The organism is Gordonia amicalis NBRC 100051 = JCM 11271 (assembly GCF_000332995.1).
In the GTDB taxonomy this organism is placed as follows: Bacteria; Actinomycetota; Actinomycetes; order Mycobacteriales; family Mycobacteriaceae; genus Gordonia; species Gordonia amicalis.
In genome coordinates this window covers 1-115,343 of the sequence record NZ_BANS01000016.1, presented here as the reverse complement: position 1 = coordinate 115,343, position 115,343 = coordinate 1, and the positions used below count along the sequence as shown (strand labels likewise).

Sequence of the window (115,343 nt, the reverse complement as noted above, 5' to 3'; positions counted from 1 at the left end):
AGGTGCCGCCCGACACGGTGGCGTCATTGGCGACGATCATGCATTCCCGGCCGGCCACCCGGCCGACGCCGGCGATGACACCCGCGGCCGGAGCCTTGTCGTCGTACATCCCGAACGCGGCGAGGGGAGCCACCTCGATGAACGGCGAACCGACGTCGAGCAGCCCGTCGACTCGGTCGCGCGGCAGCAGCTTGCCGCGGGCGACGTGGCGTTCGCGCGCCTTGGCCCCGCCGCCGGCGGACACCGTCGTCAGACGCTGGTTGAGCAGGTCGAGATTCTGCTGGTGCGCGGCCCGGAAGCCGTCGAGCGTGCTGGTCACCATCGACCCTTCAGTTAGTAGGGATTAACTGAACGGAATCGTACGCCATGGAGTGGTCCGTGTCACGCCCGCCTCCCCGTCGGCTGAGCCGGTACCGAGCGAAGCGAGGCACCGCGTCGAAGCCCCCCCAACCGCCACCCCCGCCGGCTGAGCCGGTACCGAGCGAAGCGAGGCACCGCGTCGAAGCCCCCCAACCGCCACCCCCGCCGGCTGAGCCGGTACCGAGCGGAGCGAGGCACCGCGTCGAAGCCCCCCCAACCGCCACCCCCGCCGGCTGAGCCGGTACCGAGCGGAGCGAGGCACCGCGTCGAAGCCCCCGCACCGTGGCCCCATTCAACGTGACGCGCGTCACGTCATCTCGTACTGTGGTGGCAGGCCCACCACCCCCGGGCCGCCACAACCGATGCGTCGATCCCCGGCACGACCGGACCGGCCACCGCACATAGAAGGCCAGGTAACCCCATGACCCTCGCAGACGACCGCGCACGCTTCCAGCACGTGCCGACCCCACAGACCGGCTTGTCGGCAACACGCTCGTCCGAGCCCTTTCCTGACGAGTTCTCGCTCGACGACCGCTATACCCGTGAGTCGGGCACGATCTACCTCTCCGGCATTCAGGCCCTGGTCCGCATGGTCCGCGACCGCGCTCGCGTCGACCGCCGCCAGAACCTGACCACCGCGTCGTTCATCTCCGGCTACGAGGGCTCTCCCCTCGCCGGTTACGACCTCGAACTCGCTCGTCGCCGCGACCTCCTCGCGCCCTACGACATCGTCCACCGCCCCGGCCTGAACGAGGAGATCGCCGCGACCTCGGTGATGGGTTCGCAGGTGGCCGCCCAGGTTGCCGAGCTGAGCGCTGCTCCCGACGGTATGTCCCGCGACGGCGTCGTCGGCTACTGGTACGGGAAGGCCCCCGGCCTCGACCGCGCCACCGACGCGATCCGGCACGCCAATCTGGTCGGCACGCACCCGTCCGGCGGTGCGGTGGCCCTGGTCGGCGACGATCCGGGTGCCAAGTCCTCGACGGTGCCGTGCGCGTCGGAGATGGCCCTGGCCGACCTCTACATCCCGATCCTCTACCCCGCCGACTCGCAGGACATCCTCGACCTCGGAGTGCACGCGGCGATCATGAGTCGCGTCAGCGGACTGTGGACCTCGCTGAAGATCTCGGCCCACGTCGCCGACGGCTCGTCGACCGCCCACGTGGATCCCGATCGGATCATCCCCACCTATGGAGATCTCGGGCGTAGCCCGCATGTCCCGAGCGGCCGGCTTCTCGGTACCAACCTGATGGAACTCGAGCAGAATCAGCTCACCACCCGCATCCCCCGCGCGCAGGAGTACGCGCGGCTCAACGGGATCAACCAGATCGTGGTGTCCACACCCGACGACCGGATCGGCATCGTCGCCGCGGGCAAGACCTACCTCGACCTTCGAGAAGCCCTGCGCCTCATGCACATCAGCGACGACGACCTGCGTCGTCTCGGCATCCGCCTCCTCAAGCTCGGGATGGTCTATCCGATCGAGCGGGACATCTTGAACCGCTTCATGTTCGACACCGCCAGAGGCGATCTCGACGAGGTCATCGTCATCGAGGAGAAGCGCGACTTCATCGAGACGATGATGCGCGACATCCTGTTCCGTCACCCGCGTGCACCCCGCATCGTCGGCAAGGTCCACGAGGACGGTTCGACGCTGTTCTCCCGGTTCGGCGAACTCGACGTCGACGCCGTGACCCGCGGTCTCGCCGACCGTCTCGCACGGCATCACGTCGACGCCGCGCAGGCGTGGATCGAGCAGCGGTCGCGGCGTCGCACAAGGATCGAACTACCCCTTGCGGTCCGCACGCCGTACTTCTGTTCCGGGTGCCCGCACAACAGCTCGACCAAGGTCTCCGAGGACACCCTCGTCGGCGCCGGGATCGGTTGTCACGCCATGGTTCTGCTGATGGACCCGCGCCAGGTCGGCGATGTCGCCGGCATCACGCAGATGGGCGGCGAAGGCGCGCAGTGGATCGGTATGGCGCCGTTCGTGTCGGCCGACCACTTCGTGCAGAACGTCGGTGATGGCACCTTCATGCACTCGGGTTCGCTGGCGCTGCGGGCAGCAGTCGCCTCCGGCGAGAACATCACCTACAAACTGCTCTACAACGGCACGGTCGCGATGACCGGCGGCCAGGACCCGGTCGGGGCGATGGACCTCCCGCGGTTGACGTCCCTCCTGCTCGACGAGGGCGTCCACCGGATCGTCGTGACCTCCGACGACCCGAAACGCACTCGCGCACTGGGCCTTCCGAGAGACGTGGAGGTCCGTCATCGTGACGAGTTGGGCGAGGTGCAGACCGAACTCGCCGGCGTACCCGGTGTGACCGTCCTCGTCCACGACCAGCACTGCGCCGCGGAGAAGCGCCGTAAGCGCAAGCGCGGCACCATGCCCACCCCCACCACGCGCGTGATGATCAACGAGCGGATCTGTGAGGGGTGCGGCGACTGCGGTGAGAAGTCGAACTGCCTGTCCGTGCATCCGGTGCACACCGAGTTCGGACGCAAGACGCAGATCGACCAGAGTTCATGCAACCTCGACTATTCGTGCCTGAAGGGCGACTGCCCCTCCTTCGTCACCGTCACGCCGGGCGCGACGCGGACGCGGGCGCACGCCACCGACATCCCCGACGCGCTGCTGCCGGAACCGTCCCTCCCGGCGGTGCGCGACACCTTCTCCCTGCGGATCACCGGCATCGGCGGCACCGGCGTGGTGACGGTGTCTCAGGTGCTGGCAACGGCTGCGGTGCTCGACGGTCACGCCGCCCGCACCGTCGACATGACGGGCCTGGCGCAGAAGGGCGGCGCCGTCGTCAGCGACATCAAGGTCGCGCCGTACGACGTCGAACAGGCGGCGAAGGTGGCCACCGACGACTGCGACCTCTACCTCGTCTGCGACCCGCTGGTCGGAACCGACCCGGTCAACCTGAAGGTCGCAGCCCCCGAGAAGACCGTCGCCGTGGTGTCCACGACGCAGGTGCCCACCGGGCTCATGGTCATCGACACCTCGGTGGGCTTCCCCGCCGAGACCGCGATCCATTCGGCGATCGACGCTCACGTGACACGCGGCCTCTACCTGGATTCCGGGGCATTGTCGACGGCCCTTTTCGGTGACGAGCAGTTCGCCAACTTGGTCATGGTGGGAGCCGCGTACCAGGCCGGGGCGCTGGCGATCTCGGCCTCGTCGATCGAGCGTGCGATCGAGCTGAACGGGGTCGCGGTCGATGCCAACGTGCAGGCATTCCGACGGGGGCGTCAGGCAGTTGCCGACGCGGACGCGGTGTCGGCGACCATCGCCTCGCTGCATGGTGCCGCGACCGCGGAACCCGAACCGTCCGAGCACGCGATGGGCGTCGTCCGTGCAGGCGGTTTCGGCGACGAGCAGGCACGCACCGTCGCCCTCCGCTACGACGAGCTGACGGCCTACGCCGACGAGCGTTACGCACGTGAGTATCTCGGCGTCGTCGAGCGGGTGCGCCGGGGTGTGGGCAGTGACGAGTTGACCGACACCGTCGCGCGCAACCTGTACAAGCTGATGGCGTACAAGGACGAGTACGAGGTGGCACGGCTGACGCAGGACCCCGCGTTCGCGGCGAAGGTGGCCGAGGAGTTCGGTGACGATGCAGAGGTCGCCGTTCGCCTGCATCCGCCGACACTGCGCCGGATGGGCATGCGCGAGAAGATGGCCCTCGGCGGCTGGGCGAACCGGCCGCTGAAGTCCCTCGCGTCGATGAAGCGACTTCGCGGGACGGCACTCGACCCGTTCGGCCGCAACGAGATCCGCCGCACCGAACGTGCGCTGATCGTCGAGTACCGCGAGATGGTCGACGCACTGCTGGCCGCGATGGCGAGTGGGAAGGTCGGTGAGTCGCAGCTGCCGACCGTCGTCGAACTCGCCGGGTTGCCGGACATGGTGCGCGGCTACGAGAGCGTGAAGATGCGCAACGTCGAGAAGTACCGGGCAGAGGTCAGCCGGCTGCGTCAGGCCCTGGGCGTCTGACAGGCCGCCAGACCCGGCGTCCTGGAAACCGCCCCTGACAACCGCCCCCGAAAACCACCCGCTCCCGAAATGCGCCCCGGAGAACAACCCCTCAGCGGCTACCCGACGACGTATCGTCGTCGGTGGGGCGCTGGAGGGCGGATCACGGGGGCGTATTTCGGGCCGGGGGGATTCCCGGGGCGGATCTCAGGGGCACCGTCGCAGGACGGCGACGACGGTCTGCCCGTCGTCGCCGGGGACGGCGTCGAGTGCGAATGCGCTGGAGTGCCCGTCGCGAACAGCGACGGCGTCGAACTGTGCGACGTTCATCTCGACGAGCAGCACTCCGTCGTCGGACAGCCACGTCTGCGCATCGGCGATCAGCGCCTCGATGTGATCGAGGCCGTCCACCCCTCCGGTGAGGGCACGTCGGGGCTCGTGGTCGCGCGCTTCCGGGGCGAGCAGATCGAAGGCGTGCTCGGGAACGTACGGCGGGACGGCAGCGATCACCTCGACGCGGCCGCGAAGCGACGCGGGTATCGCGTCGAAGCCGATCCCGTGATGGATCTGCGCGCGATCGGGCAGGTTTCGGCGGGCATGGACGAGCGCGTCGGCGGCGATGTCAGCGGCGTGCACCTGCGCGCCGTCGACCGTCGCGGCCACGGCCGAGGCGATCGGTGCCACCCCGCAGAACGCCTCGAGGACAACTGGTTCTCGTCGTTGCGCCGCAGCCGTGACGGCTTCTCGCGCCAACAACAGCGACCGCTGTCGCGGCACGAACACACCCGGTCCGACGCTGAGCCGGAGACCTCCGAACTGCACCCAGCCGAGCAGGTGTTCGAGAGGTTCACCCGCGATCCGGCGTCTGAGCAGATCGTCGAGTTCGGCTGCGAGGGCGTGTCGACGGAGCAACTCGGCCTCGTCCTCGGCGAATACGCAGCCGGCACGACGAAGTGCAATCACCAGCGGGTCGTCGACGAGACCCGCCGGTTGCACATGTCCGTCAGGAAGGTGTGGAGTCATCCTTCTTGAGACCGTACAAGAACGACGCGGTCATCAGGAGCGCCACCTGCAGGAATCCGAAGATCAGACCCGCGATGGCGCCGGCGCCGAGGTCGAGGAACGGCGGCATGATCAGGGCGGACGCGAAGAGTGCCAGCCAACCGGCGAGCGCGATCACGGCGAGGAACGGCAGCGCCTTCCGGTATCTCGGAACCAACACGAGCGTCGTCGCGACCCCGACCACCCCGAGCAGGATGAAGAACTTGCCCGGGTTCAGCACGATCTCGTAGGAGAAGAAGGCCGGGATGCCGCCCCGTCCTTCCTCGAAGTCGCGACCCCACCGGTCGAGTTCCTGCTCGGCTCCCGCCGACACCGAGACCCAGCTGACGAAACCCATGAAGTAGGTGACGACGCCGGCGACCGCCGCCGCCAGCGCGAAGATCACCGACAGATCAGGACGAGGGCCCATCCGCTGAGGACCCATTCCGGGTGCGGGACCCCAGCCGCCGGTCGGGTACTGGTTCTGCGGTCCCGGAGGACCCCACTGCTGTCCGGGAACCCCACCGGTGGGCGGACCGCCCTGAAACTGCGCGGTCTCACCCGGGTTGCCGGGGAAACCGCCGGACGGCGGAGGACCCTGTGGGGCCGGCGACCACTGACCGCCCTGTTGCTGGTTGGGATCGCCTGGATTCACCGCACACTCCTCGTCCTTCATCCCCTGACGGCCGCGCCTCATCATCGTGACCTGCGGCAAGGGTAAGCCGACCCGCATCCCGGTGCACCAGCGCCGACGAGATTCATTTGACCGGTCGCCACGCGGCACCAGCCCGTCGCGCGAGGCCGGCGGTCACCGATCGGGGGGCCGTGTTCACACTGTGGAGTTGTCAAGGAACGGATGCGGTCCCGGCTGATCGCCGGGTGCCTCTGCTGGTTGAGTAGGTGAGGAGCTTGCGACGAGCCGTATCGAAACCCTGCTGCGCGAAAGTCTCTGTGTGTCAGGCGGCGTCGTCGAGTCGCATGGTGCGTCGGTTGTAGGCGGGTAGTGCCTGACGTCGGGGGTCGATGTCAGCCGGTGGGATCAGCCAGGGTGGCGGTCGAAGCCCATCATGATGTCCCAGCCGTTGTGGTGGATCTGGGTGTGGCAGCGTCGGCAGAGCAGGCAGCCGTTGTCGAGGTCGGTATCACCGTCGTCGGACCAGTGTTGGATGTGATGCACCTGGGTGTGTGATGGCGGCGCACCGCATTTGATGCAGTTCTCGTCGCGGACGATGATCGCCTTACGCAGGTGGGCGGGGAACAGTCGTCGTTCGCGGCCCATGGCCAGGGGCACGGTCTCGCCGTCGATGATGATCTCGGTCAGAGTTCCGTCGCACGACAGTCGTTTCGCGGTCGCCTGGGTTGTCGACCCGGTCCAGGGCAGGAACGCGGGATTGCTGCCGTCGGCGGGAATGGTGAGCAGTGTCTGGGTTCTGGGTGATCCAGCAGGGTCTCGAGGGCGTCGGAACGACGCTGGCCTGGCGATCGTCGGTCCTCGCTGCCGTCGGGTTCGGGTCGCGGGGTGGAGCGTTCGTCGATCATGGCGATGAACTTCTCACCCACGGCCTGGGTCACGTTGGCGTGGATCTCGACGCGACTGTCGTCAGTCAGGTGGTGCGACAGGGTGTCCGAGGCTCGGTCGTCGCAGGCGGGGATGCCGCCCTTCTCGTCGGCGATAGTGTTGCCGATCGTTTGCGCGTGTTTTTGGATCTCCGCAGGTGTGGCACCGGACAGGGCTTGGGTGAGGAGTTCGGTTTCGTAGTCGGCACGATCGCCCTCGGAAACCGTTGCGGGTGAGCGCTTCTCGATAGCGATTATTCCACGCACGATGGCGTCGACAGCTTCACCCGACAGGCGGATCTACATCGCCCGTTCCCGCGCGACCGCTTCCCTCCCGCCTGTCAGATCCAATAGGCGGGAAGGAAACAGTCGCTGCGAGAAGGAAACGGCTACGCGGGAACGGTCAGCGTCGCAGTTCCGACTTGGCGATCGTGCGGAGATGCACCTCGTCGGGACCGTCGAAGATGCGCATCGCGCGGTGCCATCCGTACATCGCGGCCAGTGGCACGTCGTCGCTGACACCCGCGCCACCGTGGACCTGGATCGCACGGTCGATGACCTCGAGCGCCACCCGCGGCACCGACACCTTGGCTGCCGAGACATACGGTGCGGCAGCCTTGTTTCCGAGTTCGTCGATCGTCTTGGCGGCCAGCTGGCACAGCAGGCGCGCCTGGTCGATCGCGATGCGCGACTCGGCGATCTGCTGTTGGACGACACCCTGCTCGGCCAACGGCTTACCGAAGGCGACGCGCCCCTTCGACCGCTGGACCAGGTGGTGCAGGGCTCGTTCGGCGGCGCCCAGCGCGCGCATGCAGTGGTGGATGCGACCCGGCCCGAGTCGCGTCTGCGCCATGGCGAATCCGGCGCCTTCCTCACCGAGCAGGTACTCGACGGGGACACGGACGTTCTCGTACACGACCTCGACGTGGCCGTGCTGGTCGTGACGACCGAACACCGGCACGTCGCGCACCACGGTGACTCCCGGGGTGTCGATCGGGACCAGCACCATCGACTGCTGCCGATGGGTTGCGGCCTCGGGATCGGTCTTACCCATCACGATGAGCAGCTTGCAGCGCGGGTCGGCCGCGCCACTCGTCCACCACTTCCGGCCGTTGATGACGTAGGAGTCGCCGTCGCGGTCGATGCTGGTCTCGATGTTCGTCGCGTCGGAACTCGCGACGTCCTTCTCGGTCATCGAGAACGCCGACCGGATCGTGCCGTCGAGGAGCGGCTCGAGCCACGTCTTCTTCTGCTCGTCGGTGCCGAACAGGTGCAGCAACTCCATGTTGCCGGTGTCGGGCGCCTGACCGTTGATCGCCTCGGGAGCCAGATGCAGACTCCAGCCGGTGATCTCCGCCAGACCGGCGTAGTCGAGCTGGCTGATCCCGGATTCCGACGGCAGGAACAGATTCCACAGCCCACGCGCCCGCGCCTTCTGCTTCAGCTCTTCGACGACCGCCGGGACGTCGTGGTCGTCGGGGCCGGCGACACCACGCTCGTGTTCATAGCGCTCCTCCGCCGGGAAGACGTCGGAGTGCATGAACGCGATGAGTTCATCCCGCAGTTCGAGCGCCCTCGCCGACGGCCGGAGGTCGAGGGTCTCGGACGGAGTGCGGACGGTCAGATCCGGACGAATCACTGTGACACCGTCCGGAGTTCGCGACGCAGCAGCTTGCCGGTGGCCGTCTTGGGGATGTCGGCCATCACCACGACCTCACGCGGGTACTTGTACGCCGCCATCCGCGTCTTGCAGTGATCGATCAGCTCCTCCGGCGTGGCGTCGGTGCCGGGTCGCAGACTCACGAACGCCTTCACGGTCTCGCCGCGGTACGAGTCCGGCACACCGATGACGGCCGCCTCCCGAACCGACGGGTGCTCGTACAGAACGTCTTCGACCTCGCGAGGCCACACCTTGAAACCGCTGGTGTTGATCTGGTCCTTCTTGCGGTCGACGATGTAGAACCAGCCCTCGGCGTCCATGTATCCGACGTCGCCGGTGTGCAGTGTGCCGTTCGGGATGCCCTTGGCGGTGGCCTCCGGCTTGTTCCAGTAGCCCGCGACCACCTGCGGTCCGGCCGTGACCAGCTCGCCGACCTCGCCGGCGGGCAGGTCGTTGCCCTGCTCGTCGATGATCCGGACGATCGTGTCGTAGACGGGAACTCCCACCGAGGTGGCGCCGGTCTCCTCGTCGGCCGGGGCCGTGACCCCGAACGGAACCGCATGCGACGGCGAGGTGGTTTCGGTCAGGCCGTACACGTTGTGGATGTAGTGCCCGAACCGCTGCTGGAACTCGGCGATCGTGCTCGGCGGGATCGGCGCCCCGCCGGAGTAGATCTTCGACAGGCTCGCGAGCGACGCCGGGTCGACGTCCGGCACGTTCATCAGCGCGATGAACACCGTGATCGAGCCGACCGTGAAGGTCGCCTTCTCCCGCGCGATCGTCGCGATGGTGTCCGCCGGGTCCATCCGGTACATCAGCACCAGCGGCGCACCGGTCAGCTCGGCGAGTGCGATGTGCGCGATGAGACCGGTGATGTGGAAGAGCGGTGCCACACCGAGGATCACGTCATCGGCATCGACGCCGACCCAGTCGCGGTAGGTCTGCGCGTTGAAGACGACGTTGCGATGAGTGGTCATCGCGCCCTTGGGCGGCCCGGTGGTTCCCGACGTGTAGGTCAGGAACGCAACGCTGTCGCCGGTCAGGTCGGGCTTCGGCGGCCGCTGACCGCGGTACTTCGCCAGCATCGCCGCCAGGTCCACCGTATCGGGGCACTCGATCTTCTCAACCCCGGCCAGGGTTCCGCTGTTCGCGCTCTGGTACTCCAGCTCCGAGGTCGTGATCACGGTCCGCACCGCGGTCTCGTTGTCGCGCAATGCTTCCTGCGCGACGTCGCGGTACAGCTGCTGCATCGCGACCAGCACGGTCGCACCGGAATCGACGAGGATCTCGGCGAGTTCACGACTGCGGTACATCGGGTTGGCCGAAACGGCGATACCGCCGGCCTTCCAGATGCCGAGTTGCGCGATGACGAACTGCGGGATGTTCTGGGCATAGACCACTGCACGGTCGCCCGGAGTGAACCCGAGATCCAGGATGCCGACGGCGAACGCGTCGGTGAGCTCGTCGAGCTCACCGGCCGTGATCGATCCGTCGAAGTAGCGGATCAGGCCGGCTTCCGGGTTGCGCGCGACCGTGGCCGCGAACATGTCCAGCGCGGTGTCGAATTCGATGGTCCGCGGCGCGAGATCCTGCTCGCGGTAGTGGCGCAGCCACACCTTCTCGTCGTAGACACTCATGTCTGACGTTCCTCTTTCAGCGAATGACTCAGGTTGTTGCTCAACGGATGACGACGGGGTTCACCGGCGCACCGGTGCCGCTGACGACCTTGAGCGGAGCCGCGACGTAGAGGAAGCTCCAGCGGTTGTCGGCCGCGCACGCCTCGGCGAGCTCCTCGAGCCAGACGATCTCGGTGAACACGACACCCAGGTTGCGCATGAGGGCGTTGTGAAGAGGAAGTGCCACACCGGATTCCGGATCGGTGGTGACCTCGTTGGCGATGGTGTCGGTGACCAGGTTCGGGATTTCCTTGTCCTGGAACCACTGCACCAGCTCACGGGAGTAGGTCAGGCCGGGCTCGCAGAAGCCGTCGTAGAACTCCTCCGGGTTGTTCAGCTCGTACCAGTAGGTCAGCCATCCGGTGCGGATGATCAGGACGTCGTGCGGCTCGATGGTGACACCCTGTGCGGCAGCGGCGGCTTCGAGGTCGTTGTGGTCGAAGGTCTCACCCTTCTCCAGGTACTTCTTGCCGCGGTAGCGGGCCATGTCGATCAGCACGCCACGGCCGACGACACCCTTCTCGGCGATCGGCAGGACGGACGCCTTGTCCAGCGCGTCGACGGTGCTGCGGGCGTCGTAGCCGTTGTAGAGCTTGCCGTCGTACCAGACGTGACCGAGGGCGTCGTACTGCGTGGAGCCCTGCAGAAAGATGTTCGCGGTGTCGTCGGCGTAGTGCAGACCACCGGGGAACTGCGGCGCGCCTTCACCGTCCCACGACGACTCGTCGAGGATGTTGGTGCGGTTGATGCCCTCGCGGCCCGGCCACAGCGGGTCGCCGGGGCTCTCCTTGCGGCCCATCTCGATCTGCAGGGTGAAGGTCTCACCCGACTTGATGTGCCCGACACCGCGCAGCACCTCGCTCGCATCGAGGTAGTTCAGCGCGCCCACCTCGTCGTCGGGTCCCCACTTGCCCCAGTTCGACGGGGTGTCGGCACCCAGCAGGTCTCCCATGGACGGCGCAGCGATCTCGGTCATCTCATCTCCTTTGATTCGAACCTGAGCGGAACCGGGGGTTCCGGGTCGCGAACTGAAAGTTGCGGACTGAACTTTTCGAGCGATCGCTCGGGAAGTTCATTGTGACGAGCATCGCACCCGATCACACCGCCGTCAAGAGGCGAAACCCGTGATGTCTCAGGGTTTGTCAATGAAGAGAGGGAAAGCCCAGTACAGACGGTGAGTTCAGGAACACTGAACATTCACCCACCGGGGCGTGTCTCCCGGCATGCACGACGACGAGTTGGGGACACCTAGTGGCCGGAGTGGAAGCCCACCATGTCGAGCGCGAGACTCGCGTACTGACGGGCGATACGACGGCCCTGCACCGCGTCGGCGTCGTCGGTCCAGGTCGGAACGGCCATGCACATCGTGACGATGGCCTTGGTCGCCACCGACAGGTCCCCGGACCGGAACGAGCCGAGGTCGGCGGCGCGTCGAGCCGTATCGAGGAGGCGCCCCTCGATCTGCGCCATCGACGCCTGCAGGTGCGTCCGATTGGGTTCCTCGAGGCGGCGCAGCTCGGTCGCCAGGACCAGCGCCAGCGCGCGTCGCTCGACGTGGAACAGGGTCAGCGCCTCCACCATGTTCGCGAAGGCCGTCACCGCGTCGACGCCGTCACCGGCCGCGTCGAGGCGTTGCGCCAGGTCAGCGTGTGCAATGTTGACCAGTGCCACGAGCAGATGCTGTTTGCTCGGGTAGTGGTGGTAGATCCCGGCGACGCTGATGTCGGCTCCGGCGGCGATCAGTCGCATCGTCGCGCCGTGGTAGCCGAGTTCCTCGAAGACGTCGATCGCCGACTCCAGCACCGGGTCGAGCGTCAGCGGTGTGAACACACGCCAGTCCGCCGGGTCTCCCTCGGGGGCGGTGTTCGCCGATCCCGGTGGCTCGAGGAAACGGGCGACGGGCACGTCCAGGCACTGCGCGATCTCGCGCAGGCGGTCGACGGTGAGCCCGACCTTGCCGTTCTCGATGGCACTCATCGTCCCGACGCTCACCCCGATACCGGCCGCCAGTCCGCGCAGCGTCACGCCCGCCTGCTTGCGCAACTCGCGCACGGCGGCGCCGCTGTCGGTCACCGGTTGTTCGACCACGCTGAACAGCTTATGGGGAGCCGCCTGTTTTTCGTAGACTCGTCTCGTGGTCCACAACCTGTCGCTTCCCGCGCGTCACGCCGAACGCACCTACGCATGAACGCCTACGAGAGCCGTCCCTGGCTGGCCCACTACCCGTCCGGACTGTCCGAGCACCTCGATGTCGAATTCGGGTCCCCGCTCGACATGTTCGACGCGGCCCTCGCGGCGGCGCCGGACGGTCCGGCGATCCGCTACTTCGGCGCGACCCTCAGCTGGGCCGACCTCGACGCCGCATCCGACGCCCTCGCGCACGCTCTACAGGCACACGGTTTCGCGACCGGCGACCGGTTGGGCATCGCCGTGCAGAACGGACCGTCGATCGTCCTCGGGCTTCTCGCGGCCTGGAAGACGGGTGGCGTCGCCGCGCTCATCAGTCCGATGTACAAGCGTTCCGAGTTCCGTAGGGCGCTGGACGATTTCACGCCGAGCGCGCTGCTCGTCCTCGACAACCTGCATGCGGAGGTGGCCGATGAGATCGCGGTGACCGGGTCCATCGGACTCGTCATCACCGTCTCCCCGCTCGACTTCGCCGGCAACGACGATATCCGGCGCGTGTTCGAGGTGTCCCGGGTACCGGCCGCCGCCGGGACCGTCGAACTCCTCGACCTGATCGCCACGGGTTCGCGCGAGGTGAGTCGGCACGTGCCCGCACCGGACGACGTCGCCGTACTGGCTCCGACGTCGGGCACCACCGGTCCGCCCAAGGGAGCCAAGCTGATGCACCGCAATCTCGCGTTCAGCGCGCAGGCATATCGCGACTGGACCGGTCTGGAGTCCGGCGAACCGATCCTGTGCATGTCGCCGGTCTTCCACGTCACCGGGCTGGTGGGCTCGGTGATGCTGGCGCTGTCCCTGCGATCGCCAGTCATCCTCACCCACCGTTTCGACGCCGGTCTGGTCCTCGACGCCGTGCGCGTCTGGCGTCCGGCCTTCTCCGTCGCCGCGATCACCGCGTACATCGCGCTCGCCGATCACCCCGACGCGTCGCCCGAGGCGTTCAGCTCACTCCGCCTCCGTTATTCGGGTGGCGCACCGGTACCACCCGAGGTCGCCGATCGGGTCGCCGAACGTCTCGGCGGGATGATCCACAACGTGTACGGCCAGACCGAGTCGACGTCGCCGACACACATGGTCCCGCCCGGTGTCCTCGCGCCGGTCGACCCCGAAACCGGTGCTCTCTCGGTGGGTCTGCCGATCTTCGACACGACGGCCCGGGTCGTCGACGAGAACGGGGACCCGGTGCCACCGGGGACGTTCGGTGAGATCGTCACGGCCGGACCGCAGATCGCCGCCGGCTACTGGGGCCAGGTCGACGATGGCGGCTCGGCACTGATGAACGGCGAGATGCGCACCGGCGACGTGGGATTCATGGACGCCGACGGCTGGTTCTACGTCATCGACCGCAGCAACGACCTGATCAACGCGTCCGGGTACAAGATCTGGCCGTTCGAGATCGAACAGGTGCTGCAATCACACCCGGCGGTACGCGAGACGGCGGTGGTCGGGATCCCCGACGACTACCGTGGCGAGTCGACGCGTGCCTACGTCGCCCTGCAACCGGGCGCGGAGGTCAGCGCGACCGAACTCATCGAGTTCTGCCGCAAACGGATGGCGGCGTACAAGTATCCGCGCGAGATCGAGATCGTCGGCGCCCTCCCGCGCAGCGCGACCGGCAAGGTGTTGCGCCGCGAGCTCCGCTGATCAGACTCGGCAGCCGAGCGCGGCCAAGGCCATCGCCGTGAGCAGACGCTGCAGTTGCGTCTCGTCGTAGTCGGGCAACCGCGGTGAGGAGTTCAGCAGGCCGAACGTCGCGTGCACGCGGACGCGGGCCTCGGCCCGGTCCATGGTGCGGCCCTCCCCCTCGTAGACGGCGATCACGACGTCGACCCAGCGTTCGACATATCGCCGCTGCAGCAGTCGGACCCGGTGATTGGCCTCGGGTGTCGTCGACGACAGGTCCCGGTCCTGGACCACGATCAGATCGGGTTTCGTGACGAGCACGTCGATGTGAAAACCGATGAGCGCCAACAACGTCTGGGACGGCGGTCCACCGCGGTCGACGACCTCGGCGCCGCCGTCGTGCAGCCGTTGACTGATGTCGACGAGCATCTCGTCCAGTAGTTCGGTCTTGGACGAGAAGTGCCGGTACATGGCGGGCCCGCTCACCCCGACCGCGCGCCCGATGTCCTCTAGACGCACCCCGGCGAATCCGCGTTCGGCCATCTGCCGGGCCGCCGCGGTGAGCAGCTCGGCGCGGCGGGCCGCCTTGGCCTGGGTGCGACGCGTCGGCGGGCGGGGGTCGTCCCCCGCCTCGACCGGAGGTGTGTCACTCGTTGCGGACATGGTGATCCGCACTCTACTCACCAGCCGTCGATGTGAAGCACCGAGTCGAGGGGCTTGCGCGGAGCCGGCTTGAAGTCGGTGCCCGTGTAGTAGGCCACCGGCAGCAGGACGCCCTGGTGGATGCCCGCCGGGATGCCGAGCAATTCGGCGATCTCCTTCTCGTGGGCGAGGTGCAGCGTGGTCCACGCCGAGCCCAGGCCGCGGGCGCGCAGGGCGAGCTGCAGGCTCCAGGCGCCGGGCAGCAGCGAGCCCCAGACGCCGGCCTGGTTGCCCTCGGGCAGGTCACCGCCGGTGTAGATGGCACCCATGACCAGCACCGGAACCTGACCCATCGTGTCGGCGAGGTATTGCGCGCTCGACGCGACCCGCTTGCCGGTCTCGTCGCGCGGCTGCTGGGCGGCGTAGTAGTGGGAGAAGGACTGCGCGTAGTAGTCGGCGACCTTCTGCTTGAGCTCAGGGTCGGTCAGCACGATCCAGTGCCAGGTCTGGCTGTTGCTCCCGGTCGGCGCCTGCAATGCGACCTCGAGCGCCTCCTTGACCACGTCGAGGGGGACGGGGCGGTCGTAGTCGAGGCGTTTGCGCACCGAGCGCGTCGTCGTGAGCAGCTGGTCGGGATCCAGGGGCAGGAGTTCGGTCATGTCCCCCATCTTCCACACGATGGGCAACGGGCACCACCGGCCGTGTTCACCCACACCGTCATCCGGTGCGCATCGCTGTTCACGCGATGGCCGATCCCAGCGCAGCCCCGGCCACAAGGGCGGGTATCGAGATGATGGCTCCGGCACCCGCCGCGAGGAGGCCTGTTCCGACGCGTCGGACGGTACGCGTACCTCGAACCGGCGTCGCGCTCAGCGCGACGAGGGCTATACCCGCGAGTGGTGGCGTGACGATCAACCACACCGCTTCCCGCGGGGCCAATCCGGTGTAGGGCAAGGACATCAGGAACAGGCCGATCACCACCGCACCGAATGACTCCGGTCCGAACCAGTCGTCACGGCGATACTTCGACTGCGCGGCCGTCACCCGGCCACCAGCCCCACGTATCCCACGAGAAGTCCTGCGACCGCCACACCGCAAGCGGCTCCAGAACTCCGGGGAGTCCGGCGTAATCCCAGCAGGCAGGCAATCACGATCAGAGCACCGACCGCGATACCGAACATCCAGCCTGAGGACGCATCCGACGACGAGTCAACAAGATCGGCGACGCCTGCGAACGCCACGAAGACGAAGATCGACGCGGCCATCGAGACGGGCGTGGCCAGGGTCGCAGTCTGCCAGAACCGGGGATCTGCCAGGAGTCCGGAGAGTTTCATCGGCCGTGACACTATCGCACCACGACCACTGTGGGCGGATCGTCCGGGTCCCCGAGATCCGTCGGTCTGTTCCGTTCCCAGTCCGGGTCGTCGAAGTCGGCTTTGAAGGGCTCCATCATGGCTTTCCCCCCGCCGACTTCGTGAAATCCCGGCAAGTTGAGCAACGGGCCCGCCGGACCGCCGGAGTCGGCCGCATCGATCAGAACCGGTCGGCACTTTCCGGCCGAATTGTCTTGGTAGATCTCCACTGACGGATAATCGGTGATCTCGCCACCCGCAATGATCCGAGAGGTCCCGGGGTTGCCGCTCGTCGGCTGGAGGACGATGGTGCCGTTGACCGTGTGTCCCGTGATCGAGGAACCTGGCGGCGCGAATGGATTCACAGCATCGTATTGGATCATGACCGAACCGTCGGGGCGCTGCTGCGCGATGACGTCGGGTTCACCGACCCGAACCTCTCCGGTGGTATCCACCGAAGGATTCTGGCGTGTGATGATCAGGCCGTTCTCATAGTCCACGTACGTGACCACCCGTGCGTGTTCCGGATCGAAGTCCGGGTCCTCTGCTCGATTGTCACCGAGGTCGTAGACCGGAACGTTGAACACTTCGGCTGCAGGTATGTAGAAAGCCGCGCGGACGACGCCCTGCCCCGGGACCGGCTCGATGCGCGCCACTTTGATTGCAGGTCCGACACCCTGATACTTGGGATCGAAACTTCGCGGATTCAGTGCTTCTGCGGTCTTCCAGTCGACCGAACTCGAAGGGTCGCGCCCAAATATCCGTTCGAATGCTGCCGCAGACGCGCGTAACCGATCGGGGTCCGCGCGGGAGCTCTGACGCTTCGAATCTTCGATCACCGCAAGAGCAGATGCGAGTGTTTCTTCCGGTGCCATCGTCGAGAGGGTCTGGTTCGCCTCGGCAATTCTGGCCCCCCAGGTCTCGTCGGCATCGCCGAGCGTCGAAACCAAACCCCCCAATCGACTCAGCTGATGTCCTGCTTCGGAGTTCCAGTCATCGACACCGTCCACCACCCACGAATCGGACAGGGCCACCGGGGGAACGACGTAATTCTGAATGATAGATCTGATCTCCGATATCGGATGCGACATCGCCGCGAGCGTGCCTGCGGTCGTGGAGGAAAGAGCGTCGTAAGCAGCCGCCACCTCAGCTATCTGCTCCCGCTCACGTTCGGCCCTGTCTTCGGCCGCTGTCCGCGCATCCCCTCTCCAGGCCAGCTCATAAATGGTGTCTCGCATGGTTTTCGACGTTCCGACCAACGCGTCGGCAATCTCCGCGGCTCGAGTGGACACGTCTCGCAAGCCGTCGATCTTCCAACCCAGCACCTCGCCCGGTGTGACCATAGACAGCTACCGTCTACCGCCGGGGTTGATATCGGGTACGCCCGCGATGCGCACGGCCGCTTCCGCATCAGAGTCGACATACGTCTCCGCCGACAAGGACAGAAGGCCTGCACATTGGTCGTACCTCGCTTTGATGACCCGCTTGGCACGCGTACTCGCCACATTCGACTCACCGAGAGCACCCCCAACGCTGCTCCCAGGCAACTGGGCTGAGACCTCGGCAGCACCGAGGAACGGAGCCGAGTCGATATCCGCAGACAGCTGAGCCAACGTTCCGGATGCCGCCCTCAGGCTGTCCGGATTCACTTCAACAGACAAGTCTCCCCCTCACCACATCCGAGGCCATGAAGATTACCTCCGAGGGAATTGAGGCCGTTGGTTCAGTCCACAGCTGTGCAACGTTCCCTACCCCAGCACCCCGTGCTTGCGGAGGTGTGTGATCAGTCCCCGCGTCACCGGCAACTCGGCCAGCTCGTCGGCGGTGAACCATCCGGCGTCAGCGGCGTCGTCGCCGGCACACAGTGTCCCGGAGACGATCCGCGCGGCGAAGTCATGGACTTCGAACACCACGTCGTCGGGCCCGGGGATGTCGACGGTCCACAGCAGCTCCCCCACTTCGACGCGAAAGCCGGTTTCCTCCACCATCTCCCGGACGACGGCGGCTTCGATCGACTCGCCTGGCTCGACCTTCCCGCCCGGGATCGTCCACTTCCCGGCCTGCGGCGGGTTCCGCCGCTTTATGAGCAGGACCCGACCCTCGTCGTCGGTGAGTACCGCTCCGACTGCGACGATGCGCCTGGTCATCGCGCGTCCGCCGCGGGTACCCGGGTGCGCGCTCGTGGATCCGGCGTCGGCGAACTCGCCAGATACCGGCCGATCGCCTCGCGGATCCCGGCCGCATCGGAGTCGGCGTCGACGATGACGTCGACCATCCCCTGCGCTGCGAGCCGTCCGGCGAGAATGCCCTGGCGCGCGGCCATCTCGTCGGCATGATCGAGGTCGCGATGGACGATCAGGCTGGCTCCTTCCGGTGGTAACGGCGACAGCCACGCGTCGGCACGTGCGACGCGCAAATCCGCCGGAAACAGCGCCAGTGCCGCTCCGCCGGCGCCCTGGCCGAGCATCACCGAGACAGTCGGTACCGGAACCTTGATCAATTCGACTGTGCAGCGCGCGATCTGGGCGGCCAGCCCACCCTCCTCGGCGACCACCGACAGTTCCGCACCTGGCGTGTCGATGATGGTGACGATCGGGATCGAGAGGTCTCCGGCGGCCATGATCGCCCGACGCGCCTCCCGTAGATGTCGGGGACCGGGCAGTTCACCGTTCTCCTGGGACAGCCGGTCGTAGCCGACGACCAGCGCCACGTGGCCACCGAAACTGCTCAGCGCGAAGCGAAGTGGACCCGCATCGGAGAGCGCCGCCGAGTCACCCCGGGCAAGGAACTCGATGAGTCCCGCCCGCCTCGGCTCACGGGTGGCGAGGACACTCGCCCAGGCGTCTTCGGCATCGACGACCTGGCCCGGGGTCGGGCGCGGCGCATCAACCGTGTTCGACTGCTTCGGGCTCTCATGCAGCGCCAGCAGCCGCAGCACCGACGACAGACGTCCGGCCAGGGCCTCCGGCTCCACCACATCGTCGACGACCGTTGTGCGGACGAGGTTCTCGGCCGTCTGCACACCATCGGGGAACGGTTCGCCGTAGAGCCCCTCGTAGACGCGGGGCCCGAGAAACCCGACGAGGGCACCGGGTTGCGCCCAGGTGACGTGGCCGAGGGACCCCCAGGAGGCGAAAACCCCACCGGTCGTGGGATGCCGCAGGTAGACGAGGTAGGGGAGCCCGGCCGCCTTGTGCGCGGTGACGGCCCCGGTGATCGCGACCATCTGGAGGAACGCCGCGGTCCCCTCCTGCATGCGGGTGCCGCCCGATGCGGGCAACGCGATCAGAGGCAGCCCTTCACGGGTGGCCCGGCCGACCGCGTCGACGATGCGTGATCCGGCGTCGCGGCCGATGGACCCACCGAGAAAACCGAACTCGCTGAGGACGATCGCCGCACGACGGCCGCCGATCAGCCCGGTCCCCGTGATCACAGATTCGTCGGAACCGCTGCGCTCGCGGGCCCGCGCGAGGTCGGCGGCATAGGCACGGTCGTCGCCGTCGGAGGTGACCGCCGGACGGACGATCGAGGTGTCCCACGACTCCCACGACCCGTCGTCGACGATCATGTCCCGCAAGTCCACGGCCGACAGCCGTGCCCGTTCACCCATGCCTCACACCGTATCCCGCTCGTGCATCACGCCCCGGGAGAGAAGCGATGAATTCCGCTCACCGCCGGTGTCATACTTCTCGACAGCCCCACCTCGCTCTCAGGAGACACCATGGCCGACACCTTCACCTTCACCCGTTCGATCGTCGTCGACGCCCCGCCCGCCGCGATCCTCCCGTACCTGACCGACTTTCGGCAGTGGGTCCACTGGTCGCCCTGGGAGGGACTCGATCCGGACCTGCATCGGGAGTACTCGGGTGCCGAGTCGGGGGTCGGTGCGAAGTACGCGTGGTCCGGCAACAAGAAGGCCGGGCGCGGCGCCATGGAGATCACCCGCGTCGACGCACCGCGCGAGGTCGAGGTCCGACTCGACTTCGAGAAGCCGATGAAGGCCACCAACACCGTCACCTTCGAACTCGTCCCCCAGGGCGAGGCCACCCGGGTCACCTGGGTGATGGTCGGCAAGCAGACCCTGTTCAGCCGCGTCGGCGGCCTGTTCGGCTTCTTCGACAAGATGCTCGGCAAGGACTTCGAGAAGGGCCTGGCACAGCTGAAAGCGGTCAGCGAGAGTAGATGACCCGGGTGCGGAAGACGATGTCGGCGACCGAGCGACGCCGACGGTCGACGATCACCCACGCCAGACCGATGGCGAAGAACGTGCACAGCAGCGCCCGCAGCACCGCGACCGAGGGCCGGACGCGCACACCCTTGCCGTTGACCACCCGCAAGCCCATCACGACCGAGCCCAGCGTGCGGCCGGACACCTCCCAGCACGTGGCCAGATACAGCACCGAGGTGACCACGAAACCCGTTGTGGTGAAGAACAGATTGACCTCGGGGAAGTCGAACTCGCTGACTGAGATGACGAACTTCATCAGCGCGAGACCCATGTAGCACGCACCCAGGATCGTCCAGACCACGAGCAGGTCGAGGAAGGCCGCGATACCGCGACTCACGATCCCGGCGTTCTTGTCCCGGTCCTGCACGGCGTGCGCACGATGCACCACCGGGTGGTCCGGTGTGGGTTCGGCCGTCATCCGCCCCCACCGTCCCGTCCGTGTTCGTCCACGGTCTCGGCGGCGCGCCGGCGCAGGAATCGGTTGACCGCGTTGGCGACCGCGTCGTCGGCGCGTTCGCTGGTGCTGCGCACGTCTGTCATCACGTCGGCGGTGACCGAGGTGCTGGCCTCGCGGATGATGTCGGGGAGGTCGACGCCGTCGATGATCTCCTCGGCCAGCTCGACGAGGTCGACACGGTCGAGGACCGCATCGATGTCGAGTTTGGCGGCCACCGCGTCGAGGTCGACCTTCCCGATCACCTCGTCGAGGTCGACCAGGCCGATCGCCTTCATCAGATCCACCTGCGCGACAGCACGATCGAGGTCGACGGTCTCGATCACGGCGTCGAGGTCTATGACCGCGAGGACCTCGGCGATGAGCCGCTCGAGATCGACGTGGTTGAGCATGAGATCGGTGAGGTCCACCTCTTCGGTGAGCACCTCGACGACCTCGCGGATGACCGCGCCGAGGATCGACCGCGTCGTCGTGGCGACCCACACGATGGTGTCGCCGACGAACTGCTGCGCCCTGGTGCGTACCGCACCGATGACTCCGCCCGCGACGGGCAGACGCTCGGCGACGTCGACGACGACACCGGCGAAATGCAGCGACTCCCTCATCAATTGGGATGTCGCACCGCCCCGCGGCTCTGGGTTCACCGCCGAATTATCGCACGCGGGGATCGGCGCGGACCGTCGCAATCGTGTCACGTCGCGGGTCGTGTAACGACGCCGCTTCACGATCGATATGGAGCTCGAGGCCCGTCGAGACAAGTGCGCGTCATGATGATGAGTGGTCCTATGAGAGGTTTGTTCGACGATGCCCGAATCCGTCCCACGCTCGACACCGCAAGCTCGATGGCTGATCGCGGCCGGCCCCGTCGCGGCCTTCGCACTCGCCGCCGCCGGCTGCGGGCTCACCGAACCGGTGGCCGCGACACCACCGACGCCCGAGACGACCTCAGCCGTCGCGACCACCGAGGAGCCCCTGCCGACCCCCTCGCCCGTGATCACCGTGGCCTCGGTACCGGCCGCGGACAACGCCCTGAAGACCCTGAGCACCCTGGCCGTCAAGGGACGCGCACCCAAGACCGGGTACGACCGCGACCTGTTCGGGCAGGCCTGGTCCGATGACGTCACCGTCGACGGCGGACACAATGGTTGCGACACCCGCAACGACATCCTGCGCCGCGACCTGACCGACATCACCCTCAAGCCGGGGTCCAACGGATGTGCCGTCCTGTCGGGCACGCTCGATGACCCGTACACCGGCACGACGATCCGGTTCGTCCGCGGCCAGGACACGTCCTCGGCGGTCCAGATCGATCACGTCGTCGCGCTCTCCGACGCGTGGCAGAAAGGTGCGCAGCAACTCTCCCCGCAGCAGCGCGCCGACTTCGCCAACGATCCACGCAACCTACAGGCCGTCGACGGTCCGACGAACCAGAAGAAGGGGGACGGCGACGCCGCCACCTGGCTGCCGCCCGAGAAGGGCTACCGGTGTACCTACGTGGCCCGCCAGGTCGAGGTGAAGGCCGCCTACCGGCTCTGGGTGACCCAGGCCGAGAAGGACGCGATCACCCGCGTGCTGGTCGGTTGCGGGGCAACCGCTCCGGCGCCGGCACCGGCGCCGGCCACCACCGAACGCACCGAGACGCGCACCTCCACCGCGACCCCTCTCCCCGAGGCGACCTACACACCGCCACGGCTTTACGCCCCCGAGGCACCCGCCCCCGACGCGCCCTCGGCCTACTACGCGAACTGCTCGGCGGCACGAGCGGCGGGGGCCGCCCCGCTGTACGCCGGACAGCCCGGCTACCGCGCCAAGCTCGACCGAGACGGCGACGGCGTCGCCTGCGAGTAGTAACCCCGATCCGAGCGCACGAAAAAACCCGAGCGGGATGACTCCCGCTCGGGTTCTTCGTGTCGAGACGACTTACAGGGCCTCGTAGAGCTCCCGTGCCAGCGCGGCGGTCTCGGACGGCGTCTTGCCGACCTTCACGCCCGCGGCCTCGAGGGCCTCCTTCTTCGCCTGTGCGGTGCCGGAGCTACCTGACACGATCGCACCGGCGTGACCCATGGTCTTGCCCTCCGGCGCGGTGAAGCCCGCGACGTAGCCGACGACCGGCTTGGAGACGTTGGCCTTGATGTAGTCGGCGGCGCGCTCCTCGGCGTCGCCACCGATCTCGCCGATCATCACGATCAGCTTGGTCTCGGGATCCTTCTCGAACGCCTCGATGGCGTCGATGTGGGTGGTGCCGATGACCGGGTCGCCGCCGATACCGATGGCGGTCGAGAAGCCGAGGTCGCGCAGCTCGTACATCATCTGGTAGGTCAGGGTGCCCGACTTGGAGACCAGACCGATCGGCCCCTTGCCGGTGATGTTGTTCGGCGTGATGCCGACCAGCGCCTCACCCGGGGTGATGATGCCGGGGCAGTTCGGGCCGATGATGCGGGTCTTGGCGCCCTTCTCCACGTTGTAGGCCCACGCGTAGGCGCTGTCCTGCACCGGGATGCCCTCGGTGATGACGACCAGCAGCGGGATCTCCGCGTCGATCGCCTCGATGATGGCGTCCTTGGAGAACTTCGGCGGCACGAAGGCGATCGAGGTGTCGGCCCCGGTCTCCTTGATGGCCTCTTCGACGGAGGCGAACACCGGCAGTTCGATGTTGTTGCCGTCGGCGTCGACGTGCGACACCGTGGTGCCGGCCTTGCGCGCGTTCACGCCGCCGACGACGTTGGTGCCGGCCTTGAGCATCAGAGCGGTGTGCTTGGTGCCCTCACCGCCGGTGATGCCCTGGACGATGACCTTGTTGTCTTTGTTCAGAAAGATCGACATTTTCCGGGCTCCCTTACTTGCTCGCCAGCTCGGCGGCCTTGTCGGCGCCCGAGTCCATGGTTTCGGCGAGCGTGACCAGCGGGTGGTTCGCATCGGCCAGGATCTTGCGGCCCTCGTCGACCTTGTTGCCGTCGAGGCGGACGACGAGAGGCTTGTTGGCCTCCGAACCCAGCTTCTCGAGAGCTCCGACGATGCCGTTGGCGACCGCGTCGCAGGCGGTGATGCCGCCGAAGACGTTCACGAAGACGCTCTTGACCTGCTCGTCGTTGAGAATGACGTCCAGGCCGGCAGCCATGACCTCCGCGGAGGCACCGCCGCCGATGTCGAGGAAGTTGGCCGGCTTCACACCGTTGTGCTTCTCACCGGCGTAAGCGACGACGTCGAGGGTCGACATGACCAGACCCGCACCGTTGCCGATGATGCCGACCTCGCCGTCGAGCTTGACGTAGTTGAGGTCGTTCTCCTTGGCCTTGAGCTCCAGGGGATCGGTGGCGTCGCGGTCCTCGAACTCCTCGTGGCCGGGCTGACGGAAGTCGGCGTTGGCGTCGAGGGTGACCTTGCCGTCGAGGGCCAGGATCTGATCGTCAGGGGTGCGGACGAGGGGGTTGACCTCGACGAGGAGAGCGTCTTCCTTGACGAAGACCTCCCACAGCTTCGCGATGGTGACCGCGGCTGCGTCGAGGACCTCGGCAGGCAGGTGGCCCTGCTCGGCGATGGAGCGGGCGGTCTCCAGGTCGACACCCTTCACGGCGTCGACGGCGACCTTGGCGAGGCGCTCGGGCTTGGTCGCGGCGACCTCTTCGATCTCCATGCCGCCCTCGACCGAGCACATGGCCAGGTAGGTGCGGTTGGCACGATCGAGGAGGAAAGAGATGTAGTACTCCTCCGCGATGTCACTGGCCTCGGCGACCAGCAACTTCTTGACGATGTGACCCTTGATGTCGAGACCAAGGATGTTGGAGGCGTGGGACTGCGCGTCGTCCGGGGTCGCGGCGTACTTCACGCCGCCGGCCTTGCCACGTCCGCCGGTCTTGACCTGCGCCTTGATCATCACAGGCTTGCCGATTTCCTCGGCGATCGCCCGCGCGTCGGCGGCATCATCGGTCACCCGACCGGGTGTGGTGGGAACCCCGTGCTTGGCGAACAGTTCCTTCGCCTGGTATTCGAAGAGATCCATTCAGCTCACCATCTCGTAGATTTGCCCGCTTAAGGGTGTAACGCGGGCCATATCGGACTCTAAACCCGTACTGGATCGCCCTTTAGCGCGCACCCTGCCCTTGTGCGACAGATCACTCGCTCGGTCCGAACTTACTCCCGGGTACGTCGCGATACGTCTCACCTGGCACATCTGCCGTCCCCCAGACCCGACGGGGCACGCCTTTCGCACACAGTGTTGAATCGATCGCGGCGACGATGCCGGCGAGCCACCTCATGCAGGTCGGCAAACCAGCAATTCGACGATCTGACGAAGTTGGAAAAGTCTTGTGACTCAGCTCACAAATTTCCGGTTAGCGGCTTTCTAGGGTTGGACTTGCCGCAATCATTTCGTTACCGTCGGCTTCAGCGATTGGTCACAAAAGGATTACGGACGATGATTTCGGATCCGCGGCAGCGAAGAGATGAGGTGGACGATTTGGCGGTACCCGGAGTCTCACGCGGATCGAGCCGCGTCCGATCGGGCGGGTTGGTCGAGGACATCAGAGCAAAAGAGATGACCACCATCATCCCCGTCGTCGACGAGGACACGGACTACGACCTCAGCGACTACGACTTCGGTTACGACACCTCCGACTCGTCTTCCTCCGCCACCCGGACACCGTCCGACGAGACCACTTGGACGCCCTCGTCCTGGAAGGGCTACTACCGCCCGACCCACTCGGAGATCACTCAGGACATCCTGATCCCCGAGCACGAGTTCGATCAGTACGAACACGACGAGCCGTTCGACGTCGATGGCGCCGAACTGGACATCCTCATCGATGACGAGTCCGACACGGACTCCGCACTCCGCCCGTTCCGCACGAACCCGGCCGGCCAGCGCGTCCGTCGTGGCGGCAAGCATCGCATCGCGGCACCGCCGAACGCCCTCAAGGGCGGTCGCGCCGCTCTGATCGCCATGGCAGCGGGCGCAGCCGTCGCCGCCGTCTCTCAGGTCGGTGCCACCGAGGACGCGCCCGCGACGGCACCGGTGAACGCAGCAGCGGTCAACGACGCCGCCGCCCCCGTCGACCTCGGTCCGGGAGTGGCCACGGCATCGCCGGTGACCGACCAGATGAACGTCTTCACCGGTCAGCTCGGCGTCGGCGCCAAGATGGCCGCCGACGAGGCGCAGCGCGAGGCCCTGGCTCGTCGCCCGCTCTTCGCCTCGCCGATCCCGCTCGGCAAGTACGACTTCACCTCCGCCTTCGCGATGCGCTGGGGCACCATGCACGGCGGCATCGACATGGCCGCTCCGCTCGGGACGCCCATCCACGCGGCGACCGACGGCGTCGTCATCAAGGCCGAACCGGCCTCCGGATACGGCCACTGGGTCCAGATCCGCGCCGACGACGGCACGGTCACCATGTACGGCCACATGTCCTCGTCGGGCGTCCTCGTCAGCGAAGGCCAGCACGTCACCGCGGGCGATGTCATCGCGCTCGTCGGCAACGAGGGCTTCTCGTTCGGCCCGCACCTCCACTTCGAGGTGTGGAAGAACGGCAACACCAAGATCGACCCGATGCCGTGGCTCGCCGCCAAGGGCGTCAAGCTCTCCGGCTACACCGGCTAGATTTTCTCCGACAGCTGCCCGTCTGAGGCGCACGCCCTCTCGCTGCCTCAGTAGCGATAGCGCACGCCCATTCTCGCCCCCTCAGTAGCGATAGCGCACGCCCATTCTCGCTCCCTGAGGTGCGAGGAGCGTAAGCGACGAGCCTCGAAGGGCCGCCGCACTACTTCCTAGAGCTTCTCCCCCGGGATTCCGCCCGCGGTCAGCAGGGTGACGCGTCCGGCGCTGCCGCCGTAGTCGATGGTGACACGTTCGGTGGCGCCACTCCCCTCCTTGGCCACGACCTTGCCCATGCCGTACTTGGGGTGGTTGTGCCGATCGCCGATGTCGAAGTGCACCTGCTTGTTCCGTCCGCGCGCGGGGTCGGAGGAGTACGACGACCGGCCGCGGCCGAACGACGAACCACCCGAACCCGAGCCCGAGAACGAGCCGTCGCGTCCGAACACCCCGCCCGACGACCCGCCGAAGCCACGCGCCGAACGACGCGGCTCGGTGCGTCGCCAGTCGATCAGATGCTGCGGGATCTCTTGCAGGAAGCGGGATTCCGGATTCGACACCGGCTGCCCCCACGATGCGCGGGTGACCGACCGGGTCAGATACAGACGCTGCTTGGCGCGCGTGATGCCGACGTAGGCGAGACGACGCTCCTCACTCAGTTCGGCCGGATCGCCGAGAGCGCGCATGTGCGGGAAATGCCCGTCCTCCCAACCGGTCACGAACACGACCGGGAACTCGAGACCCTTCGCGGTGTGCAGCGTCATCATGGTGACGACGCCGTCACCCTCGTCGGGCACCTGGTCGGCGTCGGCGACCAGCGAGACACGTTCGAGGAACGCTGCGAGAGAACCGGGTTCCGGCTCGCCCTCGCGATCGCTCTCGATGGACGGATCCTCGTCGGCCTCCAGGTCGATCTGGGCGGCGTCGGCACTGAATTCCCGGGCGACGGCGACGAGTTCGTTGATGTTGTCGAGCCGTGCGCCGTCCTGGGGATCGTTCGACGCCTCCAGCTCGGCACGGTAACCGGTTCGTTCGACGATGGCGTCGACGAGTTCACCGATGTCGGCGGACTCCTCGGTGGCGTCGAGGAAGGCGGTGTCGGCGTCCTCGGTGTCGGAGTCACCGAAATGTGTGAGGAAGTCGGCGCGCAGACCCTCGATGAGTTCGACGAAGCCACCGATCTGCTTGACCGCGCGCGTGTTCAGCAACGCGACCTTGCCCTCGGAGGCGTCGATCAGCGACTCGTAGAAACTCCGTCCGGTGTTCTCCGAATGCACGGCGACACAGGCCTCGGCGCGATCGCCGATGCCGCGACGGGGGGTGTTGAGAATGCGTCGCAGGCTCACCGAGTCATCCGGGTTGGCGATCACCCTCAGGTAGGCGACCACGTCCCGGACTTCCTTGCGCTCATAGAACTTGGTGCCGCCGACCACCTTGTACGGGATGCCGTGGCGGACGAACACCTCCTCGATCGCACGTGAGCCGGTGTTGGTGCGGTAGAAAACCGCGATGTCGGAGTACTTGTGGCTCGAACTGCCGCCGATCGAGTAGTCGGTGATTTCCTCGATCTCCTTGGCGATGAACGTCGACTCCTCGCGATCGGAGTCGGCGACGTAGCCGACGATGAGCTCGCCGTCGCCGGAGTCGGTCCACAGCTTCTTCTCGCGGCGGTTGGTGTTGCGCGCGATGACCGCGTTGGCCGCCGACAGGATGGTCTGCGTCGAGCGGTAGTTCTGTTCGAGCAGAACGGTTTCGGCGTTGGTGAAGTCGCGCTCGAACTCTTCGATGTTGCGGATCGTGGCACCGCGGAAGGCGTAGATCGACTGGTCGGCGTCACCCACGACGCACAGCTCCGACGGTTCGAGTCCGCTCGCCGTGGTCTGCTCGCCCACCAGTTCGCGGATGAGTACGTACTGGGCGTGGTTGGTGTCCTGGTACTCGTCGACGAGGACGTGGCGGAACCGGCGCCGGTAGTATTCGGCCACCTGCGGGTGCCGCTGCAGCAGCGCGACGGTCTCGCCGATGAGATCGTCGAAGTCGAACGCATTCGCCGCCCGCAGCCGGCGCTGGTACTCCGCGAAGATGCGGGCGATCGTCGCCGCGGCGAGGTCGTCCTCGTTGACCGCGGCCGCCGCCCCGTCGGGCGAGATCAGCTCGTTCTTGAAGTTCGAGATGGCCACCGAGACGCCACGCGGACTGAACTTCTTCGGGTCCAGATCGAGGTCGCGGATGATCATGCCCAGCAACCGCTTCGAGTCGTCGGCGTCGTAGATGGAGAAGTTGGAGTTCATCGACTCCAGCAGCCCCGACTGTGCCCGCAGGATGCGAACGCACGTGGAGTGGAAGGTCGACACCCACATGTAGGCCGCCCGCGGGCCGACGAGGTCGATCACCCGCTCGCGCATCTCGGCGGCGGCCTTGTTGGTGAAGGTGATGGCCAGGATCTGCCCGGGCGTGACGTCGCGCGCCGCCAGCAGGTAGGCGATTCGGCGGGTCAGCACCGAGGTCTTGCCCGACCCCGCACCCGCCACGATCAGCAGCGGTGAGCCCGCGTGGAGCACCGCCGCGCGCTGCTGTGGATTGAGGCCCTCGAGCAGGCGCGCGACACGGTCGTCGGCGGCAGCCGTCCCCGAGGAGGAGGAAGACGTACGACCGGCGAGGAGAGGGGCAGAAGAAGAGCTGTTCATCGGTAGTCCAGGCTACCCGCCCGCACCGACACCTCTCCGCAGGCCATGTGCCCGAACGCCCGTCGTCCGATCGCTCGACCGCCCCGTGCGTTGACACCCGAGACGCCTGTTCCCGCGGCTACGATGACCCGGTATCACTGGCTCGGGGCGCCCGTCGATGCGGATCCATGCCTCGTCGACCGAAAGAGGCGACCATGAAGAGACCGTCCATTGTCCCCGCCGCCATCGTGATGGTCGTCGGAGCACTGGCACTCGCCGTGGCCCTGATCCTGTCGTTCGTGCCGTTCAGCAGTGCGGGCACGGTCGAACCCACCGCCGCGTTCCGCGGCCAGAAGAGCCTCGACGAGGTGCTCTTCAAGATGGCGACGAGCCCCGCGGCCAAGTACACCGGCAAGGTCGCCTACAAGTACGAGGACGCCCGCGGCGAGGGCACGGTCGAGTTCAGCGACCTCATCGTGACGACGTCGAACACCGCCGAGGGCACGGTGTCGCTCGGATCCGAGCAGGGTGAGTACCGCCAGATCAGCAACAACCCCTTCATCAGCGCGCCCAACGCCCTGTGGAACGAGCTGCTCGTCGCCGACGAGAAGCTGAACCTCGACATGGCGCCGCTGGACAACAAGTGGGCGTCGACCCGCTTCACCAGCCTCCCGCGCTTCGGCACCATCCTCGGCCCGGACAACCTCGCCGGCGACATCGGCAACGTGGAATCCGATTCCGAACCGCAGCTCGGCGCCGAGCTCCCCACCCCGAACAAGGGCACGCCCGACGCCCGCCGGTGGCCGACGAGCGACCCGCCCATCGAGTTCATCGGCGACAACAAGGTGAAGATCGGCGGCTGGGAGGTCACCTTCGATCCGGAGACCAAGAACGTCACCAACGTCAAGGGTCAGTCCAAGCAGGGCTCGGCGACCTACGACATCGACACCTCGGTGAGCCTGCAGCCCGCCGACCAGGCCCAGAAGGTGTTCGCCAATCAGCGTGCCCTCGTCGGCGATCTGGTGTCGGCGCCGGCGCCGGGCCTGTGGGCCAAGCAACCGGTGGTCACCCCGCGACTGGTCGGCGAGTGCACCACCGTGGCCTGCGCCTACGACTTCTCCGTCTCCGGCATCCCGTGGGCCGACGACGTCACGGGTCACTTCAACTACGGCATGACCCTGAACTTCGCCGTCGGCGGCCGCCCCGCGGGCGCACTGGGCGGCGAGTGCAAGCCGGTCGTGCGCGTCGACTTCGGCCGCACCGCCACGACGCGATGCACCGCGACCAACCTGCCGGCGAACTCGTCGATCGGTCCGCGTTCGGCATACACCTACCTGGCGTTCCTCGACACCACCGAGGCCGACCTCAACAAACTCATCGACGACAACGAGAAGCAGACCAACACCGAGGTCGTCTACGTCCGCACCGGGAACAAGAGCCCCGAGCAGGCGCGCTACGGCGCCGGCATCACCGGTCTGCCCAGCTACTACGCGGTGAAGCGCGGTGAGTATCTCTTCGACGGCATCGGCACCGATGGCAACCTGCACGTCACCTTCGGTCCCGGTTACAAAGAGCACATCAGTGCCGGCAGCTTCGACCCGAGCTGGGAGGGGACCGCGGTCCTCAAGAAGCAGATCGGCGAGCAGGTGAAGGCCGCAGGGGACGTGAAGGTCGTCTACTTCGTCAACGAGCCGGAGACCGCGTCGGCGCTGCGTTCGCTGATCGACTCCGAGGGACAGACCGACAACGTCACCGCGTACTTCTACGAGTAGGTCAGCCGCCGGCGAAGCGCGCCTCGACCGCTTCGCCGACCCGGCCGGCGCCGGTGTGGAGTCGCAGCCCCGCGGTCACCGGACGCACCGAGATCGCGTCGCCGCCGCCGTCGAGGCGGACGTAGATCGAGCCGAGCCCCGACCGGACCGGTACGCGCACCGCCCGGCCGCCGTCGAGCTTCATCTCGATCTCGCCGTCGCGGGTGGCGCAATAACTGAGGGCGACCGTCCACGGCCAGCGGAACAGCGGGCCGTCGAGTTCCAGACGTGACGGTCCGGAGATCTCGGGCCGGGCGCAGCTGCCCTTTCCGGCGGTGACGAGCCGGCGTTGGGTCACCCCGCCGGGCACTGCGTTGCCCGCGGTGTCCAGGACGAGGAGGCGGTCGGTACTCGTGCCGAAGACCGGCCGCGGGTCGACTCGACCGAAGATGCGGCTGATCTGGTTGTCCGGGTAGACGACCGGCTGCAGGATCTCCAGCGGGACGGACTGATCCAGCAGCGTCGCGTCGGCGTTGTCGTGCAGGGTGGCGACCGCCGCGTCGAGGTAGTCGCCGGTCGGGTTGTCACGCCACGACGCCGAGAACGACACGAGCGAGACGAGCGCCGACACCATGGCCAGCGCACCGACAGCGGGCAGGAGGAGCACCGTCGGCGACGTCTCCTCGGCAGCGTGGCGGTCCGGCTGCGCATCGGTCGGCCGGGCATTCGTCGGCCGGACGCCGACCAGCAGCGCGATCGCGATGGCGAACACGAGCGCGGTGTCGGGGAGATACCGCATGTGCTGGGCGAGCTCGAGCGCGGTCTCCGGGCTCGACCGATTCCACATCACCGGAATCTGCGCAGCGACCGCGTACAGCGCCGCGAAGGCCACGATCGGCACCGCCCCGCGCGCCCGGGTCACCGCCCACCCGGCGACCGCGGCCAGGACCACCCAGCCGGCGACGATCATCCACGTCGCGGGGAACCCGGTGGGCGGGCTCGGCGTCCACCGGTCCCACTCCCACGGGCCACCGACCAGCGACGGCACGATGGCGTGGTTCACCGAACGCCACACCAGCCGGGCGGTCTGTTCGACCGAGTGGTTGCCCGCGGTCGGATCGGCGGTGACGAAGTACACGACGGTCCAGATCGCGGTGATCACCGCGAGCGACGCCCACAGCTCGCGGCCGGCGCGCAGGGTCGACGTCAGCGAGCGTCGCCCACTGCCGTTCGCCAGGACCGCGGCCACGAATGCGATCGGGAGGATGAACAGCGACTTCTCGAAGAAGGCCAGTGCGACCACGAAGACCACCGTCGACCGGATCCACACGGCGCGGCGTCGGGCCGGGTCGACGTCACCGCGTGCGAGTCCCACGGCGTCGGCGACGATCCAGGCCAGCGCCGCCTGCATCGGCAGGGTGTTGAGGCCCGCCGCCCACCACGCGAAGGCGGGCACCGTCATCGGACTGAACAGATAGAACGCCAGCGCCACCAGCGCGCCGGCCCGGGCCGCGGGCGCGATGACGCGGATCATCCGCCACACCGCGATCGACGCGATGGCCTGCAGCACGATCAGCGTCAGGGCCGGGGCCACCCAGTTGACCGGCGCCAGCCACGTGGCCACTCCGGACAGCAGGAAGGCCGCCGGCATGAAATGGCCGTCGTGACTGTGCCCGAGGTACTCCCAGGAGAGGATCGGGTTCGACGAGGCCCGGGCGATCAGCACCAGATCGTCCCAGTAGAAGTTCCCGGTCGCGACGAGCCACCCCCGGATGATCAGCTGTCCGGCGATCAGGGCCACCGCGATCATCGACATCATGCGCGCATTGAGCATGCGCTCCAGTCTCCATGTGGCGACCGCGAGCACATCGGGGGGTGCCGGGTCCGCTCGGGTACCTGCAGGTCGGATCGGTGCGACGTGGCAAAATCAGGCCGTGACCGATCGCAGCCCGAGCTCCGGATCCGACGAACCCCAGCAATCGACGGGGACGTCCTTCGAGAACACGATCGATCTCGAGAAGTACCAGCTCACCTCCGACGTCGATGACCTGCCGGACGACATCGACGAACTGCGTCTGGAGATCGACCGGCTCGACGCCGTCATCCTCGGTGCGGTCAAACGACGCTCGGCGGTCTCGAAGAAGATCGGCGCCGCGCGGATGGCGTCGGGCGGTCCGCGACTCGTGCACAGCCGCGAGGTGAAGGTCCTCGATCGTTTCGCCGATCTCGGCAAAGAAGGTCACACCCTCGCGATGCTCCTGCTCCGGCTCGGGCGGGGTCCGCTCGGACGCTGACCGCGATCGTGAAGTTGTGCCGACGGCTGTGACGAGCGTCGCGGTGGGGACGCCGAACACATAGGGTTGGGTGTCATGAGCACGCAGGCAACCGGGAGCGACTTCACCGGCACCGACCACGGCGACATCACCGCAACGCAGTCCTGGCAGGCTCTCGCCGCACACCAACCGCATGTGTACGCACTTCATCTGCGCGAGGTGTTCGCGCTCGATCCTGCGCGCGGCCGCGATCTGACCGTCGACGTCGGCGATCTCCACATCGACTACTCCAAGCATCGGGTGACGCGGGAGACACTCGAACTGCTGATGAGCCTGACCCGCGAGGTCGGACTCGAGGAGAGCCGCGACGACATGTTCGCCGGCGCGCACATCAACACCTCCGAGGACCGGGCCGTCCTGCACACCGCCCTTCGGCTCCCGGCCGACGCCACCCTGACCGTCGACGGGCAGGACGTGGTGGCCGACGTGCACGAGGTCCTCACCCGGATGGGCGAGTTCACCGACCGTCTTCGCAGCGGAGAGTGGAAGGGCCACACCGGAAAACGCATCACCGACGTCGTGAACATCGGCATCGGCGGGTCGGACCTGGGGCCGGTCATGGTGTACCAGGCTCTCCGCCACTACGTCGACGCCGGGATCCGCTGCCACTTCGTCTCCAACGTCGATCCGGCCGACATGGTCGGCACCCTCGACGGGCTCGACCCCGAGACCACGCTGTTCATCATCGCGTCGAAGACCTTCACCACCCTCGAGACGCTGACCAACGCCGCCGCCGCACGGAGCTGGCTGCTCGAGGCCCTCGATGCCGGGTCCGAGGCGGTGGCAAAGCATTTCGTCGCCGTGAGCACCAATGCCGACGAGGTGGCGAGGTTCGGGATCGACACCTCCCACATGTTCGGCTTCTGGGACTGGGTCGGCGGACGCTATTCCGTGGACTCGGCGATCGGACTGTCGGTGATGGCGGCGATCGGCAAGGAGCGTTTCGCCGAGTTCCTCGACGGCTTCCACATCGTCGACGAACACTTCCGCACCCAGCCGCTCGAGCAGAATGCGCCGGTCATCCTGGGCCTGATCGGCCTCTGGTACAACAACTTCTGGGACATCGACACCCGGGCGGTCCTCCCCTACAGCAACGACATGGCACGCTTCGCCGCCTACCTGCAGCAGCTCACCATGGAGTCCAACGGCAAGTCGGTGACCGCGAGCGGACACCACGTCACCACCGACACCGGCGAGATCTTCTGGGGCGAGCCGGGAACCAACGGCCAGCACGCGTTCTATCAGCTGCTGCATCAGGGCACGCGGATCGTGCCGGCCGACTTCATCGGCTTCGCCGAACCCACCGACGACCTGCCCGCCGGTCCCGACGGATCGGGTTCGATGCACGACCTGCTGATGAGCAACTACTTCGCGCAGACCAAGGTGCTCGCGTTCGGCAAGACGGCCGACGAGATCGCCGCGGAGGGCGTACCCGCACATGTGCTGGCGCACAAGGTGATGCCGGGCAACCGCCCCAGCACGTCGATCCTCGCTCCCCGACTGACCCCGTCGGTGATCGGCCAGCTGATCGCGCTGTACGAACACCAGGTGTTCGTCGAAGGTGTCATCTGGGGGATCAACCCCTTCGACCAGTGGGGCGTCGAACTCGGCAAGACCCAGGCGAAGGCACTCCTGGGCACCATCACCCAGGCCGATGCGCCCGCGAGCGACGACGATTCGTCGACGAACGAGCTGGTCGCGTGGTACCGCAGCCATCGGGGTCGAGCGGTCTGAGGTCGGAGCTCCCGCGAGCGCGTTCCCTTCCCGCAGTGCCGGTTCCTTCGCGCTGATCGGATCCGATCAGCGGATGGGAAACGGGATCGCGGGAAGCTAGCGTGGCGGGATGCTGCCACACCGGATTCGACGCCCCGCAGCCGGATTCGCGGTCGTCACACTGGCTCTCGTGGGCGTCACCGGTTGCACCCCCGACGATCCCGTCGATCGCGCGCCGGGCACGTCGATGTCCGCTCCCGCGGCGGTGAAGGTCGTGACGGCCGGTCCCAGCCGGAACATCGAGCCGGTGGCCCGTCGTTTTCCGCTGCTCACCGACGGCATCGTCGACTGCTGGGCAGCGGGAACCCTCGGGTCCGCCCCCGGGTCCTCCGAGCGGGTACCCGGTCCCACCGCCTACTGGTTCGACGCCGTCGTCGACGTCGGGCCCGAGCGCGCAACCGCCTGGGCCGATGAGTATCACGCGGAACCGGTGGCCGCGCCCGACCGGGTGGCCGCCGAACTGCGCGGCTTCGTCCCGGTCGGCGAGTTCGTCGGCGGGCAGCACCTGGACGACGCGTTCTCGTCGGGTGACTGGCGGGCGACGGTGTACCTGTCGCCGTCGACGGGCCGCGTGGTCGTGCTCGGCATCGACGACTGACCTGCGTAAGGTGACGGTCTGTGGCGAACAAGCAGGGACAGAGCGTGGCGTCGGGCGCATTTCAGATGTTGGGGAGCCGTCGTCGTGACCAGGTCAGCGAGTTGCTGGGAGACATCTTCGGCCGGACCGACATCGAGGCGCTGGCCTCGGACTGGCGTGGGGTCGTCTACTTCACGCTCGCCGAGGACGAATCCATCGACGCCGAGACGGTGCTCGGATTCGACGCGTCCAGCGGATCTTCGGGTGAGTTGGCAACCATCGACGACGTGCTCGCAGCCGTCCGCACGGGCGAGGTCGCCGAAGCCGTCGACGTCGCGAGCTTCGATGCCTGGCGGACCGCCACCGGCACACGCTCGCTCGACATGGGCGCCTGCGTACCGCCGGCCCTCTACGAGTTCCTCGGTGGCGATCCCGCCGAAAGATCCGTCGAATCCGAGGATCTCGTGACCTTCGTGGCCACCGCCGCCGCGATCATGGGCCGGCTCGAGAAGCTCGGCGTCGAACCCGGTGACGAGATCCCCGACGAGGTGTTCGACGAGGACTACTGGAAGTAGCCGCTCCGCCTCAGACCATCCGTCGACTGATCGACGCCGGCAGGTACTTGAGCGCCGCGGCGATCGGCGTCCACGGCCACGCGGGTACCGGGCCCAGTTCTTCTCGGCCTCGATCGCCGCGACCATGGCGTCGACGCCCTTGTCGGTGTCGACCATCAGCGAGGTCTTCACGCCACGGTTGATGTCGGTCTCGATGTAGCCGGGCGCCACGACCGACACCCTGATCGGTGAGCCCGCGAACTCGGCCTGCAGTCCCTGCCCCAGCGCGGTCAGACCGGCCTTCGACGCCGAGTACGCCGCCTGCGCCTTGGGCATGCCCCGGACCCCGGAGATCGAGCTGACCAGGACGAGGTGGCCGGCGTTCTGCTCGCGGAAGATCTCCAGCGCGGCCTCGGCCTGCGCGAGCGCGCCGACGAGATTGGTCTGTACGGTCTCGAGGTTGGCCGCCGCCTTACCCGTGCCGATCGGCGCCCCCTTGCCGAGCCCGGCGTTCACGATGACGCGATCGAGGCCGCCGAGTTCGCCGGCCAGCGCGCGGAAGGCGACCGGCACCGCGTCGAGGTCGGTGACGTCGAGTCGGGCGATCGCGACCTGTGCCGCCGAGGGTCGCAGTTCGGCGGCCAGCGCCTCGAGTTTGTCGAGGCGTCGCGCGGCGAGTGCCAGCGAACGCCCCTGGGCGGCGAATCTGCGGGCCATGCCCTCGCCGAGTCCCGAACTCGCACCCGTGATGAGGATCTTCTGCCGTGTCGTCGCGGTCATGGACCCGAACCTACCGGCACCACCGCCGGCTACGCGGACCTGGAGGTGAGTCGCAGGGCGCGGATGACCTGATCGGCTGGAACGGTCGCCCACGGTGATACGGGTTCCCGCCGTGCCGCACGCCTTCACCGCAACCCCGAGCCCGCACAGCATCCGGCCGACCGACACGCCCTCCGCACCGGGGAGGAAGACGAAGTTGGCGTGGCTGGGCAGCACCCGGAAGCCCATGTGCGCGAGCATGTCCACCATCCGGTCCCGCTCCCCCCTCATCGACCGGACTCGTTGCGCCAGCTCGAGTTCCGCGTCGAGCGCGACCGGGACGGCCGCCATCGCGGCCCGGCCGACGGCGAAGGGCACCTCGTGTGCGCGCAGGTCGGTGATCAGTTCGGTGGGGCCGATTCCGTACCCGACGCGGAGTGCGGCCAGACCGTACGCCTTGGAGAAGGTCCGCAGCACCACTACGCGGGGGTTCCGGATCAGCCGATGCAGGTCCGGCGTGGTCTCGCCGAACTCCACATACGCCTCGTCGACGATGGTGATCACGTGCGGCGGCACCGCTCCGAGGAACCGGTTGAGGTCGCCCGCGTCCACCACCGAGCCCGTCGGGTTGTGCGGCGAGCAGATCACGACCACCACCGTCTCCGGGGTGATCGCCGCGAGCAGGCGATCGAGGTCGACTGCGCCGTCGTCGGCGAGGTCGACTGCGTCGAAGCGCATCCCGACCATCCGCGCGAGGATCGGATAGCCGTCGAAGGTGGGCGTCGAGGTGAGCAGCGCCGGCGTGGCGACGCCGGCCTCTGCCGCCTGGCGGGCCGCGCACTGCAAGGCTGCCAGGGCGACTCCGGCCGCCCCCGCGCCCACGGTGACCCGCTCGGGTACGACACCGAGGTGGCAGGCGATCTGTCCGCGCGTGCGATCGGGCAGGAAGTCGGGGTACCGATGGGTGTCGACGATCTCGTTCTGCAGCGCCGCCGCGACCGAGGTCAGCGGCGGGTAGGCCGATTCGTTGAGGTCCAGTCGGATGCGTGGCCAGGACGCGCCGCCGGCGAGCGGCGGACTCATGGCCGTCCTCCCCATCTCAGCGCGGCGGCCGCGGAGAAGTCGCCGGCGTGCGCGAACGCAGCCATCATCACGATGTCGCCCTCGCCGATGCGACCGTCGGAGATGGCGGCGTCAAGCGTGACCGGGATGGCCACGGCGAACAGGTTGCCGCATTCGTCGAACGTGTCCGGGTGATGGCTGTCCGACAGTTCGAGCGCCTCACGCCAATTGCGCAGGATGATTCGGCTGGGTTGATTGGTGACGAACCAGTCGAGATCCGACGGCGAGATGCCGATCTCGTCGGCCACCTCGATGGCGACTTCGGGCACCATCCGGTTGCCCCGGGCGAGCACCTTCGCGATCTTGGAGTCGGTGAACCCGATGTGCACCTGGCCCGGTCCGGCCTCCCAGTACTTGCGGGGCGGGTCGGAGACCCCGGTCATGTCGCCGGAGTACTGCCCGAACGAGTGACAACGCAGGCCGAGGACCGGGCTCGCATCCACGTCGTCGACGGTCAGCACGGCCACCGCCGCACCGTCTCCCGGGATGGCGGCCTGCGCCTTGCCGCGGACCTGTTCCTGGGCGAACACCTGACCTGCACTGTTCTGCGCCAACCCGAGCAACGCCTTGCGGCCTCCGCCGGCCCGCAGCAACGCCGCGGCGACATCGATCATGTGGATGAACGCCGCACAACCGCCGTTGTGTACATCGAGGACAGTCGAAGGTCTCATGCCGAGACGGTGGGCCACCTCCCCTCCGCAACCGCGCACGGGCACCTCGGGCAGCTGACTGTGGGTGAGGACCACGTCGACGTCGTCGAGGAAATCGTCGCCGTGCCGCTCGAACAGCTCACGCGTGGCCGAGATCATCATGTCTGCCGACGTCTCCCCCTCGGCAGCATGATGACGGAATGCCGGTGCGCGGAACATCACGTTGTCCGCCAGGGTGTCGTCCTCGGCGAACTGCGCGTAATACGCTGCGGGAACGACCTTCTCGGGAAGGTAGGTGGCGAGGTCGATGAGGCTGACGGGGTTCGATGTCATGATCGCATCCATTCTGGGGTGAGCGGGAGGCCGTTGCGGTGCCGGTATTCGGCGATGGCGGTGAGGTTGTCGAGTTCGATCTGATGGCCGGGGGCGAAGGTGTCCCAGAAGTCCCCCACCCACACCGGCCGTTCGGGCGGAGCGGTCTCCGGGAAGGGGTTCTCGTCGTAGAACGGGTGATGGCAATTCACCCACAGGACAACGGAACCGGGCTTGTCGAAGACCACCTGGGCGTCGACGACCGCATCAGGTAGATCATCCAGAGGTGACGGCCCTGGTCCCACGCGCAGTGATAGTCGACGGTCATCGACTCGGGCGAGGCGACCGTGCGGACGTAGATTGCGGTGTCGGCTCCCAACCGGTCCTGCGCGACCCACAATCCCGGCTCCTCGGTCTCGGTGAATCCGCGGAGGCTGTAGCTCCATTCTCCAGCGACCGGGTGTGTGCGAGCCAGTCGAACACCTCGCGGGGCGGGGCGTCGACGTAGCCCTGCACCGGGCAGAACTCACCGTAGATCTGGTCGTGGGGATACACCGACCGCAGCTTGTCGAGCACGAGCGGGGTCGCGACCGGCCGCGGATGGGTTTCGATGCGGACGAGACCGGCGAGGGTCGCGGCATCCTCGCCGAGGTCGGAGAGGGCGGGTTGTAGCACTGTCATGACTGTCCTTTCGGGATGAGCGGGGCGAACGGGGGTATCTCGTCGGGATCGACGTCGACGACGAGACAGTTCGGACCGGATTGCGACAGCAGCTCGGTGGCTGCCGCGCGTACAGATGCGGCGTCGGATGCGCGGGCGACGACCAGCCCGTCGAACATGGCGGCCAATCCGCCGGCCAGGTCACTGGGTTGAAACCTGTTGACACTGGGCGTGTTCGGGAAGAAGAGTCATTCCCGGCTGATTCACATCGCGTGTGCGTTGTTGTTGAGCAGGACGAGGGTGACCGGCGCGGAGTGTTCGACGGCGGTGTGGATCTCCATGCCGTGCATGAAGAATGCGCCGTCTCCCGCGATCACCACGGTTCGTTTCGGCTTCTCGCAGGCGGCCGAGTCGATGGCGTTGCCGATCCCGGCCGCGATCGCGTATCCCATGCCGCCCATGCCCAGCGCCACCACGAATCTGCCGTGGCCGCACGGGAGGTGGTGGATCGCGGCGGCGCCGGCATTGCCGGCGTCGGCGAACACGGGGGTGTCCGGCGGCAACGCACGCCCGATCTCCTCGACCGCGGTGCGCATGTCCAGGCCCGCTCGGCCGGGCGGCACGATCAGGTGGGTCACGGAGACCGCTTCGCGCGGGCGATCGTGGCCGAGTCGTCGCCGGACCCCACCGGCCAGTCGCGAGATCGCGGCGGCGAGGTCGGTACACGGCACATGGTCGACGTCGCCGGGCATCCGCGGCGGTTCGGCGCCGAGGTGGATCAACCGGAGTCGTCCGAGTGCCTCGTCGAGTCCGGCGCGATCGGTCATCGTCATGCGACACCCGAGCACGAGGCACGCGTCCGCATCGGCGATGGCCCGATGCGCCGACGGATGTCCCATCACACCGGTGACGCCCGCGAAACCGTCGGCGTCCCTGAGGAGGTCACGGCCGCCGGGAGCCGCGACGACCACCGCACCGAGCGCGTCGGCGAGAGCTTCGACCGGTCGACCGGCCTTCGCGCGGGAGGCCTCGTCACCCACCCAGATGAGCAGCCGGGCATCGGATTCCGCGAGAGCGCACAGTTCGTCGGCGACGGCGAACAGCGTCGGCCCCGGTACGCCGATTCCGTGCTGCACCCACTCCCCGGGATGCAGTTGCCGCAGTTCGGGGCCCGGCGCGGACTGGACGTCCTTGGGCAGCAGGACAGCGGCCGGCAGACCTCGGTGAAGGGTGGCGAAGGCCGTGGCGAGCGCAGCGGGCACCTCGTCGGCGTGCCCGACGACCGAACACGAACCCGTGACGGCCGACAGGACTCCGGCGATGTCGACGGTGTCCGGCGGCGCGAGCATGTCCTGGAAGGCCCGCGGCCGACCAGCGTCGACGGCGCGGTACCGATCAGTGCGAGCACCGGGACCCGGCTGTCGTACGCCTCGGCGAGCGCTGGGACGACGTTCATCGCGCCACCACCCGAGGTGGTCATGACGACGCCGGGCCGGCCGCTCATCCGAGCGGTGCCGTCGGCCATCGCACCGGCGGCGAACTCGTGTTTGGCGACGACCGCCGTCATCCCCGGCGCACGCGTCGCCGCGTCGTAGAGGTCTTCGATGTTGGCTCCGTGCACACCGAACCCGAGGGTCATTGACGCCGAGATCAGTTGTTCCACAATGTATTCGGCAACCGTCTGAGTCGCGACGCGCACGTTGCCGGTGACGGTTGCCCGGTGCCTGAGGTCTGCGGTCAAGGTCATGGGAACAACTCTGCGTCGCCGAACCTGAAGAACCGCTGAAGCAGTACACCGTTCGAACACTGTCGGAGCGGACGCATGACGACCTAGGCTGAGTGATCAGCAGGTGTCGTCTCGGTAGGCACCGGCGAGGAGTCGCGATGTCCGGTTTTCCACGCATGCCTCCGGTCGCCCCGCGCTCCCCCGGCCCCCCGCTCTTCTACGCCGGAGTCAGGGAGTCCGCATCCGGTCCACGATCGTCGGTACCCTCCTCGTCACCATCGCTCTGCTCATCGGCGCCGCGGTGATGCTGTTCATGCTGAATCGCGCGGACAGCCGGACGATGTACGACGAGACGAGCTACCGGGCTTACGAGATCGCCGCAGAGATCCGAGAGGGCGGGATCTCGGCGATCTCCCCCGAGTCGCTCGGGATGGGTTCCGGGGCCGACATCGTGCAGGTGATCGACGGGACCGGCGACGTGGTGGCGTCCTCACCGGGCGCGTCGGCCGACGCGGTGACGACGGAGCGTCCGGCACTGTGGACGTCGTCGCAGGTGAAGGGCCGGCTGATCCCCGGCAGCGACGTGGAGTTCTGCGCGACCGTCACCGCCACCTCGCACGACGGAGCCTCGTACACCGTGATCGTCGCGGTGTCGGCGGACGCGTACCGGCAGAGTCTGATCAACACGGCGCTGGTGCTCGCGGTCGGACTCCCGATCCTGGTTCTCCTGTCCGCGGTCGCCATCTGGTTCTTCGTGGGTCGTGCGCTGCGCCCGGTCGGGCGGATCACCGAGCAGGTCACCGCCATCACCGCGTCGGATCTGTCGCGTCGCGTGCCGGTCCCGTCCACCGACGACGAGGTGACGCGTCTGGCCACGACCATGAACTCGATGCTCGAACGTCTCGAACAAAGCCGTGCGGCGCAGCTGCGATTCGTCGGGGATGCTTCACACGAGATGCGTAGTCCGTTGACCACAGTGGTCGGCCTCCTCGACCTCGCCGACGACACCGACTCCCCGATCGACGTGCAGACACTCCGCACCTTGCTTCTTCCCGAAGCCCGCCGGCTCCAGAACATGGTCGACGATCTGCTGTTGCTCGCACGCTCCGACGAACACGGTGTGCCGCTGCACATCCGGGACGTCGACCTCGACGACATCGTCGCCGCCGAGGCGTGGCGCCTCCGGTCACTGGGGCTCGCCGCAGTCGCGACCACGATCATCCCGATCAGGACGTCGGGCGATCCGGAGAAACTGTCGCGCGCGCTCCGCAACCTCGCCGAGAACGCGGTGCGTTACGCGGCGTCGACGGTCCGGTTCGACATGTACTTCGACCCGGCCGGCGGGATCGCGTCGATCGCGGTGACCGACGACGGCCCGGGCATCCCGCGGGATCGTCGCGACATCATCTTCGACCGCTTCACCCGACTCGATGTCGATCGCCGCAACCGCAGCGGCTCCGGTCTCGGGCTGTCCATCGTCCGCGAGATCGTCCGTGCGCACGGCGGTTCGGTGTACGTGCAGGACCCGCCGGCCGGGTTCGCGCACGGCGTCACCTTCGTCATCTCTCTCCCGACGGCTCGTCGTCTCCCGGAGGGTATGGGCGACGGCGAGGTCAGCACGGCACTCGCGATGCCGCCTCGTCAACCGATGCGGTAACCCACCCCGCGGACGGTCTCGATGCTGTGCACGCCGAACGGCTGATCGATCCTCTTGCGCAGGTACCCGATGTACACCTCGATGATGTTGGGGTCACCCTCGTAGTTCTCGTCCCAGACCGAGTGCAGGATGGCGGTTTTCGAGACGACGGTTCCGGCGTGGCGGATGAGGCATTCGAGCACCGCGTACTCGCGTGGTGTCAGGGTGATCGGGGTGTCGCCGCGACGCACGAGGTGTTCGGCCGGGTCGAGGAAGAGGTCTCCGACGCGCAGGGTCGCGGGACGCTCCGGGGCACCACGACGCAGAAGCGCCCGCAGCCGCGCCTTGAGCACGACGACCGAGAACGGCTTCACCAGATAGTCGTCCGCGCCGCAGTCGAGCGCCTCCGCCTGGTCGTACTCACCGTCCTTCGCGCTCAGCATCAGGACCGGGGTCCAGATCCCGCGCTCACGAAGGCTCTGGAGCACGCGGTACCCGTTCATCCCCGGCATCATGATGTCGAGCATGATCACGTCGTAGCTTCCCTCGGTGGCCCGCCACAGCCCTTCCGGACCGTCGAAGGCCAGGGTGACCGCCCACCCGTCACTGACGAGTATCCGGCGGACGGTCTCGGCTGCTCTGATGTCATCGTCGACGACGAGCGCGTGCACCATCGCTCATTTCAGCAGCCGCGACATCCGGCGGTCGGCGAGCACCTTGCCACCGGTCTGGCAGGTCGGGCAGTACTGGAAGGAGCGGTCGGCGAAGGACACCTCACGGACCGTGTCGCCGCAGACCGGGCACGGCAGTCCGGTGCGCGCGTGGACGCGGAGGCCGGTGCGCTTCTCCGACTTCAGCCGGGCGACGGTCTGCCCCTCGAGGCGAGTCGTGGCGTCGGTCAACACGGCGCGCATCGCGTCGTAGAGTGCGCTCACCTGGTCGGGTTTGAGAGTTTTCGACGACGCGAACGGCGACAGTCGCGCGGTGTGCAGGATCTCGTCGGAGTAGGCGTTCCCGATCCCGGCGATGGTGTGCTGGTCGGTGAGCACGTTCTTGACGCGCCCGGTGGTGCCGGCGAGGATCTCGGCGAACTGCTCCCCGGTCAGTTCCAGTGCGTCGGGGCCGAGTCCGGCGACGCGGTCGATCTCGGTGAGGTCGCGGACGAGCCATACCGCCAGACGCTTCTGGGTTCCGGCCTCGGTGACGTCGAATCCCTCACCGGGGAGACCGCAGTGCACCCGCAGCGCGATCGGCGACTTCCCGCCCGGGCGCAGCGGCTTGGGTGAGAGGTCCTCACTCCATCGCACCCAGCCGGCGCGCGACAGGTGGATGACCAGCGCCAGCGTCGGCTCCTGCGCCGTCGCCTCCGAACCCGGGATGGTCCGGATGACCAGGTACTTGCCCACGCGACCGACCGAATCGACGATCCGGTCGGTGAGCGCGGTGTACGGCGGATCGGCCGTCTTGAGCACGGACAAGGACGCGACATCGACTCGCCGGATCGGGAGTCCGGCTGCACGTCCGTCGACATAGTCGGCGATGGCGGCCACCTCAGGGAGCTCGGGCATGCCACCAGTGTGCTCTAGTAAAGGGATGACTTCCCGACTTTCCGACGCCGAGCTGGCCGCCCGGATCGCCCAGGGAGCCGGGGAGATCCTCCTCGGGATTCGTCATGGCGACCTGTTGGCCGGCAGCATGCTCGGCGATGTCGGCGATGCTCTCGCGCAGGCGTGGATCTCCACCGTCCTGCGCAAACACCGTCCGCGCGACGCTGTTCTGTCCGAGGAGGCCGCCGACGTCGGCGACCGCGCGACGGCCCGGCGCGTGTGGATCATCGACCCGCTCGACGGCACAAGAGAATTCGCCGCGGGCAGCGCGGACTGGGCTGTGCACGTGGCGTTGACGGATAACGGAACCGTCACCGAGGCGGCGGTCTCGCTGCCCGCTACCGGTGAACTGTTCCGCGCCGACACCGTCGAGAAGCCGGGCGCCGAACTGACCCGTCGCATGGTGACCTCGCGGTGGGGCGGCTCGTACGAGACGAGCTACGTGTCCAACCGGCTCGGCCTGCAGATGGTTCCGGTCGGGTCGGCCGGCGCGAAGGCGATGGCCGTCGTCCGCGGTGATGCCGACGCCTACGTCCATGCCGGCGGCCAGTATGAGTGGGACAACGCGGCCCCGGTCGGGGTCGCACTGGCGGCCGGGCTGCACTGCAGTCGCCTGGACGGGTCGGAGATCGTCTACAACAATCGCCACCCCTACATGCCCGACTTCGTGATCTGCCGCCGCGAGATCCGCGAGGACATGCTCGCGGCCCTGCAGCAGATCTGGTGAACTGGCCGGTGTGAACGGAATCGGCGACGCCGTCGTCCGGATCGGACCGGTCCTCGCGATCGCCATCGGTGTGCTCGCTCTCGTCGCGGTGCTGGTGAACCGCCGAAGCGGTTTGGCCACCGACACTTTGGTGGCGACCCTGCGGGCCGTCGTGCAACTGGCCGCGTTGGCGGGCGTACTGGCGGTGGTGATTCCGCATCTGTGGGCGTCCGCGCTGTTCGTCGTGGTCATGGCGGCGGCGGCGGCCTGGACGTCGGCGCGGCGCATTCGTCCGAAACAATCCGACTTCGTCACCGTCGCGCGGTGCCTGGGCCCGGTCGCGGCACCGACGATCGTCATCGTGCTCGTGCTGGTCGTGGTCGGTGTGCTGCCCGCCCGCGGTATCGCGGTCATCCCCACCGCCGGCATCTTGCTCGGCGGCGCGATGGTCACCACCTCCCTCGCCGGTCGGCGCGCACACGACGAGCTGACCACACGTCACGGTGAAGTCGAGGCCGCACTTTCGCTGGGTCTTCTCCCCCGCGACGCTCGGTTCGAGATCTGCGCCCCGGCGTCGGCGACCGCTCTCATACCCGGACTCGATCAGACCCGGGCCGTCGGGCTGGTGACGATCCCGGGCGCCTTCGTCGGCATGGTGCTCGGCGGCGCGTCGGTGTGGGCCGCCGCGGCGATGCAGTTGTTCGTACTCATCGCGCTGCTCGCCGTCAGTTCGATCGCCATGCTCGTCACGGTGGAGCTGGTGGCGCGAGAGGACCTGTGATGTCGGTCAGAAAGGTGGCGGGTCTTTCTGGTCGTTCCTTCACTCCCAGAACTCATTTCGACGTTGCGACCTCGATCGAAGTCGCAACTTCGGAATGAAGTCTGGAAGTGGAAGGTTCCTCAGACTTCAGTTCTGCGATCATGCGGGGCGGGAAGCCTTGCGCAGCAGGTAGATGTCCATGATCCAGCCGATGCGTTCACGCGCCTCGGCACGAGCTTCGACGATCCGGTCGGTCACGTCGCCCACCCGTCCGCTGATGAGGATCTCGTCGGCGGTGCCGACGTAGGCGCCCCACCAGATGTGGTCGTCCGGGTTAGCCGTGTGACGGAAGGCCAGATCGCCGTCGAGCATGACGATCTGGTTGGCATCGGCGCCGGCGGGTGTCTCGGCGAGGCGGCGACCGGTGGTGATGTGGATCGGTTCGCCGACGCGGTTGGCGACGATGCCGTGTGCGGCGGTGAGTGCGCTGGCGCTGGTCACGCCGGGAATCACCTCGATCGAGAGCTCGAGGTCGTCGCGGGCGGCCAGGTCGTCGACGATGCGCAGTGTGCTGTCGTAGAGCGCCGGATCGCCCCACACCAGGAAGGCCGCGACCCCGCCGTCGCCGACCTCGTTCCGCAGTGCGGCGGCGATCAGGTCCGCGCGAGCCGCATGCCAGCGCCGGACCTCGGCGTCGTAGTCGGCCGGGGTGCGATCACGCGGCGGATCGGGGATCTCGACGAGCGTATAGCCCGCGCGCGCATGCGCATCGAGGATCACCCGGCGCGCGTCGAGCAACCCGCTCTTGGCCGTTCCCTTCTCGAGGGCGAGGAAGGCGTCGACGTCGGCCATGGCGTCGATGGCCTGCAGTGTGACCTGGCGTGGACCGCCGGGCCCGATCCCGATGACCCGCAGCGTGATTCGCACGGTCAGATCTTCACCTTGGGGAGGCCGTGCTTCCGGGCGGTCATGTCCAGGATCAGCTGGCGCGGCGCGAGCCGGCGCAGGAAGAACACGATTCCCGCCTGGTTTCCTCTGGCGTAGAACGGCTTCGGGTGTTCGGCGAGCGCCGCGTCGACGATCTGGGTGGCCATGTCCTGTGCGCCGATCCCGGCGTCCTCGTTGCGGCGGGTGGCCGCGGCGAGGGTCTCGTATTCGGCACGGTACGGCGAGTTCTCGCCGACGTGGATGGACCGACGATCACCGATCCCGGTGGCGATGGTGCCCGGCTCCACCGAGATCATGCGAATCCCGTACGGCGCGACCTCACGACGGGTGGCCAGCGCGAACGCCTTCAACGCCGACTTGGTCGCCGCGTAGTTGGAACGGAACGCGACCGGGAAACTCGACAGCATCGAGCCGACCATGACCACCGTGCCCCGACGCCGCTCCCGCATCCCCGGAAGAACCGCCTTCGTGAGCGCGATCGGCCCGAACACGTTGACGCGGAACAGATCCTCGATGGCCTGCATCGAGGTGTCCTCGAGCGCGCCGGCCTGCGATTCGCCGGCGTTGTTGACGAGGATGTCGACCGGACCGACGAGGTCGGCACAGGCGGTGGCGGAGTCATAGTCGGCGTTGTCCAGGCGGACGTAGGTGACACCGGCGATCGGGTGCCGCACGGCGTCGGGGTTACGGGTCGTGCCGTAGACCCGATGCCCGCGGGCGACGAACTGGCGGGCGACTTCGGCGCCGATGCCGCTGGTCGCGCCGGTGACGAGAACGGTCTGAGAGCTCACGCCCGCTACGGTATCGCAGCCCGTTTCAGACGAGACGGTCGTAGCGACGCGTGAGAATGCTCAGTTCGGCCGCGACCCGATCGGTGTCGGGGCCGTAGGGACGCTGCGGATCGCGCGTCCACCAGTCGGCGAAGCGCTGAAGCGGAGTGCGGCGACCGGTCGGCGTGCGGCGGGTGACGTACACCAAGGTCGCCGCGGCGACCACGGCCAGGACGGCGAGAACGATGAGTGCGATGATCATGGCAGTAATTTTCTGCGCACTTGATTTCAGCCAACAGTGGCGCAAATGACAATGTCCACAAATTTTCTGCCATACTGACGTCATGCTGACAACGGTCGGGGTCCTCCTCCACGGCAACGTCGCGCTCTTCGAGTTCGGCGTGATCCACGAGGTGTTCGGCCTCGACCGCACCGACGACGGTGTTCCCGCATTCGACTTCCGGGTCGCTTCCCCCGATCCGTCGGTCCCGCTGCGCGTCGGCAACGGAGTCTCACTCCAGGTCTCGCACACCCTCGACGAGTGCCGCGACGTCGACCTCGTGGCCATCCCGGGCGGAAAGGTCGACGGCGACTATCCCGCGGAGATCCTGGACACCGTGCGCGCGGTCGTCGACAACGGCGGCCGCGTGCTCACCGTGTGCTCGGGCGCCTTCGTCGCCGGCGCGGCCGGCCTGCTCGACGGTCGCCGCTGCACCACGCACTGGCGCTACGGCGACGAATTGTCGCGACAGTTCCCGAAGGCGACGGTCGACACCGACGTCCTCTTCGTCGACGACGGTCCCATCACCACCAGCGCCGGCACCGCGGCCGGGATCGACGCGTCGTTGCATCTCGTACGCGAGGCCTGGGGACCGGGCGTCGCGAACCGGATCGCCCGCCGCATGGTCGTCTCGCCGCACCGTGACGGCGGTCAGCGACAGTTCGTCGACGCCCCGATGCCCTCCTGCTCCGACGAGGGTTTCGGCGCTCTGCTCAGTTGGCTCCTCGAGCACCTCGACAGTGACATCAGCGTCGACGACATGGCGGAACGGATGCACATGTCCGGCCGGACATTCGCGCGCAGATTCGTCGACGAGGTCGGGGTGTCACCGCGGCGATGGCTCACCGAGCATCGCGTCCTCGCCGCGAAGAACCTGCTGGAATCCACCGACGCGCCCGTCGAAGAGGTCGCGCGGTTGGTCGGATTCACCTCGGCGACACTGCTGCGGCACCACTTCGCGGCGTCCGTGGGCGTCTCGCCGCTCGTGTACCGCCGTCGCTTCGCGAAGTCCGCCGCCGTGTCATAGCTCGGACCCGCGGTCAGGGGCTGTTTCGAAATGCCAGCGGGATTTCTCGCTGGCTTTTTCGGCTTGTCGGGGCTGTTGGGCGGTGCTTGGTGGTCGATGATGTGTTGGTGGCCAAGGGGTATCGTCCGGTGCAGCGAGATCAACAGTTTCTGATGCCGCCGAGTATGCGTGAGTGGTTAGCAGCTGATGATCCGGTGTGGTTGGTGATCGAAACAGTCGCGGCGTTGGATACCTCGGGGTTGCACGCGAAACGAAAGACCGGTGGCGTCGGTCGGGCCGGTTATGACCCGGACATGTTGCTGACCCTGCTGATCTGGGGGTGGGCACACGGGCAACGCTCCTCACGGCAGTTGGAACGACTGTGCCAGCGTGATGTCGCCTACCGAATCATCTGCGCCGGCGACGCACCCGATCATGTGACGATCTCTCGTTTCCGCGCCGACTGCACCGACGTCGTCGAGGACCTGTTCACCCAGGTCCTGGCATTGTGCGCCCGGGTAGGGATGGGTCAGCTAGGGGTGGTTGCCCTCGATGGGGTCAAGATCGCCTCCAACGCCTCCACCAGTGCGAATCGCACTGCAGACGGTTTGTGGAAGGCGTTGGCAGCTGAAGCGGCACGTGCCAGCGCCGAACATGCCGCTATCGATGCCGCCGAGGACGACCAGCACGGCCCAGGCCGGGGTGATCAGCTGCCACCGGAGTTGGCCGACCACTCCTCGCGGCGTGCGCGTATCGCCCAAGCATTGGCCCAGTTACCCGCGGCCACCGATGCCGCCGAGGTCGAAGCACACACCCGGCGAGTCGCCGGGGGCGAGGGTGGGCGCTATCCGATCGCGACCCGGGTCGAGGCGTTGACCGCGAGTTGGCACCGCGCCCGCGCGGTGCAGCAAGCCAAGATCGATCGCTACCGCCCTGGTCAACGAGGACCCAGGCCGGTGGCCGTGGACGATCATCTGTTCGTGCGACGTGCCCGGGCTCGGTTGGACCACGCGATCGCTGACCGCGACCGCCGCGAAAAGCAGGCTGCACGCTCAGCCGACGCGAGGGTGGCTGGTCCCCGACGCAACATCACCGACCCGCAGTCGCGGTTGATGCCGCTACGCGGCGGTGGCTGGGTGCAGGGATACAACTGCCAGGCCGTGACCAGCGAAGATGGGCTGATCATCGCCACCGGTGTGAACAACAACAACGCCGACGTCGTCGCCTTCGCCGACATGTTCAGCAAAGCTATCGACGCCGCCGAGCTCATTGACGCTCACCATCACCGCGCTGATGGGATCGGGGTGCTACTTGCTGATGCCGGCTACCTCAGCGACGCCAACCTCACGATGCCAGGACCCGATCGGTTGATCGCTATCGGCAAAAGCCGAGAGATCCACAAGACCGCCCGCACCAGTCCTACCCACGGCCAACCCCCACCTGACGCCACACCAGTAGAGGCGATGGCCCACCGGTTGGCCACCGAGGAAGGACATCGGCTCTACAGCAAACGCAGCCATATCGCCGAGACCCCGTTCGGGCACGCGAAACACAACCTAGGGTTCAAACGATTCACCGGTCGCGGAATCGACCGAGCAACAGCGGAATTCAGCTTCCACGGACTCGTCCACAACCTGATGAAAGCCATCGGAACCGGCTACCTCAACCCCGCAACCACCTGAAGCGGGACGGTGGCCGAAGCCACCGCCCCAACTCCCACACGCACTGGGGCCGGCCACTCACATTTCGAAACAGCCTGGTCAGCGCGGTTTCGAGCTATGAAACGGCAGGTGGTGCCCTCGGTAGGATTCGAACCTACGACCTACCCTTTAGGAGAGGGTTGCTCTATCCCCTGAGCTACGAAGGCGCAGCGACCCGCCGACGGGCGAGACCCGCGCGAGCGCCACACGGCAGTGTACGTCAGCACTCGACGCCTACCGCACCATCTCCACACGGCACCCGATTCCGATCGCCGCTATAGTCGACAGGAAGCGCGAACCGGGCAATTCGGGCTGTGATTGTCGCCACTTCATGCACCCCGACGTTGAGGTTCCTGCCAGATTCGGCCCGTACACTTCGTTCGGGTAACAGTTTGGTCAACGGGGAGGTCTTTGCTTTGGTGCACGCAGCGGGCTCGGCGCGCACCGCCGACAGCGAGACCGGCACGGCTGCCCACTCGGGACCGACCACTCCGGCGACACCGTCGACGACGGCCCCGGTCAGGGGCTCCCGCTCGCGCGCACACACCGCCGACTTCGTCCGCGTGGTCCTGTTCACCTTCGTGGTCGTCGCACACAGCGTCAACGCGATCAACGGCGGACCCGACGAGATCCGCGGCGCCAACCTGGTCGGCACCCTCTGTCACCTCACCCGCTACGGCTTCGTCGCGGTGACGCTCTACGTCCTCGTCCTGAGCATGCAGGGACGCGAGATGTCGCCGGTGCAGTTCTGGCGGCGTCGCTTCGGCCTGGTGATCGGGCCCTACCTCGCGTGGACGGTCATCTACGCGATCACCGACCACGTGATCATCCGGGACAACCCCTTCCCACCGGCCGGCGAGTGGGTCTCCGGACTCGCGCACGATCTGCTCGTCGGCGAGGGGAAGTACCAGCTGTACTTCCTGCTGATCTCGATGCAGATCTATCTGTTCTTCCCGCTCATCACGTGGATCTTCGAACGCGGCCGGAACCGTCCGTGGCTTCTGCTGTCCGGTGGCGCGGTCATCCAGATCATGATGTTCGTCGTCTACCAGTACCTGCCGCGTCCGTCCGGGGCGGCCTGGGACCTCGCCTACCAGCACCTGTGGAAGACGCTGCCGATGTACGCACTGTTCGTCGCCATGGGTGTACTCGCGGCGCAGCATCAGCAGGCGGTGGACAAGTGGTTGCGTGAGCACATGGCCACCGTGGTGCTCGTCGCCGCGGGCTGCGCGGCGTTCACCGTCGCCGGCTACCTCCTGGCGACCTCGCCCGGCAACGTCCCGTGGAAGGCGAACACCGCCTGGAATCCGGTGTCGCTGCCGTGGCTCGTGGGCGGGTTCGCGCTGCTGTGGCTGATCGGTCTCGTCTGGGACGACCGCCGCGCGGCCGGCCGGCCGGCCGCCGCGAAGTTCGTTTCGCAAGCGACCCTGCGCGCGTTCGGCGTGTTCGCCGTTCACCCACTCATCCTCGACATCCTCGGACGCGTCGGCTTCCTCGGCGGGCTCTTCGAATGGTTCCCGCACAGCGCGATCATGCGTTCGCTGATCCTCATCGCGGTCGTTCTCGTCAGCTCGCTGTTGCTCGTCGACATCCTGCTGCGTCTTCCGTTCAGCAAATGGCTGACCGCCCGGCCCCGCCTCCCCCTGCTGCCGAAGCGGCGAGAGAAGAAGCAGGACCGGGCGGCAGTGGCCGAAACCCCGACGGTCGAGGCCTCGACGGCGGATGAGAGGGGATGACCGCCGCGTGGTCGAGGTCGGCCAGTCTGGGTGACCGGACTACTTGTACTTCGGGTTGTTGAACACCGGGATCTCGATGTTGATCGGCATCCGCAGTTCCGACATGTAGAAGAGTACGAACTGCCGGAGGAATTCGTCGATCATCCAATAGGCCTCGCGTGGCATGCCGACGTTCAGCAGGCCTTCACGGACCAGTACATACGGGGTCCACGCCGTCTCCAGCAGCGGAGTCCACACGGGTTCACGCGGGATGTGCAGCCCGTCGGCGGCCTTGTCGCCGAGCATGAACCGGGTCAGCGCCCCCAGAACTCCTCGCGAGAGCAGGGTCAGGTCCAGGTTCATCCCGAGGTCGAGCAGCATGTCGGCGAGCTTGCGACCCTCCGGTGTCGGCTCGATGATCGGGTCGAGCACCTGCTTCGCCTGTGATTCGGCGGCGTTCCACGACGCCGGGATGTACTCGTCCTTGACCCCCAGCACGTGGGCGGTGATCTGCCACGAATGCAGGAAGCCCGCCGATTCGTCGGCAGCGATCGGCACCTGCCACTTGCGGAAGTTGCGCATGACCGTCGTCGGCAGGCTGTGCCACGTCACCATGATGTCGGCCTGACTGATCGGCACGTTCTCCGACGCGGAGTGCACCCAGTGCGGTGACTGGGGCAGCAGGTGCCGGACACCGGCATGTGCCATGCGGGTCTTGAGACAGGTCACGATCATCTCGCCGCCGGGCTGATAGGCGTTGAGCGAGCCGATGTCGTAGCCGAGTTTGGCTGTCTTGGAGATGCGGTCCTTGAGGTCCCAACCACCCTTGGAGTAGTAGACCGCCCGCGCCTCCCGCGGGATCAGGGTGCTCATCATCCCGCTGGCGAAGCCGTAGATGATCCCGAGGTACGTAACGCGCTTCTGGTTGAACTTCACCGCCGTGGCCAGTTTGGACTGATCGGTCCAGGACGGCAGCTGTCGCGCGTGCTCCATGACGTCGCGCAGTTCCGACGGCAGCCCGGCGGGCAGCGGTTGCGAGTTCTTGTGCCAGGTACGCAACAGCTTGTTGACCTTCGGCGCCTGACCGCTGTCGATGACCTTCGCTATCACCGGGTCGGCCTCGTCGTCCCACAGCTGCCGCGGGTCGGTGCCCGCACCGCGGCCCGGTACAGAGTTCGCGGGTGACCACGTCCAGGGCGTCGCCGGGGCCACCGCGGCCACCGCACCCGCGGCGCCGACCACTCCTCCGGCCTTGAGCAGCTTCCGCCTGTTCAGATCTTCCATGACCCCGTCCCATCCGTTCCGATGTATCAATGTGACAAACTTCGTATCCTTGTATCCTCTGTACCAACGGGTGATCCAAGACACACCGAAATCCCCGGATTTGGGATCGTTGATCCGGGCGGATCGATCGCCACAGAAAGGGGAATCACCGATGCCGTCGTCCGCCGCAGACATCCCGGAACCGGGCATGATGCCGGTCGGCTCGTCGTCGAGTTCGGTGATCCACCGCGCTTTCCTCGGGTCGGTGAACCCGACGGACACCGAGTCCGATCCGACCGCCGAACGTCTCCTCGACGCCGCCTTCGACCTCTTCTGTCGCCTCGGCATCCAGCGGACCCCGATGGAGAAGGTCGCCAAGAACGCGGGCGTCACGCGAGTGACCCTCTACCGCAAGTTCGCCACCAAAGACGCCTTGGTCGACGAGGTGGTGCTGCGCGAGTTCCGGCGCTACTTCGAACAGTTCCGCGCCGACATCCCGGCCGCACAGACGGCCGCCGAGCGGGTGGTCGTCGGATTTGTCGGATCTCTGCGCGCGGTCGCCGGCAATCCCCTGATCAGCGGCATGGCCGACTCCGAGTCGAGCATGCTCATCGAATCGATGATCGGCGACGACGGCCTCCTACTGTCCGTCGTGCAGAAGTTCGTGGCCGCACAGCTACGACGAGAACAGTTGTCGGGCACCATCTCCGACGATCTCGACATCGAACTCGTGGCTGAGATGATGGTGCGCATCTCGGCGTCGTTCCTCACCGTGCCGAGTCGTGTCGTCGACATCACCGACGACGCGCAACTGGCCGACATCGCGAGACGATTCCTCGTCCCGATGCTCGATCACCCACGCTGACGGCGTCCGGCTGGGACAATCGGCGGAGATCACTTCCAGCCGAGGGGAGTTCCGCGATGCGTTCGTGGTCGGTCATCATCATCCTGGCGGTGTCGCAGTTCGTGATGGTGCTCGACAGCACCGTCATGAACGTGTCGATCTCGGTCGTGGCCGCGGATCTCGGCACGTCGATCACCGGCATGCAGGCCGCGATCACCTTCTACGCCTTGACGATGGCGGCGTTCATGTTGACCGGCGGCAAACTCGGCGACCTCATGGGCCGGGTGCGGGCCTTCAAGATCGGCGCCGTCATCTACGGGATCGGTTCGCTCACCACCGCATTGAGTCCCAACCTGGCCGTCCTGATGGTGGGCTGGTCACTGGTCGAGGGACTCGGGGCCGTGCTCGTCATCCCCGCGATCGCCTCTCTGGCCGCGATCAACTACACCGGCAAGGCCCGCGTCGCCGCCTTCTCGATCCTCGGTGCCGTGACCGGACTCGCCGCCGCCGTCGGCCCGTTGCTCGGCGGCCTGATGACCACCTACGCCTCATGGCGTTATGTCTTCGTCGCCGAAACCGTCGTCATGGTGATCGTCCTGTTCGCGGCGGGACTGATCCACGACGTCGAACGCGATCGCGACGTGCGGATCGATCCGGTGAGCGTCCTCGCGTCCGCCGGCGGCCTGTCGCTCATCGTCTACGGTGTGCTGCAGTCGAAGACGTGGGGGTGGCTGAAACCGCAGCATCCGCCGGAGATCAACGGCTCGGAGATCGCCCCGTTGGGCGTGTCCCCGGTCGCCTACCTGTTGCTGCTCGGCGTCGTCGTCCTCTGGTTGTTCGTCGATCGACAACGCGCACTTGCCAGTTCCGGCCGGCAACCACTTCTCCGCGTCGAACTGTTGCGGATACCCGCGTTGCGCAGCGGACTGGGCGGGTTCCTCGCGCAGTACTTCGCGATCGCCGCCCTCTTCTTCGTGGTGCCGGTCTATCTGCAGACGATGCTGGGTCGCGACGCCCTGCAGACCGGTGTGAAGATCCTGCCGCTGTCGGTGGGTCTCGCGCTGTTCTCGGTCCTCGGTTCGTGGCTCACCGCACGACGTTCGGCCCGGTTCATCGCCCGCGGCGGGCAGCTCACCATGGCGGTCGGCGTCCTCTTCGTGATCGCCGGGGTGGGGGTCGACCTGCGCAGCATGACCTTCGCCATCGGGATGTTCGTTGTCGGAGCGGGTTTCGGCCTCCTGGCCTCCCAACTCGGAAACGTCAACATGTCCGCGGTCGGGGAGAAGGACACCTCCGAGGTCGGCGGCCTGCAGGGCACGTTCCAGAATCTCGGCTCGTCATTCGGGACCGCGGTCGCTGGTTCGGTGTTCCTCCTCCTGTTGTCGTCGGGTTTCGTCTCCGCGGTCGACGACACCGATTCGCTCCCCGCCAGCGAGCAACAGCAGATCGTCTCGACGGTCGACGACAGCGGAGTGCCCATAATCTCGGCGGATCAGGCACGCACCACGGTGCTCGACACCGGCGGCTCGGAAGCCTCGGCGCAGGCGGTGTCCGACGCCTACGCCGACGCGCAGATCGCCGCGATCCAGCAGGCCCTGTTCATCGTGTTCGTCCTGCTCGTGCTGGCGTTGCTCTTCTCACGGCACCTGCCGAACCGAATCGTCGCGCACACCGACACCGACACCGACACCGAGGAGAAAACCTGAAAAGGGTCAGCCCCGCGCGACCACCTTCTTCGCGATCGTGGCCTCGATGTGTCTGACCGCTTGCGCCGCGAACGGGCCGATGATGCCTCCCAGCACACGGCCGGCGATCCCGCCGGGCAGCGTGTAGTTGATCTCGAGCTGGAGATCGGTGCCGTTCCCGTCGTCGGCGAAGCGCCACGTGGTGTCGGCCTCGAAACCGTCGATCGCCCGGAGCTCGATCAACTCGTTCTCGACGTACCGGGTGCACTCCACGACCGCCTTGATCTTCTTCGGCCCGAGGTCGACCCTCACGTCGAAGACCGACCCGAGTCCGCGGGTCTGATCTGTTGTCGGATCGAAGTGCGTGACACCGATCAGATACTCGGGAACGTTCTGATATCCGTCGACATAGTCGAAGACCCGCTCGCGAGGTGCATCGACGACGACCTGATGACGTACCACTCCCACGCTCTACCCCGTTCTCGCGTGTCCGGCCCGGTGTCTCCGGCGCCGCTTCCGACCGACACTATGCGGTCGCAACCACTTCCAGGTGCGGGACACGGATAACCGACTTGACCTTCCGCCGCGGGGTCGGCTATTCCTGCAGCACGATGTCGACGTCACCGGGCGGATGGTCCGAACTCCTCGCCCGTGAACACCGCGCGGCGGTGTCGGTGTTCGCCGGCGGCATCCTCGTCTTCGCGATCAACACCTTCCTGACCGCGGCGTCACTGCCCAGCACCATCGCCGACATCGGCGGCGACGAGTTCTACGCCTGGGTCGTCACGATCTTCCTGATCGCGTCCGTGGTGGCGTCGATGCTGGTGACACGCGCGCTGGCACAGTTCGGCGCGCGCGGCGCCTACCTGATCGGGTTCTCCGCCTTCGCCGCGGGTTCACTGATCTGCGCCCTCACCCCGACCATGCCGATCCTGTTGGCCGGCAGGCTGATCCAGGGGCTCGGTGGCGGCCTGCTCACCGGGTTGGCGCTGGCGGTCGTACAGATCGCGCTGCCACAGCGGATCTGGGGGCGCGCGGTGGCGCTCATCTCGGCCATGTGGGGAGTCGGGAACCTCCTCGGCCCGGCGCTCGGCGGCCTGTTCGCCGAGGTAGGGTTGTGGCGCGGCTCCTTCTGGTTCCTGACGGTGTTCACCCTGGTCATCGCTGCCATCGCCGCGCGGGTGTTGCCACGCGGTCGCGGCTCGGGCGAACGGCACCCGTTGCCGTGGGCATCGCTGGCCGCGGTGACCGCCGCCGCCGGGGCGGTCTCGGTCGCCGGCGTCGCCGGTTCGACGTCGGTGATCGTGGTACTCGGCGGAGTCGCCCTCCTCGCCCTGGTCGGGTTCGTGGTCGTGGATCGACGCGGGACCACCGGCCTGCTCCCCCGTCTCACCTATTCGGTGGGCAATCCCCTCAAGTGGATCTATCTGTCGATAGCGGTGCTGGCGATCGGGTCGACCGCCGAGGCATTCCTCCCGCTGTTCGGTCAGCAGGTCGGCGGCCTGACACCGTTGGCCGCCGGGCTCATGCCCGCGGCGCTGTCGTCGGGGTGGACCGTCGCGCAGATCGCCAGCAGCACGTGGGCGCACGGCCGGTCCGCGGCGGCCGCCCGCATCGCCGGTCCGGCCTTCCTCGCCGCAGGTATGGCCGGATACGGCCTGCTGCAGTCGTCGAGCGCGCCGATCGCGGTGGCCGGGTGGTACGCATCTCTGGTCGTCGCCGGCATGGGTATCGGCATGGCCTTCCCTCACATCGCGACCGCCGCGATGGGCATCACCACCGATCAGGCGGAGGCCGCCCGCGCCTCGGCAGGGGTCAACTCCGTGCAGATGGTCGCCAACACCATCGGCTCGGCGGCCGCGGGTCTGCTCGTCAGCATCGGGTCCGACGCGGTCGGTTCGGCACGTCTGCTCTCGTTCGGTTTCGCCTGCCTCGCCGTCATCGGTGTGGGCATCGCCGTTCGTTCCGTCCGTCCTGCGCGATGACCGTACGCTGAGTCCATGAGACGCCGTCGGGGAAGTCCTCATTCCGGGCGTCGGGTCGTCCGCTTCGCGGTGTTCGGGGTCTCCTGCATGCTGGTCCTCGCGTCGTGCGGAAACGGCTCCGACGGTCCGGCCGCCGCGCCGGTCACCTGCACGGAGATCCCGAACGGCGATCTGATCGGCGCCGAGAGTGTCTCGGCCGCCCCCACCGACATCGCGACGAAACCCGAGATCGCCTCGGGTTACCGGAGCGGGATGAAACCGGTCGTCACCGCAACGTACGCCGCGGCCACCGCCAATCCGCTCGCCACCCGCGCGGCGTGCGACGTCCTGCACGACGGCGGTACCGCAGCCGACGCGCTGGTCGCCGCACAGATGGTGCTCGGTCTCGTCGAACCCCAGTCCTCGGGGATCGGCGGCGGCGCCTTCGCCCTCTACTACGACGCCGCGTCGAAGACGTTGCGCGCCTTCGACGGTCGCGAGACGGCTCCCGCAGCCGCCACCGAGACCTACCTGATCCGGATCTCCCCCACCGACCCGGCACCACCGGTGCCCAGCGCACGGGCATCGGGCCGGTCGATCGGCATTCCCGGCGTGATGCGGATGCTCGGCATGGTCCACGGCGAGTACGGCAAACATGCCTGGCGTGATCTGTTCACCCCCGCGATCTCCTTGGCGGACAGTGGTTTCGAGATCAGCCAGCGTCTGTCCGGGGCGATCGCGGCCGCGGCGGCGGACCTCGAGGCCGACGTCGACGCCCGCGACCACTTCCTGACCGGTGAGGGCGCAGCGAAACCGGCGGGCACCAACCTGGCCAACCCCGCCTACGCGAAAACCCTTGGGGTGCTGGCCACCGACGGCGCCGACGCGATGTACGACGGACCGCTCGCGCAGGCGATCGTCGCCGAGGCGGGCACCACCGCCGGCGGCATGACGCCCAGCCTGATGACCGTCGACGACCTGCGCAACTACCGGGCCATCGCGCGGGACCCCGTCGTGACGGAATACCGGGGCCGCCAGATCGTGGCGATGCCGGGACCGTCGTCGGGCGGGATCGCCGTCGCCTCCGCGCTGGGCATCCTGGAGAACTTCGACCTGCCGTCGATGCCGCCCACCGAACTCGACGGTTCCACACCATCGGCCGCGGACGGCGGTCGGCCGAATCCCACTGCGGTACACCTGATCACCGAGGCCGAACGTCTCGCCTACGCCGACCGCGACAAATACGTCGCCGACCCGGATTTCGTCCCGCTGCCGGGACGCGGCGTCGACACCATCCTCGACCCGGGGTATCTGAAGACCCGGGCCGGACTGATCCGCCCCGACGCCTCGCTCGGCGAAGCCCCGGCCGGCGATCTCGGGCCGGTCCCGCTGGGTTCGCATCCCGGTACCGAGTGCGGCACCAGCCACATCACCGTCGCCGACCGATACGGCAACGTCGCGTCGATGACGACGACCATCGAATCGGCCTTCGGCAGTTTCCACATGGTCGACGGCTTCCTGCTGAACAACCAGCTCACCGACTTCTCGGCCGAACCGCGCGACGACGACGGGGCCCTGCTCGCCAATCGGGTGTCGCCGGGGAAGCGTCCACGGTCGTCGATGGCCCCGACCCTGGTGATGCAACCGGGTACCGGGGGCGCACCCGCACAGGTGATCGCCGCGTTGGGTTCCCCGGGCGGATCGGTCATCATCCAGTTCGTCGTCAAGACCCTTGTCGGGATGCTGGACTGGGGACTCAACCCGCAGCAGGCGGTGTCGATGATCGACTTCGGCTCGGCCAACACCCCGACGTCGAACGTCGGTGGCGAACATCCACTGGTCGACACCACCGACGACGGCGCGCACGATCCGTTGGTGCGGGGCCTCCGCGAACGCGGAGAAGAGGTGTCCGTCGACGAACAGTCCAGCGGTCTCAGCGCGATCATGCGCCACGAGGCCGGATGGATCGGCGGCGCCGACCCGCGGCGTGAGGGTGCCGTGATGGGTGACGACGCCGCACTGCGGTGATCCGGGTGGTCCGAACGGACGAATCCCGGCTGTGCCATCAGTTTTCCTCAGCGTCACACGGGGGCAACGGAGCGCATACACCCAGCTCATAGCGTCAAGTCGCTCGCAAACGCGGCAACACCAGCGACGTCGTCGTGCCGACATTCGCCGAGGTCGACGAGAAACTCCAGGAGTAACCATGAGTGGCAGCATGTCCCGCCGTCAGGCCATCAAGGCCGTGACGACCTACGAGGTGTCGGCACCCGGATTCACCGAACCGTTGGCAGATACTTTCGGACGCAACGTGTTCGGCTTGTCGGTCATGAAGAAGCGCCTGCCGAAGCATGTCTTCAAGGCGGTCGCGGCGACCATCGACACCGGCTGCGCGCTCGATCCGACGCTCGCCGACTACGTCGCGGTGGCGATGAAGGACTGGGCCATCGAGAAGGGCGCCACCCACTACGCCCACGTCTTCTACCCGCTGACGGGTTTCACCGCGGAGAAGCACGACTCGTTCCTCGAACCGGATTCGAGCGGCGCGTCGCTCGCCGAGTTCGCCGGAAAGACCCTGCTGCAGGGTGAACCCGACGCGTCGAGCTTCCCCAACGGCGGCCTGCGGGGCACCTTCGAGGCCCGCGGTTACACCGGCTGGGACGTGACGAGCCCCGCGTACATCCTGGAGAACCCGAACGGCAACACGCTGTGCATCCCCACGATCTTCATCTCGTGGACCGGTGAGGCACTGGACAAGAAGACCCCGCTACTCCGCAGCCAGCAGGCGATGAGCAAGCAGGCGATGCGCCTGCTGAGGCTCTTCGGCCACGAGAACGTCGACACCGTCGTCTCCTACGCCGGCGCCGAGCAGGAGTACTTCCTGATCGACGAGCACTTCTTCTACGCCCGGCCCGACCTGATGACCTCCAACCGCACGCTGTTCGGCGCCCCACCGTCGAAGGGTCAGGAGTTCGACGACCACTACTTCGGCGCCATCCCCGAGCGGGTGCTGTCGTTCATGATCGAACTCGACCGCGAGCTGTTCAAGCAGGGCATCCCGGCCAAGACCCGCCACAACGAGGTCGCCCCCGGACAGTTCGAGATCGCGCCGGTCTTCGAACGATCCGTGCTCGCCCACGATCACCAACAGCTCATGATGACCACGATGAAGGCCGTCGCCGAGAAGTACGGGATGAAGTGCCTCCTGCACGAGAAGCCCTTCTCCGGGGTCAACGGCTCCGGCAAACACGTCAACTTCTCACTCGGCAACTCCAACCAGGGCAACCTGCTCAACCCCGGAGACACCCCGCACGAGAACATGCAGTTCCTCACCTTCTGCGGTGCCATCATCCGCGCCGTCCACACCTACGGCGGCCTGCTGCGAGCCGCGGTCGCATCGGCGTCGAACGATCACCGCCTGGGCGCGAACGAGGCTCCGCCGGCGATCATCTCGATCTTCCTCGGCGAGCAGTTGATGGACGTCTTCGAGCAGATCGCCAAGGGCGGCGCCACCGGCTCCAAGGCGGCCGGCGTCCTCGAGCTCGGCGTCGACACCCTGCCCCCGCTGAAGGCCGACCCGGGCGACCGCAACCGCACCAGCCCGTTCGCCTTCACCGGCAACCGATTCGAGTACCGCGCACCGGGTTCCAACCAGTCGATCTCCGATCCGATGGTCGCGATCAACACCATCCTGGCCGATTCCATCGACTTCATCTCCACCGAACTGGAGAAGCTGCTCGCCGACGGCGCCGAACTCAACGACGCCGTGCAGAAGGTGTTGCAGGAGATCATCAACAGCCACGGCGCGGTCATCTTCAACGGCAACGGATACTCCGACGAATGGCAGGAGGAGGCCGCCGCCCGCGGCCTGAAGAACCTCCGAACCACGGTCGACGCCGTCACCGAGTACACCGCGCCCGAGGTCGTCGAGATCTTCGAGAAGTACGGCGTCCTGTCGGCCCGCGAACTCCACGCCCGCGAGGACGTCATCTTCGAGTACTACGGGCTCACCATCCTCGTCGAGGCAAAGGAGACCGCGGAGATCGCCAAGACGATGATCATGCCCGCCGCGATCCGCTACCAGGGCGAACTGGCCGGGACCGCGGCGTCGTTGAAGATGGCCGGGATCGAAGCTCCCACACCACTTCTCGTGGAGATCACCGAACTGATCGGCAAACTGCAGGCCGCGGTGGTCACCCTCGACGAGGGCATCGCCGGCATGCACGGCGAGAGCACCTACGAGGAGTCGAAGTACGCACTCGAGACGCTGATCCCGGCGATGGCCGCGGTGCGCGAGGTCGCCGACACGCTCGAGAGCATCGTCGCCGACGATCTGTGGCCGCTGCCCACGTACAACGAGATGCTCACCATCCTCTGAGATCTCGCGAACGCACCACCGGAAAGCGCCCCCGAAGTACGCCCTCCACAGCGGATCCGACGACACCATGTCGCCGGTCCCGCTCCACGGGGTGGATTTCGGGGGCGTTCTTCAGGGGCGGTTTTCAGGCCGGTTTTCTGGGGTGACCACTACCGCACCCGCAAGGACAACGCCACGACGAGCCGCGTGGCGGGATCCTCGAGGTCCATCCCGGTCAGGGCCTCGATCCGGCGGATGCGGTAGCGCAGCGTGTTCGGGTGGACGTGGAGATCCCCGGCGGCGGAACGGACGTCGCCGAAGCGGTCGAGGTAGGCGCGCAGGGACACGGTGAACTCGCTGCCGGTGCGGTCGTCGAGGTCGGCGAGTTCGGAGACCCGCGGGTCCACCAGGTCGGGGTTCTCGGCGAGGAGCGCCACGATCTCGCCGAGCAGGACACCGGTGCGCGAACCGCCGACGGTCGTGACATCGTCGATCAGTTCACCTTCGAGGGAGGCCGCGTCGAGCACGCGATCGATCTGGATGCGCAGTTCCGGTACCGCGGCGAGGTTGTCCGGTCCCGCGACCACCGCCCGGATGTGGACGCCGAACTGCCGGTCCGTCGCATCGACGGACACCCGCGCCCACTCGACCGCGGCGTCACCGGTCACGCCGGGCAGCACCACATAGGCGCGGTCGCCGATGGTCGCGGTCACCGACAACGGACTGAACGCGCTGGCGTGCAGGGTGAGCGCGGAGATGCGAGTGCCGTTCTCTGCCAATGGGACCGGAGCGTCTACGGCCGACCCGGTCGTCGCGAACCCGACGAGCACCACCGCGACGGAGGATTCGATGCCCAGTTGGGCGGCCAGGGCATCGACGTCGATGATGTCGCCCCGCGCGCCGAGGAGGCGGCGAACCGATTCGTCGTGTTCGGTCCCGGCGGTTCGACGACGCGCGATCACCCGGGCGGCCACCGCGGCCGCTCCGGTGAGCACCTCGTCGGTGTCGTCGGCGAGGGCCCCGGCACCACACTGCAGCCAGACGACCCCCAGGAACTCAGCCGTCCCGGGGGCCCGGATCGCGACCGCCCGGCGTTCTCGCAGCCCGAGGTCGGTGCGTGCGTCGACCGCCACCACCCGCGACGACCGGCGCAGCGCGTCCATCACCCCCCACTGCCGGAGCCAGGCGAGCATCTCCGGCGGACCCTCGCGTCCGAGGATCGACAACCGCCGGAGCTCATCGGCCTCGTCGCCTGCCGAGCTGTAGGCCAGCACGTGCGAGCGCTCGTCCTCGATGCTGACCAGACCACCGGTGCGCCGGGCGACCTCGGCCGCGATTTCGAAGAGGTCGCCGGTGGTACCCGACTCCATCGACTCGCCGTCGTTCGGTGGACGCCGCGCGGTGTCGAGTACGCGCGCCACGAGGTTGTAGATGCGCTCCCACCGAGCGTGTGGGTCGATGGCCACGACCGCGATTCCGAGCCGATCGGCGAGATCGGTGAGTGTCGCCGACGACGTCTTGCTCATGACGGCCACCGGACGGTGCATCCCGAGACCGCCCAGCAGTTCGGTGCTCACCTCGTCGGACAGGCCGACCAGCAGGAACACGTCAGCCGACCGCGCGGCCTGGCCGAGGCCGAAGTGGACGTCGTCGATGTCGATCATCGCCAGGCTTCGCACCGGCACGTCGAGTCCTTGCGGCGCGGTGATCAGCGTCGCCACCGTCCGATCGAGGGCCAGGATCAGACGCCCCAGCGCCACACCCGCCGATTTGTCCACAAGAACAAGGCTACGACCGATCAGTTTGCCGATCGGCCATATCGCGGGAACCTTCTCCCCAGGTGAACTGACGTCATGGACGCCATCACCACTCCCCCTCGACCGGCCAACGAGCCGGTCCACACCTACGCACCCGGATCGCCCGAACGCACCCGCATCATCAATGAACTCACCAGCCAGTCCATGGCGGGCCGCCGCGAGCTGCCGCACATCATCGGCGGGCACCTGCACCTCGGACACGGCGAACCGATCGACGTCGTGCAGCCGCACGCCCACCGAGAGGTGCTCGGCTTCCTCACCAACGCCACGCACGACGACGCCCGCGCCGCCGCCGACGCCGCGATGGCCGCGAAGGACGAGTGGGCCCACACCAGCTTCGACGACCGCGCCGCGGTGATCCTGCGCGCGGCCGAACTGCTGTCGGGTCCGTGGCGCGAACGGGTCGCCGCCGCGACGATGCTCGGCCAGTCGAAGTCGGTGCAGCAGGCCGAGATCGACGCTCCCTGCGAGCTCGTCGACTTCTGGCGGTTCAACGTCGCCTTCGCCCGGGAGATCCTCGCCGAGCAGCCGGTGTCGTCGCCGGGTGTCTGGAACCGGCTCGACCACCGTCCGCTCGACGGATTCGTCTACGCGGTCACCCCGTTCAACTTCACCGCCATCGCCGCGAACCTGCCGACCGCACCTATGCTGATGGGCAACACCGTGGTGTGGAAGCCCTCTCCCACACAGGCGTATTCGGCCCAGTACACGATGGCACTCCTCGAGGCCGCGGGACTGCCACCCGGAGTGATCAACCTCGTCCACGGCGACGGCCGGGCCGTGTCGGATGTGGTTCTCGCGGACGAGAACCTGGCCGGCATCCACTTCACCGGCTCGACCACGACCTTCCAGCACCTGTGGCGGGAGGTCGGCGGCAACATCGGCAAGTACCGGAACTACCCGCGGCTCGTCGGCGAGACCGGCGGTAAGGACTTCGTCGTCGCGCATTCCTCCGCCGAACCGCGGGCGCTCCGGACGGCATTGATCCGCGGCGCCTTCGAGTATCAGGGCCAGAAGTGCTCGGCCGCCTCGCGTGCCTACATCGCCCGGTCGGTGTGGGACAAGATGGGCGACGACTTCCTCAGCGAGGCCGCCGAACTCGGTTTCGGCGACGTGCGCGACCTGTCGAACTTCGGTGGTGCGCTCATCGACCGTCGTGCCTTCGACAAGCAGGTCACCGCGCTGCGACGCGCCAAGTCCACACCGTCGCTCACCGTCGCGGTCGGTGGCGCCTGCGATGACACGGTCGGATACTTCGTGCGCCCGACCGTGCTGCTGTCCGACGACCCGCGGGACGAGGCGTTCTCCACCGAGTACTTCGGACCGATCCTGTCGGTGTACGTCTACGACGACGCCGACTACGAGACGATTCTCGATCTGGTCGACACGACGGCGCGGTATGCGCTCACCGGTGCGGTCATGGCGACCGACGTCTCGGCGGTCGCCCTCGCCTCGGATCGGCTCCGTAACGCCGCCGGCAACTTCTACATCAACGACAAGCCGACCGGCGCCGTCGTCGGCCAGCAGCCGTTCGGCGGCGGGCGCGCCTCGGGCACCAACGACAAGGCGGGGTCGAAGGAGAACCTGCTGCGCTGGACGTCGACCCGCACGATCAAGGAGACCTTCACACCACCGACGACTTACCGATACCCGCACATGAGCACCGACTTCACGGGGGTCTGAGGTGAGCACGCTCTTCGACAGCGTCTTGCGGCCGACGATCATCGCCGCGGCGCGCAGCGAACGGATCAAACAGGCCTCACAGCGATGGTCGACGACCGAGAAGGTCGTGCGGCGGTTCGTACCCGGCGAATCACTCGACGACGTGCTCACCGCGATCAGACGTGAACTCGACGACGGACTCGCCGTGACCATCGACTTCCTCGGCGAGGACACCGTCGACGAGTCGCATGCCGACGCCACCGTCGCCGCTTATGTGGCTCTGCTGCAGGCGATGCCGCGCCTGGCTCCGGTGCCACCCGGTTCGCTGGAGGTGTCACTGAAACTGACCGCACTCGGCCAGAGACTGCCCGAGCACGGCGCCAAGATCGCCGAAGAGAACGCACGGACGATCGCGGAGGCGGCGCGGTCCGCGGGTGCGTCGGTCACCGTCGACGCCGAGGACCACTCGACCGTCGACGAGCGATTGGCCGTGGTGCGCTCGCTGCGGCGCGACTTCCCCGACGTCGGGACCGTCCTGCAGGCATATCTCCGGCGCACCGAGGACGACTGCGCCGAGTTCGCGGAGTCGGGTGCGCGAATCCGGTTGTGCAAGGGCGCCTATGCCGAACCACCGTCGGTCGCCTACCCCGACCGTGGTCAGGTCGACGAGGCGTACCTCCGCTGCCTTCGAATCCTGATGAAGGGCAACGGCTATCCGATGGTCGCCAGCCACGATCCGACGATGATCGAGGCCGCGTCGATTCTGGCGAAGGAGTTCGATCGGGCTCCCGACACCTGGGAGCACCAGATGCTCTACGGCATCCGCAGCGACGAGCAACGTCGGCTCGCCGCCGCGGGAGCTCGAGTGCGCGTGTACATCCCGTACGGCACCGAGTGGTACGGATACTTCGTCCGTCGCCTCGCCGAGAAGCCGGCGAACCTCGGGTTCTTCCTGCGCGCGCTGGCGGGGTGAGGCGCTCCCGCTCAGGGGATTCCCTCCCGCCGGCGTGTCTCCCTCCCGCGGTTCAGATCCACCGAGCGGGAGGGAGTTGGTCTCGCGGAAAGGAAACGTGCACGCGGGAACCGCGCCTTACAGCGGTTGCGCCCGCTTCACCTGATCTGCGGCGCGGGCGGCGTCGAGTTCGACATCGGTGACGATCACAGCGGGACCGATGTGCAGGGTCCCCGACGTCAACGGCTGCGCCCGGAGTCCGCCACGCCCGATGAGCGCCTTGCGCACGCCCTCCCCGGCGACGGTGTCCATCCACGAACACGGATGTGCGGGACGCCCGCCGCGGAATCGGATCGGGCCGGGACCGGTGTCGAGCTCGAACTCCCTCCCGCGCAACGGGTCCAGTTCGACACCGCGGACCACCACGTTCCGTCGGGCCGATACGGGGTCCACGTCACCGGCCGCCGCGGTCCACGCCTCGAGGGCAAGGAACGTCACCGCGGCTTCGGTGTGGGCCTTCACGCCGAAGAAGCGATCGCCTCGAATGCCCTTGTCCGCGACGATCTCCACCGTGTCGGGTGTGTGGGTCTCGACCTCATCGGCGGGACCGTCCTTGGGCCGTCCGAAGTACGCATGCTTCGGGGACACCACGAAGGTGACGATCTCGCAGGGGTATTCGTACCGCATCAGGTGGACCCTTCGAGGCTCGTCGCCGCCGCGAGCTCCTTGCTGCCGGCTGAGCCGGTACCGAGCGCAGCGAGCTCCTTACCGCCGGCTGAGCCGGTACCGAGCGCAGCGAGCTCCTTACCGCCGGCTGAGCCGGTACCGAGCGCAGCGAGCTCCTTACCGCCGGCTGAGCCGGTACCGAGCGCAGCGAGGCACCGCGTCGAAGCCACCCGCCTCATCAGTAACCGGTGAACGAGTCGGTGTGGATGCGCCACGGACGCAACCTGGTTGCCGGGTCGAGGTGCCGGATCGTCGAAGAAGTGCGTTCGACGAATCCCGGTGTGCCGGACACGTAGTAATGTGCACCTGCGCTGTCCGGACCGACCAGCTCGGCCAGCCGATCGGCATCGTCGACGCCATCGGCGAGTTCCGGGGCGATGATCGTGACCACACGTGCCGAGGACTCGCGGGCAGCGTCCAGCTCGTCGTCGTAGACGGTCCGCTCCGACGAGCGCAACACGTGGACCATGGTCAGCCCCGACAGGTCTCCACCGTCGAGCGAGCGCACCATCGACACGAACGGTGTGATCCCGATCCCCGAAGCGAGGAGAACCACCCTGCCCTTGCCAGGGAAACCGCGCGGCAGGACGAAATCCCCACCGATCTCGTCGACGTATGCACGTGTCGCCCGCCCGTCGATGAGCGCCGCCTTGAACGGCGACGGCTCCCCCGTCACCGTGAATCCGAACTCGACCGGCGATTCCTTCGGCGCGGACACGAACGAGAACACGCGTCGCGACCCGACCCACACCGGCGCGGACCACCGCGGCACACTCACGCTCGACCACTGCCCCGCCCGGAACGACGGTGCGCCACCGGCAGGTACACCACGCAACGCGTAGGTGCGGTCGGCGAGCGACGCCGTCTCGACGTCGAGCCGTATCCGGCGCGCGGTGCGTGTCGCGAGGCGCACGACGAACGCGTAGAGGCTGCCGGCGAGCAGCGCGACCTCCGGCACGAAGGCGAGGGTGTACGAGTCGGTCACGGCGACCGTGTACTGGCAGTGCATCAGCACCCCTACCAGGACCGCGTAGATCAGTCGATGCGGCTGTCGCGCCGGAGATGTCAGCGGCTCGGGAAGCATGATGGCCGCGACGAAGAGCATCGGGGACGAGACGAGCCACGTCGAGAGGTCCTGGCCGCCGCGAACCAGTTCGACCACACCGATGGTGACCAGCGACGCGACGATGAACACGGTCACCAGAAGCCATTCGCGGATGAGCGTGACCACGGCCGCGCCGATGACGATCATCGGGATCAGGAGGGGCTCGGCCGCCACCCACCAGAAGGGGAAGCTCAGCCAGTCGACTCCGGCGTAGGCCAACGCGTAGACACCCACTGCCCCCGCGACGGCCGGATTGACGATCAGCCGACGACGCCATGCCAGAACATATTTCGACACCGCGGCGATCCCCGCGCCGACCGCGAGCGTGGCCACCGGGTGCTCACCACCGGGCACCACGAAGAAGAGAATGAGTCCGGTGATGAGCCACGAGTCGGAGTTCGGCGGCACCCGGAACACCGCCGCGAACAGGTAGGTGGCCGCGCCGCTGACCCCGACCGCGACGAGCAGCCACACCGCGAGTTCGTCTGGGCCGTAACCGAAGTCGGCGTCGACCACCGAAACCACGAAGGCCGCGACCGCGAGCAGCAGCAGCCCGCAACCCACCGCCCGGTACGGCGTCAGTTGCCGCCGCGCCGCGTCGAACGGGGCGAGGAGTCGCGGCAGGACCGAGACGGATCTCGTCGAAACGGCCGTCGTCACAGGAACAACTCCAATCCGGGGATGGCGGTGTGCTCGACGCTCCCGTTGCGTCGGATGGTCACGTGATGGAAGCCCTCGGCGTGATGATCGAAGTCGCCGCGCAGGAATGCGGCCGGGGTGAAGAACAGCGCGGTCGCCAGTCCGTCGGCCTCCATCGCCGACGGCGCGATCACCCAGGTGGCCAGCACTTCCCACGCGGGCGAGGCGCTGCGGGGGTCGACGATGTGGTGCCAGTCCGCCCACACCCGGCGGTTGGCGGCCGACGCGCAGATGGCCCCGCCGTCGAGCGTGACCACACCGATCGCCTTGGCCGGGTCCATCGGATGTTCCAGCGCCACCCGGAGCGGGCGGGCGCGGGGCGAAACGACCATGTCACCGCCGGCGTCGACGACGAAGTCGCCGGTGGCCCGTGTGACGATCTCCGCGACCCGGTCGGCCGCGAAACCCTTTCCCGCCGCGCCGACATCGAGCAGAACGGGTTCGCGCAACTCCAGCGCGCCCTCGTGCCCGGCGATCACCTCATCCCAGGCGGGGGCGGCGGACACCTGCGCCGCAGGCCGTAACGAATAGTCCGCGTCGTAGCCGGCGTCGGCGAGAGTCTGTCCGACCAGTGGCGAGACCGCGCCGCGGGTCAGCCGATACAGCCTGCGGTACCAGTCGACGAGCGGCTGATCCGACTGCTCGATCGGGTAGCGTCCGGCCGCGCGCGACATGTCGGCGACCGCCGAGTCGTCGCGGAACCTCGACCAGGCCCGATCGATCCGGTCGATCTCGGCGCGCACCTCGTCGACGACCGGGGAGGGTAGCGGCGACGGCGTCGTGACCGTCCACCGGGTGCCGATCGCGTCGAACACCCAATCATGAACGGCCCCGGAAGGAGTCACGCGAGTCGCGGTCAGCTGAGGGCTTCCTGCTTGATCTTCTCGATCGCCTCGTTGAATCCACCCGAGGTCAGCGACGATCCGGAGACCTTGTCGACGTCGATGTCGTCGATGTTCTTGCCGACCACGACATCGGAGATCCCGCCGGCGAACTTGCCCTGGTACTCCACCGACGGACCCTTGGTCTGGCTCGTGTCGACCGACACCGCGGTGATGACATCGTTCGACAGCGTGACGGTGACGCCGACCTTCTGCGGCCCGCCGGGCGAGATGTAACCGCCTTCCGCGGTGTACTCGCCGTTCTTGTACTGGTCCCCCGTTGCGTCGCCGGCGACGGCCGCCGTCGAGGTCTCGGGAGCGGTCGTGCTGCCGGACTCGGAGTCGTCGGACGAACACGCACCGGCGACGAGGCCGACGGCGGCCACGGCCGCGACGACACCCACGGTGCGCACGAGCACCGACGGGCGTGACGACTGCGCGGGCGTCGCACCGGAAGGAGTCGAGCCGGACAGGTCAGAGCCGGACGGGGCAGAGCTCGAAGTGGAGTTCACCGGCCCATTGTTCCTGATCGCCCGATGTACTGTCCCCCTGGACCGCGGATTTCCGGATGATCAGCGACCGGCCGCGGCGACGCGCGCCTGGATGGCGTCGACGAAGACGGTCCGGATGTCGGCGGCGTTCTCGGCGATGTAGGTGGTGCCGCCGGTGGCCTCGGCGATCTGCTTGAGCGCGTTGGAGTCCGCGTCGTCGGAGATGCCGATGGTCAGGACCAGCACGGGTCGCGCCGGATCTTCGAGTCGCTTCAGCTCGGCCAGCAGTTCGTCGAGGCCGATGCTGTTCGGATCCTCGTTCTGGCCGTCGGTCATGATGATGACGCTGTTGGAGTAGTTCGGGTCATAGGTGTCCTGCACCTTCTTGAACGCGGCGAGCGTGGTGTCGTAGAGGCCGGTGCCGCCACCCAGATCCGACAGTCCCTCCTCGACCGCCCTGCCGAGCGCATCACGGTGCGTCCCACTGCCCGACCGCGCGTCGAGTCGCCGGATGGGTGCCATCTCCACCCAGTCCTGACCTTCACCGCCCTTGTCGACACTGAACGCCCAGCCACCGATCATCGTGTTGTTGGGGAACAGCTTCAGGCCCGTCTTCGACGCATCGATCAGCAGTCCCGCGCGGGTGGTGCCGCCGGCGGGCGTCTCCATCGAACCCGAGGTGTCCTGGACGACGAGGCTGCGGATCGGTACACCGAGCACCTGCCACTGGCGCAGTGCCTTGTCGACCGCCGACGGATCGCGCAGCTGCAGTTTCTTGACCGGCTCGCCGACCCCGTTGCCGTCGGCGTCGCGGTAGCCCGCCTCGGTCAGCGCCTTGCGGCCCGCATCCGTGTTCAGTGCCGCGACGAGTGCGGTACCGGCGTCGTCGGCCACCTGCTGGCGAGCCGCGGACGCGGTGTTCACCAGGGGGTAGTCGAGCATGACGGTGCCCGAGGCGGGAATGGTGGACTTCAGCTTCGACCCCTGATGGGTGCGCATGAAGAGCTCGTACTGCTGCTCGGTCGTCACCACCGGCACACCGGAGGTGTTGGCCAGGTTGAGTCGGGTGCCCTCGTTGTCGTTGGCGAGGCGTGCGTTGTTCTGCTGGATGGCCAGGATCGTCATGGCCTCGGTGAACTTCTCCTCCGGGAGTTCGCCGGCGTCGACGGCCCCGAGCGCGCCGATGATCGGGGCGTCGCCGGTGCTGGTGTCGACCGGGCTGCCGGTCCTCAGGTCGGGCAGCTTCATGACGTCGACCCACGTCTGCAGTTCGGGGACGTTCTCACCGGCGACGACGGCCGGGGTGGAGGCGGTCGACGGCGACACCAGGTCGAGGTCGCGGCGGACCTGCGTCGTGACACGACGTGCCTGCACCTGCGAGTCGGCGACCCAGAGGTCGGGGGCGGCGGCGCCCTGTGTCAGCAGACCGGGCACGTCGGCACCGGCCGCGGTCTGGACGTCGTAGTCGTAGCAGGAATCCGCGGACGCCTGACGTGCCACCTCGCGGAGGGGTCCGGTCATCGCGGCGTCGGAGGCGACCGCCACCCGGGTCCGGTCGCCGCACCCGCCGGAGCCGGCCTGCCAGATGATCACGCCGGTGACCAGCACGACGACCGCGACGAGGGCGACGATCGCCCAGAGCCAGCCACCGCGCCGGCCGCTGCCGGCCTCCCGGTGCTCGAAGCCGAAATCGTCGTCGGACCGGCTGTTGCCGCCCGCGGCTCCCCCGCTGCTCGCAGCAGCCCTGGACCAGTCGTTTCCGCCGCGGTCGGCATCTGAGCTGTGACGCCCCATAGTTACTCTCGTTCCCCTCGTACGGCGGTGTTCTCCACCGTCTGACGCATCGCTGTCACCCGTCACCGCGTCGGCGCGGTGCCCGATGAGGCCCGCGCGACGTCACGCGCGGATCAGCCGAACACCTCTCGGAATTGCTGCAGCGACTTTCGCAGATCCCCCGATACCGCCAGGACCGCGGTCTTCCCCACGGGCCCGATGAGCGGCAACCCACCCAGATCAACAGTGAAGGTTACTTCCGATCCGCGCGAAGTGGGAATGATGCCGAGATCGAGCTTCGCCTTCACCCCGCCTTTCCCGCTTCCCTTGAGGCGTACGTGCGACACCGGGTCGAACTTCTCGATGACCCAGTCGAAGCGCACCCGCGTGCCCTTGACCCTGACGATCGAGGCGATCTCGATGCCCGTGCGCAGCTCTCCGGCGGCGGGGATCGGGCTGCGCCAGGTCTCGTGGATCAGCAGCCACTCCGAGTACCGCTCCAGGTCCGACGCGGCGGCCCAGGTATCTTCCGGAGACAGTTCAACCTCGATGGAGTCACTCGTCTTCGCCATGGTCTCAGAGCCTAGTGTCCGCGCGTCCGATCCTCCCGCACCGGTGGCCGAACAGGCCCGCGGGCTACTCGGCGTTCATCTGACCGGCCACGGCGTGACGATCCAGCTCACCGAGGTGGAGGCGTATGCGGGCCCGGACGATCCCGCATCGCATGCCTACACGCGGACCGCCCGTTCGGAGATCATGTACGGCCCGCCGGGACGGCTGTACGTCTACCGCATCCACGGCCATCACTGCGCCAACGTCGTGGTGCGCGGATCGGGCCCGGCGGCGGCGGTCCTGCTGCGGGCAGGCGAGGTGGTCGACGGGGTCGAACTGGCACGTGCCCGACGCGGCGCCGCGCGCTCGACGCCGGTACCCGACGATCGGCTCGCGAGCGGGCCGGGAAACCTCTGCCGCGCGCTCGGGATCACGATGGCCGACCTCGGCACCGATCTCACCGATCCGGCCACGCCTGTGACTCTCGACACATGTCGCCGCGGACCGCTCCCGGAGCTGCCGGTGACCGCCGGCCCGCGCGTCGGCGTACGACGCGCGGCCGACCTGTCGTGGCGGTTCTTCTTCGACGGTCACCCGACCGTGTCGGGGTATCGGCGCCACCCGCGCGCCGGCGGGTGACCTGCTACCTACTGCGGGTTCTGCGGGTTCCGGGGCTGCGGGCTCTGCTGGCCCGGCAACGGCTCCCCTGGGTTGGACGGCGGGGTCTGACGCGGGATGCCCTGCTCCGGCGCGCCGACGGCCTTGCGGACGGCGTCCTGGGCCTTGTCGACCTGGCCGGCGTACTTGTTCTTGGTGGCCTTGTCGATGGCGTCGCCGCCCTTCTCGATCAGGTTCGGGTTCTTGCGCAGCGTGTCGCGTGCCTTGTTGACGAGTCCCTTGAGATCCATGACGTCTCCTGTGTGTCGACGAGCCGAATGTCTTCCGGCCATACGCCGCAGAGTTTAGCCGCCTGCACGGCGTGTTCACGCGGCCGCCGCGTCGACCTCCACGGAGTGTTCCGCGGGCGAACGGTGGGTCGCGATCCACCGCGGCACCACCCGCGAAACGGCCTCCACGCACACGATCCCGATCGCCGCCGAGACGAGCGCAACCGAGTTCATCGTCGCGTTGGACGAGTCGAGACGGAAGAGGTCCTGGGTGAACGGCCACGCGAAGATCAGCACGTAGGCTCCGGCCGAGACGCCGAGCAGGACGACCTTCCACCAGGTGTAGGGCCGGGCCACCACCGCGAGAACGTAGACCGCGATCGCGATGAGCGTCATGAGCGACGCGGTCGCGGCCTGCGTCTGCGCCGGCGACAGGTCGACGGCGTCACCGCCGACCTCCACCCCCGGACCGCCGGGGTTGACGATCAGATAGGTGACGAAGGTGCACAGGCCGACGATGACGCCGTTCGGGACCGCCTGCAGCAGCACACGGCGGACGAAGCCGCGTCGGGCGCGTTCGTTGTTCGGGGCCAGCGACAGCACGAACGCGGGAATGCCGATCGTGAACCACGCCGAGATCGTCACGTGGATCGGCTGGAACGGGTAGCTCAGCGGATCGGAGTCGAACAGCTTGCCCAGCACACCGCCGACGCCCACGAACAGCGCCAGGAGCACCGCGTACACCGTCTTGGTGAGGAACAGGTTGGACACGCGTTCGATGTTGCCGATGACGCGGCGGCCCTCGCCAACCACATACGGCAGGGTGGCGAACTTGTTGTCCAGCAACACGATCTGGGCCACCGATCGGGCGGCCGAGCTGCCCGACCCCATCGCGACACCGATGTCGGCGTCTTTGAGTGCGAGCACGTCGTTGACACCGTCGCCGGTCATCGCGACGGTGTTGTCCCGCGCCTGCAGCGCCTTGACCATCGCACGCTTCTGATCGGGGCGGACCCGGCCGAACGTGACGCCGTGCTCGACGACATCGGCCAGTTCGTCGGTGTCGTCCGGCAGCCGGCGCGCGTCCACCGAGGTGTCGGCGGTCCCGAGCCCCAGTGATTCGGCGACCGCACCGACCGAGCGGGCGTTGTCGCCGGAGATCACCTTGACCGCGACGTGCTGCTGTTCGAAGTACTCGATGGTGCCGCGCGCGTCGGGCCGGACCCGCTGTTCGAGCACGACGAGCGCGACCGGGGTCACGGTGCCGGGGGCGACCGCGCCGCCGGCGGGTTCGGTGTCGACGGGGACGTCGGTGCGCGCGAGCAGCAGGACACGCAGCCCGGTGGCACCGATGTCGGAGGCGAGCTGTGCGGTCTGCCCGCTGGGATCGAGCAGCACGTCGGGTGCGCCGATCAGCCAGTTGCCCGCGTCGTCGCCGGCCGGGCCGTCGAACGACATGCCGCTCCACTTGGTGGCCGAGGTGAACGGTTTGATGGCCGACACGGTCCACGCGGGTGGCGTCGGGTATGCCTCGGCGACCGCGATCATGCTGGCGTTGGGCCGCGGGTCGTGGGCCGCCAGCGCGGCCAGCACCTCCCCGGCCCGGTTCTCCGGCACGTCACCCACGAGCCTCAGTTCGGACAACCGCATGCCGTTCTCGGTGAGGGTGCCGGTCTTGTCGGCGCACACCACGTTGACCCGGGCAAGCCCTTCGATCGCCGGGAGTTCGTTGACCAGGCACTGCCGCTGACCGAGCCGCACGACGCCCACCGCGAAGGCGATCGAGGTCATCAGCACCAGACCTTCGGGGACCATCGGCACCAGGGCGGCGACCATTCCCAGCAGCGCGTGCTTGAGACCGTTGTCGCTGATGAACAGCTGATTGACGATGGTGAGGAGGCCGGCGGGAATCAGCAGCCAGGTGATCACCCGCAGGATCTGGTCGATCCCCGACCGCAGTTCGGAGGAGACGAGGGTGAACTTCGACGCCTCGGCGGCGAGTTGCGCGGCGTAGGCGTCCGCCCCGACCTTGGTCGCGCGGTAGGCACCGCCGCCGGCGACCACGAAACTGCCGGAGAGGACCCGCGCACCCGGGTCCTTGTCGATGGGATCGGCCTCACCGGTGAGCAGCGACTCGTCGACGTCGAGTGCAATCGCCTCGATCACCTCCCCGTCGACGACGATCTGATCGCCGGCGCCGATCTCGATGATGTCGTCGAGGACGACCTCGTCGGGCGACACCTCGGCGACCTCACCGTCGCGCCGCACCCGGGGCCGGGTCTGGCCCACGATGGCCAGCTTGTCGAGGGTGCGTTTGGCCCGCACCTCCTGGACGATGCCGATCGTCGAGTTCGCGATGATCAGCAGGCCGAACAGTCCGTTGATGAGTGATCCGGTGAACGCGACGATGGCGAAGAGGACGCCGAGTATGGCGTTGATGCGGGTGAACACGTTGGCGCGCACGATGTCCGCGACGCTGCGACCCGAACGGTCGGGCATGGAGTTGACCTTGCCGTCGGCGACCCGCTGCGCCACCTCGGCCGCGGTCAGGCCGGGCTCGATCGTCTCCGCCGTGGTGCTCACGCCGAAACCTCCCACCAACTCGAGTGCGCCACACCCGTTCCGGTGCGGTGTTCGATGTCGATCGAACCACCGGGTTGCGGTACGAGCACAGTCGGGTCGCCGTGGTGTGAGGCCGCCTGCAACCGCGCGATCGGCTCGCCCCACGGATGGCGTGCGAGATTGAAGGTCCCCCAGTGGATCGGGATCATCACCGAATCGGCTCCCGCGCCGGGCGACACCATCCGGTGCACCGACAGCGCATCCTCCGGGTCGACGTGGACGTCGGGCCACAGCACGTCGTAGGCGCCGACGGCGATCAGCGTGAGGTCGAAGGGACCGAGTCGCGCACCGACGTCCTCGAAGCGTTCGGTGTGCCCGGTGTCGCCCGAGAAGAACACCCGGTGGGTGTGCCCGGCGATCGCCCAGCTCCCCCACTGCGTCAGATTGCGGACCAGCCGCCGACCCGAGAAGTGGCGCGCCGGACCGCAGGTGAACCGCAGCTCACCGCCGCGCGTCGCGACGACCACCTCGTCCCACCAATCAGCCTGCCGGATCCGGCCCTCGGCGATACCCCAGGACATCAGGTGTGCGGCGACGCCGATGGTCGTGACGAAGACCGCGTCCGGCTGGGTGGCGGCGATGGTGGTGACGGTGTCCATGTCGAGGTGGTCGTAGTGGTCGTGGCTGATGACCACCACGTCGATCGGCGGCAACTCTCGCGCCGGAAGCGGCGCCGCGTGCATGCGCGCCGGACCGACGAGCTGACTCGGGGAACACCGGCGGCTGAGCACGGGGTCGGTGATGATGCGCGCTCCGTCGATGTCGACGATCGCCGTCGCATGTCCGAGCCAGGTGGCCGAGAGGTGCGCGGGAGCGTCGAAGGTCGGGACGGTGAGCATCACCGGCCGTCGGGGCCGTCCCGGGCGGCGTGCCATGTCGGCGAGCACCTGGAGGTCCGCGGCGACGGACGCCTCGGGCGGTTCGGGGTTGTCGAAGACCCCGTCGCGCAGGTTCGGTGACGTGCGGACATGCGGCATGATCTCCTCGCGGGTGGCGCCGAGCGCGCGTGCCGGGCCGAGACCGCCGGCGGCGAGCCGTCCGGCCACCGCGTCGGCCATCATCGCCCCCGCCGATGTCACCCGCCCGAGGACCCGCGAGGTCGCGTCGGAGCCGGTTCTTCCGGGGTTCGAGGTCACGTCCACACAGTAATCCGATCGGCGGGGGTACGACGTGAAGCGCGACGACGCCGGAACCGAACCTCACACGGCCGGATGCGGATTGTGAGCCGGGGCCGGGATCGGCACATCTTCGGCGGTGAACCGCGCAAACGCGATCAGCGGCACTGATAGGCTGCGGCGAACATTGTCCATCGCACATGCGCAGGCGCATGTGGGCCAAGGGGTTGACCGTCGTGCCACGGATGTCCGTCGAACAGCGTCGAAGCGCGCTCATCGAGTCGGCCTACCGGGCGATCGCCGATCACGGTGTCGAGGGTGCCACCACCCGCCGGATCTGCGCTCACGCCGGAATGCCTCTCGCGAGTTTCCACTACGCGTTCGAGAGCCGCACGGCGCTACTGTGCGCGGTGATGGAGCAGGCCGTCCCCGTCGACATCGAGCGGATGCTGCATTCGGTCATGCCCGCCGCCGACTTCGGACCGAACCCCGACGTCGACGCACTCAAAGCGAACATCGTTCGCCAGTTCCATGCCTTCGTCGACCTCCTCAAAGCCGATCCCGGCCGCATGCAGGCGACGATCGCGCTCGGTATCTACGCGCACAACCATCCGGAACTGCAGCAGGTCGGCAAGGTCATGTACGAGCAGCTCTACCGGGTTGCGTCGTTCGGTCTGCAGGAGACGGCCGAACTCGCCGGTCTGACGTGGACCCGGCCGACGGAGGAAATCGGCCCGTTCATCATCGCCGCGACCAACTCGATCACGCTGATCTACCTGAGCACCGGCGACGACAAGGTGGTCGACTCGATCATCACCGCCGTCGCCGACCAGCTCGTCAACTATGTCACCTTCGACTGACGGTTCGGCCGACAGATCCTCGGCGGTCGGGGTCGGCGATCTGTGGGCGCGAGATCCCGAGCAGTACTGGGCGGCAATCGATCAGGCGGTCTCCGTGGCCGGGCTCGACGCCCCGGTCCTCGCCCTCGACCGGGCAGCTCTCGAGCACAATGCCGCCGACCTGCTGCGACGCTCGGCCGGTGTCCCCATCCGGATCGCCAGCAAGTCCCTCCGCGTGCGTTCGGTGATCTCCGACCTCGCCACCCGCACCGGTTTCCACGGTGTGCTCGCCTACGACCTCGCCGAGGCGCACTGGCTGGCGACGTCGACGGCGATCGAGGACATCCTGCTCGGTTATCCGAGCGTCCGCCGGGAAGCGTTGGCCGCCTTCGTGACCGACGAGGTGGCGACGAGCCGGGTGAGTCTGCTCGTCGACTCGGTCGATCAGCTGGACATCATCGATGCGGTCGCGCCACCCGCATCGCGCCGGCCGATCCGGGTGGCCATCGACCTCGACGCGTCGTACCGGCTCCTCGGTGGTCGCGTGCACATCGGGGTTCGGCGTTCACCGGTGCATACCCGTCGCGATGCCGTCGAGCTCGCCCGGATCATCGAGTCGCGGAACGGTTTCCACCTGGTCGGCGTGATGTCGTACGAGGCGCAGGTGGCCGGGGTCGCCGATGCGGTTCCGGGGAAGGCCGTCGTCAACCGGGTGGTCGGCGCGATGCAGCGCCGGTCGATGGCCGAACTGCGCCGCCGGCGCGGGAAGATCATCGGCGAGCTGCGGCAGATCGCCGAACTGGAATTCGTCAACGGCGGCGGCACCGGATCCCTGGAGGCGACCGCCGGCGATCGATCGGTCACCGACATCGCGGCGGGCAGTGGCCTTTTCGGTGGCCATCTCTTCGACGGTTACGCCCGGTTCCGACCCGCACCCGCACTGTCCTTCGGACTCGACGTCGTCCGACGCCCCGCCCGCGACATCGTCACCTGCGCCGGTGGCGGCTGGATCGCCTCGGGACCGCCCGCACCCGATCGTCTCCCGAAACCGGTGTGGCCCAGTGGACTCGAGTTCGTCAGCACCGAGGCTGCCGGCGAGGTGCAGACCCCGCTCCGCGGTGAGGCCGCCGCCACGATGGCGATCGGCGACCGGGTATGGTTCCGGCACACCAAGTCCGGCGAGGTCTGCGAGCGTGCCCGGCACGTCGCGATCATCGATCGGGACGACGCGGGTCATGCGGTGGTGGGTGAGGTCGTGCCGACCTACCGAGGCGAAGGGAAATGCTTTCTGTGAGCGGGACACCGACTGCCACCGGACACAACTGGCAGAACTGGGGTGGCACCGCGTCGTGCTCACCGAGCCGGGTGGTGCGTCCGACGAGCGTGGCCGCGATCGCCGACATCGTCCGGGAGACCGCCGGGCGGGGCGGCACGGTCAAGACCGTCGGCGCCGGACACAGCTTCTCCACCATCGCCGTGGCCGACGACGTCCAACTCGAGCTCTCCGGTCTGCGGGGCCTGGCCGGCGCCGACGGGCGCCGGGTGACGCTACATGCGGGCACACACCTGCACGAGATCCCCGCATTGCTGGCGCCTCGGGGCCTGGCGATGGCCAACCTCGGCGACGTCGACCGGCAGACCATCGCGGGCGCGATCTCCACCGGCACACACGGCACCGGGCTGGGGTTCGGCGGCATCAGCACACAGATCGCCGGCGTCAAACTCGTGAACGGCAGAGGCGAGATCGTCACCGTCGGCCCCGATGACCCGGAATTACCCGCCGTCGCACTGGGTCTCGGCGCACTCGGGGTACTCGTCGAGATCACGCTCGACTGCGTCGACAACTTCCGGCTGCACGCCGTCGAGGGACCTGCTTCCACCGACGATGCGATCGCCGGCTTCCTCGACCGCGTCGCCGAGTCCGACCACCACGAGTTCTACATGTTCCCGCACACCAATTGTGCGCTCATGAAGACGAATACGCGACTGGGCACCGATGCACCGATCACCGGGCCGCCGCGGTTCCGCCGCTATGTCGACGACGAGTTGTTGAGCAACAAGGTCTTCCGGCTGCTGTGCGAGGTCGGCGTCCGCGCACCCCGTCTGGTCCCCGCCATCAACGCGGTGGCCGGCCGCAGTCTGTCGTCGCGCGAGCTCACCGACACGTCGACCAGGATCTTCGTCTCCGACCGGGATGTGCGCTTCCGCGAGATGGAGTACGCCATCCCGCTCGAGAACGTCCCCGAGGCACTACGGGAGATCCGGGCGCTGCTCGACCGCCGCGAGTACCGCGTGAGCTTCCCCATCGAGGTCCGTGCCGCGGCGGCCGACGACCTGATGCTCTCCACCGCCACCGGACGCCGCAGCGGGTACATCGCCGTGCACCGCTACCACCGCGACGACCCGGCCGACGCCGCCGCCTACTTCGCCGACGTCGAGTCGATCCTCACCGGCTTCGACGGACGACCCCACTGGGGCAAGATGCACACTCGCGACGCCGAGTACCTGCGCTCCGTCTACCCGCGGTTCGACGAATTCCGTGCGGTGCGCGACAAATTCGATCCGTCACGTGTGCTCGCCAACGACTACCTGCGACGGGTGCTGGGCGACTAGCAGTCGGCCTCTACGTCGATGTCGCGGATCGTGTCGACCACCGCCACGATCCGCGACATCTGTTCCGTCGTCATCAGGCACCGGTGGCCCGGGCGACGGTGATCTGGTCAACTGGAACACATGCGCGACATCCTGCCCGACCTGCTCGGCGTCCTCGGCGGCGCAGACGCACGTCCGGTGGCGCTGTGCCGAGTGGTCGCGACCGCCGGTTCCGCTCCGCGTGAGGTCGGTGCGGCGATGGTCGTGACAGCCGAGAGCGAAGTCTTCGGCTCGGTGTCCGGCGGCTGCGTCGAAGGCGCCCTGGTCCACACCGCGCAGCAGGTCCTGTCCGACGGGATCGCGGTCGTCGAACAGTTCGGCATCGAGGACCCGCGCGATCCAGCACCCGGCCTGACCTGTGGCGGTCAGATCGACGTCGTCGTCGAACGGATCGAGCCGACGCCGAAACGGCTCGGTCAGCTCCGACGCCTCGCCGACGCGCTGGCCGCCGATGAACCGATCGCCGTCGCCACCACCCTCACCGCCGACCCGGAGTGGTACCTCGCGACCGAGACCTCCCAACCGCCGTGGCGACGCCTCGACCGCGACGTCGCCGACATGCTCGCCACCGGACGCTCCGGCGTGATCGGCGTCGACGACTGCGAGGTCACCGATCCGGCCGCCCCGACCGACCGGCCGCGCACCTTCGTCCAGACCTTCGCCCCGGCGGCGCGTCTCATCGTCGTGGGCGCCAACGACTTCGTGCGCGCGCTGAGCGCACTGGGCTCGACGCTCGGGATGCGGGTCACCGTCGTCGACGCCCGTCCGGTGTTCGCCACCCCGGAGCGGTTTCCCGACGCCGACGAGGTGATCGTCGGCTGGCCCGATCGCTATCTCGCCGAACAGATCCGGGATCGGCAGATCGGCTCGACCACCGCACTGTGCGTGATGACCCACGACACCAAGTTCGACGTGGCGACGCTCCGCACCGCACTCCGCTCACCGACCTTCGGCTTCATCGGTGCGCTCGGCTCCCGCCGCACAGCCGCCGACCGCAACCGCCGCCTTCGCGAAGAGGGTGTCGAAGAGGAACAACTCGCGCGACTGCGGTCGCCGCTCGGATTGGACCTCGGCGGGCACACTCCCGCCGAGGTCGCGGTCGCCGTGGCCGCCCAACTCATCGCCGAACGGCATGGCGCGCCGGCCGCACCCCTCTTCGAGGGCGCCGGGCCCATTCACCGGAACTGAGAGACGGACCGGGGCGGATCGCGAGCCGCTCCCGAAAACCGCCCCCGAAAAGCACCCCGTGGGGTGTCACCGAAGACGATATGTCGTCCGTGGGCTCAGGCGGGGTCGATTTCGGGGGCGCTTTTCGACCGCCTGAACCCGACGACCCTCAGTGCCCGACGAACCGCGGAGGGCGCTTCTCGGTTCGCGCGGCGCGACCCTCGGCCATGTCGTCGCTCTGCCAGGCGCGCATCATCGCGGCAACCCGATCCTCGGGTGCGGTGTCGCGGGCGCCGTCACCGTTGAGGACCAGCTTGTAGTGCTGCAGGGTGAGCGGCGCGAGGTCGGCGATGGTGGCCGCCCAGTGTTGCGCATCGGCGAGATCGCCGATGCGATTGGCGAATCCGAGGGTGTGCGCTCGGTCGGCGTTGAGCGGGTCGCAGCCGATGAGCATTCCTCGCGCCTGCCCGGCACCGACCAGCGACACCAGTCGGCGGATGGTCCACTCGTCCACGGCGACACCGAGTTTGGCCGCCGGAATGGCAGCAATCGCGTCCGGAGCCATCACCCGGAGATCAGCGGCCATCGCCAGCTGGAGTCCACCACCGATCGCAGAACCGTTGAGCGCGGCGATGACCGGTACCGGCGTCTGCTCGATCTTGTGCAGCGTCGACACCAGCTTGTCGAGGAAACCGGAGTCGTAGACCGGCCCGGACAGGTCGGCTCCCGCGCTGAACACCGAGCCGCGTCCGGTCACCACGATGGCCCGCGCACCGGCGTCGACCGCGGCGCCGAAGGCGTCGGCGAGCCCGCTGAGCATCTTCTCGTTCAGCGCATTGCGCTTGTCGACACGGTCCAGCTCGATGGTGACAACGGCGCCCTCGGTGGTGGAGTGAATCATGGGCGCCAAGCCTACCGATCGCACCGTCGAGCCGAGCCGTGACAGGGTGGTCAGGTGCAGAACACCACGCCGAGCAGCACGACGCAGAGCAGCACATCTCAGATGGACACGTCCGTCTCGGACCCCGTCGACGTCGAGGAGCACTCGGATGTCGTGGTCATCGGGCGGCGGCCAGGCGGCGCTGTCGGCGGCCTACTTCCTGCACCGCTTCGGCCTCGGCGATCGGTACCAGGTGCTCGACCACGCGCCGGGACCCGGCGGGGCCTGGCAGTTCCGGTGGCCGACGCTGACCCTGGCCACCGCCAACCGGGTCCACGACCTGCCCGGCTGGGGCATCGTCGAGGCGCTCGGCCTCGATTGCGATCAGCTGCCCGCAGCCACCGCGGTCCCCGACTACTTCGGCCGCTACGAGGAGAAGTTCGGCCTCCACGTCCGTCGGCCGGTGCATGTGCGTTCGGTTCGACGCGGTGACACGAATCTTCGGGGCGAGGGCTTCCACGTCGAGCTGGCCGACGGACGCACCGTGACCGCGAATGTCATCATCAACGCCACCGGGACGTGGGACCGCCCGTTCATCCCGCACATCCCCGGCGCGCCTGATTTCCGGGGCCGCCAGCTCCACACCCACGACTACCGGTCGCCGCAGGAATTCGCCGGCCAACGGGTCCTCGTCGTGGGTGCGGGGATCTCGGCGATCCAGCTGTTGATCGAGATCGCTCGGCAGGCACCGGACGTCGAGACGTTCTGGTGCTCGCGGCGCGAACCCGTCTTCAACTCCCAACCGTTCACTCCCGAGCAGGGCCGCGAGGCCGTGGCCCGCGTCGAGCGTCGTGTCCGCGCCGGACTCCCCCCGACGTCGGTTGTCTCAGTGACCGGACTGGCACGCACCCCGGCGATCGCCGCCGCACAGCGCGACGGAATCCTGAAGTGGCGCCCCATGTTCACGCACATCACCGAGACCGGCGTCTGCTGGGACTGCGGTCCGCAGGGCGGCGAACACCTCGATCTCGACGTGATCTTCTGGAACACCGGGTTCCGCAGTTCGCTGGATCATCTCGCGCCGTTGAGGCTGCGCGCGCCGGGTGGCGGGATCACGATGACCGGCCGTCTCGCGACGGTCGTCGAGGCGGACCCGCGGATTCAGCTGATCGGTTACGGGCCGTCGGCGTCGACGATCGGCGCCAACCGGGCCGGCCGGGAAGCCGCGCGCGTGGCCGCTGACCTGCTCGGAGTCGTCTCCCGCTGACCTCACCACCATCCGGCGACAAACCCGTCGTCGTCCGAAGACGTTGACAAATTGTTGCGTTTTCCCAACACTTGGTGAGGTGAGCCCAATACGCCGTGGGGAAAAGCTCCCCATCTACAACCGCATCGGCGTCTTGCGTGCGGAACGACAGATGTCGCGAGCCGAGCTGGCGAACCTCGTCGGCATCAACGTGCAATCGGTCGGCGCGCTCGAGCGGGGCGACAACTACCCGAGCCTCGACCTCGCGTTCCGCATCTGCGATGTCTTCGACCTGCCCGTCGAAGCCGTGTTCAGCCGTACGCCGTTCGGCGCCATGTCAGCCGAGCTCTACCGGCGCGATACGCGACCGGCATCGAACGGCTCGCCCACCAACGACACCGGAGGTGAATGATGAACGACCCGAACTCGGCGTTCCCAGAGGAGGTCAAACCCGAGCTCTGGCGCCGTTATGAGGACTGGCGGGGACGCCGTCACGAGGAGTTCAATGCCAAGCACGCACATCGCCTGCCGTCGTGGCGCAATCAGCGCGCGTACCGACGACTGGTTGTCGCACTGATCGTCGCGCTCGTTGTCATCATCGGCAGTTCGTCTCTCGCGTTCCTGTCCTCGGGTTGGTTCCTACTCCCGTTCGGCATCGGACTCGTCTCGGTCATCTCGATCCTGACGGCACTGCGCATCGTGACCGGGTCCGTCGCCGACGCGCCCGTCTCCACGCTCGACGAAATACAGCTCGCACAACGCAACTCAGCACGTTCGTTCGGATTCTTCGTGCTCTATGCGGTGATGTTCATCCCCTACTTCGTCCTCATCGCGATCAGCATGCGCGACGAGGTCCCGGGCCAGTGGGTCTACGGCAGCGCCATCCTGCTCATCTCGCTCGTCCTCTCCTCGATCTGCGTGCCCACCATGCTCATCGCCTGGTGGATGGGCGACCCCGACCCGGAAGATCTCATCGACGGACCGCGGATACCCACAGACAAGACCACCACCGGCAGGAAGGAACGCGAAGCATGAACGCACCTCTCATCGTCGACGGTCTCCACAAGCGCTACGGGGACCTGGTCGCCCTGCGCGACATGACTTTCCACGTCGAACCCGGCGAGATCTTCGGTTTCGTCGGCAGCAACGGCGCGGGCAAGTCGACCACGATGCGCATCATTCTCGGGGTGTTGTCCGCCGACGCCGGCGAGGTCCGGCTCGGCGATCGCCCCATCGATCTCGATCTGCGCCGGCGGATCGGCTACATGCCCGAAGAACGCGGCCTGTACCCGAAGATGAAGGTCGGCGAACAACTCACCTTCCTCGCGAGGCTCCACGGCATGAACACCGCGGACGCCGAGGAATCGGTGCGGCGCTGGACCGATCGGCTCGGCGTCGGCGCCCGGTACGACGACAACGTCGCCGACCTCAGCCTCGGCAACCAGCAGCGCGTCCAACTCGCCGCCGCGTTGGTCCACGATCCCGAGGTGCTGGTGCTCGACGAGCCGTTCTCCGGGCTCGACCCGGTTGCCGTCGACGTCATGAGTGATGTGCTCAAAGAGAAGGCGGCCGAGGGCATCCCGGTGATTTTCTCCTCCCACCAGCTCGATCTCGTCCAGCGCCTCTGCGATCGCGTCGGCATCGTCGCGCGCGGCGAGATGCGGGCGCTGGGCACCGTCGACGCGCTGCGTTCCCGCGACGGCATCACCCTCGAGGTCACCGGCCCCCGATCCGATGTCGCGTGGGCCGACGCGCTCCCCGGCGTCCGCGGTGTCGACTACGGCGAGACGACCCGCCTCCTCGTCGACCCGGACGTCGCCGACGACCAGCAGATCCTGTCCGCCGCACTCGACCACGGCCCGGTTCACCGCTTCACGACGTCCACCCCCTCCCTCACCGACTTGTTCCGAGAGGTGGTTTCGACATGACCGCACTGCACCACGCCCCCGACACGACAACCCGCCCCTCCCCCAAGGCATCGGCCGCCCAGGCGATTCGACTCGTCGCCGAGCGTGAGATCACCACTCGCGCCAAGACCAGGTCCTTCGTCGTCAGCACGGTGCTGCTGATGGTCGTCATCATCGCCGGCGCCATCGTCATCAACCTGCTCGCCGGCGGGGAGGACGTCGAGAAGGTCGCCGTCGTCGGGCAACCGGCGGCGGTCACCGAATCGATTGTCGCGATCGGCGATTCGGCCGGTACGACCATCGCCACCGAGCCGGTGGACACCGTCGAACAGGCGCGGTCCCGGGTCGCCGACGGTGACGTGGCGGCGGCACTGGTACCGGGAGAAACCCCGGGCTCCTACGTGATCCTGAGCAAGGACGACGCCGACCCGGCGGTCGAAGGCCCCATCCGGACAGCGGTGTCGCAGGCAGGTCTCGCCGACGCACTGGCGGCCCGCGGCGTCGACGCGGCCTCGCTTCCCGCCGTAGACATCTCGGTGACACAACTCGAGCCGGCCAACCCGGACGAGGGCGAGCGCCTCGTCATCGCCCTCGTGGGTGTGGTGCTGCTGATCACCGCGATCATGATGGGCGGCACGATGGTCGCAGTCGGCGTCGTGGAGGAGAAGACGTCTCGTGTCGTCGAACTGCTCCTGGCGACGATCAAGCCACTGCATCTGTTGTGGGGCAAGATCATCGGCATCGGAACGGTCGCTCTGGCACAGGTCGTGCTGCTCGGTGCGACGGCGCTGATCGCCGGGACCGCCACCGGCATTCTGACGCTTCCCGGCGCGGCGGTCGGGATGTTCGCGGCCGTCATCGCCTGGTTCGTGCTCGGCTTCCTGTTCTTCGCGTCCCTCTACGCCGCGACCGGCGCCATCGTGTCACGCCAGGAAGAGCTCAGCTCGGCGTCTTTTCCCCTGACGGTTCTCGCCATGGCGGTGATGTACGCCGGGATCTTCGGTGTGCAGGCGCTGGATTCGACCCTGATCAAGGTGCTCAGCTGGATTCCGCCGTTCAGCGCGGCGCTCATGCCGATGCGGATCGCGAGCGGCGACACCGACACCCTGCAGATCGTGCTCACGTTACTGATCATGGCCGTCGTCTGCGCGCTCGCCACCTGGGTCGCGGCACGGATCTACCAGCGGTCGATCCTGCGCACGGGGTCGCGCCTCGGATGGGGCGAGGTGCTGAAGCTGGCGCGGTAGGGGTTTCGACACGCTCAACCGGCAGACCCCCCGCCGGTTGAGCCGGTCCCGAGCGAAGCGAGGCACCGCGTCGAAATCCCCGCCGGTTGAGCCGGCCCCGAGCGAAGCGAGGCACCGCGTCGAAACCACAGGCTCCGTTCAGATCTGGCCGAACCTGCGCAGGGCTTCTTCCCGCTCGGCCTTGTGGTCGACGATCGGGTCGGGATAGTCGTCGGCGTCGGTGTCCCCGACCCAGCGCCGGATGTACTCACCCTCAGGGTCGAACTTCTTGGCCTGCGCCTCGGGATTGAACACCCGAAAGTACGGGGCCGCATCGGTTCCTGTACCCGCAGCCCATTGCCAGCCGTGATTGTTCGACGCCATGTCGCCGTCGACGAGCTGCTCGAGGAACCACTTCGCACCCCACCACCACGGCAGGTGGAGATCCTTCACGAGGAACGACGCGGTGACCATCCGGACCCGGTTGTGCATCCAGCCGATCTCGGCCAACTGTCGCATCCCGGCGTCTACGAGCGGGAAACCGGTGCGTCCGGCCTTCCACGCCTCGAAGCGCTCGTAAGCCTTCTCGTCGGTGTCCAGAGCGATGCCGTCGAACTGGCGATTCCAGTTGTGCCACAAGCTGTGTGGCCAGTGATAGAGGACGTCGGCGTAGAAGTCGCGGAAGGCGAGCTCGCGGAGGTAGGCCTGCGCGCCCCTCGAGGCTCCGTCGCTACGCTCCTTCGCACCTCGGGGAGCAGAACCGGCGTCGTCGCTGCGCTCCTTCGCACCTCGGGGAGCAGGACGCGTCAGATCGGCAGCCAGAGTGCGCGGGTGGATGTTGCCGTACTTCAGGTACGCCGACATCCGGCTGGTCACGTCGGCGGCGGGGTCGTTGCGTCCGGTGTCGTAGTCGGCGAGATCGTCGTCGACGAACTCGGCCCACCGGGCGAGCGCGGCATCCTCTCCGGCCGGGAACGACAGCGTCGTCGGCGCCTTCGGGATTCTGATCCGGCCCGACTTCGTCACGTCCGACGGGTCGAGAACCGCTGAATCCGGGACCGACGAATCGGCCGGCTTTCGCCAGCCGTGATCGCGCCACCGGCGAAAGTACGGGGTGAAGACCTTGTACGGCTCGCCGTCGTCCTTGGTGACCCGGCCGGGCGAGACGAGGTACGGCGAACCCGTGGCCTCGAGCGGGGTGTCGCCCAGCGCCTCGTCGACCGCCTCGTCACGGCGTCGACCGAACGGCGAGAAGTCCCCGGAGATGTGTACGGACCCGGCGCCGACGGCCCGGGCCAGCCGCGGGATCTCCTCCTCCGGCCGACCGCGGACGACGAGGAGTCTGCCGTCGAGCTTGGCGTCGACCTCGCGGAGCGAATCGAAGAGGAACGCGAGGCGTCGCTCCCCCGACGACTTCTCCAGCCGGGGATCCACCACAAAGCACAGAAGGACCGACGAATCGGTCCCTCTGGCTGCAGCTAGCGCTGGTAGGTCACTCAGGCGCAGATCGCGCCTGAGCCACACCAGGTTGGTGGACGTCAGCCCACTCCGAGCAGGTCGATGACGAACACGAGGGTCCGTCCCGAGAGGCGGTGCCCCGCCCCGGCCGGTCCGTAGGCCAGCTCGGGCGGAACCGTCAGCTGACGGCGGCCGCCGACCTTCATGCCGGGGATGCCTTCCTGCCAGCCCGGGATCAGCCGGTCCAGCGGGAAGTTGGCCGACTGGCCGCGATCCCACGAGGAGTCGAACTCTTCGCCGGTCTCGTAGTCGACACCCACGTAGTGGACGTCGACGACACCCCCGCGGACGGCCTCGGCACCGTCACCGACGATGAGGTCGGCGATGGAGAGGTCGGCCGGCGGAGGACCCGCCTGGAACTCGACTTCGGGCTTCTCAGTGCTGGTCACAGGACTCTCCTTTGAGTCGGGCGGTCAGTCGTTGTTCCGGGTGGTCGGCGCCGAAGCGTCGCTCAGCGATCGCCCATCTGCACGTAGTCGCGCTCGGTGTAGCCGGTGTAGAGCTGACGCGGACGGCCGATCTTGGTGGTCGGGTCCTCGTGCATCTCACGCCAGTGCGCGATCCAGCCCGGCAGGCGGCCCAACGCGAACAGCACGGTGAACATCCGCGTCGGGAAGCCCATCGCACGGTAGATGACGCCGGTGTAGAAATCCACGTTCGGGTACAGCTTGCGCTCGATGAAGTAGTCGTCGGACAGAGCGACCTCTTCGAGACCCTTCGCGATGTCGAGCAGGTCGTCCTGCACGCCGAGGGTTTCCAGGATCGAGTCGGCGGTCTTCTTCACGATCGCGGCGCGCGGATCGTAGTTCTTGTAGACGCGGTGACCGAAGCCCATCAGCTTGACGCCGGCTTCCTTGTTCTTCACCCGCTTCATGAAGTCCTTGGTGTCGCCACCCTCGGCGCGGATGGCGTCGAGCATCTCGAGCACCGCCTGATTGGCGCCACCGTGCAGCGGACCCCAGAGGGCGTTGATGCCGCCGGAGATCGAGGTGAAGAGGTTGGCCTGAGACGAGCCGACGAGGCGCACCGTCGAGGTCGAGCAGTTCTGCTCGTGATCGGCATGCAGGATGAACAGCATGTCGAGTGCCTTGGCGACGTCCGGGTTGACCTCGTAGGGCTCGGCCGGGAAGCCGAAGGTCATGCGCAGGAAGTTCTCGACGAGGCTCAGCGAGTTGTCCGGGTACAGGAACGGCTGGCCGGCCGACTTCTTGTAGGCGTAGGCGGCGATGGTCGGCAGCTTCGCCAGGAGGCGGATCGTCGACAGCTCGACCTGCTCGTCGTCCTTGGGATCGAGAGAGTCCTGGTAGTACGCCGACAGCGCGTTGACCGCACTCGACAGCACCGGCATCGGATGCGCGTTGCGGGGGAAGCCGTCGAAGAAGCGCTTGAGATCCTCGTGCAGCAGGGTGTGCCGCTGGATCTTGGTGGTGAAGTCCTCGAGCTGCGACGGGGTCGGGAGCTCTCCGTAGATGAGGAGGTAGCTCACCTCGATGAAGGTCGACTTCTCCGCGAGCTGCTCGATCGGGATGCCGCGGTACCGCAGGATGCCGGCGTCGCCGTCGATGTAGGTGATCGCCGACTTGGTCGACGCCGTGTTCACGAAACCACCGTCGAAAGTGGTCAGGTTTGTCTCGGCAAGGAACTTGCCGAGCGCAACCGAGTCAGTGCCCTCGGTGGCCTTCAGGATCGGGAGCTCCAGCTGTCCACCGGGGTAGGTGAAGGTCGCTGAGGCCGTGTCGGACGCCTGGTCGGCTGGGACTGTTTCAGCAGACACACGAACCCCTTATTCAGATCAGAGTTTTGACAGTGTCCGGGTAGGACACACAGGTACAAACTAGTCGCTTCTCAGCTCGCCTGCCCACGGAGGGTCGGCGCCACGCCTCGAGACGGTGACGGCAGCCACGTGAGCTGCGAATTCGGCGACCTCACGCCACTGATTGGCGGTCAGTGAGCGAACCGAATCCGGCGACAGCGCACCCAGTCGGTCGAGCTGGTGGACGAGGCCTCCCAGGACGCTGTCGCCGGCGCCGATCGTGTCGACGACGTCGACGTTCCGGGCGGGCACGGTGACCTCGTCTTCGGTCGTGGTCACGGTGATTCCGGACGCGCCCGCGGTGGTGATCACCGCTGCGACACCGTCGGCGAGCCAGTCCTTCACAGCGCTCCCGGCCGCCCCTTCACCGAGCCATGCCGCATCCTCGTCGGACAGTTTCACCACGTCGACGGACGGCATCCAACTGCGGAAACGCCGCCGGTAGGCGTCTGCGTCGGGGATGAGGACCGAGCGAATGTTCGGGTCCAGCACGACGAGTCGGCGTTCGGCGTGGCAGCGCCGCATCAGGTTCTCGTAGACCGTGGCGCCGGGTTCGAGCACCAGCGAGAGCGTCCCGAAGGTCGCCGCGGCGACGGTCGGTGCGAGTGAACCCGGGTCGGCGACAGTGCGATCCGCGGTGCCTTCCACATAGAACGAGTACTGCGCGGAACCGTTGTCCGCGATGGTGGCCAGCGCGAGCGACGTCGGTTCCCGTCGGCGCTGCAGCATCGCGGTGCCGACCCCGGCGCCCTGCAGCGAGCCGACGATGGCCTCGCCGTAGTTGTCGGTGGACACCGCCGACAGCAATGAGACGGCACTCCCCAAGCGTCCCAATGTGATCGCGACATTGAACGGTCCCCCGCCGAGCGCCGGCTGCAGTGGCGCCAGCGTCGCGCCGGGTGCCTGTTCCTGCTGCACCACGTCGACGAGCGCTTCCCCGCAGACAACGATCTCTCTCATGGGTCCCTTTCGTCTGTGTGGCCCAGTCTGCCACCCTCTCGGCGGTAGATTCGGTGCATGCACGAGTTGCCGGCGGGTCCCGATGCGGTGGTGCTCGACTTCTCGGCCTACGAGTCCCCGTCGGCCGCAGTGCTCGACGCAACGATCGCCCTGCGTGATGCCGTGGACCGCGGAGAGCTGCCCGGGGTCATCGATCTGGTACCGAGCGCCCACACGCTGCTGGTGCAGGCCCGACCGGGCCGCGGCGTCGACGAACTGGGTGTGCGGCGCGCGTTGCGTCGTCGACGTGCCGGTGTCCACCAGGGCGTCGGACGGGCTGACGAGATCCTCGTCCCGGTGCACTACGACGGCGACGATCTCGCGGATGTTGCTGACGCCCTGGGCATCTCGGCCGACGAGGTGATCAGCCTGCACTGCAGTACCCGCTGGCGTGTGCAGTTCATGGGGTTCGCACCCGGGTTCGGCTACCTGGTCGCCGACGAGCCGACACCGCATCCGTTCGACGCCGTGGGCCGGCGCGCCGAGGCGCGCACCCGTGTCCCCGAAGGTGCCGTCGCGATCGCCGCCGGGTACAGCGCCGTCTACCCGAAGGAGAGTCCGGGCGGCTGGCAGCTGTTGGGCCGCACCGATGTTCGACTGTGGGACGAGAAGGCCGACCCGCCCGCACTGTTCGCGACCGGACACCTGGTGCGGTTCGTCGACGTCAGGACAAGCGGGGGGGAATGGGCAGGGACGACATGAGCACAACCGGATGACCGCCGTCACCGTGCTCGCGACCGGCCCGCTCGCGACCTTTCAGGACCTCGGCCGCCACGGATACGCGCATCTCGGCGTACCCGCTTCCGGTGGTGCGGATCGCGGCTCGCTGACCTTGGCCAATCGCCTTGTCGGCAACGACGAATCGGCCGCCACGATCGAGACGACCCTGGGCGGCTTGCGTATCCGTGTCGAAGGCGACGTACTGGCGGTGGTGACGGGTGCCGACACCTCGGTGCGCCACAACGGGGTTCCGGTCGGTCTCGCCGCGACCGTCGTCCTGCGCGAGGGTGACGAACTGGCCGTCGACCCACCGGTGTGGGGTCTGCGCAACTACCTGGCGGTGCGCGGTGGGTTCGACGTCGAGCCGGTCCTGGGGTCGCGGTCGACCGACACGTTGTCGGGGTTGGGGCCGCCGGTTCTCACCGCGAATGTGCGGGTGCGGGTGGGCCGGGCCGCCGGCGAGTGGCCGTCCGTCCAGTCGGCGCCGGCGAACACCGAGCATCCGCGCGTCGTGGTTCTCGAGGTGGACGAAGGTCCGCGTGCCGATCTGCTGCACGCGGCTGCCGACCTGAGATCGGGGACCTGGGTGGTCGGCGCCGACAGCAATCGCGTCGGTGTCCGCATCGACCGCGCCGCGGGTTCGTCGTATCCGCTGCTGACGCATCGGGAGAACGCGGGCGAGTTGCGTTCGGAGGGGGTCGCTCACGGATCGGTACAGGTGCCACCGAGCGGTCGCCCGGTGCTGTTCCTCCCCGACCATCCGGTCACCGGCGGTTATCCCGTGGTGGCCGTGCTGACCGACACGTCGGCCGATCTCGCCGCACAGCTCGTGCCCGGATCGGAGATCCGTTTCAGACGGCGCTGATCGGAGATCCGATTCAGACGGCGCCGACGTTTGGGACCGGTGCCGGTCGGGAACGCGTAGGACGTCCCCGATGTGGAGGTACCACCGTGAGCGATCCGTCTGTGAACGATCTGTCGACCGTGCAGCTTGTCGAACGGCTCCAGAGTCAGGCGACGACCCTGGTCAAGACCGAGCTGCAGAATGCAGTGGCCGAGATGAAGGGGAAGGGGACCCGGATCGGTGTCGGCGCGGGGATTTCCGGCGCGGGCACCCTGCTGGTGCTGTTCGGCCTCGGAACGCTGGTCGCCGCTGCGGTCCTGGGACTGGCGAATGTCGTGCCGGCGTGGCTGGCCGCGGTGATCGTCGGAGTCGTGCTCCTGGCGATCGGCGGCGCAGCGGCGGCGTTCGGTGCGCAGCGTGCGAAGTCGGCCGTCCCGCCCGCCCCCGAGCACACCGTCGAGAGCGTCCAGCGCGACGTCGCAACCGTGAAGGAGCACCTGTAGATGAGTGACACGCAGCCCGATCGGAACCCGACCGACCCGCCGCCGGTGGAGCAGCAGCGCGAGGAACTCGCCGAGACCGTCGATGCGCTGGCGGCGAAGCTCGATGTCCCGGCACGAATGAACGCCGCCGCGGCGGAAACGGCGTACACCGCGAAGGTGAAGGCCGAGGAGAACCGCACCGCATTGATCGGTGTCGCGGTGGCCGTGCTGGTCGCCATCGGGACCGTCGTCGTCATCAAGCGTCGCCGCTGAACACCCGACCCAGGAGGAATTCGACATGACTGCCGTGTCCAAGGCGTTCTACAAACCACTGTCACTGGCGACGAGCGTGCTCGGCGGCATCGCCGCGGGAGCCGTGTTCGGCCAGATCTGGAAACGGATCTCCGACGACGCCGAAGCGCCCGATCCGAAGGATCTGGAGCGCAGCAATGTCGAGGTGCTCACTGCCGCGGCGCTTCAGGGACTGGTCTTCGGACTGGTCCGTGCGGCCGTCGACCGTGCCGGTGCACGCGGCTACCAGGCGGTGACTCACGAGAACCCCGACTAAGACGTGACGGTTGACACACCACTGAGACGAACCTAGGGTTCTGTCTCATGACTGAGGTACTGAACGACGAACAGACCACCTGTCCCGTTCACGCCACCGACGACGCGTCGGCCGAGCAGAGCTGCCCGGCCGACGCCGGGCGTTCTCCCGGCAGCCAGTTCTCCGAGGACGGCTACGAGACCGATGCCGAGGGAGTCAAACCCGCCCACGAGTACGAGCCCCTCGGTCCGGACTCGCTGACCTGGCAGATCTGGGGTACCTGGACCGGCATGTTCCAGGGCCTGTGGGCCGGTTCGATCCAGAACATGCACCCCAAGCTCGGCGCCGCCGTCTGGGACCACTCCGACTCTTCGGAGAACGCTGGCAGCGCCTGATGCGGTCGCTCTACCCGATCAGTGGCGTCGTCTTCGACTCCGTGATCCCCGGCACGAAGACCGGCCTCGAGGTCCGGGACTATCACCGCACCGTCAAGGGGACGATGGAGGACGGGTCGCGCTATCACGCGCTCGACCCCGACGTCTTCTACTGGGCGCACGCGACGTTCTGGTACGGCAACGTCCGCCTGTGCGAGCGGTTCGGCCCGTTCCTCACCGAGGACCAGAAGCGCCAGCTGTTCGAGGAGTCCAAGGCCTGGTACGCCCAGTACGGCGTCTCGATGCGCCCCGTCCCGGAGACCTACGAGGACTTTCTCGAGTACTGGGACTACATGTGCCGCAATGTCCTACGCGACCACGTGTCGGTACGCACGGTCCTCGACATCACCCAGCTGCCGCCGCCCCCGTTCCTGAGCTTCATCCCCAAGTCGGTCTGGGACCGCTACCTCGTCCCGCAGAACCAGAAGATGTTCATGTGGCTGACGACCGGCTTCTACGACGAGCCGATCCGCGAGATCCTCGGCCTCGAGTGGACCGACGCCGACGAGCGCCGCTTCCGTCTGTTGGGCAAGGGGATCAACCTCGTCATGCACAGGCTGCTGCCGAAACGCTTTCTGCGCCACCCGCGTCCGCGCGACGCGTGGGACCGCGTGAACGGCAGGGTCGCGAAGGACGCGCCGATCGTGCACACACCCAGGCGCAACCTGCCGCCGCTGGACCAGCGCGACAACCCGATGCACTACTGCCCCGTCACCGCCGCTCGGCGCGCGACGTATCCGACAGTGCTGACCTCGGACTGAGACTTCACGACGACGTCGGGGGCGGTTCCCGCTCACCTGTCCGGGTGAGCGGGAACCGTCGTCTGGTCTCTGCCCGGCCCGACTACTGCCGTCCCTGTCCCCGTCGCATCGCATGACGCACCCGCTCCGCCTCCCGCTGGGCATACGGGTTCGGCCGGCCGGCGCGTGATCCGGCGAGTTTGGCGCCGATGTGCTCCCCGACGGTGATCGGCGAGTATCGGCTTCCCGCACCGACGCACGACGGCAGGGTCGCGATCATCGCGTCGATGTTGCCGTCGTGGAAGTACGCGGCGGAGCGTCGACGCTCGATCGCGCCGTCCACGATCGGCGCCTTGACCCGGTGCAGCGTCGACATCCAGCGTTCGTTGGTCCAGCGGGCCATGAGGTCGCCGATGTTGACCAGCAGTGCACCGTCGACGGGACTCACGTCGTGCCATCGGCCGTGGTGGTCGAGGACCTGCAGGCCCTTCACCTGGTCCGCCCACAGGACGGTGACGATGCCGTAGTCGGTGTGCTCCCCCATCCCGGTCAGTTCTCCCTCGAGTTCGATCTCTCCGGGCGGGAGCGCGTAGTTGTTCATCCGCAGGACGTCGAGCGAGTGATCGGTGAATCCTTCGAAGAAGTCGGCGGGAAGGTCGAGGGCATCGGCGAAGATGCGGGTCAGGGTGTGTGCGACCCGTCGTGCCTCGACGAAATAGGTCGAGACGGCCGCCTCGAAGTGGTCGACGGCCGGCCACGTGTTGTCGGCGTAGTGGTTGTCGGGAAGAGCGAGTTCGGGGTACTCGCGTGCTTCGACCCCGACGTTGAACGCCTCGAAGAAGTCGTTCATGCGGTCCGCGGACTCGACGCCCAGCGACAGGGACAACGACTCCGACTTCGGTGGCGCGTATCCGCGATTGATCTCCGGCGGCGTTCGGTACGCCTTCTTCTCCTCGAGCGGGAGGGCGAAGAAATCGTCCATGACCGCGGTGAATTCCTCGATGACCGCCGGCGGGATCCCATGCCCGACGATCTGCATGAACCCGACCGAACCGGCGGCGTCGTCGACCTTCGCCGCGACCACGGCCCGATCGGCGGCATCACCGTTGCGGATGTAGGGCGAGATGTCGATGATCGGCACCTGGAAGCCGGTGGAGGCGGCGGTCATGGCGTCCATGGTGACACCGAATCACCGTAACCGCTGGCCAGGCGTCGAACGGCTCAGGTCCGCTGACCGGCGCGGTACTGGACAAAAGCCGGGATCAACAGGGCCGCAATGATTGTCGCGATCACCACGGCGACACCGCCGAAGGCCGTGGCGGCCGCGACCCCGATCGATGCGGCCGCGGTGCCGTGCGCCACGTCGCCGATCCGGGGGCCACCCGCGACCACCACGATGAACACGCCCTGCAGGCGCCCGCGGACCTCGTCGTTGGCCGCCGCCAGCAGGATCGTCTGACGGAAGGCGGCCGACGCCATGTCGGCGGCACCGCCGATCATCAGCAGCACCACCGCGACGACGAGCATCGGCATCGCCGTGCCGTCGGCGAAGGACACCGCGATGCCGGTTCCGGTGATCGCCAGACCCCAGATGATGATGCAGACGATCACGGCCAGGCCCTGCCGTTCGACGCGCGCGACCCAGCCCGAGAAGATGCCGCCGACCACTGCCCCCGCGGAGATCGCCGTGAACAACAGGGCGAACGCCATGCCGCCGCCCTCCGGTCCGCCGAAGTTCTCGTGTGCCATCTGCGGGAACAGCGCCCTGGGCATGCCGAAGATCATGGCGATGAGGTCGACGAGGAACGACGCCATCAGGATCTTGTGGCCGGTCAGGTACCGGAGCCCTTCGATCACCGAGCGCAGCCCGGCGACCTTGGGCGCCGCGTCGCTCTCCGGACGCAGCGACGGCAACATGACGACCGCGATCAGCGTCGGCAACAGGAACAGGGTGTCGGCGAAGTAGAGCCACGAGTAGCCCAGGATCGGGATCAGCGCTCCGCCGACGAGCGGGCCGGCGATGGCACCCGCCTGCATGACCGTCATGTTCAGCGACAACGCCGCCGGGAGATCCTTGGCGTCGAGCAGTCGTGGCAGCACCGCCGTCCGCGTCGGCTGGTTGACCGCGAAGAACGCCTGTTGAACGGCGAACAGCACCAACAGGATCCACACGTTGCCGCCGCCGGCTGCAGCCTGCACCCAGAACAGCGCACTGCACACGATGAGACCGACGGTGGTGGTGATCAGCAGTGTTCGACGGTCGACGACGTCGGCGAGTGCACCGCCCCACAGCCCGAACACCACCAGCGGGACCAATCCGAACACGCCGGTCAGGCCGACGTAGGCGGAGCTGCCGGTGACCTCGTAGATCTGTGCGGGCACCGCGACGATCGTGAGCTGGGCTCCGACGACGGTGACGATGTTCGCGAGCCACAGGCGCCGGAAAGCGAGAGTGCGCAGCGGCGTCGTATCGGCGAGGTGGCGGCGCATTCTCGCCATCCTAGGACCGCCCGCACACGAGTAGACCGACGCCGGCCCGGACGCCCATTACTGTCGAGGTGTCAGCACCTGTCCATGACCGCGCCCCCGCTCACGGGGCCGAGTGACCCGGGAAAGTCCGCATGACGACGACCACCGAACACCCCCACACGTGGACGGCGGAGGCTCTCGCCGACGGATTGGCAACCGACATCACGGTCGGGCTCACCGACGCCGAGGTCGCCGAACGTCGCTCCGAATACGGCGAGAACCGCTTGCGCAAGGAAGCCCGCGAACCGGCCTGGCGCAAGGTGCTGCGTCTGCTCGCGGACAAGATGACGTTGGTGCTCGTGGCGGCGGCAGCCGTCAGCGCCGGGGTGTCGCGCGAGTGGGAGACGCCGGTGGTGATCCTCGCGGTGATCACGTTCAACACCGTGATCAATTACGTTCAGGAGTCGCGAGCCGAAGAGAGTCTGCGCGCGCTGCGGAGCATGTCGGTGGACTCGTCACGGGTTCGACGAGACGGTCAGGAGCGGTACGTCGAACGCACCGAGCTCGTGCCCGGCGACATCGTCCTGCTCGAGGCCGGCGACGCCGTCCCGGCCGATGGCCGGATCGTGCAGGCGGCCCGGCTGCAGATCGCGGAGTCGGCTCTGACCGGGGAATCGCAGCCGGTCACCAAGACCGCCGATCCCCTCGCCGATCCGAACCTTCCGATCGGCGACCGAACCAACATGGCATTCATGAACACCGAGGTCACCCGCGGCCGGGCGACGATGGTGGTGACCGGAACCGGCATGTCGACCGAGATCGGCACCATTGCTTCGCTTCTGGGCACGGCCGGCGTCGACAAGACTCCCTTGCAGCGACGAATCGACCAGCTTGCGACGCTGCTGACCGTCATCGCGATCGTCGTGGTGAGCATTGTCTTCCTCCTCGGTCTGCTTCGCGGGGAGTCGTGGTCGGACCTGCTGTTGACCGCCGTATCGCTGGCGGTGGCGACCATCCCGGAGGGATTGACCGCAGTCGTCGCATTCACGCTCGCCCTCGGCGCGTCGCGGCTGGCCAAGCGCGGAGCGATCATCAAACAACTGGCGGCCGTCGAGACCCTGGGCAGTACAACCCATATCGCAACCGACAAGACAGGAACGCTGACCCTCAACGAGATGACCGTCCGAAAGCTGGTCGTGGCCGGTCACATCTGCCGGGTGACCGGCGGCGGCTACTCGCCCGACGGCAAGATCCTCTCCGACAGCGAGGATGCACTTCCCGATTTCCGCCGGGCCCTCCTGGCGATGTCGCTGTGCAACGATGCGTCGGTCGACGACGGTGTGCTGGTGGGTGACCCGACCGAGGGTGCGCTGGTCGTGCTCGCCGAGAAGGGCGGCATAGATGTGGTCGGCGCCCGGGCGAATCATCCGCGTCTCGCCGAGGTGCCTTTCGACTCCGACTACAAGTTCATGGCGACCTACCACGAGAGCAGCCTGCCGGGCACCGGCCCGTACCGGTGCTATGCCAAGGGCGCCCCGGGTGTGTTGATGAGTCGGGCGACGATGGTGCGTACCTCCGAGGGCGACCGCGCGATCACCGACGAAGATCGCGACCTGATCGCGGCGGCTGTCGACGAGCTCGGCCACGAAGGGCTGCGCACCCTCATGATCGCCGGGACGACGTTGGCCGAACTACCCGACGAGTCCTCGCTTTTCGACGCCGTCGACAACCTCGCGATATACGCGGTGGTCGGCATCCTCGACCCTCCTCGACCGGAAGCACGCGAAGCCATCGCGACCGCCCACGAGGCCGGGATCGGCGTCCACATGATCACCGGTGATCACCTCACCACCGCGTCGGCGATCGCCACCGACCTCGGCATCGAGGGCGAACCGCTCTCCGGCGGCGCCCTCGACGAGATCAGCGACGACGAGTTGCGAGCACGCGCAGCCCATTTCGGGGTTCTCGCCCGGGTGGCACCGGAACACAAGATCCGTTATGTCGAGGCGCTGCAGGCCAATGGCGAGGTGGTCGCGATGACCGGCGACGGCGTCAACGACGCACCTGCCCTCAAGCAGGCCGACATCGGCATCGCCATGGGTATCACCGGCACCGACGTCTCCAAGGGTGCAGCGAAGATGATCCTCACCGACGACAACTTCGCGACCATCGTCTCCGCGGTGCGCGACGGTCGCGGAATCTACGCCAACATCGTCAAGTTCGTGAAGTTCCAGCTCACCACGGCGTGGGGCTTCGTCCTCATCTTCCTCACCGCGGGTATCACGGGAATCGCCGGGGGCGCACCGTTCACCGCGCTGCAGATCCTGTGGGTCAACATCATCATGGACGGCCCTCCGGCGCTCGCACTCGGTGTCGACGCCACCGAGCCCGGCACGATGAAGCAGAAGCCGAGATCGCCCGGCGAACGACTGCTCAGCCGTAATCGCGTGCTCCGCATCCTCACACTCGCCATCGTGATGACCGTCGGCACCATCCTGACCCTGGTGTTCGCCGACGACATCTTCCCCGACAGCGCCCGCGACCCGCTCTTCGCGGGCACGCTGGGTTTCACGACCTTCGTCTTCTACCAGGTGTTCAACCTGCTCAACGTGCGTTCGGATCGTGGGTCGGTGTTCTCCTTGCAGACCCTGACCAATCAAGCGATCTGGATCTCCCTGGTGGCGGTGATCGTGCTGCACGTGGCGGTCGTCAACGTGGGCTTCCTTCAGGACCTGTTCGACACCACTTCCCTCACCGCCACCGAGTGGCTCTACGCCGTTGTCGTCGCGTCGTCGGTTCTGGTGGTCGAGGAGATCCGCAAGGCAGTGGTCCGCGCAGTATGGCGCTTCTGATACGGACCGCCGAGACACCGGACGCCCTGCGGTGGACGCACGATCGGCAGGTCGCGCCGGTGTCGGACCCGGCGGATCCGCCGGGTCGCAGGTTCAGGGCTGCAGCCGCTCGATGCGCCATTCGTGGTCGACGTGGGTGAGGCGCACCCGGTTGTGCAGGCGGTTCGCCCGCCCCTGCCAGAACTCGACCTCCACCGGAACGATGCGGTAGCCGCCCCAGTTCGACGGGACGGGGATCTCGTCGCCGGCGTCGAACCCGCCGTACTGCTCGGCCAGCTCGGCGGCCTTCTGCTCGAGTTCGAGTCGGCTGCCGATCGGCCGGGACTGTTCCGACGCGGCGGCCGACAACTGTGATCCCCGCGGTCGGATCTCCCAATAGGCCTGCGTCTCTTCGGCACTGAGGTGTTCGACCGGCCCGCGGAAATGGACCTGGCGCTCCAGGGCGATCCACGGGAAGGTCACCGATGCATGGGGATTCGCGGCCATGTGCTGGCCCTTGTCCGACTCGTAGCCGGAGAAGAACACCACGCCGTTGGCGTCGACGCCCTTGCACAGCACGGTCCGGGTCGACGGCCGGCCGTCGGCGTCGACGGTGCCGAGGACCATCGCATTCGGTTCCGCGATCCGGGCGTCGAGCGCTTCTTTCAGCCAGACACTGAACAGGTCGAGCCACGGCGGGTCGCCGCGGAGCCAGCTCGGGTCGAGGTTCTCACGGATGCCGTCGGCGCCGGCCGCACGATCGCCCTCGCCGATGTTGGGCGGAATACCCCCGCCGTAGCCGACGCGCATGTTCGGCAGATCGATCGATTCGAGCGGTTTCTCCAACACTCGGCTGAATTTACTCCGACAACTCAGTTACTCCCTGGTACACGCGGAGGGTGGTGCTGATCTACAGTTCGATCTGATCGACGCATGCGATTTCAGGACACAGTTGTCTCAGTGAGGTGGTTGTCATGGCCAACGCGGTTCCCGACGATTTCGTTCCAGGTCTCGAAGGCGTGGTGGCGTTCACCACCGATATCGCGGAGCCCGACAAGAACGGCGGCAACCTGCGCTATCGCGGCGTCGACATCGAGGATCTCGTCGAGAACAAGGTGACCTTCGCCGACGTCTGGGCCCTTCTCGTCGACGGAAAGTTCGGCGACGGACTGCCGCCGGCCGAGCCGTTTCCGCTACCCATCCACACCGGCGACGTGCGCGTCGACGTCCAGGCGGCGCTCGCCATGCTGGCCCCGATCTGGGGTTACGAACCGCTCCTCGACATCGACGACGCCACCGCGCGGGAAAATCTCGCACGCGCCTCGGTGATGGCGTTGTCGTATGTCGCGCAGTCGGCCCGCGGCATCCATCAGCCCGCCGTCCCGCAGCACGTCATCGACGAATGCTCGACCGTGACCGAACGGTTCATGACCCGTTGGAAGGGCGATCCCGACCCCAAGCACGTGGCCGCCATCGACGCCTACTGGGTGAGCGCGGCCGAGCACGGCATGAATGCGTCGACGTTCACCGCACGCGTGATCGCCTCCACCGGCGCCGACGTCGCGGCGTCGCTGTCGGGTGCCATCGGTGCCATGTCCGGACCCCTGCACGGCGGCGCGCCGGCCCGCGTGCTGCCGATGATCGAAGAGGTCGAGAAGACCGGTGACGCACGAGGATTGGTGAAGGGCATCCTCGACCGCAAGGAGAAGCTGATGGGCTTCGGGCACCGCGTGTACCGCGCCGAGGATCCGCGCGCCCGCGTGCTCCGACGCACCGCCCAAGAACTCGGGGTCCCGCGTTTCGAGGTCGCCGCCGCGCTCGAGCAGGCTGCTCTCACCGAGCTTCGCGAACGACGCCCCGACCGGGCGATCGAGACGAATGTCGAGTTCTGGGCCGCGGTCATCCTCGACTTCGCCGAGGTTCCGACGCACATGATGCCCGCGATGTTCACCTGCGGCCGCACCGCCGGCTGGTGCGCCCACATCCTGGAGCAGAAGCGTCTGGGCAAGCTGGTCCGTCCCGCCGCCATCTACACCGGTCCCGCCCCGCGACGCCCCGAAGACGTCGAGGGCTGGGGCGACGTGGTCAAGCCCGGGCTGTAGACCACACCACCGCGAGATCTTCACCTGGCCGCAGAATCGCCGGCCACAGAGAGTTCAGTTTCACTGCAACGCTGCCCGACGGGTCAATCGGATCGCAACCCTGACACCGAAGCTGTTCGGCGAGCAGGGATTTCCAAGCCTTCCTCAGACCCCGGCATGGCCGGTGCCTTAGTCTCCGCACAATCGAGAGGTCAACCCAGATCGCGCGCTGCGCCGATCACTTGAACGTGACCGGCAGCCCGAGCTGGTCGACGGTCGACCCGAGCGTATGCATAGCGCTTCTGCCCGAAAATGGCGATTCTGCGCGCGGTCGGAACGGAAAAAGCCGAGGCGCCAAGAAGGTGGTGTCCGCCACAACCCTAGAATCGAGCCCATGAGCGATACCGCAACCGCACCCATCACCCTGCCCGCCGACCTGCTGCCGTCGGACGGCCGCTTCGGTTGCGGACCGTCGAAGGTACGCCCCGAGCAGTTGCAGTCCCTCGTCGACACCGGCGCTTCGGTGTTCGGCACCAGTCACCGCCAGGCACCGGTCAAGAACGTGGTCGGCTCGATCCGTGAGGGTCTGGCCGATCTGTTCTCGCTGCCGGAGGGCTACGAGGTCGTCATCTCCAACGGTGGCACCACCGCCTTCTGGGACGCCGCCGCCTTCGGTCTGATCAAGCAGCGCTCGCTGCATCTCACCTACGGCGAATTCTCGTCGAAGTTCGCGACCGTCGCCAAGAAGGCGCCGTTCCTGGACTCGCCCGCGGTCATCTCCACCGACCCCGGCACCGCCCCCGACCCGGCCGCACTGACCGCCGACGACTTCGGCGGCGTCGACCTCATCGGCTGGGCCCACAACGAGACCTCGACCGGTGTCGCCGTGCCGGTCCTGCGACCTGCAGAGTCCGACGACGCGCTCATCGCCATCGACGCCACCTCCGGCGCCGGCGGTCTCCCCGTGAACATCGCCGACGCGGACGTCTACTACTTCGCACCGCAGAAGTGCTTCGCCTCCGACGGCGGCCTGTGGGTGGCACTGATGAGCCCGCGTGCACTCGCCCGCATCGCGAAGATCGCCGAGACCGATCGCTGGTGCCCGGAGTTCCTGTCGCTGCCGACCGCCGTCGACAACAGCAGCAAGAATCAGACCTACAACACCCCGGCCGTCGGCTCGCTGCTCCTGTTCGCCAACCAGATCGAGTGGATGAACAACAACGGCGGCCTCGACTGGTGTGTCTCGCGCACCGCCGACTCCAGCTCGCGTCTCTACCAGTGGGCCGAGGCCAGTGAGTTCGCGACGCCGTTCGTCGCCGAGCCCGCCAACCGCAGCCAGGTCGTCGGCACCATCGACTTCAACGATGACGTCGACGCCGCCGCGATCGCCAAGACCCTGCGCGCCAACGGTGTCGTCGACACCGAGCCCTACCGCAAGCTGGGACGCAACCAGCTGCGTATCGGTATGTTCCCGGCCATCGAGCCCGAGGACGTCACCAAGCTCACCAAGTGCATCGATTACATCGTCGAGCGTCTCTGAGCACGGCGAAGACCTACACCGTCACCGGCGCGTCCGTACCTTCGGGTCGACGCGCCGGTGGCGTTCAGGCCAGCGGGTAGCCTGGACAACACAGACCACATACGACGCACCCATCGCTGGTGTCGCACGGACCCCACGCGTTCTGAACTGCGGTTTTACCGCGTGTCCCACAGTGAATCGGCAGATCGGTGAGTTAATGTGGCCCCAATGCGTGCACCCACCGGAGGAGGAGCAGATGCGTGAGCTCCGCGTCGTCGGAGTGGAAACCGACGGTTCCCACGTCATCTGCCAAGACCCTCAATCGGGTGAGAAATTCCGGATCGCCTCCGATGAACGCCTTCGCGCCGCGGCCCGCGGCGACATCACCAGGCTGGGACAGATCGAGATCGAGATGGAAAGTGCATTGAGGCCACGAGAGATCCAGGCACGAATCCGCGCGGGTGCGTCCGTCGCCGAGGTCGCCGCCGCGGCGGGGGTGGGTGTCGACAAGATCGAACGTTTCGCCCACCCGGTATTGCTCGAACGCTCCCGCGCCACCGAGCTGGCCGGAGCAGCTCACCCGATCCGGCACGACGGGCCGGCGGTTGCGACCCTTGCCGAATCCGTGGCGGAGGGGCTCGTCGCATACGGCCACAACCCGGCCGACGCCGACTGGGACGCCTGGAAGGACGACAGCGGCTACTGGGTCGTGCAGGTCGCGTGGAGCGTCGGACGCACCGACAACCTCGCGCACTGGCGTTATCAGCCCGGCACGCACGGCGGCACCGTCGATCCGCTCGACGATCTCGCCGACGAGCTGACACACCCCGAGACCATCGCACCGCGGCGTCGACTCATGCCGGTCGCCACTCCGGAGATCGCCGTCGAGACCACATCGGACGGGCGTGAAGAAGTCACGCTCGACGCCAACTCGCTGATCGGTGCCCAGCGCGCGCGCCAGGAACGTCGTGCGGTGCGGGAGGACAACGGCACCGTTCCTCTCGATTTCGGGTTCGACGAGGAGACCACCGCCCACGCGCCCCCGGCACCGGTCACCCCGATCGCCGCCCCCGTTGCGCAGGCGCCTGTCCAGACCACAACCATGGAACCGGACGCCGCTTCGGCGTCATCCCCGGCGGACACACCCGGGCGCGACAGCACCGATGCCGAAGCGGACACCGCGTCGGCGACCGACCACGACACCGACTCGCCGGAGGGCCCTGCGACACGCGAGCCCGGACCCGCTCACGCCGAACGTCCGCGCAAGAAGAAGCCACGCAAGCCCGCCGTGCCCGCGTGGGAGGACGTCCTGCTCGGCGTACGCAGCAACGGGAACAGCTGACATATGTCGGCACGCGCGGCCACCGTCTGGTTCATCGACTCTTCCGACCCGGCCGACGACCTACGCAGCGTCGTGCGCGCACCGCGGCACGATCATCAGCACGCCCAGCAACTCGCGTCGAAGATCTACGGCGACAGCGTTCTCGTCCCGCTCGTCGACACCGACCTGGCGACCGCAGCCGCCGCGAAGGATCACCACGTCTACGCGGGGTTCTACGGTTCGCTCGCGGTCATCTCATGCTCGCTGTTCGAGACGGCCGTCCCCTCGACGCTGACCCGGACGCTGGCCGCGATCCGCCCGAGCGCGGTGACGACGCTGCTCTACACCGAACCCGACACGTCGTTCGGGGCGTTCGCGCGCTGGGAATCGGGGTCACTCCGACGCTCGTTCTCCGCCGACCCGGTGACCATCCATGAGGACCACGGGCTCCCGTTCACCTTCGAGAAACCGTTCTGGGGTGGCGAGTACCCGCTCACCTACGCCGAAGGTGTCCCCAACCAGGGGATGGCGCTGCCTTTCCATCCGGCCCAGCTTGCCGAGGAGGCCAACCGGTCCTGGCTCGGGTTCCGCTACACCCATCCGCTCGCCCCGACCGACCTCGACCCGGCCGACATCACCGTCACCGGCTTCGCGCTCCACCCGGCGGAGTACGAGCCGACCGCCGCCGATTTCGAGAACTATCGCCGAGCCACCGCCGCCCACGCCGGGGAACGCGCCGCACCGCCAGAGGGCCGTCCGCGCAAGCGCGGACGCATCCGGGAGTATTTCGGCTTCTGACCGCTCCTCGTGCCCGAGCCCGTGGATGACTTCGAGTGTCTCGACTTCGGGGATCTGGGCTCAGGTCAGAGGCGGCTGAGTAGTTCGGCGAGGTGTGTTTCGATGAGCGACCGGGGATCCGCGCGCAGTTCGCGGCTCGGCGGGACGACCCGTGGCCGGTGGTCGATGACTCTGCGCACCACAAGGCGTGCTTCATCGCCGGACGCCGTTGCGGGTCCGTGGATCTCGTTACGTACCTGTTGGAGGTGTTCGATGAACCGGCGGGGTATGTCGGGTCGCCGGTTGATGCGTTCGGGGTTGGGTGGTGCCCCGGGCTCGGCGTTGAGCCGCCAGACGCAGCGGCCTTCATCGGATCCTTCACGGACCATCCGGGTGGTGTACTGGCCGGGTTGCTCTCCGACCATGCGGTTGTGTTTCGGACATGCGGGTGCGAGGTCGGTGATGTCGGTGAGTCCGCCGAGGCCCCAATCGAGTTGGGCGTGATGCATTTCCACGTGTGCGGCGGAGAGGTCGCAGTCGGGTGTGGAGCAGTTTTCGCCGTCGGGGCGGGCGAAGGACACCAGGCGCTGTTCGCGGGTGGCCAGGCGCTTGCCGCGTCCGAAGTAGAGCGGGACGGCGGTGGCGTCCTTGAACACCGCCAGCCATGGTTGGGCGTCGGCGGCCAGGTTGACGAGATCTTTGATCGGGATCAGGGTGCCGGTCGCGGTGGTGGCGAAGCCGGCTTCACGGATCAGATCGTTCAGATCGGCCTTGAAGATCATCTGCACGGGTAGTCCGCGGTGGCTCTTACCCAGTAGACCGTCCTCGAACACAGCTTTCAGCAGTGCGTTGAAGGCGTCGTGGTTGAGCTGGGCCGGGGTGCGGTCATCCCGCTCGGCGGCTGCGGCGACCACGTCGGGGTCGGCGTCGTCGATCGAGCCATGGGGTGATTCAGGGTCGTCGGGGTTGTTCATGCCGGGTTTGGCCCAGACGGCGAGCAGCATGGTGACCCGGGCAAGCAGTTCGGGTGTCAGGGTGCCGGTGAGTTTGGCCGTGCCGTCGGCACGCTGCCGGTCGACCCACAGATTCCGGCGGCGCTGGCGATCCGAATCGTCGGTGAGGGTGCCGTCGGGGTCGAGGTGGGCCAGCAGTCGGGATCCCAGGGCGGTGATGTCGGCCGGCGTGTGGTCGACGGCGATCTCGGTCATCTGAACTTCGGCGGCGATCTTCACGTCGTGGTCGACGGCGTGCGGAATCTGGTCGAGGACATCGATGACCGCACGAACATGGGCGGGGCCGACATGCCCGTCGGCAAAGGCCTCGGCCAGGGTGGGGTGCTGGGGTGGGAGCGGTTCACCGGTCGGGCTGGAAAAGGTTGCGGTGGCCGACATCTGGTCGCGGCGACGCATGGGTTCGGCGATCCGGAGGCGATGGGTCATGAACTGGATGACACTGCGATGACCGGTCTTACGCGGTAGGTCACGTTCGGTGGCTTCGACGACCTGACGGTCCCCGGCAAAACTCAGTCGCGCCATGGCCCTTTCGGTCTCGGCGGCGAGATCGACGAGTTCGGCATCCGAACACTGCGTCAGGTTCACCGTCTGCAACTGGTCGATGAGCGAATGGATTTGATCGACGAGCGCGGCAGCTCCGGAAGGCGGGACCGCGGCGGCGGGCCGTGCGCTGTCTGCCAAGACGGTCACCCCCGGAGAACACTGATCGAATACATGTTCGACTGTACACGGGAATGCGCTGGTCCGCACCGAATCTTGACGTCCACTCATCGGCTCGGCCCTGTCGGTGGTGTCTGGTAGGTGAGGCTTGGGCCAGGTGTTGTCCGCGCGGTGGCAGAGCTAACGACCCATGATCAGCAACGCGATCGACGACGTCACCCCGGCCAGGAAGCCGATGAGCAGGCCCCAGACGATCCAGCGCCATACGAGGCGGTAGCGGAACTCCCAGAGGGTCCAGCCGAGGCCACCGGCGACGACGAGCACCGCGGCGATGCCGAGGAACTTCAGGATGCCGCCGATCAGTTCGTAGATCCCGACGAGCACGAACGCCCCGAAGAGTGCGCAGACGGCGGATACGCCGATGCCGAGCGCCCAGGGCGTGGGCTCGGTGTGCCCCACCCACGGAGTGGGCTCGCCATTCCGATCGAACGGTTCGGGAGTGTTCACTCCCCCATCGTGCCCGACCGGACACGCTCGTAGAACGCGACGGCCGCGGCTGTCGCAACGTTGAGCGAGTCGGTTCCGCGACTCATCGGGATGCGGGCCTTCACATCCGTCGACGCCATCGCCGACGCGGTGAGGCCGGGCCCTTCGGCGCCCACCAGGAATCCGATCTTCTCGGCGTCGACCGCCTCGGCGAGCGTCACCGCGTCGGGGTCCGGGGTCATCGAGACGAGACGGAAGTCGCGGGAACGCAGTTCGTCGAGACCACGGGGCCACTCGTCGAACTTGGCGAACGGCACCAGCAGGGCATGACCCATCGAGACGCGAACGCAACGCCGGTACAACGGGTCGGCGCAGCCCTGACCGAACAGGACGGCGTCGACGCCGAGGCCGGCGGCGTTGCGGAAGATCGAGCCGATGTTCTCGTGATCGTTGACGCCTTCGAGGATCGCCACGGTGCGCGCGGTCTCGACGATGTCCGGCACCGAGAGCACCTCGGGGCGTCGCGAGACGGCGAGGACGCCGCGGTTGAGGTGGAAGCCGACGATCTCCGCCATCACCTCGGCCGAGGCCCGGAAGAACGGGACACCCGACAGCGACGGGTCGCGCAGATCGTCGTCGAGTTCCTTCATACGCTTGTCGACGCCGAGAAAGGCGTGGGCGGAGAACCTCGAGGCGATCATGCGCTGCGCGACGAGCACGCCTTCGGCGATGACCAGACCGCGTCCGGGGCGTCCGCCGGGCAGAACCGGGAGGTCGGGTCGGCGGTCCACCGAGTTGAGGTCACGGAAGTCCTCGACCCGGGGATCCTGCGGGTCGTCGATGTCGATCACTTCCACTGCGAGCCCGGGCACCGGAACAGTGTGCCACCCGGGCCGTACGTGACCTGCGACACCCGTTCGAACACCCGATGAGTACCCCGGCCTCGCCGATGTGGAAATGTTGAGCCCGTGACCAACAGCGTCTCGACCCCGACGTCACGTCTGTCCCTCCAGCGCGCCACCGACGCCGACTGGGACGACATCATCACCACCGATGCCCGTGCGTTCGCCATGCGCAATCCACTGCCCGACGACGAGCGCGCCGACCTTCGCGGCAAGGTCGCCGACGACGACATCGTCCTGGTGCGCGACACCGGCCTCCCGTCGAAGCCGCTCGTCGGGGTGTCGATGTTCTACCGGATGTCGATGTCGTTACCCGGCGCCGGTGTGGCCGACGCCGCCGGACTGTCGTGGGTGTCCGTGGCGTCGACGCATCGTCGTCGTGGAATCCTGCGCACGATGCTGACCGAGATGTTCGGGCAGTGGGAGGCCGAGAACTACACGTTCGCGATCCTGACCGCGAGTGAGGGCACCATCTACGAACGCTTCGGGTTCGGTCCGGCGTGCTTCTCCAACACCGTGTCCATCACGCCCGGGCATGCACCGATGCGCGGCGATCAGCCGAAGGACGCGACCGTGCGCTTCGCCGACGTCGACGAGATCGCCGCTGCCGTACCCGATCTCCATGCACGCTGGACGCTCACCACCCCCGGCGCGCTCACCCGGACCCCCGCCTGGTGGGCACCGATCCTCGCCGACCGGCCGTCGGAGCGTCCGCTGCCCGCGAGCGGACTGCATTACCTGCTGCACGACGACGGCTACGCCAGTTACCGCATCTACAAGAACGAGAACGGTGGCGTGCGGGGCGAGGTGAACGAGGTCTTCGCGGTCACCGACGACGCCCACTCCGACCTGTGGCGGGTACTGACCAACCTCGACCTGATCCCGTCACTGACCGCCACCATCCCGGTCGACGACCCGTTGCGGCACAAGCTGATCAACGCGCGAGATGTGTCGATCACCGGCCTGCGCGACGAGATGTGGCTACGCATCCTCGACATCCCGGCCGCGTTGGGATCGCGGAAGTACGCCGCCGACCTCGATGCCGTCATCGAGGTCACCGACGAGTTCCGTGGTCACGGAGGGGTTTTCACGGTGTCCGCGCGCGGCGGCGACGCGATCGTCGCACCGGCGGCCGAAACCGCAACGCCCACAGTGAAAATGGACACCTCGGTGCTGTCGAGCATCTACCTCGGCGGCATACGACCGTCGGCCTTCGCGGCGGCCGGCCGGCTCAGCGTCGACTCCCCGACAACGCTTCGAGCTCTGGACCAGGCCTTCACCACCGATCAGGCACCGTTCTCCGGCACGTTCTTCTGACCCCGCAAGCTCCGGGACTCATTCTGGAGCGGGCAATGACCGCGTCAGACCGCCCGGGTGTGCGGCACGTCGGTGTTCGGCTTACCGAGGATCTTGTTGAAGATGATCACACCCTCGCGCAGGGCGTCCCGTTCGTCCGGCGACAGTTCGCGCAGCCGGTCGCTCAGCCAGGCCTCGCGGGCCGCCAGCTCTTCCTTGATGACCTCCACCCCGTCCTGCGAGAGCGTCACGATGGCCTGACGCCCGTCAGTCGGATGAGGTTCGCGCTTGATCATGCCCAGATCCGACAGCGACGCGATCACCCTCGTCATCGACGGCGGGCGCACCCGCTCAGCCGCGGCGAGGGCACCAGGGGTCATCGGACCTTCGTGATGGAGCGTGTAGAGGGCGGAGAGCTGCGTCAGCGAGACCAGCTTGTTCTCGCGCCGCCCCCTCAGGCGTCGCGCGAGACGTACGACGGCGAGGGACAGGTCGCCGGATAGACTTCCGTAACCATACGGTGAATGCATTACCCCAGAGTAGGACAGCTAACGACCTCCAGATCTCTAAGCAAAGCAAATTGACCCGGGTGGATGACAAACCGGTCGCAAAATTTGACTACAGGCGTTAGCTGATGAGGTCGGAGATCGGTCCACGCGCGAAGTAGGCGACGAAGACCGCGGCCACCAGCCACAGCAGCGGATGAACCGTGCGGGCCTTGCCGGCCGCGGTGGCCATGACCACCCAGCTGATGAAGCCGATCCCGATGCCGTTGGCGATCGAGTACGTGAACGGCATCGACACGACGGTCAGGAAGGCCGGCAACGCGAAGTCGAAGCGACGGAAGTCGACGGCCGTCAGCTGGCCGATCATCATCGCACCGACCACCACGAGGGCCGGCGCCACCGACTCGAGCGGGATCACCTCGTAGATCGGCGTCAGGAACATCGCGACCAGGAACAGCACGCCGGTGACCACATTGGCCAGGCCGGTGCGGGCACCTTCGGCGATGCCCGACGCCGATTCGACGAAGACCGTATTCGACGATGCCGAGCCGACGCCGCCGGCGATGGCGCCCGTCCCCTCGGCCACCAGCGCGCGGCCGATACCGGGCAGGTTGCCCTTCTCGTCGGCCAGGCCGGCCTCCTTGCCGAGGCCGGTCATCGTTCCCATGGCGTCGAAGAAGTTGGAGAGCACGAGCGCGAACACCAGCACCGACGCCGCCAGCACACCGATCCGGGTGAACGCGCCGAACAGGTCGACATCTCCGACGAGGCTCAGGTCGGGCAACCCGCCCAGCGCGGTAGGGATGTCGGGCACGGTGAGGCCCCAGCCCGACGGGTTGTCCATGCTGGAGCCGTAGTCGAAGATGCGCTCGAGCACGACCGACAGGACAGTGGTGATCGCGATGCCGATCAGCAGACCGCCCGGGACCTTCCGTACCACCAGGACACCCATGATCAGGACACCGAGGGCGAAGATCAGCGTCGGGATGGTGGCGATCGAGTTGTCGCTGCCCAGCTGGACCGGAACGGTGGTTCCGGCGGCGTCCGGGATGCGTTTGACGAAGCCGGCGTCGACGAAGCCGATGAACGCGATGAACGCGCCGATGCCGGCGGCGATGGCCGCCTTGAGTTCGGCCGGCACCGCGTTGAACACCGCCGTGCGGAATCCCGTCACCGCCAGCAGCACGATGATGATGCCGTCGACCACGACGAGACCCATCGCCTCCGGCCAGGTCACCTCGGGCGCGATCGAGACCGCGAGAAGACTGTTGATCCCGAGACCGGCGGCGATCGCGAACGGATAGTTGGCGACGAGACCGAAGAGGATCGACATCACGCCCGCTACCAGTGCGGTGACCGCGGCGACCTGCGCCAGCGGCAGCACGTTGCCGAGCACGTCGGCGTTCTTGTCGCCGCCGGGGATGCCGCCGATGATGATCGGGTTGAGCACCACGATGTAGGCCATCGTGAAGAACGTGACCAGGCCGCCGCGGAACTCGCGGTTGATCGTCGATCCGCGCTCGGAGATCTTGAAGAAGCGGTCGAGTCGACCGTTGGGCGTCGTCGACGCAGGGCCTGCGGTGGTCGCGGGGCCGGTGTCGACCGTTGCCGGGTCGGCAACACCTGCGTCGGCCGCTTCGGTCGCCTCCGCGGTCGAGGTGTCGGCGGGTGTCAGGTCGCGGGCCTCACTCGGGACATCTTTGGGCACCTGTGGAAAGCTACCCTTTGTCTCATGGCCGATACAGTCGACGTCCCCGAAATACCGCGCGTGCTGCGTGCTCCCGAGCCGGTGATCGTGGTCGGGATGGTGGCCTGGCTGGTGGCTACGGTGGTCGTCGCGGTCAACGATGTGGGCGGCGGCAACGCACTCCGGATCTGTCTGGTCGGGCTCGGCGTCGGCCTTCTCGGCACCACGATCGTGCTGGTCCAGCGGGCCGGCGTCCGCCGAGGCGCCCGCGGTGCGCAGGAGGGTCTGGACTAGATCGGGTCCGCGATTCCCGACGCGCCGCTGCGGTTCTTCCCTGCGCTCGGACGCCGGAACGGCTTGAGCCGGAGGACGTGACGCAGGACAAATCCGAGCACCGGCCGGATGAACGGCACACCCCATCGCCAGGGCAGCCAACCGACCCACCGCGGCGATCCGGCGATCTCCCACGTCACCGTGACGGTGTCGAGCCGAGCGCCGTCGGTGATGGTGAATCGCTCGGCGAAGTTCTTGATGGCGAACGGCAGCGAGATGCCGGTGCCGACCAGGACGAGTTGCTCGCGCTCGGTGACCGCGGCGACCCGCTGCTCGACCGACAGGATGGTGCCCGACATCGTCCGCCGCGATCCGACGCCGACGACACCGGACCCGCGCGTCGTCCACTGCGGCCCGGTGAGGAACGGCAAGCTCGAGAGGTACTCGGCCTCGGTGAGCCGCTCCCACACCTCACGGCGTGACAGCGGCGTCGTCTCCTGCAGGGTGATCGCGAACGACGCCCGACGGTCGATGTAGTCATCGACCTCGTCGAGCGACATGTCCCGCACCGCGAATCGGCTGGGGTTGCCCGCGAGCCCGTGGAGCACGAACAGCGCGATGATCCCGAGCACGCCGAGCACCACCAACACCCCGAGAACGATCAGCAGGATCGTCGTTGCACTCACCCAGGCCCCCAATCAGGTTTCATATATGAGTATCAGAGCGCACGGTGTCGCCACGAGCGAATCCGGGGACGAGTGAAACCTACGTGGCCTCGCCGACCGGGCGCAGGGCTTGTCGCCCGGTCGCCCCGACGCCGAGGGCCACCACCGCGAGGGCGAGCAGCGCGATGGGCAGGGTCGCGAAGGTGGCGATGGCCCCGACCATCAGCGGCCCGCCCGCGTCACCCACCTCGCGTCCGAGTTCGGCGTTGCCCATCGTGCGACCCATCCGTTCGTCGGGCGTCGAGTCGGCCAGATGGGCGAAGGCCAACGGCGTGACGCCCCCGACCATCACCCCGATCGCCGCGGACGCGATCAGCAGCGTCACGGCGTGCGGCACGAACGCAACGAGTATCAGTGCGGCCGCGCCGACGGTCATCCCCGCCAGGGCTCCGGTTCGGATGGTCAACCGACCTTCGTCCCGGTACCGGCCGACCAACGGCTGGACGACGGCGGACACCAGGGCGAGAACCGCTACCGACGCCGCGCCGACGAACGACGGCAGACCCTCGCGCGAGGCCAGTAGCGGCAGGAAGCCCACGGCGACACCGAGAATCGCGGTCGTGGTCGCGAGCAGCATCGTGGGGACGAGGAAGCCGCGCTCGGTCGTCTGACGGGCCAGGTCGGCGAGGGTGTATCGCTGCCGGGGCAGCACAGGCGGCGCGGGTAGTGCGACGGCCACCCAGACCGCGGCGGCAAGGCCGAGGACCGCGAGTGCCGCGTACAGCGACCGAATCCCGCCCAGATACACGAGTCCGACGCCGAGCAAGGGTCCGAACACATAACCCAGGCTCTTCCATGCGCCGTAATGACCGAAGTAGTGCCCCAACCGTTCTCGCCCCGCCAGGCGGGCCACCGCCGCCGACGAAGCGGGCGAGAACGCGGACGCTGCGGCGCCCTGACCGAGCCGGGCGAGCGCGAGAGCCAGCGGCGTCGCGGTCGCCACACCGATCAACGACGCCACCGCGAAGGCGACCAGCCCGCCGAGGATCACCGGTTTGGCCCCGATGCGATCACTCAGAGCCCCGAACAGC

At 67.6% G+C, this 115,343-nt stretch carries 98 protein-coding genes, 1 tRNA gene and 7 pseudogenes (1 of these 106 running past the window's edge); 46 read left to right on the top strand and 60 right to left on the bottom strand.

Features of this window, described 5'->3' with window-relative positions; genetic code table 11:
• Nucleotides 1-322 carry the 5' portion of a carboxyl transferase domain-containing protein gene (locus GOAMI_RS08955; RefSeq protein WP_006436155.1) on the bottom strand. The gene continues 1,259 nt to the left of window position 1, outside the view, so 322 of the gene's 1,581 nt are visible here — the first part of the coding sequence; the start codon lies at nucleotides 320-322; the stop codon falls past the left edge of the window.
• A gap of 459 nt (nucleotides 323-781) precedes the next feature.
• Between GOAMI_RS08955 and GOAMI_RS08950 the strand changes: the two genes are divergently transcribed.
• Nucleotides 782-4,360, top strand: a complete 3,579-nt coding sequence (locus GOAMI_RS08950; protein WP_006436154.1) for an indolepyruvate ferredoxin oxidoreductase family protein — start codon at nucleotides 782-784, stop codon at nucleotides 4,358-4,360.
• A 186-nt stretch (nucleotides 4,361-4,546) separates the two neighbouring features.
• Here GOAMI_RS08950 and GOAMI_RS08945 read toward each other — a convergent pair whose 3' ends face one another.
• The 7 genes and pseudogenes from GOAMI_RS08945 to GOAMI_RS08915 form a co-directional block, all read right to left on the bottom strand.
• Complete coding sequence (locus GOAMI_RS08945) at nucleotides 4,547-5,362, bottom strand: N5-glutamine methyltransferase family protein (protein ID WP_051349674.1); 816 nt, start codon at nucleotides 5,360-5,362, stop codon at nucleotides 4,547-4,549.
• Nucleotides 5,343-6,035 carry a DUF5336 domain-containing protein gene (locus GOAMI_RS08940; RefSeq protein WP_006436152.1) on the bottom strand — a complete coding sequence of 231 codons (693 nt, stop codon included), beginning with the start codon at nucleotides 6,033-6,035 and terminating at the stop codon, nucleotides 5,343-5,345. The genes GOAMI_RS08945 and GOAMI_RS08940 overlap by 20 nt, the downstream gene beginning before the upstream one ends.
• 301 nt (nucleotides 6,036-6,336) lie before the next feature.
• Nucleotides 6,337-7,234, bottom strand: a pseudogene (locus tag GOAMI_RS23435) (HNH endonuclease); the annotation flags it as partial.
• 106 nt (nucleotides 7,235-7,340) lie between these two features.
• A complete protein-coding gene (locus GOAMI_RS08930) occupies nucleotides 7,341-8,576 on the bottom strand; it encodes an acyl-CoA dehydrogenase family protein (protein WP_006436149.1) in 1,236 nt (411 codons plus the stop codon).
• Nucleotides 8,573-10,234, bottom strand: coding sequence for a class I adenylate-forming enzyme family protein (locus GOAMI_RS08925; protein ID WP_006436148.1), 1,662 nt, complete (start codon nucleotides 10,232-10,234; stop codon nucleotides 8,573-8,575). Before GOAMI_RS08925 ends, GOAMI_RS08930 begins: the two co-directional genes overlap by 4 nt.
• Nucleotides 10,235-10,274: 40 nt before the next feature.
• Entirely contained in the window at nucleotides 10,275-11,249 is a 975-nt protein-coding gene (locus GOAMI_RS08920) for a cyclase family protein (RefSeq protein WP_006436147.1), read from the bottom strand.
• A 272-nt stretch (nucleotides 11,250-11,521) separates the two neighbouring features.
• Entirely contained in the window at nucleotides 11,522-12,361 is an 840-nt protein-coding gene (locus tag GOAMI_RS08915; RefSeq protein ID WP_024499986.1) for a TetR-type transcription factor C-terminal domain-containing protein, read from the bottom strand.
• 96 nt (nucleotides 12,362-12,457) lie between these two features.
• On the opposite strand from GOAMI_RS08915, the gene GOAMI_RS08910 reads away from it, so the two are divergent.
• Nucleotides 12,458-14,104 (top strand): class I adenylate-forming enzyme family protein, encoded by a 1,647-nt coding sequence (locus tag GOAMI_RS08910; RefSeq protein ID WP_006436145.1) that lies wholly within the window; start codon nucleotides 12,458-12,460, stop codon nucleotides 14,102-14,104.
• Here the strand turns inward: GOAMI_RS08910 and GOAMI_RS08905 are convergent, their stop codons facing one another.
• From GOAMI_RS08905 to GOAMI_RS08875, 7 genes are all read right to left on the bottom strand, one after another.
• Nucleotides 14,105-14,746 (bottom strand): TetR/AcrR family transcriptional regulator, encoded by a 642-nt coding sequence (locus tag GOAMI_RS08905; RefSeq protein WP_006436144.1) that lies wholly within the window; start codon nucleotides 14,744-14,746, stop codon nucleotides 14,105-14,107. It lies immediately after the preceding gene.
• 17 nt (nucleotides 14,747-14,763) lie between these two features.
• A complete protein-coding gene (locus GOAMI_RS08900) occupies nucleotides 14,764-15,384 on the bottom strand; it encodes a nitroreductase family protein (protein ID WP_024499985.1) in 621 nt (206 codons plus the stop codon).
• Between the two features lie 79 nt (nucleotides 15,385-15,463).
• Nucleotides 15,464-15,769, bottom strand: coding sequence for a hypothetical protein (locus tag GOAMI_RS08895; protein ID WP_006436142.1), 306 nt, complete (start codon nucleotides 15,767-15,769; stop codon nucleotides 15,464-15,466).
• Nucleotides 15,766-16,059, bottom strand: a complete 294-nt coding sequence (locus tag GOAMI_RS08890) for a hypothetical protein (RefSeq protein WP_006436141.1) — start codon at nucleotides 16,057-16,059, stop codon at nucleotides 15,766-15,768. The genes GOAMI_RS08895 and GOAMI_RS08890 overlap by 4 nt, the downstream gene beginning before the upstream one ends.
• 11 nt (nucleotides 16,060-16,070) lie before the next feature.
• On the bottom strand, nucleotides 16,071-17,420 hold the full coding sequence (locus GOAMI_RS08885; protein ID WP_006436140.1) for a WXG100 family type VII secretion target: 1,350 nt from the start codon (nucleotides 17,418-17,420) through the stop codon (nucleotides 16,071-16,073).
• 405 nt (nucleotides 17,421-17,825) lie between these two features.
• A complete protein-coding gene (locus tag GOAMI_RS08880) occupies nucleotides 17,826-18,224 on the bottom strand; it encodes an NUDIX hydrolase (RefSeq protein ID WP_006436138.1) in 399 nt (132 codons plus the stop codon).
• Nucleotides 18,221-19,687: a carboxyl transferase domain-containing protein gene (locus GOAMI_RS08875; RefSeq protein WP_006436137.1), complete on the bottom strand. Its 1,467-nt coding sequence runs from the start codon at nucleotides 19,685-19,687 to the stop codon at nucleotides 18,221-18,223. The genes GOAMI_RS08880 and GOAMI_RS08875 overlap by 4 nt, the downstream gene beginning before the upstream one ends.
• A 111-nt stretch (nucleotides 19,688-19,798) precedes the next feature.
• Here GOAMI_RS08875 and GOAMI_RS08870 point away from each other — a divergent pair, with 111 nt between their 5' ends.
• Nucleotides 19,799-20,263 carry an SRPBCC family protein gene (locus tag GOAMI_RS08870; RefSeq protein ID WP_006436136.1) on the top strand — a complete coding sequence of 155 codons (465 nt, stop codon included), beginning with the start codon at nucleotides 19,799-19,801 and terminating at the stop codon, nucleotides 20,261-20,263.
• Here the strand turns inward: GOAMI_RS08870 and GOAMI_RS08865 are convergent.
• Nucleotides 20,247-20,723 carry an RDD family protein gene (locus GOAMI_RS08865; protein ID WP_006436135.1) on the bottom strand — a complete coding sequence of 159 codons (477 nt, stop codon included), beginning with the start codon at nucleotides 20,721-20,723 and terminating at the stop codon, nucleotides 20,247-20,249. The genes GOAMI_RS08870 and GOAMI_RS08865 overlap by 17 nt on opposite strands.
• Nucleotides 20,720-21,364, bottom strand: a complete 645-nt coding sequence (locus tag GOAMI_RS08860) for a hypothetical protein (RefSeq protein WP_006436134.1) — start codon at nucleotides 21,362-21,364, stop codon at nucleotides 20,720-20,722. The genes GOAMI_RS08865 and GOAMI_RS08860 overlap by 4 nt, the downstream gene beginning before the upstream one ends.
• Nucleotides 21,365-21,563: 199 nt before the next feature.
• On the opposite strand from GOAMI_RS08860, the gene GOAMI_RS08855 reads away from it, so the two are divergent.
• On the top strand, nucleotides 21,564-22,607 hold the full coding sequence (locus tag GOAMI_RS08855; protein WP_006436133.1) for a GmrSD restriction endonuclease domain-containing protein: 1,044 nt from the start codon (nucleotides 21,564-21,566) through the stop codon (nucleotides 22,605-22,607).
• Between the two features lie 72 nt (nucleotides 22,608-22,679).
• Here GOAMI_RS08855 and sucD read toward each other — a convergent pair whose 3' ends face one another.
• Nucleotides 22,680-23,582 carry a succinate--CoA ligase subunit alpha gene (gene sucD / locus GOAMI_RS08850; RefSeq protein ID WP_006436132.1) on the bottom strand — a complete coding sequence of 301 codons (903 nt, stop codon included), beginning with the start codon at nucleotides 23,580-23,582 and terminating at the stop codon, nucleotides 22,680-22,682.
• Nucleotides 23,583-23,595: 13 nt separating this feature from the next.
• The gene (gene sucC, locus GOAMI_RS08845; RefSeq protein ID WP_006436131.1) at nucleotides 23,596-24,759 is read right to left on the bottom strand and encodes an ADP-forming succinate--CoA ligase subunit beta; all 1,164 of its coding nucleotides are present in this window, start codon (nucleotides 24,757-24,759) and stop codon (nucleotides 23,596-23,598) included.
• Between the two features lie 447 nt (nucleotides 24,760-25,206).
• Between sucC and GOAMI_RS08840 the strand changes: the two genes are divergently transcribed.
• A complete protein-coding gene (locus GOAMI_RS08840; protein ID WP_040004702.1) occupies nucleotides 25,207-26,352 on the top strand; it encodes a M23 family metallopeptidase in 1,146 nt (381 codons plus the stop codon).
• A gap of 167 nt (nucleotides 26,353-26,519) precedes the next feature.
• On the opposite strand, the gene GOAMI_RS08835 is transcribed toward GOAMI_RS08840, so the two are convergent.
• Nucleotides 26,520-29,033 carry a UvrD-helicase domain-containing protein gene (locus GOAMI_RS08835; RefSeq protein WP_006436129.1) on the bottom strand — a complete coding sequence of 838 codons (2,514 nt, stop codon included), beginning with the start codon at nucleotides 29,031-29,033 and terminating at the stop codon, nucleotides 26,520-26,522.
• Between the two features lie 194 nt (nucleotides 29,034-29,227).
• On the opposite strand from GOAMI_RS08835, the gene GOAMI_RS08830 reads away from it, so the two are divergent.
• The gene (locus GOAMI_RS08830; RefSeq protein WP_006436128.1) at nucleotides 29,228-30,784 is read left to right on the top strand and encodes a hypothetical protein; all 1,557 of its coding nucleotides are present in this window, start codon (nucleotides 29,228-29,230) and stop codon (nucleotides 30,782-30,784) included.
• Between the two features lies 1 nt (nucleotide 30,785).
• Here the strand turns inward: GOAMI_RS08830 and GOAMI_RS08825 are convergent, their stop codons facing one another.
• The gene (locus GOAMI_RS08825; RefSeq protein ID WP_040004701.1) at nucleotides 30,786-32,597 is read right to left on the bottom strand and encodes a hypothetical protein; all 1,812 of its coding nucleotides are present in this window, start codon (nucleotides 32,595-32,597) and stop codon (nucleotides 30,786-30,788) included.
• Nucleotides 32,598-32,697: 100 nt separating this feature from the next.
• On the opposite strand from GOAMI_RS08825, the gene GOAMI_RS08820 reads away from it, so the two are divergent.
• The 4 genes from GOAMI_RS08820 to GOAMI_RS08805 all read left to right on the top strand — a co-directional run bounded on the left by GOAMI_RS08820 (nucleotide 32,698) and on the right by GOAMI_RS08805 (nucleotide 36,021).
• Nucleotides 32,698-33,057, top strand: a complete 360-nt coding sequence (locus tag GOAMI_RS08820) for a chorismate mutase (protein ID WP_006436126.1) — start codon at nucleotides 32,698-32,700, stop codon at nucleotides 33,055-33,057.
• A gap of 75 nt (nucleotides 33,058-33,132) precedes the next feature.
• The gene (gene pgi, locus GOAMI_RS08815) at nucleotides 33,133-34,830 is read left to right on the top strand and encodes a glucose-6-phosphate isomerase (RefSeq protein WP_006436125.1); all 1,698 of its coding nucleotides are present in this window, start codon (nucleotides 33,133-33,135) and stop codon (nucleotides 34,828-34,830) included.
• Between the two features lie 109 nt (nucleotides 34,831-34,939).
• Nucleotides 34,940-35,467, top strand: a complete 528-nt coding sequence (locus GOAMI_RS08810; RefSeq protein ID WP_040004700.1) for a hypothetical protein — start codon at nucleotides 34,940-34,942, stop codon at nucleotides 35,465-35,467.
• Between the two features lie 20 nt (nucleotides 35,468-35,487).
• Nucleotides 35,488-36,021, top strand: a complete 534-nt coding sequence (locus GOAMI_RS08805; protein WP_040004699.1) for a hypothetical protein — start codon at nucleotides 35,488-35,490, stop codon at nucleotides 36,019-36,021.
• 10 nt (nucleotides 36,022-36,031) lie between these two features.
• Here GOAMI_RS08805 and GOAMI_RS08800 read toward each other — a convergent pair.
• From GOAMI_RS08800 to GOAMI_RS23880, 5 genes and pseudogenes are all read right to left on the bottom strand, one after another.
• Nucleotides 36,032-36,780, bottom strand: a pseudogene (locus GOAMI_RS08800) (SDR family oxidoreductase).
• Nucleotides 36,781-36,809: 29 nt separating this feature from the next.
• A pseudogene (locus GOAMI_RS08795) lies at nucleotides 36,810-37,842 on the bottom strand (pyridoxal phosphate-dependent aminotransferase).
• A complete protein-coding gene (locus tag GOAMI_RS08790; protein ID WP_006436123.1) occupies nucleotides 37,839-38,864 on the bottom strand; it encodes a 3-oxoacyl-ACP synthase III family protein in 1,026 nt (341 codons plus the stop codon). The pseudogene GOAMI_RS08795 and the gene GOAMI_RS08790 overlap by 4 nt, the downstream one beginning before the upstream one ends.
• Nucleotides 38,861-39,524 (bottom strand): annotated as a pseudogene (locus GOAMI_RS08785) (SRPBCC family protein). The gene GOAMI_RS08790 and the pseudogene GOAMI_RS08785 overlap by 4 nt, the downstream one beginning before the upstream one ends.
• A pseudogene (locus GOAMI_RS23880) lies at nucleotides 39,521-41,250 on the bottom strand (thiamine pyrophosphate-binding protein). The pseudogenes GOAMI_RS08785 and GOAMI_RS23880 overlap by 4 nt, the downstream one beginning before the upstream one ends.
• Nucleotides 41,251-41,542: 292 nt before the next feature.
• Between GOAMI_RS23880 and GOAMI_RS08775 the strand changes: the two are divergent.
• Nucleotides 41,543-42,886: a sensor histidine kinase gene (locus tag GOAMI_RS08775; RefSeq protein WP_236577714.1), complete on the top strand. Its 1,344-nt coding sequence runs from the start codon at nucleotides 41,543-41,545 to the stop codon at nucleotides 42,884-42,886.
• On the opposite strand, the gene GOAMI_RS08770 is transcribed toward GOAMI_RS08775, so the two are convergent.
• On the bottom strand, nucleotides 42,871-43,539 hold the full coding sequence (locus GOAMI_RS08770; RefSeq protein WP_006436117.1) for a response regulator transcription factor: 669 nt from the start codon (nucleotides 43,537-43,539) through the stop codon (nucleotides 42,871-42,873). The two genes, GOAMI_RS08775 and GOAMI_RS08770, sit on opposite strands and share 16 nt — an antisense overlap.
• Nucleotides 43,540-43,542: 3 nt before the next feature.
• Nucleotides 43,543-44,433, bottom strand: a complete 891-nt coding sequence (locus GOAMI_RS08765; RefSeq protein ID WP_006436116.1) for a DNA-formamidopyrimidine glycosylase family protein — start codon at nucleotides 44,431-44,433, stop codon at nucleotides 43,543-43,545.
• A gap of 25 nt (nucleotides 44,434-44,458) precedes the next feature.
• Between GOAMI_RS08765 and GOAMI_RS08760 the strand changes: the two genes are divergently transcribed.
• Together GOAMI_RS08760 and GOAMI_RS08755 are read left to right on the top strand one after the other, a co-directional pair.
• On the top strand, nucleotides 44,459-45,199 hold the full coding sequence (locus GOAMI_RS08760) for a 3'(2'),5'-bisphosphate nucleotidase CysQ (RefSeq protein ID WP_040004697.1): 741 nt from the start codon (nucleotides 44,459-44,461) through the stop codon (nucleotides 45,197-45,199).
• 10 nt (nucleotides 45,200-45,209) lie between these two features.
• Entirely contained in the window at nucleotides 45,210-45,959 is a 750-nt protein-coding gene (locus GOAMI_RS08755) for an ABC transporter permease (RefSeq protein WP_006436114.1), read from the top strand.
• Between the two features lie 138 nt (nucleotides 45,960-46,097).
• Here the strand turns inward: GOAMI_RS08755 and cobF are convergent, their stop codons facing one another.
• From cobF to GOAMI_RS08740, 3 genes are read right to left on the bottom strand one after another with little or no spacing between them, the layout of a single operon-like run.
• Nucleotides 46,098-46,865 (bottom strand): precorrin-6A synthase (deacetylating), encoded by a 768-nt coding sequence (gene cobF, locus GOAMI_RS08750; RefSeq protein WP_006436113.1) that lies wholly within the window; start codon nucleotides 46,863-46,865, stop codon nucleotides 46,098-46,100.
• Between the two features lie 2 nt (nucleotides 46,866-46,867).
• Nucleotides 46,868-47,677: an SDR family oxidoreductase gene (locus GOAMI_RS08745; RefSeq protein ID WP_006436112.1), complete on the bottom strand. Its 810-nt coding sequence runs from the start codon at nucleotides 47,675-47,677 to the stop codon at nucleotides 46,868-46,870.
• Nucleotides 47,678-47,702: 25 nt separating this feature from the next.
• On the bottom strand, nucleotides 47,703-47,918 hold the full coding sequence (locus tag GOAMI_RS08740) for a hypothetical protein (RefSeq protein ID WP_006436111.1): 216 nt from the start codon (nucleotides 47,916-47,918) through the stop codon (nucleotides 47,703-47,705).
• 82 nt (nucleotides 47,919-48,000) lie between these two features.
• On the opposite strand from GOAMI_RS08740, the gene GOAMI_RS08735 reads away from it, so the two are divergent.
• Entirely contained in the window at nucleotides 48,001-48,963 is a 963-nt protein-coding gene (locus GOAMI_RS08735; protein WP_006436110.1) for a GlxA family transcriptional regulator, read from the top strand.
• 101 nt (nucleotides 48,964-49,064) lie between these two features.
• Nucleotides 49,065-50,624, top strand: coding sequence for a transposase (locus tag GOAMI_RS08730; protein WP_006436109.1), 1,560 nt, complete (start codon nucleotides 49,065-49,067; stop codon nucleotides 50,622-50,624).
• Nucleotides 50,625-50,733: 109 nt separating this feature from the next.
• Here GOAMI_RS08730 and GOAMI_RS08725 read toward each other — a convergent pair.
• Nucleotides 50,734-50,809, bottom strand: a tRNA-Arg gene (locus GOAMI_RS08725).
• Between the two features lie 252 nt (nucleotides 50,810-51,061).
• Here GOAMI_RS08725 and GOAMI_RS08720 point away from each other — a divergent pair.
• A complete protein-coding gene (locus tag GOAMI_RS08720) occupies nucleotides 51,062-52,378 on the top strand; it encodes an acyltransferase (RefSeq protein ID WP_006436108.1) in 1,317 nt (438 codons plus the stop codon).
• A gap of 39 nt (nucleotides 52,379-52,417) precedes the next feature.
• On the opposite strand, the gene GOAMI_RS08715 is transcribed toward GOAMI_RS08720, so the two are convergent.
• The gene (locus tag GOAMI_RS08715; protein ID WP_006436107.1) at nucleotides 52,418-53,641 is read right to left on the bottom strand and encodes an oxygenase MpaB family protein; all 1,224 of its coding nucleotides are present in this window, start codon (nucleotides 53,639-53,641) and stop codon (nucleotides 52,418-52,420) included.
• Between the two features lie 151 nt (nucleotides 53,642-53,792).
• On the opposite strand from GOAMI_RS08715, the gene GOAMI_RS08710 reads away from it, so the two are divergent.
• On the top strand, nucleotides 53,793-54,485 hold the full coding sequence (locus GOAMI_RS08710) for a TetR/AcrR family transcriptional regulator (RefSeq protein WP_006436106.1): 693 nt from the start codon (nucleotides 53,793-53,795) through the stop codon (nucleotides 54,483-54,485).
• 56 nt (nucleotides 54,486-54,541) lie between these two features.
• Nucleotides 54,542-56,170, top strand: a complete 1,629-nt coding sequence (locus GOAMI_RS08705) for an MFS transporter (protein WP_006436105.1) — start codon at nucleotides 54,542-54,544, stop codon at nucleotides 56,168-56,170.
• Between the two features lie 6 nt (nucleotides 56,171-56,176).
• Here the strand turns inward: GOAMI_RS08705 and GOAMI_RS08700 are convergent, their stop codons facing one another.
• Entirely contained in the window at nucleotides 56,177-56,617 is a 441-nt protein-coding gene (locus GOAMI_RS08700; RefSeq protein WP_006436104.1) for an SRPBCC family protein, read from the bottom strand.
• A gap of 143 nt (nucleotides 56,618-56,760) precedes the next feature.
• Between GOAMI_RS08700 and GOAMI_RS08695 the strand changes: the two genes are divergently transcribed.
• From GOAMI_RS08695 to GOAMI_RS08685, 3 genes are all read left to right on the top strand, one after another.
• Nucleotides 56,761-58,134 (top strand): MFS transporter, encoded by a 1,374-nt coding sequence (locus GOAMI_RS08695; protein ID WP_006436103.1) that lies wholly within the window; start codon nucleotides 56,761-56,763, stop codon nucleotides 58,132-58,134.
• A 15-nt stretch (nucleotides 58,135-58,149) separates the two neighbouring features.
• Complete coding sequence (locus tag GOAMI_RS08690) at nucleotides 58,150-60,141, top strand: gamma-glutamyltransferase family protein (protein WP_040004695.1); 1,992 nt, start codon at nucleotides 58,150-58,152, stop codon at nucleotides 60,139-60,141.
• A 178-nt stretch (nucleotides 60,142-60,319) separates the two neighbouring features.
• Complete coding sequence (locus GOAMI_RS08685; protein ID WP_006436101.1) at nucleotides 60,320-62,491, top strand: glutamine synthetase III family protein; 2,172 nt, start codon at nucleotides 60,320-60,322, stop codon at nucleotides 62,489-62,491.
• A gap of 149 nt (nucleotides 62,492-62,640) precedes the next feature.
• Here GOAMI_RS08685 and GOAMI_RS08680 read toward each other — a convergent pair whose 3' ends face one another.
• Nucleotides 62,641-64,248 carry a PucR family transcriptional regulator gene (locus tag GOAMI_RS08680; RefSeq protein WP_040004694.1) on the bottom strand — a complete coding sequence of 536 codons (1,608 nt, stop codon included), beginning with the start codon at nucleotides 64,246-64,248 and terminating at the stop codon, nucleotides 62,641-62,643.
• 75 nt (nucleotides 64,249-64,323) lie between these two features.
• On the opposite strand from GOAMI_RS08680, the gene pruA reads away from it, so the two are divergent.
• Both pruA and GOAMI_RS08670 read left to right on the top strand, forming a co-directional pair.
• Nucleotides 64,324-65,970 carry an L-glutamate gamma-semialdehyde dehydrogenase gene (gene pruA / locus GOAMI_RS08675; protein WP_006436099.1) on the top strand — a complete coding sequence of 549 codons (1,647 nt, stop codon included), beginning with the start codon at nucleotides 64,324-64,326 and terminating at the stop codon, nucleotides 65,968-65,970.
• A 1-nt stretch (nucleotide 65,971) separates the two neighbouring features.
• Complete coding sequence (locus GOAMI_RS08670) at nucleotides 65,972-66,922, top strand: proline dehydrogenase family protein (RefSeq protein WP_006436098.1); 951 nt, start codon at nucleotides 65,972-65,974, stop codon at nucleotides 66,920-66,922.
• Nucleotides 66,923-67,039: 117 nt separating this feature from the next.
• Here GOAMI_RS08670 and GOAMI_RS08665 read toward each other — a convergent pair whose 3' ends face one another.
• The 7 genes from GOAMI_RS08665 to GOAMI_RS08635 form a co-directional block, all read right to left on the bottom strand.
• Entirely contained in the window at nucleotides 67,040-67,588 is a 549-nt protein-coding gene (locus GOAMI_RS08665) for a hypothetical protein (protein ID WP_006436097.1), read from the bottom strand.
• A complete protein-coding gene (locus GOAMI_RS08660) occupies nucleotides 67,588-67,797 on the bottom strand; it encodes a hypothetical protein (RefSeq protein WP_006436096.1) in 210 nt (69 codons plus the stop codon). The genes GOAMI_RS08665 and GOAMI_RS08660 overlap by 1 nt, the downstream gene beginning before the upstream one ends.
• A gap of 8 nt (nucleotides 67,798-67,805) precedes the next feature.
• Nucleotides 67,806-69,392 carry an oxidoreductase gene (locus GOAMI_RS08655; RefSeq protein ID WP_006436095.1) on the bottom strand — a complete coding sequence of 529 codons (1,587 nt, stop codon included), beginning with the start codon at nucleotides 69,390-69,392 and terminating at the stop codon, nucleotides 67,806-67,808.
• Complete coding sequence (locus tag GOAMI_RS08650; protein ID WP_167325097.1) at nucleotides 69,389-70,276, bottom strand: FAD:protein FMN transferase; 888 nt, start codon at nucleotides 70,274-70,276, stop codon at nucleotides 69,389-69,391. The genes GOAMI_RS08655 and GOAMI_RS08650 overlap by 4 nt, the downstream gene beginning before the upstream one ends.
• An 11-nt stretch (nucleotides 70,277-70,287) precedes the next feature.
• Nucleotides 70,288-70,824, bottom strand: coding sequence for an FMN-binding protein (locus GOAMI_RS08645; RefSeq protein ID WP_006436093.1), 537 nt, complete (start codon nucleotides 70,822-70,824; stop codon nucleotides 70,288-70,290).
• A 60-nt stretch (nucleotides 70,825-70,884) separates the two neighbouring features.
• Nucleotides 70,885-72,597 carry a substrate-binding domain-containing protein gene (locus GOAMI_RS08640; protein WP_006436092.1) on the bottom strand — a complete coding sequence of 571 codons (1,713 nt, stop codon included), beginning with the start codon at nucleotides 72,595-72,597 and terminating at the stop codon, nucleotides 70,885-70,887.
• A 113-nt stretch (nucleotides 72,598-72,710) separates the two neighbouring features.
• Nucleotides 72,711-73,148, bottom strand: a complete 438-nt coding sequence (locus GOAMI_RS08635) for a type II toxin-antitoxin system Rv0910 family toxin (protein WP_006436091.1) — start codon at nucleotides 73,146-73,148, stop codon at nucleotides 72,711-72,713.
• Here GOAMI_RS08635 and GOAMI_RS08630 point away from each other — a divergent pair.
• The gene (locus tag GOAMI_RS08630) at nucleotides 73,126-73,767 is read left to right on the top strand and encodes a DNA-3-methyladenine glycosylase (RefSeq protein ID WP_006436090.1); all 642 of its coding nucleotides are present in this window, start codon (nucleotides 73,126-73,128) and stop codon (nucleotides 73,765-73,767) included. The two genes, GOAMI_RS08635 and GOAMI_RS08630, sit on opposite strands and share 23 nt — an antisense overlap.
• 8 nt (nucleotides 73,768-73,775) lie before the next feature.
• On the opposite strand, the gene GOAMI_RS08625 is transcribed toward GOAMI_RS08630, so the two are convergent.
• From GOAMI_RS08625 to GOAMI_RS08615, 3 genes are all read right to left on the bottom strand, one after another.
• A complete protein-coding gene (locus GOAMI_RS08625; protein ID WP_006436089.1) occupies nucleotides 73,776-74,036 on the bottom strand; it encodes an antitoxin in 261 nt (86 codons plus the stop codon).
• 75 nt (nucleotides 74,037-74,111) lie between these two features.
• Nucleotides 74,112-76,598 carry an HAD-IC family P-type ATPase gene (locus GOAMI_RS08620; RefSeq protein WP_006436088.1) on the bottom strand — a complete coding sequence of 829 codons (2,487 nt, stop codon included), beginning with the start codon at nucleotides 76,596-76,598 and terminating at the stop codon, nucleotides 74,112-74,114.
• Complete coding sequence (locus tag GOAMI_RS08615) at nucleotides 76,595-77,779, bottom strand: MBL fold metallo-hydrolase (RefSeq protein ID WP_006436087.1); 1,185 nt, start codon at nucleotides 77,777-77,779, stop codon at nucleotides 76,595-76,597. The genes GOAMI_RS08620 and GOAMI_RS08615 overlap by 4 nt, the downstream gene beginning before the upstream one ends.
• A 173-nt stretch (nucleotides 77,780-77,952) precedes the next feature.
• Between GOAMI_RS08615 and GOAMI_RS08610 the strand changes: the two genes are divergently transcribed.
• From GOAMI_RS08610 to GOAMI_RS08595, 4 genes are all read left to right on the top strand, one after another.
• Nucleotides 77,953-78,612, top strand: a complete 660-nt coding sequence (locus GOAMI_RS08610) for a TetR/AcrR family transcriptional regulator (RefSeq protein ID WP_243828715.1) — start codon at nucleotides 77,953-77,955, stop codon at nucleotides 78,610-78,612.
• Entirely contained in the window at nucleotides 78,596-79,885 is a 1,290-nt protein-coding gene (locus GOAMI_RS08605; protein WP_040004692.1) for an alanine racemase, read from the top strand. The genes GOAMI_RS08610 and GOAMI_RS08605 overlap by 17 nt, the downstream gene beginning before the upstream one ends.
• Nucleotides 79,873-81,204: a D-arabinono-1,4-lactone oxidase gene (locus GOAMI_RS08600; RefSeq protein ID WP_040004691.1), complete on the top strand. Its 1,332-nt coding sequence runs from the start codon at nucleotides 79,873-79,875 to the stop codon at nucleotides 81,202-81,204. Before GOAMI_RS08605 ends, GOAMI_RS08600 begins: the two co-directional genes overlap by 13 nt.
• 120 nt (nucleotides 81,205-81,324) lie before the next feature.
• Nucleotides 81,325-82,431 carry an XdhC family protein gene (locus tag GOAMI_RS08595; RefSeq protein ID WP_006436083.1) on the top strand — a complete coding sequence of 369 codons (1,107 nt, stop codon included), beginning with the start codon at nucleotides 81,325-81,327 and terminating at the stop codon, nucleotides 82,429-82,431.
• Between the two features lie 148 nt (nucleotides 82,432-82,579).
• Here the strand turns inward: GOAMI_RS08595 and GOAMI_RS08590 are convergent, their stop codons facing one another.
• Nucleotides 82,580-83,311, bottom strand: coding sequence for an enoyl-CoA hydratase (locus GOAMI_RS08590; protein WP_006436082.1), 732 nt, complete (start codon nucleotides 83,309-83,311; stop codon nucleotides 82,580-82,582).
• Between the two features lie 102 nt (nucleotides 83,312-83,413).
• On the opposite strand from GOAMI_RS08590, the pseudogene GOAMI_RS08585 reads away from it, so the two are divergent.
• From GOAMI_RS08585 to GOAMI_RS08565, 5 genes and pseudogenes are all read left to right on the top strand, one after another.
• Nucleotides 83,414-84,557 (top strand): annotated as a pseudogene (locus GOAMI_RS08585) (NAD(P)-binding domain-containing protein).
• Nucleotides 84,558-84,636: 79 nt separating this feature from the next.
• Entirely contained in the window at nucleotides 84,637-84,948 is a 312-nt protein-coding gene (locus tag GOAMI_RS08580; protein ID WP_006436080.1) for a helix-turn-helix transcriptional regulator, read from the top strand.
• Nucleotides 84,948-85,571 carry a hypothetical protein gene (locus tag GOAMI_RS08575; protein ID WP_006436079.1) on the top strand — a complete coding sequence of 208 codons (624 nt, stop codon included), beginning with the start codon at nucleotides 84,948-84,950 and terminating at the stop codon, nucleotides 85,569-85,571. Before GOAMI_RS08580 ends, GOAMI_RS08575 begins: the two co-directional genes overlap by 1 nt.
• Complete coding sequence (locus GOAMI_RS08570) at nucleotides 85,568-86,464, top strand: ABC transporter ATP-binding protein (RefSeq protein WP_006436078.1); 897 nt, start codon at nucleotides 85,568-85,570, stop codon at nucleotides 86,462-86,464. Before GOAMI_RS08575 ends, GOAMI_RS08570 begins: the two co-directional genes overlap by 4 nt.
• Nucleotides 86,461-87,690: an ABC transporter permease gene (locus tag GOAMI_RS08565; RefSeq protein WP_006436077.1), complete on the top strand. Its 1,230-nt coding sequence runs from the start codon at nucleotides 86,461-86,463 to the stop codon at nucleotides 87,688-87,690. Before GOAMI_RS08570 ends, GOAMI_RS08565 begins: the two co-directional genes overlap by 4 nt.
• A gap of 138 nt (nucleotides 87,691-87,828) precedes the next feature.
• Here the strand turns inward: GOAMI_RS08565 and GOAMI_RS08560 are convergent, their stop codons facing one another.
• From GOAMI_RS08560 to GOAMI_RS08545, 4 genes are all read right to left on the bottom strand, one after another.
• The gene (locus tag GOAMI_RS08560; protein ID WP_006436076.1) at nucleotides 87,829-89,193 is read right to left on the bottom strand and encodes a cryptochrome/photolyase family protein; all 1,365 of its coding nucleotides are present in this window, start codon (nucleotides 89,191-89,193) and stop codon (nucleotides 87,829-87,831) included.
• 14 nt (nucleotides 89,194-89,207) lie between these two features.
• On the bottom strand, nucleotides 89,208-89,576 hold the full coding sequence (locus GOAMI_RS08555) for an FKBP-type peptidyl-prolyl cis-trans isomerase (protein WP_006436075.1): 369 nt from the start codon (nucleotides 89,574-89,576) through the stop codon (nucleotides 89,208-89,210).
• Between the two features lie 62 nt (nucleotides 89,577-89,638).
• Complete coding sequence (locus tag GOAMI_RS08550) at nucleotides 89,639-90,961, bottom strand: citrate synthase (RefSeq protein WP_006436074.1); 1,323 nt, start codon at nucleotides 90,959-90,961, stop codon at nucleotides 89,639-89,641.
• A 60-nt stretch (nucleotides 90,962-91,021) separates the two neighbouring features.
• Nucleotides 91,022-91,960: a carbohydrate kinase family protein gene (locus GOAMI_RS08545; protein WP_006436073.1), complete on the bottom strand. Its 939-nt coding sequence runs from the start codon at nucleotides 91,958-91,960 to the stop codon at nucleotides 91,022-91,024.
• Nucleotides 91,961-92,017: 57 nt separating this feature from the next.
• Here GOAMI_RS08545 and GOAMI_RS08540 point away from each other — a divergent pair, with 57 nt between their 5' ends.
• The 6 genes and pseudogenes from GOAMI_RS08540 (at nucleotide 92,018) to GOAMI_RS08515 (ending at nucleotide 95,787) form a co-directional block, all read left to right on the top strand.
• Complete coding sequence (locus GOAMI_RS08540) at nucleotides 92,018-92,701, top strand: 5-oxoprolinase subunit B family protein (protein WP_006436072.1); 684 nt, start codon at nucleotides 92,018-92,020, stop codon at nucleotides 92,699-92,701.
• A gap of 10 nt (nucleotides 92,702-92,711) precedes the next feature.
• The gene (locus GOAMI_RS08535) at nucleotides 92,712-93,584 is read left to right on the top strand and encodes a 5-oxoprolinase subunit C family protein (RefSeq protein ID WP_006436071.1); all 873 of its coding nucleotides are present in this window, start codon (nucleotides 92,712-92,714) and stop codon (nucleotides 93,582-93,584) included.
• 86 nt (nucleotides 93,585-93,670) lie between these two features.
• Nucleotides 93,671-94,066, top strand: a complete 396-nt coding sequence (locus GOAMI_RS08530) for a phage holin family protein (RefSeq protein WP_006436070.1) — start codon at nucleotides 93,671-93,673, stop codon at nucleotides 94,064-94,066.
• Nucleotides 94,067-94,318, top strand: coding sequence for a DUF3618 domain-containing protein (locus GOAMI_RS08525; protein WP_006436069.1), 252 nt, complete (start codon nucleotides 94,067-94,069; stop codon nucleotides 94,316-94,318).
• A gap of 25 nt (nucleotides 94,319-94,343) precedes the next feature.
• The gene (locus GOAMI_RS08520) at nucleotides 94,344-94,613 is read left to right on the top strand and encodes a DUF4235 domain-containing protein (protein WP_006436068.1); all 270 of its coding nucleotides are present in this window, start codon (nucleotides 94,344-94,346) and stop codon (nucleotides 94,611-94,613) included.
• Between the two features lie 47 nt (nucleotides 94,614-94,660).
• Nucleotides 94,661-95,787 (top strand): annotated as a pseudogene (locus GOAMI_RS08515) (oxygenase MpaB family protein).
• Nucleotides 95,788-95,869: 82 nt separating this feature from the next.
• Here the strand turns inward: GOAMI_RS08515 and GOAMI_RS08510 are convergent.
• Complete coding sequence (locus tag GOAMI_RS08510; protein ID WP_006436065.1) at nucleotides 95,870-96,943, bottom strand: isopenicillin N synthase family dioxygenase; 1,074 nt, start codon at nucleotides 96,941-96,943, stop codon at nucleotides 95,870-95,872.
• A gap of 44 nt (nucleotides 96,944-96,987) precedes the next feature.
• Nucleotides 96,988-98,256, bottom strand: a complete 1,269-nt coding sequence (locus tag GOAMI_RS08505) for an MFS transporter (protein WP_006436064.1) — start codon at nucleotides 98,254-98,256, stop codon at nucleotides 96,988-96,990.
• A gap of 131 nt (nucleotides 98,257-98,387) precedes the next feature.
• Here GOAMI_RS08505 and GOAMI_RS08500 point away from each other — a divergent pair, with 131 nt between their 5' ends.
• Nucleotides 98,388-101,087, top strand: coding sequence for a cation-translocating P-type ATPase (locus tag GOAMI_RS08500; RefSeq protein ID WP_006436063.1), 2,700 nt, complete (start codon nucleotides 98,388-98,390; stop codon nucleotides 101,085-101,087).
• A gap of 93 nt (nucleotides 101,088-101,180) precedes the next feature.
• Here the strand turns inward: GOAMI_RS08500 and pdxH are convergent, their stop codons facing one another.
• Entirely contained in the window at nucleotides 101,181-101,876 is a 696-nt protein-coding gene (gene pdxH, locus GOAMI_RS08495) for a pyridoxamine 5'-phosphate oxidase (RefSeq protein WP_210738121.1), read from the bottom strand.
• A gap of 164 nt (nucleotides 101,877-102,040) precedes the next feature.
• On the opposite strand from pdxH, the gene GOAMI_RS08490 reads away from it, so the two are divergent.
• From GOAMI_RS08490 to GOAMI_RS08475, 4 genes are all read left to right on the top strand, one after another.
• On the top strand, nucleotides 102,041-103,168 hold the full coding sequence (locus GOAMI_RS08490; RefSeq protein WP_006436061.1) for a citrate synthase 2: 1,128 nt from the start codon (nucleotides 102,041-102,043) through the stop codon (nucleotides 103,166-103,168).
• A 373-nt stretch (nucleotides 103,169-103,541) separates the two neighbouring features.
• A complete protein-coding gene (gene serC, locus GOAMI_RS08485) occupies nucleotides 103,542-104,687 on the top strand; it encodes a phosphoserine transaminase (RefSeq protein WP_006436060.1) in 1,146 nt (381 codons plus the stop codon).
• A gap of 235 nt (nucleotides 104,688-104,922) precedes the next feature.
• Nucleotides 104,923-106,008 (top strand): septation protein SepH, encoded by a 1,086-nt coding sequence (gene sepH, locus GOAMI_RS08480; RefSeq protein ID WP_006436059.1) that lies wholly within the window; start codon nucleotides 104,923-104,925, stop codon nucleotides 106,006-106,008.
• A gap of 3 nt (nucleotides 106,009-106,011) precedes the next feature.
• Nucleotides 106,012-106,785 carry a DUF6928 family protein gene (locus GOAMI_RS08475; protein ID WP_006436058.1) on the top strand — a complete coding sequence of 258 codons (774 nt, stop codon included), beginning with the start codon at nucleotides 106,012-106,014 and terminating at the stop codon, nucleotides 106,783-106,785.
• A gap of 65 nt (nucleotides 106,786-106,850) precedes the next feature.
• On the opposite strand, the gene GOAMI_RS08470 is transcribed toward GOAMI_RS08475, so the two are convergent.
• The 3 genes from GOAMI_RS08470 to GOAMI_RS08460 form a co-directional block, all read right to left on the bottom strand.
• Nucleotides 106,851-108,458, bottom strand: coding sequence for a DUF222 domain-containing protein (locus tag GOAMI_RS08470; RefSeq protein WP_006436057.1), 1,608 nt, complete (start codon nucleotides 108,456-108,458; stop codon nucleotides 106,851-106,853).
• A 159-nt stretch (nucleotides 108,459-108,617) separates the two neighbouring features.
• Nucleotides 108,618-108,944, bottom strand: coding sequence for a DUF2537 domain-containing protein (locus GOAMI_RS08465; RefSeq protein ID WP_006436056.1), 327 nt, complete (start codon nucleotides 108,942-108,944; stop codon nucleotides 108,618-108,620).
• Nucleotides 108,941-109,795 (bottom strand): TrmH family RNA methyltransferase, encoded by an 855-nt coding sequence (locus tag GOAMI_RS08460; protein ID WP_006436055.1) that lies wholly within the window; start codon nucleotides 109,793-109,795, stop codon nucleotides 108,941-108,943. Before GOAMI_RS08460 ends, GOAMI_RS08465 begins: the two co-directional genes overlap by 4 nt.
• 96 nt (nucleotides 109,796-109,891) lie before the next feature.
• Between GOAMI_RS08460 and GOAMI_RS08455 the strand changes: the two genes are divergently transcribed.
• On the top strand, nucleotides 109,892-111,142 hold the full coding sequence (locus GOAMI_RS08455; RefSeq protein WP_006436054.1) for a GNAT family N-acetyltransferase: 1,251 nt from the start codon (nucleotides 109,892-109,894) through the stop codon (nucleotides 111,140-111,142).
• Nucleotides 111,143-111,186: 44 nt separating this feature from the next.
• Here GOAMI_RS08455 and GOAMI_RS08450 read toward each other — a convergent pair whose 3' ends face one another.
• Complete coding sequence (locus GOAMI_RS08450) at nucleotides 111,187-111,651, bottom strand: MarR family winged helix-turn-helix transcriptional regulator (RefSeq protein WP_006436053.1); 465 nt, start codon at nucleotides 111,649-111,651, stop codon at nucleotides 111,187-111,189.
• A 97-nt stretch (nucleotides 111,652-111,748) separates the two neighbouring features.
• Nucleotides 111,749-113,335, bottom strand: a complete 1,587-nt coding sequence (locus tag GOAMI_RS08445) for an NCS2 family permease (protein WP_006436052.1) — start codon at nucleotides 113,333-113,335, stop codon at nucleotides 111,749-111,751.
• 24 nt (nucleotides 113,336-113,359) lie between these two features.
• Here GOAMI_RS08445 and GOAMI_RS08440 point away from each other — a divergent pair, with 24 nt between their 5' ends.
• Nucleotides 113,360-113,608: a DUF2530 domain-containing protein gene (locus tag GOAMI_RS08440; RefSeq protein WP_006436051.1), complete on the top strand. Its 249-nt coding sequence runs from the start codon at nucleotides 113,360-113,362 to the stop codon at nucleotides 113,606-113,608.
• Here GOAMI_RS08440 and GOAMI_RS08435 read toward each other — a convergent pair.
• Together GOAMI_RS08435 and GOAMI_RS08430 are read right to left on the bottom strand one after the other, a co-directional pair.
• On the bottom strand, nucleotides 113,605-114,273 hold the full coding sequence (locus tag GOAMI_RS08435) for a hypothetical protein (protein ID WP_040004690.1): 669 nt from the start codon (nucleotides 114,271-114,273) through the stop codon (nucleotides 113,605-113,607). The genes GOAMI_RS08440 and GOAMI_RS08435 overlap by 4 nt on opposite strands.
• A 79-nt stretch (nucleotides 114,274-114,352) precedes the next feature.
• Nucleotides 114,353-115,343: MFS transporter (locus GOAMI_RS08430; protein ID WP_006436049.1), on the bottom strand; the 991-nt coding region annotated here is incomplete at its 5' end.

Excerpts from the sequence above, each read along its gene's own strand:
- GOAMI_RS08695 (WP_006436103.1), top strand. The coding sequence starts at position 56,761 with ATGTCGACGTCACCGGGCGGATGGTCCGAACTCCTCGCCCGTGAACAC.
- GOAMI_RS08855 (WP_006436133.1), top strand. The coding sequence starts at position 21,564 with ATGCCCGAATCCGTCCCACGCTCGACACCGCAAGCTCGATGGCTGATC.
- GOAMI_RS08890 (WP_006436141.1), bottom strand. The coding sequence starts at position 16,059 with ATGAAACTCTCCGGACTCCTGGCAGATCCCCGGTTCTGGCAGACTGCG.
- GOAMI_RS08835 (WP_006436129.1), bottom strand. The coding sequence starts at position 29,033 with ATGAACAGCTCTTCTTCTGCCCCTCTCCTCGCCGGTCGTACGTCTTCC.
- GOAMI_RS08575 (WP_006436079.1), top strand. The coding sequence starts at position 84,948 with ATGAACGACCCGAACTCGGCGTTCCCAGAGGAGGTCAAACCCGAGCTC.
- GOAMI_RS08605 (WP_040004692.1), top strand. The coding sequence starts at position 78,596 with ATGTCACCTTCGACTGACGGTTCGGCCGACAGATCCTCGGCGGTCGGG.
- GOAMI_RS08875 (WP_006436137.1), bottom strand. The coding sequence starts at position 19,687 with ATGGGTGAACGGGCACGGCTGTCGGCCGTGGACTTGCGGGACATGATC.
- GOAMI_RS08905 (WP_006436144.1), bottom strand. The coding sequence starts at position 14,746 with ATGTCCGCAACGAGTGACACACCTCCGGTCGAGGCGGGGGACGACCCC.
- GOAMI_RS08545 (WP_006436073.1), bottom strand. The coding sequence starts at position 91,960 with ATGAGAGAGATCGTTGTCTGCGGGGAAGCGCTCGTCGACGTGGTGCAG.
- GOAMI_RS08770 (WP_006436117.1), bottom strand. The coding sequence starts at position 43,539 with ATGGTGCACGCGCTCGTCGTCGACGATGACATCAGAGCAGCCGAGACC.
- GOAMI_RS08685 (WP_006436101.1), top strand. The coding sequence starts at position 60,320 with ATGAGTGGCAGCATGTCCCGCCGTCAGGCCATCAAGGCCGTGACGACC.
- GOAMI_RS08705 (WP_006436105.1), top strand. The coding sequence starts at position 54,542 with ATGCGTTCGTGGTCGGTCATCATCATCCTGGCGGTGTCGCAGTTCGTG.
- GOAMI_RS08540 (WP_006436072.1), top strand. The coding sequence starts at position 92,018 with ATGCACGAGTTGCCGGCGGGTCCCGATGCGGTGGTGCTCGACTTCTCG.
- GOAMI_RS08535 (WP_006436071.1), top strand. The coding sequence starts at position 92,712 with ATGACCGCCGTCACCGTGCTCGCGACCGGCCCGCTCGCGACCTTTCAG.
- GOAMI_RS08625 (WP_006436089.1), bottom strand. The coding sequence starts at position 74,036 with ATGGATCTCAAGGGACTCGTCAACAAGGCACGCGACACGCTGCGCAAG.
- GOAMI_RS08865 (WP_006436135.1), bottom strand. The coding sequence starts at position 20,723 with ATGACGGCCGAACCCACACCGGACCACCCGGTGGTGCATCGTGCGCAC.
- GOAMI_RS08920 (WP_006436147.1), bottom strand. The coding sequence starts at position 11,249 with ATGACCGAGATCGCTGCGCCGTCCATGGGAGACCTGCTGGGTGCCGAC.
- GOAMI_RS08450 (WP_006436053.1), bottom strand. The coding sequence starts at position 111,651 with ATGCATTCACCGTATGGTTACGGAAGTCTATCCGGCGACCTGTCCCTC.
- GOAMI_RS08510 (WP_006436065.1), bottom strand. The coding sequence starts at position 96,943 with ATGGACGCCATGACCGCCGCCTCCACCGGCTTCCAGGTGCCGATCATC.
- GOAMI_RS08775 (WP_236577714.1), top strand. The coding sequence starts at position 41,543 with ATGCTGAATCGCGCGGACAGCCGGACGATGTACGACGAGACGAGCTAC.
- GOAMI_RS08790 (WP_006436123.1), bottom strand. The coding sequence starts at position 38,864 with ATGACATCGAACCCCGTCAGCCTCATCGACCTCGCCACCTACCTTCCC.
- GOAMI_RS08710 (WP_006436106.1), top strand. The coding sequence starts at position 53,793 with ATGCCGTCGTCCGCCGCAGACATCCCGGAACCGGGCATGATGCCGGTC.
- GOAMI_RS08520 (WP_006436068.1), top strand. The coding sequence starts at position 94,344 with ATGACTGCCGTGTCCAAGGCGTTCTACAAACCACTGTCACTGGCGACG.
- GOAMI_RS08870 (WP_006436136.1), top strand. The coding sequence starts at position 19,799 with ATGGCCGACACCTTCACCTTCACCCGTTCGATCGTCGTCGACGCCCCG.
- GOAMI_RS08640 (WP_006436092.1), bottom strand. The coding sequence starts at position 72,597 with ATGGGGCGTCACAGCTCAGATGCCGACCGCGGCGGAAACGACTGGTCC.
- GOAMI_RS08715 (WP_006436107.1), bottom strand. The coding sequence starts at position 53,641 with ATGGAAGATCTGAACAGGCGGAAGCTGCTCAAGGCCGGAGGAGTGGTC.
- serC (WP_006436060.1), top strand. The coding sequence starts at position 103,542 with ATGAGCGATACCGCAACCGCACCCATCACCCTGCCCGCCGACCTGCTG.
- sepH (WP_006436059.1), top strand. The coding sequence starts at position 104,923 with ATGCGTGAGCTCCGCGTCGTCGGAGTGGAAACCGACGGTTCCCACGTC.
- GOAMI_RS08600 (WP_040004691.1), top strand. The coding sequence starts at position 79,873 with ATGCTTTCTGTGAGCGGGACACCGACTGCCACCGGACACAACTGGCAG.
- GOAMI_RS08490 (WP_006436061.1), top strand. The coding sequence starts at position 102,041 with ATGGCCAACGCGGTTCCCGACGATTTCGTTCCAGGTCTCGAAGGCGTG.
- GOAMI_RS08765 (WP_006436116.1), bottom strand. The coding sequence starts at position 44,433 with ATGCCCGAGCTCCCTGAGGTGGCCGCCATCGCCGACTATGTCGACGGA.
- pdxH (WP_210738121.1), bottom strand. The coding sequence starts at position 101,876 with ATGCGCGTCGGCTACGGCGGGGGTATTCCGCCCAACATCGGCGAGGGC.
- GOAMI_RS08945 (WP_051349674.1), bottom strand. The coding sequence starts at position 5,362 with ATGACTCCACACCTTCCTGACGGACATGTGCAACCGGCGGGTCTCGTC.
- GOAMI_RS08860 (WP_006436134.1), bottom strand. The coding sequence starts at position 21,364 with ATGAGGGAGTCGCTGCATTTCGCCGGTGTCGTCGTCGACGTCGCCGAG.
- GOAMI_RS08440 (WP_006436051.1), top strand. The coding sequence starts at position 113,360 with ATGGCCGATACAGTCGACGTCCCCGAAATACCGCGCGTGCTGCGTGCT.
- GOAMI_RS08830 (WP_006436128.1), top strand. The coding sequence starts at position 29,228 with ATGAAGAGACCGTCCATTGTCCCCGCCGCCATCGTGATGGTCGTCGGA.
- GOAMI_RS08595 (WP_006436083.1), top strand. The coding sequence starts at position 81,325 with ATGCGCGACATCCTGCCCGACCTGCTCGGCGTCCTCGGCGGCGCAGAC.
- GOAMI_RS08475 (WP_006436058.1), top strand. The coding sequence starts at position 106,012 with ATGTCGGCACGCGCGGCCACCGTCTGGTTCATCGACTCTTCCGACCCG.
- GOAMI_RS08635 (WP_006436091.1), bottom strand. The coding sequence starts at position 73,148 with ATGGCGAAGACGAGTGACTCCATCGAGGTTGAACTGTCTCCGGAAGAT.
- GOAMI_RS08925 (WP_006436148.1), bottom strand. The coding sequence starts at position 10,234 with ATGAGTGTCTACGACGAGAAGGTGTGGCTGCGCCACTACCGCGAGCAG.
- GOAMI_RS08735 (WP_006436110.1), top strand. The coding sequence starts at position 48,001 with ATGCTGACAACGGTCGGGGTCCTCCTCCACGGCAACGTCGCGCTCTTC.
- GOAMI_RS08505 (WP_006436064.1), bottom strand. The coding sequence starts at position 98,256 with ATGCGCCGCCACCTCGCCGATACGACGCCGCTGCGCACTCTCGCTTTC.
- sucD (WP_006436132.1), bottom strand. The coding sequence starts at position 23,582 with ATGTCGATCTTTCTGAACAAAGACAACAAGGTCATCGTCCAGGGCATC.
- GOAMI_RS08810 (WP_040004700.1), top strand. The coding sequence starts at position 34,940 with ATGCTGCCACACCGGATTCGACGCCCCGCAGCCGGATTCGCGGTCGTC.
- sucC (WP_006436131.1), bottom strand. The coding sequence starts at position 24,759 with ATGGATCTCTTCGAATACCAGGCGAAGGAACTGTTCGCCAAGCACGGG.
- GOAMI_RS08885 (WP_006436140.1), bottom strand. The coding sequence starts at position 17,420 with ATGGTCACACCGGGCGAGGTGCTGGGTTGGAAGATCGACGGCTTGCGA.
- pruA (WP_006436099.1), top strand. The coding sequence starts at position 64,324 with ATGGACGCCATCACCACTCCCCCTCGACCGGCCAACGAGCCGGTCCAC.
- GOAMI_RS08690 (WP_040004695.1), top strand. The coding sequence starts at position 58,150 with ATGAGACGCCGTCGGGGAAGTCCTCATTCCGGGCGTCGGGTCGTCCGC.
- GOAMI_RS08910 (WP_006436145.1), top strand. The coding sequence starts at position 12,458 with ATGAACGCCTACGAGAGCCGTCCCTGGCTGGCCCACTACCCGTCCGGA.
- GOAMI_RS08880 (WP_006436138.1), bottom strand. The coding sequence starts at position 18,224 with ATGACCAGGCGCATCGTCGCAGTCGGAGCGGTACTCACCGACGACGAG.
- GOAMI_RS08900 (WP_024499985.1), bottom strand. The coding sequence starts at position 15,384 with ATGACCGAACTCCTGCCCCTGGATCCCGACCAGCTGCTCACGACGACG.
- pgi (WP_006436125.1), top strand. The coding sequence starts at position 33,133 with ATGAGCACGCAGGCAACCGGGAGCGACTTCACCGGCACCGACCACGGC.
- GOAMI_RS08630 (WP_006436090.1), top strand. The coding sequence starts at position 73,126 with ATGGAGTCACTCGTCTTCGCCATGGTCTCAGAGCCTAGTGTCCGCGCG.
- GOAMI_RS08665 (WP_006436097.1), bottom strand. The coding sequence starts at position 67,588 with ATGCGGTACGAATACCCCTGCGAGATCGTCACCTTCGTGGTGTCCCCG.
- GOAMI_RS08610 (WP_243828715.1), top strand. The coding sequence starts at position 77,953 with ATGCGCAGGCGCATGTGGGCCAAGGGGTTGACCGTCGTGCCACGGATG.
- GOAMI_RS08570 (WP_006436078.1), top strand. The coding sequence starts at position 85,568 with ATGAACGCACCTCTCATCGTCGACGGTCTCCACAAGCGCTACGGGGAC.
- GOAMI_RS08760 (WP_040004697.1), top strand. The coding sequence starts at position 44,459 with ATGACTTCCCGACTTTCCGACGCCGAGCTGGCCGCCCGGATCGCCCAG.
- GOAMI_RS08950 (WP_006436154.1), top strand. The coding sequence starts at position 782 with ATGACCCTCGCAGACGACCGCGCACGCTTCCAGCACGTGCCGACCCCA.
- GOAMI_RS08740 (WP_006436111.1), bottom strand. The coding sequence starts at position 47,918 with ATGATCATCGCACTCATCGTTCTCGCCGTCCTGGCCGTGGTCGCCGCG.
- GOAMI_RS08500 (WP_006436063.1), top strand. The coding sequence starts at position 98,388 with ATGACGACGACCACCGAACACCCCCACACGTGGACGGCGGAGGCTCTC.
- GOAMI_RS08825 (WP_040004701.1), bottom strand. The coding sequence starts at position 32,597 with ATGCTCAATGCGCGCATGATGTCGATGATCGCGGTGGCCCTGATCGCC.
- GOAMI_RS08525 (WP_006436069.1), top strand. The coding sequence starts at position 94,067 with ATGAGTGACACGCAGCCCGATCGGAACCCGACCGACCCGCCGCCGGTG.
- GOAMI_RS08565 (WP_006436077.1), top strand. The coding sequence starts at position 86,461 with ATGACCGCACTGCACCACGCCCCCGACACGACAACCCGCCCCTCCCCC.
- GOAMI_RS08590 (WP_006436082.1), bottom strand. The coding sequence starts at position 83,311 with ATGATTCACTCCACCACCGAGGGCGCCGTTGTCACCATCGAGCTGGAC.